Annotated in this window: 112 protein-coding genes (2 of these 112 only partly in view); 50 read left to right on the plus strand and 62 right to left on the minus strand. The window is 71.0% G+C overall.

What is annotated here, in order from left to right; all coding sequences use genetic code 11:
- From HD595_RS39120 to HD595_RS39130, 3 genes are all read left to right on the plus strand, one after another.
- A protein-coding gene (locus HD595_RS39120; RefSeq protein WP_253778261.1) for an amidohydrolase family protein crosses the window boundary here: on the plus strand, positions 1-779 show its 3' portion. Its footprint begins 37 nt before the window's first position; only the last 779 of its 816 coding nucleotides appear in the window; its start codon lies off the left edge, out of view; its stop codon occupies positions 777-779.
- Positions 780-1,014: 235 nt separating this feature from the next.
- A complete protein-coding gene (locus tag HD595_RS39125) occupies positions 1,015-1,707 on the plus strand; it encodes a DegT/DnrJ/EryC1/StrS family aminotransferase (RefSeq protein ID WP_253778263.1) in 693 nt (230 codons plus the stop codon).
- A gap of 47 nt (positions 1,708-1,754) precedes the next feature.
- Positions 1,755-2,033, plus strand: a complete 279-nt coding sequence (locus tag HD595_RS39130; RefSeq protein WP_253778265.1) for a hypothetical protein — start codon at positions 1,755-1,757, stop codon at positions 2,031-2,033.
- A 12-nt stretch (positions 2,034-2,045) separates the two neighbouring features.
- On the opposite strand, the gene HD595_RS39135 is transcribed toward HD595_RS39130, so the two are convergent.
- The 5 genes from HD595_RS39135 to HD595_RS39155 form a co-directional block, all read right to left on the minus strand.
- Entirely contained in the window at positions 2,046-5,108 is a 3,063-nt protein-coding gene (locus HD595_RS39135) for a Tn3 family transposase (protein ID WP_253778267.1), read from the minus strand.
- Positions 5,109-5,395: 287 nt separating this feature from the next.
- A complete protein-coding gene (locus HD595_RS39140) occupies positions 5,396-5,986 on the minus strand; it encodes a TetR/AcrR family transcriptional regulator (RefSeq protein WP_253778269.1) in 591 nt (196 codons plus the stop codon).
- Positions 5,987-6,114: 128 nt separating this feature from the next.
- On the minus strand, positions 6,115-7,128 hold the full coding sequence (locus HD595_RS39145) for an NADP-dependent oxidoreductase (RefSeq protein ID WP_253778272.1): 1,014 nt from the start codon (positions 7,126-7,128) through the stop codon (positions 6,115-6,117).
- Positions 7,129-7,201: 73 nt separating this feature from the next.
- Positions 7,202-8,113 carry an alpha/beta hydrolase gene (locus HD595_RS39150; RefSeq protein ID WP_253778274.1) on the minus strand — a complete coding sequence of 304 codons (912 nt, stop codon included), beginning with the start codon at positions 8,111-8,113 and terminating at the stop codon, positions 7,202-7,204.
- A gap of 72 nt (positions 8,114-8,185) precedes the next feature.
- Positions 8,186-9,001, minus strand: coding sequence for an oxidoreductase (locus HD595_RS39155; RefSeq protein WP_253778276.1), 816 nt, complete (start codon positions 8,999-9,001; stop codon positions 8,186-8,188).
- A 244-nt stretch (positions 9,002-9,245) separates the two neighbouring features.
- Between HD595_RS39155 and HD595_RS39160 the strand changes: the two genes are divergently transcribed.
- From HD595_RS39160 to HD595_RS39170, 3 genes are all read left to right on the plus strand, one after another.
- Entirely contained in the window at positions 9,246-9,800 is a 555-nt protein-coding gene (locus tag HD595_RS39160; protein WP_253778278.1) for a methyltransferase domain-containing protein, read from the plus strand.
- Between the two features lie 144 nt (positions 9,801-9,944).
- The gene (locus HD595_RS39165) at positions 9,945-11,060 is read left to right on the plus strand and encodes a recombinase family protein (protein WP_420540738.1); all 1,116 of its coding nucleotides are present in this window, start codon (positions 9,945-9,947) and stop codon (positions 11,058-11,060) included.
- Between the two features lie 264 nt (positions 11,061-11,324).
- Positions 11,325-11,840 carry a DegT/DnrJ/EryC1/StrS family aminotransferase gene (locus HD595_RS39170; protein WP_253778283.1) on the plus strand — a complete coding sequence of 172 codons (516 nt, stop codon included), beginning with the start codon at positions 11,325-11,327 and terminating at the stop codon, positions 11,838-11,840.
- Between the two features lie 490 nt (positions 11,841-12,330).
- On the opposite strand, the gene HD595_RS39175 is transcribed toward HD595_RS39170, so the two are convergent.
- Complete coding sequence (locus tag HD595_RS39175) at positions 12,331-13,077, minus strand: TetR/AcrR family transcriptional regulator (RefSeq protein WP_253778285.1); 747 nt, start codon at positions 13,075-13,077, stop codon at positions 12,331-12,333.
- Positions 13,078-13,206: 129 nt separating this feature from the next.
- On the opposite strand from HD595_RS39175, the gene HD595_RS39180 reads away from it, so the two are divergent.
- The gene (locus HD595_RS39180) at positions 13,207-13,770 is read left to right on the plus strand and encodes a dihydrofolate reductase family protein (RefSeq protein ID WP_253778287.1); all 564 of its coding nucleotides are present in this window, start codon (positions 13,207-13,209) and stop codon (positions 13,768-13,770) included.
- Between the two features lie 185 nt (positions 13,771-13,955).
- On the opposite strand, the gene HD595_RS39185 is transcribed toward HD595_RS39180, so the two are convergent.
- Positions 13,956-15,053, minus strand: a complete 1,098-nt coding sequence (locus tag HD595_RS39185; protein WP_253778288.1) for an N-acetylglucosamine kinase — start codon at positions 15,051-15,053, stop codon at positions 13,956-13,958.
- Positions 15,054-15,113: 60 nt separating this feature from the next.
- Between HD595_RS39185 and HD595_RS39190 the strand changes: the two genes are divergently transcribed.
- The 6 genes from HD595_RS39190 to HD595_RS39215 all read left to right on the plus strand — a co-directional run bounded on the left by HD595_RS39190 (position 15,114) and on the right by HD595_RS39215 (position 21,146).
- On the plus strand, positions 15,114-15,983 hold the full coding sequence (locus HD595_RS39190; RefSeq protein WP_253778290.1) for a MurR/RpiR family transcriptional regulator: 870 nt from the start codon (positions 15,114-15,116) through the stop codon (positions 15,981-15,983).
- On the plus strand, positions 15,980-16,738 hold the full coding sequence (locus HD595_RS39195) for a sugar isomerase domain-containing protein (RefSeq protein ID WP_301309712.1): 759 nt from the start codon (positions 15,980-15,982) through the stop codon (positions 16,736-16,738). The genes HD595_RS39190 and HD595_RS39195 overlap by 4 nt, the downstream gene beginning before the upstream one ends.
- A 99-nt stretch (positions 16,739-16,837) precedes the next feature.
- Positions 16,838-18,178 (plus strand): cellulose binding domain-containing protein, encoded by a 1,341-nt coding sequence (locus tag HD595_RS39200; RefSeq protein ID WP_253778294.1) that lies wholly within the window; start codon positions 16,838-16,840, stop codon positions 18,176-18,178.
- Between the two features lie 21 nt (positions 18,179-18,199).
- Entirely contained in the window at positions 18,200-19,453 is a 1,254-nt protein-coding gene (locus tag HD595_RS39205) for an extracellular solute-binding protein (RefSeq protein WP_253778296.1), read from the plus strand.
- Complete coding sequence (locus tag HD595_RS39210) at positions 19,453-20,331, plus strand: carbohydrate ABC transporter permease (protein WP_253778297.1); 879 nt, start codon at positions 19,453-19,455, stop codon at positions 20,329-20,331. Before HD595_RS39205 ends, HD595_RS39210 begins: the two co-directional genes overlap by 1 nt.
- Entirely contained in the window at positions 20,328-21,146 is an 819-nt protein-coding gene (locus tag HD595_RS39215; RefSeq protein WP_253778299.1) for a carbohydrate ABC transporter permease, read from the plus strand. The genes HD595_RS39210 and HD595_RS39215 overlap by 4 nt, the downstream gene beginning before the upstream one ends.
- A 95-nt stretch (positions 21,147-21,241) precedes the next feature.
- Here HD595_RS39215 and HD595_RS39220 read toward each other — a convergent pair whose 3' ends face one another.
- From HD595_RS39220 to HD595_RS39240, 5 genes are all read right to left on the minus strand, one after another.
- Complete coding sequence (locus tag HD595_RS39220; protein ID WP_253778301.1) at positions 21,242-21,649, minus strand: hypothetical protein; 408 nt, start codon at positions 21,647-21,649, stop codon at positions 21,242-21,244.
- A gap of 48 nt (positions 21,650-21,697) precedes the next feature.
- Positions 21,698-22,777 (minus strand): CU044_5270 family protein, encoded by a 1,080-nt coding sequence (locus HD595_RS39225; protein WP_253778303.1) that lies wholly within the window; start codon positions 22,775-22,777, stop codon positions 21,698-21,700.
- Positions 22,770-23,342, minus strand: a complete 573-nt coding sequence (locus HD595_RS39230) for an RNA polymerase sigma factor (RefSeq protein WP_253778305.1) — start codon at positions 23,340-23,342, stop codon at positions 22,770-22,772. Before HD595_RS39230 ends, HD595_RS39225 begins: the two co-directional genes overlap by 8 nt.
- 599 nt (positions 23,343-23,941) lie before the next feature.
- The gene (locus HD595_RS39235; RefSeq protein WP_253778307.1) at positions 23,942-24,343 is read right to left on the minus strand and encodes a cupin; all 402 of its coding nucleotides are present in this window, start codon (positions 24,341-24,343) and stop codon (positions 23,942-23,944) included.
- Positions 24,340-24,864: a YbhB/YbcL family Raf kinase inhibitor-like protein gene (locus tag HD595_RS39240; RefSeq protein ID WP_253778309.1), complete on the minus strand. Its 525-nt coding sequence runs from the start codon at positions 24,862-24,864 to the stop codon at positions 24,340-24,342. Before HD595_RS39240 ends, HD595_RS39235 begins: the two co-directional genes overlap by 4 nt.
- Positions 24,865-25,037: 173 nt before the next feature.
- Between HD595_RS39240 and HD595_RS39245 the strand changes: the two genes are divergently transcribed.
- The 3 genes from HD595_RS39245 to HD595_RS39255 all read left to right on the plus strand — a co-directional run bounded on the left by HD595_RS39245 (position 25,038) and on the right by HD595_RS39255 (position 26,597).
- On the plus strand, positions 25,038-25,697 hold the full coding sequence (locus HD595_RS39245; RefSeq protein WP_301311244.1) for a GntR family transcriptional regulator: 660 nt from the start codon (positions 25,038-25,040) through the stop codon (positions 25,695-25,697).
- Between the two features lie 175 nt (positions 25,698-25,872).
- Complete coding sequence (locus HD595_RS39250) at positions 25,873-26,037, plus strand: hypothetical protein (protein WP_253778311.1); 165 nt, start codon at positions 25,873-25,875, stop codon at positions 26,035-26,037.
- Positions 26,001-26,597, plus strand: a complete 597-nt coding sequence (locus tag HD595_RS39255) for a hypothetical protein (RefSeq protein ID WP_253778313.1) — start codon at positions 26,001-26,003, stop codon at positions 26,595-26,597. Before HD595_RS39250 ends, HD595_RS39255 begins: the two co-directional genes overlap by 37 nt.
- Positions 26,598-26,640: 43 nt before the next feature.
- Here the strand turns inward: HD595_RS39255 and HD595_RS39260 are convergent, their stop codons facing one another.
- From HD595_RS39260 to HD595_RS39275, 4 genes are all read right to left on the minus strand, one after another.
- Positions 26,641-27,534: a recombinase family protein gene (locus tag HD595_RS39260; RefSeq protein ID WP_253778315.1), complete on the minus strand. Its 894-nt coding sequence runs from the start codon at positions 27,532-27,534 to the stop codon at positions 26,641-26,643.
- A 202-nt stretch (positions 27,535-27,736) separates the two neighbouring features.
- Positions 27,737-28,696, minus strand: coding sequence for a LysR family transcriptional regulator (locus HD595_RS39265; protein ID WP_253778316.1), 960 nt, complete (start codon positions 28,694-28,696; stop codon positions 27,737-27,739).
- A complete protein-coding gene (locus tag HD595_RS39270) occupies positions 28,693-29,388 on the minus strand; it encodes a CTP synthase C-terminal region-related (seleno)protein (RefSeq protein WP_253778318.1) in 696 nt (231 codons plus the stop codon). The genes HD595_RS39265 and HD595_RS39270 overlap by 4 nt, the downstream gene beginning before the upstream one ends.
- A 397-nt stretch (positions 29,389-29,785) precedes the next feature.
- Positions 29,786-32,581 (minus strand): Tn3 family transposase, encoded by a 2,796-nt coding sequence (locus HD595_RS39275; protein WP_253778320.1) that lies wholly within the window; start codon positions 32,579-32,581, stop codon positions 29,786-29,788.
- Between the two features lie 95 nt (positions 32,582-32,676).
- Between HD595_RS39275 and HD595_RS47390 the strand changes: the two genes are divergently transcribed.
- The 3 genes from HD595_RS47390 to HD595_RS39295 all read left to right on the plus strand — a co-directional run bounded on the left by HD595_RS47390 (position 32,677) and on the right by HD595_RS39295 (position 35,297).
- On the plus strand, positions 32,677-33,072 hold the full coding sequence (locus HD595_RS47390; protein WP_425566709.1) for a hypothetical protein: 396 nt from the start codon (positions 32,677-32,679) through the stop codon (positions 33,070-33,072).
- Between the two features lie 278 nt (positions 33,073-33,350).
- Entirely contained in the window at positions 33,351-34,283 is a 933-nt protein-coding gene (locus HD595_RS39290; protein WP_301311246.1) for an NAD-dependent epimerase/dehydratase family protein, read from the plus strand.
- A gap of 249 nt (positions 34,284-34,532) precedes the next feature.
- Entirely contained in the window at positions 34,533-35,297 is a 765-nt protein-coding gene (locus tag HD595_RS39295; protein ID WP_253778328.1) for an SDR family NAD(P)-dependent oxidoreductase, read from the plus strand.
- A 166-nt stretch (positions 35,298-35,463) separates the two neighbouring features.
- On the opposite strand, the gene HD595_RS39300 is transcribed toward HD595_RS39295, so the two are convergent.
- Positions 35,464-36,180 (minus strand): TetR/AcrR family transcriptional regulator, encoded by a 717-nt coding sequence (locus tag HD595_RS39300; RefSeq protein WP_253781448.1) that lies wholly within the window; start codon positions 36,178-36,180, stop codon positions 35,464-35,466.
- 51 nt (positions 36,181-36,231) lie between these two features.
- On the opposite strand from HD595_RS39300, the gene HD595_RS39305 reads away from it, so the two are divergent.
- Entirely contained in the window at positions 36,232-36,909 is a 678-nt protein-coding gene (locus tag HD595_RS39305; RefSeq protein ID WP_253778330.1) for a DUF998 domain-containing protein, read from the plus strand.
- A gap of 163 nt (positions 36,910-37,072) precedes the next feature.
- Here HD595_RS39305 and HD595_RS39310 read toward each other — a convergent pair whose 3' ends face one another.
- Entirely contained in the window at positions 37,073-37,855 is a 783-nt protein-coding gene (locus tag HD595_RS39310) for a TetR/AcrR family transcriptional regulator (protein ID WP_308211329.1), read from the minus strand.
- A 36-nt stretch (positions 37,856-37,891) separates the two neighbouring features.
- Between HD595_RS39310 and HD595_RS39315 the strand changes: the two genes are divergently transcribed.
- Positions 37,892-38,746 carry an SDR family NAD(P)-dependent oxidoreductase gene (locus HD595_RS39315; RefSeq protein WP_253778335.1) on the plus strand — a complete coding sequence of 285 codons (855 nt, stop codon included), beginning with the start codon at positions 37,892-37,894 and terminating at the stop codon, positions 38,744-38,746.
- Between the two features lie 156 nt (positions 38,747-38,902).
- Here HD595_RS39315 and HD595_RS39320 read toward each other — a convergent pair whose 3' ends face one another.
- The 3 genes from HD595_RS39320 to HD595_RS39330 form a co-directional block, all read right to left on the minus strand.
- Positions 38,903-40,060 carry a dienelactone hydrolase family protein gene (locus HD595_RS39320; RefSeq protein WP_253778337.1) on the minus strand — a complete coding sequence of 386 codons (1,158 nt, stop codon included), beginning with the start codon at positions 40,058-40,060 and terminating at the stop codon, positions 38,903-38,905.
- Positions 40,053-41,300 (minus strand): alpha/beta hydrolase, encoded by a 1,248-nt coding sequence (locus HD595_RS39325; RefSeq protein WP_253778339.1) that lies wholly within the window; start codon positions 41,298-41,300, stop codon positions 40,053-40,055. The genes HD595_RS39320 and HD595_RS39325 overlap by 8 nt, the downstream gene beginning before the upstream one ends.
- Positions 41,301-41,374: 74 nt before the next feature.
- Entirely contained in the window at positions 41,375-42,418 is a 1,044-nt protein-coding gene (locus tag HD595_RS39330) for an Lrp/AsnC family transcriptional regulator (RefSeq protein ID WP_253778341.1), read from the minus strand.
- Between the two features lie 112 nt (positions 42,419-42,530).
- Here HD595_RS39330 and HD595_RS39335 point away from each other — a divergent pair, with 112 nt between their 5' ends.
- A complete protein-coding gene (locus HD595_RS39335) occupies positions 42,531-43,727 on the plus strand; it encodes a M20 metallopeptidase family protein (RefSeq protein WP_253778343.1) in 1,197 nt (398 codons plus the stop codon).
- A gap of 25 nt (positions 43,728-43,752) precedes the next feature.
- Here HD595_RS39335 and HD595_RS39340 read toward each other — a convergent pair whose 3' ends face one another.
- Positions 43,753-44,736 carry an asparaginase gene (locus tag HD595_RS39340; RefSeq protein ID WP_253778344.1) on the minus strand — a complete coding sequence of 328 codons (984 nt, stop codon included), beginning with the start codon at positions 44,734-44,736 and terminating at the stop codon, positions 43,753-43,755.
- A complete protein-coding gene (locus HD595_RS39345; RefSeq protein WP_253778345.1) occupies positions 44,733-46,175 on the minus strand; it encodes a purine-cytosine permease family protein in 1,443 nt (480 codons plus the stop codon). Before HD595_RS39345 ends, HD595_RS39340 begins: the two co-directional genes overlap by 4 nt.
- Before the next feature lie 105 nt (positions 46,176-46,280).
- On the opposite strand from HD595_RS39345, the gene HD595_RS39350 reads away from it, so the two are divergent.
- The gene (locus HD595_RS39350; RefSeq protein ID WP_253778347.1) at positions 46,281-47,837 is read left to right on the plus strand and encodes a PucR family transcriptional regulator; all 1,557 of its coding nucleotides are present in this window, start codon (positions 46,281-46,283) and stop codon (positions 47,835-47,837) included.
- 6 nt (positions 47,838-47,843) lie between these two features.
- Here HD595_RS39350 and HD595_RS39355 read toward each other — a convergent pair whose 3' ends face one another.
- From HD595_RS39355 to HD595_RS39370, 4 genes are all read right to left on the minus strand, one after another.
- Positions 47,844-48,710 carry a polysaccharide deacetylase family protein gene (locus tag HD595_RS39355; RefSeq protein ID WP_253778349.1) on the minus strand — a complete coding sequence of 289 codons (867 nt, stop codon included), beginning with the start codon at positions 48,708-48,710 and terminating at the stop codon, positions 47,844-47,846.
- Between the two features lie 52 nt (positions 48,711-48,762).
- Positions 48,763-49,887, minus strand: coding sequence for an oxidoreductase (locus tag HD595_RS39360; protein WP_253778351.1), 1,125 nt, complete (start codon positions 49,885-49,887; stop codon positions 48,763-48,765).
- Positions 49,888-49,919: 32 nt separating this feature from the next.
- Positions 49,920-50,534: a DUF1989 domain-containing protein gene (locus tag HD595_RS39365; RefSeq protein WP_253778353.1), complete on the minus strand. Its 615-nt coding sequence runs from the start codon at positions 50,532-50,534 to the stop codon at positions 49,920-49,922.
- Positions 50,535-50,778: 244 nt separating this feature from the next.
- A complete protein-coding gene (locus HD595_RS39370) occupies positions 50,779-51,603 on the minus strand; it encodes an SCO6745 family protein (protein WP_253778355.1) in 825 nt (274 codons plus the stop codon).
- A 350-nt stretch (positions 51,604-51,953) separates the two neighbouring features.
- On the opposite strand from HD595_RS39370, the gene HD595_RS39375 reads away from it, so the two are divergent.
- Complete coding sequence (locus tag HD595_RS39375; RefSeq protein ID WP_253778357.1) at positions 51,954-53,381, plus strand: coiled-coil domain-containing protein; 1,428 nt, start codon at positions 51,954-51,956, stop codon at positions 53,379-53,381.
- Positions 53,382-53,551: 170 nt separating this feature from the next.
- Here HD595_RS39375 and HD595_RS39380 read toward each other — a convergent pair whose 3' ends face one another.
- Positions 53,552-54,205: a TetR/AcrR family transcriptional regulator gene (locus HD595_RS39380; RefSeq protein ID WP_253778359.1), complete on the minus strand. Its 654-nt coding sequence runs from the start codon at positions 54,203-54,205 to the stop codon at positions 53,552-53,554.
- 114 nt (positions 54,206-54,319) lie between these two features.
- On the opposite strand from HD595_RS39380, the gene HD595_RS39385 reads away from it, so the two are divergent.
- Together HD595_RS39385 and HD595_RS39390 are read left to right on the plus strand one after the other, a co-directional pair.
- Positions 54,320-55,282 carry an alpha/beta hydrolase gene (locus HD595_RS39385; protein ID WP_253778361.1) on the plus strand — a complete coding sequence of 321 codons (963 nt, stop codon included), beginning with the start codon at positions 54,320-54,322 and terminating at the stop codon, positions 55,280-55,282.
- Positions 55,283-55,289: 7 nt separating this feature from the next.
- A complete protein-coding gene (locus tag HD595_RS39390; RefSeq protein WP_253778363.1) occupies positions 55,290-56,270 on the plus strand; it encodes an aldo/keto reductase in 981 nt (326 codons plus the stop codon).
- A 362-nt stretch (positions 56,271-56,632) separates the two neighbouring features.
- Here HD595_RS39390 and HD595_RS39395 read toward each other — a convergent pair whose 3' ends face one another.
- Entirely contained in the window at positions 56,633-57,955 is a 1,323-nt protein-coding gene (locus HD595_RS39395) for an alpha/beta hydrolase (protein ID WP_253778365.1), read from the minus strand.
- Positions 57,956-58,022: 67 nt separating this feature from the next.
- Between HD595_RS39395 and HD595_RS39400 the strand changes: the two genes are divergently transcribed.
- Positions 58,023-58,598: a TetR-like C-terminal domain-containing protein gene (locus HD595_RS39400; protein ID WP_253778367.1), complete on the plus strand. Its 576-nt coding sequence runs from the start codon at positions 58,023-58,025 to the stop codon at positions 58,596-58,598.
- 51 nt (positions 58,599-58,649) lie between these two features.
- Here HD595_RS39400 and HD595_RS39405 read toward each other — a convergent pair whose 3' ends face one another.
- The 7 genes from HD595_RS39405 to HD595_RS39435 form a co-directional block, all read right to left on the minus strand.
- Positions 58,650-58,802: a hypothetical protein gene (locus tag HD595_RS39405; protein ID WP_253778368.1), complete on the minus strand. Its 153-nt coding sequence runs from the start codon at positions 58,800-58,802 to the stop codon at positions 58,650-58,652.
- Positions 58,803-58,851: 49 nt separating this feature from the next.
- Positions 58,852-59,595 (minus strand): sensor histidine kinase, encoded by a 744-nt coding sequence (locus tag HD595_RS39410; protein ID WP_253778371.1) that lies wholly within the window; start codon positions 59,593-59,595, stop codon positions 58,852-58,854.
- Positions 59,538-60,173, minus strand: coding sequence for a hypothetical protein (locus HD595_RS39415; protein WP_253778373.1), 636 nt, complete (start codon positions 60,171-60,173; stop codon positions 59,538-59,540). The genes HD595_RS39410 and HD595_RS39415 overlap by 58 nt, the downstream gene beginning before the upstream one ends.
- Before the next feature lie 1,222 nt (positions 60,174-61,395).
- The gene (locus tag HD595_RS39420; protein WP_253778374.1) at positions 61,396-61,971 is read right to left on the minus strand and encodes a helix-turn-helix domain-containing protein; all 576 of its coding nucleotides are present in this window, start codon (positions 61,969-61,971) and stop codon (positions 61,396-61,398) included.
- A complete protein-coding gene (locus HD595_RS39425; RefSeq protein WP_253778375.1) occupies positions 61,968-62,660 on the minus strand; it encodes an alanyl-tRNA editing protein in 693 nt (230 codons plus the stop codon). Before HD595_RS39425 ends, HD595_RS39420 begins: the two co-directional genes overlap by 4 nt.
- Before the next feature lie 342 nt (positions 62,661-63,002).
- Entirely contained in the window at positions 63,003-63,686 is a 684-nt protein-coding gene (locus HD595_RS39430) for a TMEM175 family protein (protein WP_253778377.1), read from the minus strand.
- A 369-nt stretch (positions 63,687-64,055) separates the two neighbouring features.
- Complete coding sequence (locus HD595_RS39435; protein WP_253778379.1) at positions 64,056-64,721, minus strand: TetR/AcrR family transcriptional regulator; 666 nt, start codon at positions 64,719-64,721, stop codon at positions 64,056-64,058.
- 135 nt (positions 64,722-64,856) lie between these two features.
- On the opposite strand from HD595_RS39435, the gene HD595_RS39440 reads away from it, so the two are divergent.
- Together HD595_RS39440 and HD595_RS39445 are read left to right on the plus strand one after the other, a co-directional pair.
- On the plus strand, positions 64,857-65,468 hold the full coding sequence (locus HD595_RS39440; RefSeq protein ID WP_253778381.1) for an NAD(P)-dependent oxidoreductase: 612 nt from the start codon (positions 64,857-64,859) through the stop codon (positions 65,466-65,468).
- Between the two features lie 115 nt (positions 65,469-65,583).
- On the plus strand, positions 65,584-65,871 hold the full coding sequence (locus tag HD595_RS39445) for an SDR family NAD(P)-dependent oxidoreductase (RefSeq protein WP_253778383.1): 288 nt from the start codon (positions 65,584-65,586) through the stop codon (positions 65,869-65,871).
- 322 nt (positions 65,872-66,193) lie between these two features.
- Here the strand turns inward: HD595_RS39445 and HD595_RS39450 are convergent, their stop codons facing one another.
- Complete coding sequence (locus HD595_RS39450; RefSeq protein WP_253778385.1) at positions 66,194-66,487, minus strand: DUF1330 domain-containing protein; 294 nt, start codon at positions 66,485-66,487, stop codon at positions 66,194-66,196.
- A gap of 187 nt (positions 66,488-66,674) precedes the next feature.
- On the opposite strand from HD595_RS39450, the gene HD595_RS39455 reads away from it, so the two are divergent.
- Entirely contained in the window at positions 66,675-67,577 is a 903-nt protein-coding gene (locus HD595_RS39455; protein WP_253778387.1) for a LysR family transcriptional regulator, read from the plus strand.
- Positions 67,578-67,943: 366 nt separating this feature from the next.
- On the opposite strand, the gene HD595_RS39460 is transcribed toward HD595_RS39455, so the two are convergent.
- The gene (locus HD595_RS39460) at positions 67,944-68,459 is read right to left on the minus strand and encodes an RICIN domain-containing protein (protein WP_253778389.1); all 516 of its coding nucleotides are present in this window, start codon (positions 68,457-68,459) and stop codon (positions 67,944-67,946) included.
- Positions 68,460-68,783: 324 nt separating this feature from the next.
- On the opposite strand from HD595_RS39460, the gene HD595_RS39465 reads away from it, so the two are divergent.
- Entirely contained in the window at positions 68,784-69,374 is a 591-nt protein-coding gene (locus HD595_RS39465) for a tetratricopeptide repeat protein (protein ID WP_253778391.1), read from the plus strand.
- 36 nt (positions 69,375-69,410) lie between these two features.
- On the opposite strand, the gene HD595_RS39470 is transcribed toward HD595_RS39465, so the two are convergent.
- Positions 69,411-69,815: a hypothetical protein gene (locus tag HD595_RS39470; RefSeq protein ID WP_253778393.1), complete on the minus strand. Its 405-nt coding sequence runs from the start codon at positions 69,813-69,815 to the stop codon at positions 69,411-69,413.
- A gap of 148 nt (positions 69,816-69,963) precedes the next feature.
- Positions 69,964-70,410 (minus strand): MarR family winged helix-turn-helix transcriptional regulator, encoded by a 447-nt coding sequence (locus tag HD595_RS39475; protein WP_308211330.1) that lies wholly within the window; start codon positions 70,408-70,410, stop codon positions 69,964-69,966.
- 96 nt (positions 70,411-70,506) lie between these two features.
- Here HD595_RS39475 and HD595_RS39480 point away from each other — a divergent pair, with 96 nt between their 5' ends.
- A complete protein-coding gene (locus HD595_RS39480; protein WP_253778395.1) occupies positions 70,507-72,285 on the plus strand; it encodes an FAD-binding oxidoreductase in 1,779 nt (592 codons plus the stop codon).
- Positions 72,286-72,292: 7 nt separating this feature from the next.
- Here the strand turns inward: HD595_RS39480 and HD595_RS39485 are convergent, their stop codons facing one another.
- From HD595_RS39485 to HD595_RS39500, 4 genes are all read right to left on the minus strand, one after another.
- Entirely contained in the window at positions 72,293-73,438 is a 1,146-nt protein-coding gene (locus tag HD595_RS39485; RefSeq protein WP_253778397.1) for an RNA polymerase sigma factor, read from the minus strand.
- Positions 73,435-73,842, minus strand: coding sequence for a YciI family protein (locus HD595_RS39490; RefSeq protein ID WP_253778399.1), 408 nt, complete (start codon positions 73,840-73,842; stop codon positions 73,435-73,437). Before HD595_RS39490 ends, HD595_RS39485 begins: the two co-directional genes overlap by 4 nt.
- Before the next feature lie 183 nt (positions 73,843-74,025).
- Positions 74,026-75,255: an MFS transporter gene (locus tag HD595_RS39495; RefSeq protein WP_253778401.1), complete on the minus strand. Its 1,230-nt coding sequence runs from the start codon at positions 75,253-75,255 to the stop codon at positions 74,026-74,028.
- A gap of 193 nt (positions 75,256-75,448) precedes the next feature.
- Complete coding sequence (locus tag HD595_RS39500) at positions 75,449-76,303, minus strand: SDR family NAD(P)-dependent oxidoreductase (protein ID WP_253778403.1); 855 nt, start codon at positions 76,301-76,303, stop codon at positions 75,449-75,451.
- Positions 76,304-76,441: 138 nt separating this feature from the next.
- On the opposite strand from HD595_RS39500, the gene HD595_RS39505 reads away from it, so the two are divergent.
- A complete protein-coding gene (locus HD595_RS39505) occupies positions 76,442-77,041 on the plus strand; it encodes a TetR/AcrR family transcriptional regulator (RefSeq protein ID WP_253778404.1) in 600 nt (199 codons plus the stop codon).
- A 254-nt stretch (positions 77,042-77,295) separates the two neighbouring features.
- Positions 77,296-80,772 carry a DNA-directed RNA polymerase subunit beta gene (rpoB, locus tag HD595_RS39510; RefSeq protein WP_253778405.1) on the plus strand — a complete coding sequence of 1,159 codons (3,477 nt, stop codon included), beginning with the start codon at positions 77,296-77,298 and terminating at the stop codon, positions 80,770-80,772.
- 86 nt (positions 80,773-80,858) lie between these two features.
- On the opposite strand, the gene HD595_RS39515 is transcribed toward rpoB, so the two are convergent.
- The 3 genes from HD595_RS39515 to HD595_RS39525 form a co-directional block, all read right to left on the minus strand.
- Positions 80,859-81,029 (minus strand): Rossmann-fold NAD(P)-binding domain-containing protein, encoded by a 171-nt coding sequence (locus tag HD595_RS39515; RefSeq protein ID WP_253778406.1) that lies wholly within the window; start codon positions 81,027-81,029, stop codon positions 80,859-80,861.
- A 113-nt stretch (positions 81,030-81,142) separates the two neighbouring features.
- Entirely contained in the window at positions 81,143-82,354 is a 1,212-nt protein-coding gene (locus HD595_RS39520; protein ID WP_253778407.1) for an NAD(P)/FAD-dependent oxidoreductase, read from the minus strand.
- 52 nt (positions 82,355-82,406) lie between these two features.
- On the minus strand, positions 82,407-83,258 hold the full coding sequence (locus HD595_RS39525; protein WP_253778408.1) for an SDR family NAD(P)-dependent oxidoreductase: 852 nt from the start codon (positions 83,256-83,258) through the stop codon (positions 82,407-82,409).
- Positions 83,259-83,440: 182 nt separating this feature from the next.
- On the opposite strand from HD595_RS39525, the gene HD595_RS39530 reads away from it, so the two are divergent.
- Entirely contained in the window at positions 83,441-84,382 is a 942-nt protein-coding gene (locus tag HD595_RS39530) for an RNA polymerase sigma-70 factor (protein ID WP_253778409.1), read from the plus strand.
- A gap of 69 nt (positions 84,383-84,451) precedes the next feature.
- Here the strand turns inward: HD595_RS39530 and HD595_RS39535 are convergent, their stop codons facing one another.
- Positions 84,452-85,120, minus strand: coding sequence for a TetR/AcrR family transcriptional regulator (locus tag HD595_RS39535; protein WP_253778410.1), 669 nt, complete (start codon positions 85,118-85,120; stop codon positions 84,452-84,454).
- Between the two features lie 93 nt (positions 85,121-85,213).
- Between HD595_RS39535 and HD595_RS39540 the strand changes: the two genes are divergently transcribed.
- From HD595_RS39540 to HD595_RS39555, 4 genes are all read left to right on the plus strand, one after another.
- Positions 85,214-86,443, plus strand: a complete 1,230-nt coding sequence (locus HD595_RS39540) for a metal-dependent hydrolase family protein (RefSeq protein WP_253778411.1) — start codon at positions 85,214-85,216, stop codon at positions 86,441-86,443.
- Positions 86,440-87,294 (plus strand): alpha/beta hydrolase, encoded by an 855-nt coding sequence (locus tag HD595_RS39545; protein WP_253778413.1) that lies wholly within the window; start codon positions 86,440-86,442, stop codon positions 87,292-87,294. Before HD595_RS39540 ends, HD595_RS39545 begins: the two co-directional genes overlap by 4 nt.
- Positions 87,284-88,591 (plus strand): NAD(P)/FAD-dependent oxidoreductase, encoded by a 1,308-nt coding sequence (locus tag HD595_RS39550; protein ID WP_253778415.1) that lies wholly within the window; start codon positions 87,284-87,286, stop codon positions 88,589-88,591. Before HD595_RS39545 ends, HD595_RS39550 begins: the two co-directional genes overlap by 11 nt.
- A gap of 194 nt (positions 88,592-88,785) precedes the next feature.
- Positions 88,786-89,307 carry a GtrA family protein gene (locus HD595_RS39555; protein WP_253778417.1) on the plus strand — a complete coding sequence of 174 codons (522 nt, stop codon included), beginning with the start codon at positions 88,786-88,788 and terminating at the stop codon, positions 89,305-89,307.
- Positions 89,308-89,350: 43 nt separating this feature from the next.
- Here the strand turns inward: HD595_RS39555 and HD595_RS39560 are convergent, their stop codons facing one another.
- On the minus strand, positions 89,351-90,268 hold the full coding sequence (locus HD595_RS39560) for an NADP-dependent oxidoreductase (protein WP_253778419.1): 918 nt from the start codon (positions 90,266-90,268) through the stop codon (positions 89,351-89,353).
- Between the two features lie 118 nt (positions 90,269-90,386).
- A complete protein-coding gene (locus HD595_RS39565) occupies positions 90,387-90,986 on the minus strand; it encodes a TetR/AcrR family transcriptional regulator (protein ID WP_253778422.1) in 600 nt (199 codons plus the stop codon).
- Between the two features lie 299 nt (positions 90,987-91,285).
- On the opposite strand from HD595_RS39565, the gene HD595_RS39570 reads away from it, so the two are divergent.
- Positions 91,286-92,101 carry a CPBP family intramembrane glutamic endopeptidase gene (locus tag HD595_RS39570; protein ID WP_253778424.1) on the plus strand — a complete coding sequence of 272 codons (816 nt, stop codon included), beginning with the start codon at positions 91,286-91,288 and terminating at the stop codon, positions 92,099-92,101.
- A gap of 8 nt (positions 92,102-92,109) precedes the next feature.
- Here the strand turns inward: HD595_RS39570 and HD595_RS39575 are convergent, their stop codons facing one another.
- Positions 92,110-92,538 carry a MerR family transcriptional regulator gene (locus HD595_RS39575; RefSeq protein WP_253778426.1) on the minus strand — a complete coding sequence of 143 codons (429 nt, stop codon included), beginning with the start codon at positions 92,536-92,538 and terminating at the stop codon, positions 92,110-92,112.
- Positions 92,539-92,688: 150 nt separating this feature from the next.
- Here HD595_RS39575 and HD595_RS39580 point away from each other — a divergent pair, with 150 nt between their 5' ends.
- Together HD595_RS39580 and HD595_RS39585 are read left to right on the plus strand one after the other, a co-directional pair.
- Positions 92,689-94,134, plus strand: a complete 1,446-nt coding sequence (locus HD595_RS39580) for an MDR family MFS transporter (protein WP_253778428.1) — start codon at positions 92,689-92,691, stop codon at positions 94,132-94,134.
- Positions 94,131-95,243 (plus strand): cytochrome P450 family protein, encoded by a 1,113-nt coding sequence (locus HD595_RS39585; protein ID WP_253778430.1) that lies wholly within the window; start codon positions 94,131-94,133, stop codon positions 95,241-95,243. The genes HD595_RS39580 and HD595_RS39585 overlap by 4 nt, the downstream gene beginning before the upstream one ends.
- Here the strand turns inward: HD595_RS39585 and HD595_RS39590 are convergent.
- A complete protein-coding gene (locus HD595_RS39590; RefSeq protein WP_253778432.1) occupies positions 95,190-96,446 on the minus strand; it encodes an MFS transporter in 1,257 nt (418 codons plus the stop codon). The genes HD595_RS39585 and HD595_RS39590 overlap by 54 nt on opposite strands.
- A 100-nt stretch (positions 96,447-96,546) precedes the next feature.
- On the opposite strand from HD595_RS39590, the gene HD595_RS39595 reads away from it, so the two are divergent.
- Positions 96,547-97,632, plus strand: coding sequence for a helix-turn-helix domain-containing protein (locus HD595_RS39595; protein ID WP_253778434.1), 1,086 nt, complete (start codon positions 96,547-96,549; stop codon positions 97,630-97,632).
- A 10-nt stretch (positions 97,633-97,642) separates the two neighbouring features.
- On the opposite strand, the gene HD595_RS39600 is transcribed toward HD595_RS39595, so the two are convergent.
- Entirely contained in the window at positions 97,643-98,320 is a 678-nt protein-coding gene (locus tag HD595_RS39600) for a response regulator transcription factor (RefSeq protein WP_253778437.1), read from the minus strand.
- A gap of 86 nt (positions 98,321-98,406) precedes the next feature.
- Here HD595_RS39600 and HD595_RS39605 point away from each other — a divergent pair, with 86 nt between their 5' ends.
- Complete coding sequence (locus HD595_RS39605; protein WP_253778439.1) at positions 98,407-98,976, plus strand: M15 family metallopeptidase; 570 nt, start codon at positions 98,407-98,409, stop codon at positions 98,974-98,976.
- Between the two features lie 45 nt (positions 98,977-99,021).
- Here HD595_RS39605 and HD595_RS39610 read toward each other — a convergent pair whose 3' ends face one another.
- Genes HD595_RS39610 through HD595_RS39625 form a run of 4 tightly spaced genes read right to left on the minus strand, consistent with a single transcriptional unit; the run spans position 99,022 to position 102,513 of the window.
- The gene (locus tag HD595_RS39610; protein WP_253778441.1) at positions 99,022-99,771 is read right to left on the minus strand and encodes an SDR family oxidoreductase; all 750 of its coding nucleotides are present in this window, start codon (positions 99,769-99,771) and stop codon (positions 99,022-99,024) included.
- Positions 99,772-99,788: 17 nt separating this feature from the next.
- Positions 99,789-100,376, minus strand: coding sequence for an NADPH-dependent FMN reductase (locus tag HD595_RS39615; protein WP_253778443.1), 588 nt, complete (start codon positions 100,374-100,376; stop codon positions 99,789-99,791).
- Positions 100,373-100,996: a DsbA family oxidoreductase gene (locus tag HD595_RS39620; protein WP_253778446.1), complete on the minus strand. Its 624-nt coding sequence runs from the start codon at positions 100,994-100,996 to the stop codon at positions 100,373-100,375. Before HD595_RS39620 ends, HD595_RS39615 begins: the two co-directional genes overlap by 4 nt.
- A gap of 11 nt (positions 100,997-101,007) precedes the next feature.
- Complete coding sequence (locus HD595_RS39625; protein ID WP_253778449.1) at positions 101,008-102,513, minus strand: MDR family MFS transporter; 1,506 nt, start codon at positions 102,511-102,513, stop codon at positions 101,008-101,010.
- 86 nt (positions 102,514-102,599) lie between these two features.
- Here HD595_RS39625 and HD595_RS39630 point away from each other — a divergent pair, with 86 nt between their 5' ends.
- Both HD595_RS39630 and HD595_RS39635 read left to right on the plus strand, forming a co-directional pair.
- A complete protein-coding gene (locus HD595_RS39630) occupies positions 102,600-103,346 on the plus strand; it encodes a TetR/AcrR family transcriptional regulator C-terminal domain-containing protein (protein WP_253778452.1) in 747 nt (248 codons plus the stop codon).
- Positions 103,347-103,413: 67 nt separating this feature from the next.
- Entirely contained in the window at positions 103,414-103,731 is a 318-nt protein-coding gene (locus HD595_RS39635; RefSeq protein WP_253778455.1) for a hypothetical protein, read from the plus strand.
- Between the two features lie 34 nt (positions 103,732-103,765).
- Here HD595_RS39635 and HD595_RS39640 read toward each other — a convergent pair whose 3' ends face one another.
- The gene (locus tag HD595_RS39640) at positions 103,766-104,371 is read right to left on the minus strand and encodes a helix-turn-helix domain-containing protein (protein ID WP_253778457.1); all 606 of its coding nucleotides are present in this window, start codon (positions 104,369-104,371) and stop codon (positions 103,766-103,768) included.
- 88 nt (positions 104,372-104,459) lie between these two features.
- On the opposite strand from HD595_RS39640, the gene HD595_RS39645 reads away from it, so the two are divergent.
- The 3 genes from HD595_RS39645 to HD595_RS39655 are packed head-to-tail and all read left to right on the plus strand — an operon-like array spanning position 104,460 to position 106,685.
- A complete protein-coding gene (locus HD595_RS39645) occupies positions 104,460-105,086 on the plus strand; it encodes an SAM-dependent methyltransferase (RefSeq protein ID WP_253778459.1) in 627 nt (208 codons plus the stop codon).
- A 24-nt stretch (positions 105,087-105,110) separates the two neighbouring features.
- Positions 105,111-105,611 carry a DinB family protein gene (locus HD595_RS39650; RefSeq protein ID WP_253778461.1) on the plus strand — a complete coding sequence of 167 codons (501 nt, stop codon included), beginning with the start codon at positions 105,111-105,113 and terminating at the stop codon, positions 105,609-105,611.
- 45 nt (positions 105,612-105,656) lie between these two features.
- Positions 105,657-106,685 (plus strand): alpha/beta fold hydrolase, encoded by a 1,029-nt coding sequence (locus HD595_RS39655; protein WP_253778463.1) that lies wholly within the window; start codon positions 105,657-105,659, stop codon positions 106,683-106,685.
- 16 nt (positions 106,686-106,701) lie between these two features.
- On the opposite strand, the gene HD595_RS39660 is transcribed toward HD595_RS39655, so the two are convergent.
- Genes HD595_RS39660 through HD595_RS39670 form a run of 3 tightly spaced genes read right to left on the minus strand, consistent with a single transcriptional unit; the run spans position 106,702 to position 109,792 of the window.
- Positions 106,702-107,883 carry an epoxide hydrolase family protein gene (locus HD595_RS39660; protein WP_253778465.1) on the minus strand — a complete coding sequence of 394 codons (1,182 nt, stop codon included), beginning with the start codon at positions 107,881-107,883 and terminating at the stop codon, positions 106,702-106,704.
- 60 nt (positions 107,884-107,943) lie between these two features.
- Positions 107,944-108,834 (minus strand): AraC family transcriptional regulator, encoded by an 891-nt coding sequence (locus HD595_RS39665; RefSeq protein WP_253778468.1) that lies wholly within the window; start codon positions 108,832-108,834, stop codon positions 107,944-107,946.
- A gap of 52 nt (positions 108,835-108,886) precedes the next feature.
- A complete protein-coding gene (locus tag HD595_RS39670; protein ID WP_253778470.1) occupies positions 108,887-109,792 on the minus strand; it encodes a helix-turn-helix domain-containing protein in 906 nt (301 codons plus the stop codon).
- 144 nt (positions 109,793-109,936) lie between these two features.
- Between HD595_RS39670 and HD595_RS39675 the strand changes: the two genes are divergently transcribed.
- Positions 109,937-110,959 (plus strand): zinc-dependent alcohol dehydrogenase family protein, encoded by a 1,023-nt coding sequence (locus HD595_RS39675; protein ID WP_253778473.1) that lies wholly within the window; start codon positions 109,937-109,939, stop codon positions 110,957-110,959.
- Here the strand turns inward: HD595_RS39675 and HD595_RS39680 are convergent.
- On the minus strand, positions 110,937-111,110 hold the 3' portion of the coding sequence (locus HD595_RS39680) for a histidine phosphatase family protein (protein WP_253778478.1). Its footprint extends 465 nt past the window's final position; 174 of the gene's 639 nt are visible here — the last part of the coding sequence; its start codon lies beyond the right edge, outside the window; its stop codon occupies positions 110,937-110,939. The genes HD595_RS39675 and HD595_RS39680 overlap by 23 nt on opposite strands.

The raw sequence follows: 111,110 nt of genomic DNA on the forward strand, positions 1-111,110 counted from the left end.
CGCACGGGCACATCGGGACCTGGCCCGACTTCCTCATCCCCGACCCCAGCGCCGAGGGCCTCGTGGCCACCATGGACCGCGTCGGCGTCACGGCGATGGGCGTCAGCCACCTGCTGGCCGTCGGCCCCGACGCCGGGCGGGGCAACCGGCTGGCCATGGAGACCGCCGCCCGCTTCCCCGGCAGGTTCGGCGTCTGGCAGGTCTACAACCCGCACCACCGGACCCCGCTGGTCTCCGACGGGGTGTGGGGCGTCAAGCTGCATCCCGACGTCCACCAGTGCCCCCTCGACGACCCCCGCTACGAGCCCGTCTGGCGGCTCGGCCTGCCGGTGCTCGCCCACGGCCAGACCGACTCGCCGTGGAGCGACCCCGCGCGGTTCGCCGCCGTCGCCGCACGCCATCCGGACGTGCCCCTCCTCATGGGTCACACCGGGCTCTGGCCGTACGGGTTCGACCGGGCGGCCCGCCTGGCGGCCGGCCACCCGAACCTCCACCTGGAGGTGTGCGGTTCCAGGATGACCGGGCGCTGGATCGCCCGGCTGGCCGCGACGATCGGCGCCGAGCGCGTGCTGTTCGGCTCGGACGCCTGCTTCCTCGACCTGCGCACGGGGTACGGCCGGGTCGCCCTGGCCCCGCTCACCGAGGCCGACCGGGCGCTGATCCAGGGCGGCAACCTGGCCCGCCTCCTGGGCCCCCGCCTCCTGGGCCCCCGTCTCCACGGCCCCCGTCTCCACGGCCCCCGCCTCCTCGGCCCTGCCTCTGAGTCCCCACGCCCTTGAACCCCTCCGCCCCTGAGTCCTCCCATCCCTGAGACCCCAGGTCCCCGCAGCCTCGGCCACCAGCCCCGGCCCCCGGCCCCCGGCCCCCAGCCCCCAGCCTCGGCCACCAGCACCGGCCACCAGCCCCCAGCACCGGCCACCAGCCCCAAGCTCCCAGCCGCCGCCACCAGCCCGGAGCCCCCAGCCCCGGCATCCTCCGCATCCCAACGCCCTCCTCGCCTCGAAGGGATCTCCCGTGACGCTCGCCCTGCACGGCGGCACGCCCGTCCGCACCGCCCCGTGGCCGTCCTGGCCGCCTCCCCTCGACGCCGCCCAGCGCGAGCTGGTCGGCAAGGTCCTGGAGAGCGGCCGGTGGGGCGCCACCCAGGGCGGCGGCGTGACCGACGACCTGGCCGCCGCCTTCGCCGCCGCCTCCGCGGCGCCGTACGCGGTGGCCGTGGGCAACGCCACGCTCGGCCTGTTCGCCGCGTTGCGCGGCCTGGGAGTGGGGCCGGGCGACGAGGTGGTGGTGCCCGCCTACACCTTCGTCGCCTCGGCCACCGCCGTGCTGCTCGCCGGCGCCGTCCCGGTGATCGCCGACGTGGACCCGGCCGACCTGCACCTGTCGCCCGACGCCGTACGGGCCGCGCTGACCGGGCGGACCGCCGCCGTCATGCCGGTCCACCTGGCGGGCGGCCCGGCCGACATGGACCCGCTGAACGCCCTGGCCGCGCGGCACGGGCTGGCCGTCGTCGAGGACGCCGCCCAGGCCCACGGCGCCGAGTACCGCGGCCGGCCGGTCGGCGGTCTCGGCCACGCCGGCGTCTACAGCTTCCAGGCGAGCAAGGCGATGACCGCCGGTGAGGGCGGGATGATCGTCTGCCGCGACGAGGCGGCGTACGAGGCGATCTGGCCTGCCAGTAGGAGTGGAACGGCGAACCGGGATTAGTGTCACATCCGTTGACACTGTAGGTCTGACCAGGCCAGTCTTGCCCGATGGCAGATTCTGAGGGTGTAACGTTCCTGCGTGCTGATGTTGATCGTTTTTGCCGGGAGATCGCCGACCTGGCGCCTGCGATACGGCTGCGCCGGTTGGCGGAGCTGCGCGCGATGTTGGAAGAGGTGACCGGTGCGGCGCTGATGGTGGCGATGGCGGACGCGCGGGGTGAGGGGTGGGGCCTGCGCAAGATCGGTACGAGCGCCGGGATCTCGCATGAGCAGGTACGCCGGATGCTTGCCGAGAGCCGTCCGGCCCGGGAGCATCCGGCGCGCTGAACGCGAGGGGGTTTACTCGACGGGCGGGGGTGTGCGCAACGGCCGCAGTTGCCCATCGCGGACCAGCTCGGGCAGGGAGAAACTGTAGCGGCCGAGCATGTTGAAATGGTCAAAGCCTAGAGGTGAGAGCCGGGCGATGTCGGCGGCGGAGATTTTCTTACCCTCGGCTCGCATTTCTTCCAAGGCGCGGGCCGTATAGACCGTGTTCCACAGAATGCAGACGTTGGTCATGAATCCCAGTGCGCCGAGTTGGTCTTCCTGGCCTTCTTTGTACTTCTGTCGGAGTTCGCCTTTTTGGCCGTGGAAGATCCGGCGGGCCAGGGTGTGGCGGGATTCTTGACGATTGAGCTGGGTGTTGACCCGGCGGCGCAGCAGCTCGTCGTCGTAGTAGCTGGCCAGGTAGGTGGAGCGATCGAGTTTGCCCAGCTCCATCAGGGCGCGCCCGATGGGGGTGGGGGTGCCGCCGCCGGCGAAGTAGCGAAACAGCTCGCTGGCCTTGACCGCGCCGGTGAGCAGCGATCCAGCCACCCGGAGCAGATCATCCCAGGAGTCGTTGATCAGCTTGATGTTGACCCGGCTGCGGACCAGGGCGTCGATGGACCCGTAGTGGGCGGCCGGGTCGGCGCGGAACAGGGTGGCGCTGCCGACATCGGCCAGGCGCGGGGAGAATTGCCAGCCCAGCAGCCGGAAGATGCCGAACGCGATTTCGGAGGCGCCCGCGGTGTCGGAGGTGATCTCGGTGGGCTTCAGTGACGTTTCCTGGTCCAGGAGCCCTTCCAGGATGTAGTACCAGTCTTTGGGGGTGCCGGGAATGACGATGCCGTGAAAGCCGGTGAATTGGTCGGAGGTGAAATTGTAGTAGGTGACGCCCTTGGCTCCCTTTCCTTTTCCGAAGTATTTGGTGTTGGGTCCGGCGTTGATGGTTTTGACCGGGACCACGAACCGCAGCCCGTCGGCGGAGGCGAGTTCGCCGCCGCCCCAGGCCTTCGCCAGTTCCAGGCCGGAGTGGAACTCGACCAGGGCGGCGTTGGCGGCCGTCAGGGTGGCGGCGCGCAGGTAGTTCTGCTCGACCCAATACAGCCGGTCCAGGGCGAGGGCGGGTTCGCCTTCGGCGGCCATCGGCCGCATGCCGACGTTCATCGCCTGGCTGACCAGGACGGCGGCGATCGAGGTGATCATGTCCTGTTTGCGGGAAGGCGCGTCCCCCGACACGTGGGTGAAGTGGTCCAGGCAGCCGGTCCAGGAGTGCACCTCCAGCAGGGCTTCGGGCAGGTCCACGATGGGCATGCGGGCGTCGATGTCGGCGCGCAGCGCGGTCAGGGAGGCGGGCTCATCCAGGCGGTCCAGGCCGGTGAGCACCAGGTGGTCCTTGCCGTTATCGTCCTTGGCCAGGCGGACCCAGTCGTTGCGCCCGTCTTCGGCTCCGGACAGGCCGGCGGCGAGTTGGCGGTAGGCGAAGTCCAGCGTGCCTGCCCACCGCTCCACGTCGGTGCCGGGCTGCGGGGACAGGTTCAGCTCATCGCAGATGCGGGGACGGGCCCGCTCCCACTCGGCGCCTTTCAGCAGCCCGGCGGTGGGGTCGCCCCACTTGCGCAGGCCCGGCACGAACACCTCGTGGCGGCGCAGCGACTCGCGCAGCCGCTCGACGGCCGCCACGGTGTAGGCGCTCTTGTTGAAGGTGCCCGCCAGTTCGCCGCGCTTGGGGAAGACGCGCCGGTGCCAGGCCGAGGACAGCAGATCTGCGGGAACCTCGCGGGGGTCGATGTCAGTGCGGCGGCGCTCGATCGCTTTGAGGAAGTCCAGCGCCTGCAGCACCTCGTGGCCGCGCCGCACCCCTTGCCCGGGCGGCTGGTCGGCGCCGGCGTCGAAGTCGAGGTGCTTGAGCAGCTTGGGCAGGAAACGGCGGACGGTGGCGTAGCGAGCCAGCAACTCTTCTTGGAAGTCCTCATCCGGTTCGCGGGCGATGTCGCCGATGACGTCGGCGGCAGCGTGAATGGCGGCCAGATCCATCTCATCGAGGGCGGCGCGGATGTCGCTGTCAGGGATTTCGGCGACGGAGCGGATCTTCAGCCACACCTCGCGCAGCACGATCGCCGCGGTGTCGAGGTCTTTGAGGGTGCGCATCCGCTCCTTGTTCGCTTTGAACGCCGAGGTGCGCAGCAGGTCGCCGACCGCCAGGTCGAACACCTCGACCGCGTCGTCGGCCGACTGGGGGGCCATGGTCGCGGCGAAGGCGACCAGGGTGGCGAGTTTGCGGTCACCGGCCAGTTCAGCAACCGCCTGGGCGCGGGCGGCGTGGGCGAAGCGGGCCAGCGCGGCGATCTTGCCGGGCGGCACCGCGCTCAGATCCCAGCCGGCCGCGCCCAGGTCGCGCAGTTCCACATGCCGATCCAGGGCCTTGACCAAGCCGGTGCCGCTAACGTCGGTGGGGCTTTTACGCAATCGGTCCAGCCGGGAGACCCGCCGGCCCTGTTCGACCTTGACCAGGTTCTCCAGCACGACGGCCTGGTTCGGGCTGGGGGCGGCGGCCAGCAGCGCGTACTGGCGGGCGGCGACGCGCTCGCGCAGCGCGGCGATCAGCCGCTCCAGGGTGGTGACGCCGGGCAGCAGGATCTTGGCCTCCACCAGGCGGTGGGTGGCCAGGTCGAACAGCACGATCGGGCGCTCGCCCGTGGTCCAGGCCCGTTTGTAGAGCCAGCAGGCCAGCGCGAACCACTGCTCGCCCTCAAAGAGGGTGAAGCCGTAGCCGGTGCGGATCTGCTCCTGATGATCCCAACGCGCCTCCTTCTCGCCGTACCCCTTCAGGTCGGCGGCCTGCAGGCCCAGCTGCTCGGCGACGTAGTCGACCACCACGGCGGGAACGTCCTCCGGATCGTCCAAGAAGCAGTTCAAGAACCGTGCCGTGCCCAGTTGCACGGACCAGCCGAGCTGGTTGCGCGCGCCGTTGGCGGCCATCGCCCGGCGCCGGTCATCAGCATCCAGGTGGAAGAAGGCGCCCAGCTGGGCGATGTCGGGCACGGCGTTGAAGACACCGTATCGACTGCGTTGCTCGGCGGACAGGAAACTGACCGGCATGGGGGCCTCCAGGCATGCCAGGGCGCTCTCGCCTCGCACGGCGTGGGGGCGCCCGTGGATATCGGCAGCGGTCAGGTCAGATGATCAACGTGACCGGATACGTGGTGAATTGTGTCAGTTCCGCGTCGGTCATGATCACCGTCGTCCCGCTCATGACGGCCGAGTTGCACGCGGGCTCGAAGTCCCGCGCCTGGGCTCTGGCCGGCACGCAACGCAGTCGCGCTCTGTGCAGAGCCACCTGGCCCTGCACGTGCTTGTCCTGGTAGTCCTGGTGAGGAGGCAGGTTGTCAGCGGGATTCCTGTGCGCTGAGCAGAGTGAGGGCGTTGCGGATGCCCTCTTCGAGGAGTTCGTCGGAGAGTCGCCGGTCGGCCAGGGCGCGGGAGAGCTGCAGCGTCCCGACCATCATGGCGTAGACGCTGAGGATCCTCGTGTGCACCGAGCGCGGATCGGCGGGCGCCAGGCGAGCGGCGATGCCGTCGATGACGGCGAGCACGCCGTCGGTGTACGCCTGCTTGGTCTCGTCCGCGCAGCGCCCGATCTCATCCAGGAGTGCCGCGGAGGGGCAGCCGTCGTCGGGACTGTCGCGGTGCTGGGGCGATAGATACGACCGTACGATCTGCTCGAGTCCGGCGATGCCGGGGGCCGCCTGCTCGATGACGTTCGCGTACTGGGCGCGCAACTGGTCTGCGACCGCGCTGGCCACGAGGTCGTCCTTGGATGCGAAGTGGGTGTAGAAGGCGCCGTTGGTCAGTCCGGCGTCCGCCATCAGCGTCGAGATGCCTGAGCCGTCGATACCGTCCCGCTTGAACCGGCGGCCGGCGGTCTCGATGATCCGCTGCCTCGTCGCCTGCTTGTGCTCTTTCCCGTAACGCGTCACGCGCTCGCTCCTTTGTGCGCCGGAAGGGTCACCCGCGCTTTGCCATCGTATTGGATTGCGAACGTACTCCAATGGTGTGCTGGCGGTGTCTTGGAGTACCGACACGCTTTCTCTGCAGCCGGCCCGATTCAGTCGTTGTCGGACGCCATCGAGATCACGACCTTTCCGGCCGTGGTACGGCCCTGCTCGACGTACGCCATCGCCTCGAGCGTCTGGTCGAAGGGGAACGTCCGGTCGATGACCGGGCGGAGTTGTCCGTGGTCGTACAGGGCGCCGAGTTCACGGAGCTGGGCGCCGCTGGCCTGCATGAAGAAGAACTCGTAGTGCACACCCAGGGCCTTGGCCTGCTTGCGCACCTTGCGGCTGAGCGCGTTCATGGCCACGCCCATGAACGACGGGGCGTCGAGTTGCCTGGCGAACCCGGAGTCCGGCGGGCCGGCGACACCGATGGCCAGGCCGCCCGGCTTCAGCACAGTCAGCGACTTCTCGAGGTTCGCCCCGCCAAGGGAGTCCAGCACCAGGTCGTAGCCGGACAGCACCTGCGAGAAATCCTCCTTCGTGTAGTCGACGACGATGTCGGCGCCGAGGCTCCTGACCAACTTCTCGGTGCGGGAGTTCGTGGTCGTCGCCACCGTGGCACCGAGGTGCTTGGCGAGCTGGATGACCGTCGATCCGAGGCCACCGGCACCGGCGTGGATGAGCACCTTCTGACCCGGCATCACGTGGGCGCGGTCGACGAGGATCTGCCAGGCGGCCAAGGCCACCAGCGGCACCGCGGCCGCCTCGCGGAAGGTGAGTGACTCCGGCTTGGGCGAGACGTCGTCCTGGTCGATCGCAATGAACTCGGCGAACCCTCCGATCCGCAGGTCGCGGGGACGTGCGTAGACCTCGTCGCCGACTGTCAAGTCGCGCACGGCCGACCCGACCTGCGTCACGATGCCGGCGACGTCGTGGCCGAGCGCGAACGGAAGCTTGTACTTCAGGAGTCGTTTGAACTCCCCGTTGCGGACCATTTTGTCCAGCGGGTTGATGCTGGTGGCGCTCACTCGGACCAAGACGTCGCCGTCCCCGACGGTAGGCTCGGGAACGTCTGCGGCGCGTAGGCCGTCCTTGCCGTACTTCTCGACGACGAATGCCTTCATGTCAGCCATCCCTTTGCGTGATCTTCTCGGTTGCCTTTCGGTGGACGATGCGCATGTCCGGGCAGCTTCCACCTCAGCTGCCGAGGTGCCGGCGGAGCCACTGACCCATCTGCTCGATCGCCCGGTCCACCTCGGGCACGCGCCCCGCGCCCAGGATGAATGAGTGCTGGCCCTCGGGCAGCGGCCGGACCTCGGAGACGACCTTGAAGTCGGCCAGTCGGCGGCCGAAGTCGGCGCCCTCGCCGGCAAGCGCCTCGTACTCGCCGTAGTGCAGGGCCGTGGGCGGCAGGCCGGTCAGGTCGGCGTTCACGATGCTGATCTCGGGGTCGGTGAAGTCCACGCCGGGATCCTGCAGCCAAGCCGCTCGGAACTGCTCGAGGATGTCCCGGCTGAGCATCTTGTCGAGTTCCTCGTTCTCGTCCACCTTCGGGTTGCTGATGGTGAGGTCGGTCCACGGCGAGATGCTGATGATCGCCCCAGGGGCTGCCTCGCCCTTGGCGAGCAGGCGCAGCGGCAGCGCGACCGCAAGGGTGCCTCCGATGGAGTGGCCGGTGCTGCCGATGTTCCGCGGCTCGTAGCCCTGCGCGAGAAGCCAGCGGTAGGCGGTCTCGGCGTCGTCGATCTGCGCCGGGTGGGGGTGCTCGGGCGCCAGGCGGAAGCCCACGACAAGTGAGCGGGCTCCGGCCGCCTTGGCGATGTGGCCGGCGGCCTTGCGGTCCGATGAGATCGAGGCCGCGACCGATCCGCCGAAATGGAAGTGGAGCAGCGCCTTGTCGGGGTCGGCGCCCTCAGGGATGGCCCACAGGGCGGGGACACCGTCCGCGTCCACCTCGGCGTAGGTGACGCCTTCCGGCTCGGTCGATGCCGAAGCATGTGTGTCGACGATGTCGCGGACGACGGCCAGGTCGAGGCCCGGTGTCGACGCCTTCGCGCGCACGCTTTCGAGGAACTGCGCGAACTGCTGTGCTTCCGTGCTGATTCCCATGGTGATGCTCCTTGTCAGGTCAGAGCTGAACGCGCCTCTCGCGCACTGCAAATCGATGGGCCGGGTGCGCCGTCAGCCGGGCATCCGGTTGAATCTGCGGATCTGCTTGTCGAAGATCCAGGCGGGGACGAGGCGTCGCGCGGTGGTGATGCGTGAGGCGAGCGGTCCGGCGGTGTAGCGCAGCCTCGGTTTCGGGGCGGTGGCTGCCGTGACGATCTCCTTGGCGACGACGGCGGGGTCGTCGCCGGTCTTCATCGCCGCAGCGACCACTTCGTCGAAGACACTCCGCCGCTCCGCATACAGCGGCATCGGGGTGTCGGGCTGCGCGGCATTGGCATCGAAGGCGGTCCGGGTGTAGCCGGGCTCGACGAGCAGGACGCGGACGCCGTACTCGCGGACCTCGTGGTCCAGGGACTCGGAGTAGCCCTCGATGGCGTGCTTCGCGGCGACGTAGAGGGCCATGTAGGGCTGCGGGATGACGCCGAGGACGGACGAGAGGTTGACGATGCGGCCACGGCCCTGGGCGCGCATGTGCGGCAGGACGGCCTTCGTCATGCGGACGAGACCGAAGAAGTTGAGGTTGAAGAGGCTCTGGGCCTGGGCGACGGAGTTCTCCTCGGCGGCGCCGGCCGAGCCGAGACCGGCGTTGTTGACGAGGACGTCGATCCGTCCGAACCGTTCGATCACTTCCTGGACGGCGGCGGTGACGGATTCGTCACTGGTCACGTCGAGGTCGAGGAAGGTCACACCGGCGGGCGGGGTGAGTCCCGAGGTGTTCCGTCCGGTTCCGATCACCTCGAACCCGGCTGTGACGAAGGCGCGAGCGGTTGTATTACCGATCCCCGATGACGCCCCCGTTATGAGTGCTATCGGCCGATGTGTCGCCATCACATACTCCCTACGTCATTGAATTACGATCGTTTAGCTTATGGTCGTAAGGCTATAGTGGGACGGCGCGGATGGCAAGCAGCGGCTTCGGCGATCGCCGGGAACCTGCGGCTTGGTACGGGAGGGGAAAGGGGTGTTGAAGGCGGCAGGCAATCGATACAAGCCAGCAGCGGCGCCCGCCGACAGCTGTGCCCCGCGAGGCGTTCCTCGGCAGCCACCTCTACCGGCAGAACCACGACCTGCCGTGGGGCCGGTCTCCCGCAGCGACCTCGGCGAGGAGGGCCGGCTGCATCTGGCGTACGCCGACAAGACCCTGGTGACCCAGATCGACGGACTGGGCGCGGCCTCTGCCACCACGCCGCAGACGGACTGGCTCACATCCTCGGCCACCCTGCTGACACTGGTGGTGCGCATGCTGGAACTCGCTGACATCGACCCTGGAGACCGCGTGTTGGAGATCGGCACCGGCACCGGCACTGGCTACTTCACCGCGCTGCTGCTGTGCCACCGTCTGGGCGACAAGAACGTCACCTCCATCGAATACGACCCGGACGTCGCCGCCCAGGCCGCAGCCCACCTCGACGCCGCCGGATACGCCCCGCGACTGGTCGTCGGCGACGGCCTGCAAGGCCACTCCGAAGGGGCCGAGTACAGCACCGTGATCGCACCCTGCGCGGCACGCACCATCCCGCCGTCCTGCCTGTGGCAACTCAGTGATGCCGGCATGATCATCACCACCCTGAGCGGCTGGCTGCTCGCCTCCGGCCTGGTCCGCCTCGCATCCTGCGTTCTCTCATAAACGGACTATTGCCAGAGAAGATCACCCTGCGGCCCCGGAGGCCGGTTCCGACCTCCGGAAGAGGCTGGTTTCCTCTCAGAACCCGTTCTCATTCAAGTCGGCCGATCGCCGGATTCTGGGAAATGTTTGTGAGAGCATGCGGTGATGGCCGATGCCCGGGAACCTCGCGAACGTACCGAATCAGCTCCCTTGTCCGCTATTGATGAAGAACGCACCCGTGACGCCGATGACGTCGAACGTCACCCGTGCCCGAGATGCGACGTCGCGGCCGGTTCACCGTGCCGGTCGCGTTCGGGCGCTGTGGCCGGCACCTACCACACGGGCCGATTCACGAAAGTCGCCCGGCTGGCCAAGCTACTGCGGGTGGCGACCCCGGCCGACCGCAACCCGGGCCAGCCGTGGCGGCCGGGCACGCCGCCGCCCGCGCCGCTCGGCGATGACCGGACGTCGGCCGACATCCGGATCGGCTATGCCCGCTGCTCCGCGCTCACCCAAGAGCTGCAGTCGCAATTGGACACGCTGGCCGCGCACGGCATCCCGCGCGAGAAGATCTTCGCCGAGAAGATCTCGACCCGGGTGAAGGTGCGCCCGCAATTCGAGGCGGCGCTCGCGCTGGCCCGGCAGATCAAGGCGCACGCCCCGCACTGCCGGGTCATCCTCACCGTCTACGAGATGAAGCGGCTGGGCCGCGACGCCGCCGAACTCACCGCGCTGGCCGACCACCTGACCGCGCACGGCCTGGTGCTGGAGATGCTCGCCGGGCCGCTGGCCGGCATCTACGATCCAGCCGGACCGGGCCGGATGCTGTTCGCGTTCTTCGCCGCGATGGCCGAGACCGAACGCGAAGCCATCCGCGAGGCCACCCTGGAGGGCCTGGACGCCGCCACCCGCAAGGGCAAGCACGGCGGCCGACCGGTGGTGATCACCGACGACATGCTGCACACCGTGCTGCGCCGCAAGGCCGCCGGGGAACGCATCGAGGACATCCGCAAAGACCTGATCATCCCCACCGGCAAACGCAAAGGCGAGAACCCGTCCCTGGCCAGCATCTATCGGGCCCTCGCCGAGCATGAGAAGACCCAGGCCTACCCCGAAGCCGTCGAGGCGGCCCACGCCGACTTCGCCCTCCTGCAAGGCGAAGACATCCCCCGACCCCGACCAGCCCGCATCCGACGCCCAGGCCAGGCACTGACGGCGCAGGAGGCCGAACTTCGCCATCGCCTGCAGAGCCAACCTCACCCGAACGCGGAGCTCCGATAGCGCACACGGTCAACCCCGGCGCTGTCAGCTGATCAAAGCCCGCACAAGTCGCTCGCGCTGCTGCTCGTTCAGCGCGCCAACACGCTGTTTCTCCTCCACCCCGCAGATGGCCATCAACGCCGCGACCTGGGCCGGTCGGCTGGTCAGTGACTCCCGCCAGAGATCACGACGGGGCCGCCGTCGTCATCATCCCGCACAGCGTCAACAGATGTGACACCAAACCCGGTTCGCCGTTCCACTCCTACTGGCAGGCCGATCTGGTCGGTGTGCAACCTCGGCCGCAGGCGCGGCGGCCAGTGGTATGGCCACCCGAACGTCGGCTGGAACCTGCGGCTCACCGACGTGCAGGCCGCCCTGCTGCTGCCGTGGCTGGACCGGCTCGACGACGAGATCGCCCGCCGTGAGGCCTTCTGCGTGGCGCTCGAACGCGAGCTGGACCGGCTCCCGGAGGCGGCCGGGGCCCGGCCGGTGACCGTCGTGCCGCATGCACCCGGCACCACCCGCGACTCCCGCCACATGCTCATGCTGCGCGTGGACGCCTGCGTGGACCGTGAGTTCCTGCTCGCGGCCATGGCCGCCGAAGGGGTGCCGCTCGACGCCGGATACCCGCCGCTGGGCACGTTGGACGCCCTGACCCGGGAGGGGGCGCGCGCCGAGCCGTGCCCGGCCGCGGAGGCGGCCGCGTGGAGCGTGGTGTGGGTGCGCCAGCCGATGCTCATGGACGACCCCGCCCGGGCCGCCGACGTCGCCGAGGCGCTCGCCAAGGTCCTCGCCGCCTGACCGATCCCGAGATGCGGGCCGAACCGTAAGAGAGAAGACCAACCACGCCGGCGACATCGGTGACGCCGCCGCGGTGGGGGAGAGGGGCCGGCGCGTTCTGGCGGACCAGCGGGACGGGCGGACCGGCGGTGGTGGACGCGGTAGCCGTCTCCGCCACGCTCCAGGGTGAGGGCCTCGCCGATCGCGAGCCTGCCGTCCGGGAGGCGGGCCGCGGTCGCTCCGGCGGCGACGGAAGGGTCCTGCCGGGAGCGGACAGCATCTTTATTAATCTACAAAGTAAAGGCGGCGGCTGGATAGATACCCATCCACAGGTTCCAGATCGCATGGGCTACGCCCATACGCCCTCGACAAAACACCAGGCCCAGGCATTGAACGAAGTCGGCGCAGCCAGGTCGGCCGCCATGGGCGCATCGCCTTGCCGGGACAGGCCACGACCAGCGGTCGAGGGCGTTCATCTGCTCGACCTTCGGGGCCCGCTGGTGGTCGTCGCTTACGGAGGATCTGGGCGCGAAGTCGGTTGTTCGTCGCCGTTGTCGTGGGTGCGTTGAGTGATGGTGCGTTCGAGACCGTCGAGGAGGGCGAGGAGGCCGAACTCCCGGGCGGTAGTGGTCGAGGGGATGGCCACGGTGGTGGCCAGCAGCGGGAAGCGGCTGGCGTTGAGGAGCAGCAGGTCGCGCATGATGGCGGCGGCGCTGCCGTCCGTCCAGGTCTGAGTGCCTTGGGTGGCGGCCGGGTGAGTGGCGCGGATGTGGTGGGACACCATCATGACCGCGTCGAGCCGTTCGCGTTCGGTCAGGGGGGTGTCGATGAGGGCGCTGAGGGCTCTTTCGGACCATGCGGTCTCACGTGGTCCCATGACGCGGTCGCCCACGGTGATCGACGGCAGCCAGGGGTGGCGCCGCCAGGCTGCGGACAGTCCGTGGGCGTACTCCTCCAGCTTGGCCCGCCAGCCGGCCGCCCCGCTCAGGTCGGGGGGTGTGCCGACCGCCGCCTCGATCATGATGGCCATCAGCTCTGTCTTGCCGTTGACGTAGCGGTAGAGGGCCATCTTGGTGAGGCCGAGCTCGGCGGCGACCCGGTGCATGGAGACCGCTTCCAGGCCCTCGGTATCGGCGACCTTGACGGCGGTGTCGGCCAGCTGGGCGAGGTCGAAGGCGGGCCTGGGGCCTCTGGTGCGTGGCTTCCGCAGGCCCCACAACAGTTCGGCCAGTGCCTTTGGATCTTCGTTGGCCGACATGTCGCCTCCCGCTTGCCATCCGTCGAAACTGTCTCTAGCGTACACAGTGTCTGGGGGACACAGTTAATCTCCGATCTGGAGAGCGGGCGGTGGCCGAGGAGCCGCGCCGTTGACGACAAGGAGTGGGTCATGTCCAAGTCAGTGCTCGACATGTCGATGTCCCTCGACGGGTACATCGCCGATCCCCACGACTTTCTCGGTGGCGACGATGGCGAGCGGCTGCACAAGTGGGCTGACTCGGAGCAGCACCCAGGGCCGGTCAAGCAGTTCCAGGACGAATGGAACGGGGCTGGTGCGATCCTGGCGGGACGGCGGACCGCTGAGCTCATGGACCACTGGGGCGGCTCTCACGGCGGTCTGCCGATCTTCGTTCCCAGTCATCGGCCGCCCGGGCCGGCCGCCCGGTGGGGCTATCCGCTGGTGACCTACGTGAACGACGGGATCGAGAGCGCGATGGCGCAGGCGAAGGCCGCCGCCGGGGACCGGGACGTCCAGATTCGTGGCGGTGCGTACACGGTGCAGCAGGCCCTTCAGGCCGGGGTGCTGGATGAGCTGCAGATCCATCACATTCCAGTGCTCCTGGGCGCAGGGCGCCGGTTGTTCGACGTCCTGCCGTCGGAGATCGAGTTGGAGATCATCCAGGTGCTCGACACGCCCGAGGCCACCCACATCCGCTACCGCGTCCGCCGCTGAGCCGATCGGCCATGGACCGGGCTGGGCGTCACCGCCCAGGGGACCCGGGCCCGCCGCCGCGCCGCGACCACGCGCATCATCCATGCCCATATGGCGACCGGCGGTTCGCCGTACGAGGCGGGTGGACGGTGCTGCGGGCGGTCGTGCAGGCGACAGGTGTCGGCGGAGCGTTTTCGCCGTCCTCCTCATGCGGTTGGGCAGGTCTCGGGGTTGACGAAGCGGGGGTGGCGGGCGCGGGATTCGTGCTGGTTCAGGAGGCGGCGGGCCGCGAGCCAGGCCGCCGCCCCGGCCGCGTCGCCCGCCGTCACGGCGTCCGGCAGGAGGTCGCGTACGGCCTGACGCATCGGGCCTTCTGCTGTGAGCACGCTGCCGGACAGGACGGCGGGTCGTCCCGGTTCGTGGACAGCCGTCAGCGTGGCCGCCAGGCGCCGGGCGGCCTCGGCGACGAGGGCGGTCGCCGTGGGATCGCCGGCCGCCGCTGCCGCGCTCACCAGCGGGGCCAGTTCGGCCAGCGCCAACGGCGGTCGTTCGTGCACCGCCGTCACGACCTCTGCGACCGGATCACCATGGAGCCCGCCCGGCACCAGTCGCCGTAGGACCGAGCCGACCAGTCCCTGGTCTTGCAAGGCGTCAGGGCCGCTTCCGGGCCTCCGGTCGGGTGCGCTCTGGAGCGCGTCGGTGGGGGTGTCGCTTGGGGCGGTCTCCCTGAAGGGTCTGGGCGCGGGCGGGTGGGCTTGGAAGTGGGTGGCTTGCGTGAGGGCGTCGAGGGTGGCGCGGGCGGCGGCGCGGCCGAGCCAGAAGGCGGAGCCGTCGTCGCCGAGCAGCCAGCCGTAACCGTCGGCGGTTGCCGCCTGCCGTCGGTTGGTAATTTTTGCCGCGATGGCGCCTGTGCCGGAGATGAGGATCGAGCCGGAGGGCTCGCAGGTGCCTGCTGCGAAGGCTGTCACCACGTCGCCCACTGTGATCACCGGGATGTCCCCGATGGAGGTGGTGGCGGTCGGGGCGGGGGTGAGGCCGCAGTGCGCGAGGGCGCGGCGTACGGTGGCGGAGGTCAGCTCCGGGGTGCCTGCCAGGCCTGCGCAGCAGCTCAGCACCATGGACGGGTCCAGGTGGCCGAGGGCTTGGCGGATCGCCTCGGTGAGGTTGGCGTGGGCGGTGTCGGGGCTCAGGGTGACCGGGTTGCCGCCTCCGGAGATGCCGTGGCCCACCCGGTCTCCGGTGAGGGTGTGGAGGGCGGCGCGGGAGGAGGTGCCGCCGGCGTCGATGCCGAGAACCAAGCGCATGTCAAAAATTATTGGCCAAACTCCTTGACTGCGCCAGAAGCTGAGCATAATTTTCACCGCGTGGACCTACTGAGCCGCATCAGGGCCGAGCAGCCCGACTTTCCCGAGGCGTTGCGCAAGGTGGCCGAGGCGATTCTCGCCGATCCGGGCGAGGCCGCGCGCCTGACCATCGTCGATCTCGCCGAGCGGAGCGGCACGTCCACGGCCACTATCACCCGGTTCTGCCGCGCGCTCGGCTTCACCGGCTACGCCGAGCTCCGTGTGGCCGTCGCGACAGAGACCGGCCGCGTCGCTCAGCAGACCTGGCAGACCGACATCGGCCAGGAGATCCTTCCCGACGACAGTCTGGAGAAGGTGCTGAGCGTCGTGTCGGGCAACGACATCCGCCTGATCCAGGAGACCGGCGACCAGCTCGACCTGGCGGTGGTGGAGAAGGTCGCGCAGGCCGTGGCGCGGGCCGGGCGGGTGCTGTTGTTCGGCGTGTCGAGCAGCGCGGCCGTGGCGAGCGAGATGGAGTACCGGCTGCAGCGCATGCGGGTGCCGACCTGGAGCAGGTCGGACGCCCACAGCGCGCTCACCGACGCGGCCCTGCTCGGGCAGGGGGACGTCGCCATCGGCATCTCCCACAGCGGCAGGACGCGCGAGGTCATCGAGGTGCTCGCCGAGGCGGGCAGCCACGGCGCGATCACGGTGGCGGTCACCTCGCAGCCGCGGTCGCCGCTCGCTGAGGTCGCCGAGCTGGTGCTGACCACGGCGAGCCGGGCGACCAGTTTCAGGTCCGAGGGTTTCGCCGCCATCCACTCCCAACTTCTCGTCCTCGATGTCGTGTACGTCTCGGTCGCCCAGCGCACCTACGAACGCACCAGGCAGGCCTTCGACGTCACGGTCAGCGCAGTAGCCGGACATCGCCTCCCAGAAGGGGATACATGACCGTAAATGAAGGAGTAGACCCCGACGACTTCGCCCATCACATCGCCGAACTCGTCCGCACAATCCCGAAAGATCCGGAAATTGTGCGAGCGGCCGGCCTCTTCACCCGAGCCCTCACCGCCGGCGGCGTCATCCAGGCGTTCGGCTCGGGGCACTCGGAGGCCGTCGCGATGGAGATCGCCGGGCGGGCCGGCGGGCTCGTGCCCACCAACCGCCTGGCGCTGCGGGACATCGTTCTGCACGGTGACGCGCCGCGCTCGGAACTCGACCGCTACGACCTCGAACGCGACCCCGCCGTCGCCCGAACCATCCTCGACCTCGCGCCCGTGCACCGGCACGACCTGTTCGTCGTCATCTCCAACTCCGGCGTGAACGGCGTCGTCGTCGAGCTCGCCACCCTCGTCAAGCAGCGCGGTCACGACCTGATCGCCATCACCTCGCGGGCCCACGGCGACGCCGTGCCCTCCCGCCACCCCTCGGGCCGCAAGCTCACCGACCTGGCCGACGTCGTCCTGGACAACCATGCGCCGTACGGCGACGCCGTGCTGCCGCTGCCCGGCGGAGGCGCCACCGGAGCCGTCTCCACCATCACGTCGGCGCTGCTCGCCCAGCTCGTCGTGGCCCACACCGTACGCGACCTGCTCCGCGCCGGGCAGGTGCCGCCCGTCTACCTCTCGGCCAACGTGCCCGAGGGCGACGCGCACAACCTCGCGCTCGAAGCCCGTTACGAGGGCCGTATCCGCCGGGGCGCCTGACCCGTACGCCCGCGACGCCGTCACCTCTGTTCGACATGCACGGAACAACCCTCGGGAGCCAGCAGAACCAAGGAGACACCCCCCATGTACCGCAATTTGGTGAAAATCGTTCTCTCCTTTGTCGTCCCTCTCGTCCTCGTGGTCGTGGCCCTGGTCGCCCCGGCCAACGCCGAGCAGTCCGTCCGCCTCCAGTACCGCACCAGCGCCCCCGGCCCCACCACGGCCCAGTCCGAGCCCTGGTTCAAGCTCTTCAACGACGGAACCACCACGGTCCAGCTCAGCCAGGTCAAGATCCGCTACTACCTGACCGGCGCGGAGACCTACCGCTTCGCCTGCTCCTGGGCGGTGGTGGGCTGCTCGACGGTGACCGGGACGTTCGTCCGCCAGTCCGGCGCCGACCAGTACATGGAGGTGGGCTTCACCTCGGGCGCCCTGGCCCCCGGCACGAACACCGCCGACCTGCAACTGCGCTTCTACCGCTCCGACTGGCAGAACTTCGTCCAGAACGACGACTACTCCTACGGCTCCCAGACCTCCTACGCCGACTGGGACAAGGTGACCGTCCACGTCGGCGGCCGGCTGGCCTGGGGCAGGCCCGACGGCGCCGAACCCAGCCCCTCCGCCACCCCCACGATCACGCCGACCGGCTCGGCGGGCGTGCTGTTCGACGACTTCTCCTACTCGGGCCCGGGCGACCCGCTCCTCGCCCAGCGCGGCTGGAGCGTGCGCTCGGCCTCGGGCGGTCCGGGCGTTCCCGGGGCGACCTGGTCGCCCTCGGGGATCAGTTTCCCCGGCGGGGTGCTGACCCTCGACTCCGCCACGGACGGCACGGCCGGCGGCACCGTCCAGACGGAGCTGTCCACCGCGAGCCGTAAGTTCCACGAGGGCACCTACGCCGCCAGGGTGCGCTTCAGCGACGCGCCGTCGAGCGGCCCCGACGGCGAGCACGTGGTGCAGACGTTCTTCACCATCACCCCGCTGCGCGCCGACATGGACCCCGACTACGGCGAGCTGGACTTCGAGTACCTGCCCAACGGCGGCTGGGGTGAGCCCTCCAGCATCCTCTACACCACGAGCTGGGAGACCTATCGCGCCGACCCGTGGCAGGCGGTCAACATCCACAGCGAGGAACGGGCGAGCTTCGCCGGCTGGCACGACCTGGTGATCCAGGTGGCCGACGGCCGGATCAGGTACTACGTGGACGGCCGCCTGTTCGGCGACCACGGGGACATCTACTACCCCGAGATGCCCATGTGGATCATGTTCAACCAGTGGTTCATCGATCTCCAGGCCGTCAGCGGCACCCGTACGTACCGGCAGCAGGTGGACTGGCTCTACTACAGCAAGAACGAGGTCGTCGCCCCCGCCGACGTCACCGGCCGGGTCGCCGCGCTGCGCGCCGCCGGCGCCGCCTTCAAGGACACCGTTCCGAACCCGTAACCACCCCCCAAGGTGATCATCATGAAGTACCGCATCCTGGCCCTCGCGGCCATGTTCGCGCTCGGCGCGTGCGGCACCACCGAGGAGCCCAAGGCGGCAGCCACCGGCGCCCCCGAGAAGCTGACCCTGTGGATCATGGACGGCAGCGTCACGCAGGAGCTGCTGAAGAAGTTCGAGACCGGGTACGAGGCCGCCCACCAGGGCGTCGACCTCGACATCCAGATCCAGGCGTGGGACGGCATCGGCGAACGGGTGACCGCGGCCCTCGCCAGCACCGACGCCCCCGACGTCATCGAGGTGGGCAACACGCAGGTCGCCCAGTACTCCGCGAGCGGCGGCCTCACCGACCTGAGCGCCAAGGTGGCCGACCTCAAGGGCGAGGACTGGCTGCCCGGCCTCGCCCAGCCGGGGAACATCGGCGGCAGGCAGTACGGGATCCCCTGGTACGCCGCCAACCGCGTGGTCGTCTACAACAAGGACCTGTTCGCCAGGGCCGGCATCAAGGAGCCCCCGAAAACCCGCGACGAATGGCTGAACATCACGGCAAAGCTGAATAAAGGCGGTAATCAGGGCATATACCTGACCGGCCAGACCTGGTACGCCCTCGCAGGCTTCGTCTGGGACGAGGGCGGCGACCTGGCCGTCCAGGAGGGCGGCAGGTGGAAGGGTGCCCTCGACAGCCCGCAGGCCCTGGCCGGGATGGCGTTCTACCGGAAACTCCAGGCCCTCGGCAAGGGCCCCAAGGACGCCGACGAGGCGAACCCGCCCCAGCACGAGGTCTTCGCCCAGGGCAAGACCGCCCAGATCATCGCCGTCCCCGGCATCGCCGCCCGCGTGCTCGAAGTCGACGCGGGGCTGAAGGGCAAGATCGGCTTCTTCCCCGTCCCGGGCAAGACGGCCGACAAACCCGGCACGGTCTTCACCGGCGGCTCCGACCTGGTCGTCCCGGTCGCCTCCAGGCGGCAGGAGGAGGCGTACGAGCTGGTCAAGGCCCTGGCCGGTGAGCAGTTCCAGACCGAGCTGGCCAAGGCGATGAGCTTCGTGCCGAACCGCGCCTCCCTGGCGGGCGTGCTGTCCGGCGAGGAGGGCACGGCGGCGATGGCCGCCGCCGCGGCCAACGGCCGGGCCACCCCGAACACCCCCAACTGGGCCGCCGTCGAAGCCACCTCGATGATCAAGCAGTACATGACGGCGGTGCTCACCGGCGGCGACCCCGCGACGGAGGCCAGGAAGGTCTCGGAATCGATCACCACGACGCTGAACAGCGGATCCTGATGCGCGAGCGCTCCCCGTGGCCCTACCTGCTTGTCGCGCCCGCGGTGGCGGGTGGGGCCTTCCTCCTGCTCTATCCGCTGCTCAAAGCGGCGGTGATCTCCTTCCAGCACTTCCGCATGGGCGAGCTGATCAGGGGCGCAGCGGTCTTCGTCGGCCTGGAGAACTACGCCGAGCTGCTGTCGGGCGCGGAGTTCCGGCAGGTGGTCCTGCGCACGCTCGTGTGGACCGCGATCAACGTCGTGCTCATCATGGTCCTGTCCACCGCGCTCGCCCTCATGCTGGTACGCCTGCGCCGCGCCCTCCGCCTGGCTGTCATGAGCGCGCTGGCCCTGGCATGGGCCACCCCGATCATCGCGGCGACCACGGTGTTCCAGTGGCTGTTCCAGTCGGAGCTGGGCGTGGTCAACTGGCTGCTGGTCGCCCTCGGCCTCGACTCCTTCCGCGGCTACACCTGGTTCGCCGACGGCACGGCCACGTTCGCCGTGCTGGTGCTCCTGGTCGTGTGGCAGTCGGTGCCGTTCGCCGCGCTCACGCTGTACGCGGGTCTGACCACGATCCCGGCCGAGCTGTACGAGTCGGCCAGGATCGACGGCGGCACCGGCCGGCAGGTCTTCACCCGGATCACCGTGCCGATGCTGCGGCAGCTGTTCGCCCTGGTCGCCTCCCTGGAGGTGATCTGGACCGCCAAGTGTTTCCCGCAGATCTGGGTGCTCAGCCAGGGCGGCCCCGACGGCGCCACGACCACGCTGCCGGTGTACGCGTTCAAGATCGCCCGCGTGCTGCACCGCTACGACCTGGGTTCGGCCGTCGCCATGCTCACGGTCGTCATCCTGGCCGTCGCCCTGGTCGGCAACCTGAGAAGGATGGTGCGTCAGTGAGGCGGTTCGCGCTCAACGCGGCGGCGGTCGCCGTGTTCGTCATGATGATCTTCCCGGTCTACTGGATGTTCCTGACCGCGTTCAAGCCGACGGCCGACATCCAGGCCGAGACGCCGACGTTCTGGCCCGCGCACCCCACCTTCGACCATTTCGTCACCGCCATCAATGCGCCGGGGTTCGGGACGTACTGGCGCAACAGCCTGGTCGTCACGCTCGTCGCGGTGCTGCTCGCGCTGGTGGTGTCGCTGCTGGCGGCGTTCGCGGTGGCCAGGATGCGGTGGCGGGGAAGAGGGGCGTTCCTGGTGGGCGTGTTCGCCGCGCAGATGGCTCCGTGGGAGGCGCTGCTGGTGCCGGTGTTCATCATCGCCAGGGACACCGGGCTCCTGGACTCGCTGGCCATGCTGACCGGCGTCTACTTCATGATCACGCTGCCGTTCACGATCGTGACGCTGCGCGGCTTCCTCGCCGCGATCCCGCTGGAACTGGAGGAGGCGGCGCAGGTGGACGGCTGCAGCCGTACGACGGCGTTCCGCCGGGTGGTGTTCCCGTTGCTCGCGCCGGGTCTGATGGCGACCTCCCTGTTCGGCTTCATCACCGCGTGGAACGAGTTCGCCTTCGTGAACGTGCTGATCATCAAGGATCAGTCGCGCAGGACGCTGCCCGTCTGGCTGTCGTCCTTCCGCGACGTGTTCGGCACCGACTGGGGCGCGACCATGGCCGCGGCCAGCCTGTTCGCCCTGCCGGCGCTGCTGCTCTTCCTGTTCCTGCAGCGCAGGGTGGGCACCGGGATGACGGCGGGGGCGGTCAAGGGCTGAGCGCGAAGGCAGCGACGAAAGCCGTCAAGAGAGCGGAAGTGCCTTTCCTGGCGGGGAAAGGCACTTCCCTGGCCCTCATTCACCCCTGTGCGTCATCACCGGTGCACGCGGCGCCACCAGTGGCGGCCCCGCCACCCCACGCGGCCGATGCCGTACAACGCGCCGGACAGGCCGCCGATCGCGCTGTTCTCCCAGTACGCCCTGGCGCAGCCGCTCAAGGTGCGCCTGCGCAGACAGCTGTAGGTGCCGAAGCCCACGCCGACGATGAAGGATCCCCGGCTGACCCAGCGCCGGCCGCTGCTCGCCCACCGGTGGACGAAGCCGCCGAAGCCCCGGCGGGTGTTCCAGCCGTACCGGAAGGCCCGGTAGTGGACCTTGGCCCGGCGCCAGACGTGCCTGGCCTTGTGGCGGAGCTTGCGGCACCAGCCGCAGCCCCACTTGCCGTCCAGGGCGGCAGTGACGGTCGCGGCGACTCGATGACCATCGGGCGCCGAGCCGGTCAATCGCGCGTACCCGGCGGAGTTGCCGAAAAGGGGGCTAGGGGCCGGCCCTCATGGGCGGTCGCCCGCCTCGTCGACGATCGCGCCCTTGAGCTGGGCGTCCCAGCCGAGGATCTGGCCCTTGCGCACCGTGCTGAAGGATTCCGTGTGGTCCCGGATGACGACGGTGCGGTAGCCGAGGTACGCGTACGTCTCCGGGTCGATGAAGATCTCGTCGCGCAGGTAGCCGTCGCCGACCCGGTAGAGGGTCACCCCTGGGCGCTCGGCGAGGTCCGAGGCGCCCTTCTCGTAGCGGACGCCGGGGATCCTCGCCATGGCCCCGTACATCGCGGCGCGGATCCTGGCGGGCAGCACGGCGTCGCGCATGCCCTGGGCGATGTACTGGAACGCGTACATGTCCCGCTCGTCGCGGGTGAGCGGGGCGGGCGTGGAGCGGTGGCCGCCCTTGGCCGGGCCGTCCTGCCGGGCGGCCTCCTCGGCGTCGATCTGCTCGTACACGCGCTCCAGCAGCGCGCCGGGATCCTCCGGCAGCGAGAGCAGGTACGGGTACGTCACCTCGTACTCCGATCCCTCCTCCACCTTGAGCCGGCCGTGCTCCATGAAGGCGAAACCCTTCTCGTCCAGGCGCCGCCAGCTCTCATGAGTCCTCTTCACCTTCGGCATGCCGAACAGGCCGGGGCCGCCGTCCACCTGCGTCTGGGCGCTGAGGCTCTTCAGGTACGCCCACTGGACCGGCCGGGGCGTGACGTCCGGCTCTGCCGCGGCCTGCGCCGCCGCGTTGCCGGCCAGGTCCCGCGCGTCGGCGACGGGACGCAACCGCAGGGTCGTGGGGGACGGGGCGCCGGTCGGGGTCGCGCCCGTGCGGGGGGCCGCGCTCACGACCCCGGCACGGCCGCTGCCGGTCTGCGCGCCGTTCACCGTGGTCGCCACCAGGACGGCGGCGGCGACCGCGCCGGCCAGGCCGAGCCCCCACACCGGCCGGGTACGGCGGACGGCCACGAACCGGGCGGGCCTCCGGTTCCGGGACGCGCGCATGTGGGCCGCCAGCCGGGAACGCGCCTCCGAGACGACCTCCGCGGCCGGATCCGGCATCGCGTCGTGACGGTCGCGTAGCTGCCGCAGCTCATCCATGGTCGATTACCTCCCGTGCTGTGGGGCCCAATGTGGTGCGCAGCTTGCGTCTGGCCCGGTTGACGCGGGAGCCCACCGTGCCGACCGGAATGTTCAGGGCGCGCGCCACCTCCGCGTAACTGAGCTGGGCGCAGGCGACGAGCAGCAGCGCGTCGCGGTCGCCCTTGGACAGCGCCGCCAGCCCGCGCGCCAGCTCGGGGCTCAGCCGTTCGGCGGAGACGCGTTCCACCACCCGCTCGGCGTGCCCGGCGACGTCGTCCGGGCCGGCGGCACGGCTGAGCGCGCGGTACAGGCGGATCTCGCCGCGGCGGTGCCGGCCGATCAGGTTCGTGGCGATTCCGTACAGCCAGGCCCGCGCGTCGTCGAAGGCCGGGTCGTAGCGGTGCCGCTGGTCGAAGGCGGCGAGGAACGTCTCGGCGGCCACGTCGTCGGCCGCGACCGGCCCGAGCCGGGCCGCCACGTACCGGTGGATGGCCGGGAAATACCGATCGAAGATCATCGAGAACGCGTCGGCCTCGTGCAACGACCGTTCGATGATCGACGCGTCGGTCGTCGCCTCACTCATGCGTAAGGCACGGACGGGGGACGAGCTCATGCATTCGGCGCCTTTCTGAAGAAGTGATCAGCGCTGGTTGCCCGAACCCGCCCATCTTCTTCACGCCTGCTTCCGGTACGGCCGGCCGGGCTACCGCTCCGTCGGCCGGGACCTGGTGCGGCCGGAGCCGGTCGGCCACCCCGAGGCGGACCGCGCCCTAGGTGGCCGCCGCCCGCGGACTGGTTCGTCAAGGGTCATCGGGGTGCTGCCCCTCCTCGGGTCGGTTGGTCACGGGGCTTGAGCAGCAACCAAACGGCCAGTCACGTTAAGGAGCCCGGCGGGCTCGTCTTGCCGTGACTGGCCGTTTCTATGCGTTATCTCGGGTGCGTTCGAAGCGTCAGGCAGGTGTGGCATGGGGAGCCTTGACCAACATGCCTGACAAATTATCTGGGGTTGTAAGGCACGTAGGGACGGCCACCGCACACCTCCGGGCACTGGTCGTACTCGGAGCATCGCGCGGTGGCCGTTTCCGTCGAGGCCCCCTGCTCGGCCGCGTAAGCGAAGCTAGGAGCGGGTGCCGTTGGAGGGCGTCGGTCACCAGAAGGTGCGCCATCGGAGAGCAGGCACCGTCAGAGGGGGTCGGCGCGGCTCTCCAAACGGCCGCCACATGACGCAGTGATGGTCATGATGGTGCTGGGGATGTCGAGCTGGATCCGGTGCCACCGCCCGCGCGGGACGATGGCGGCGGTGCCGGCCGTCAGTCTGATCTCCTCCTCTACTTCCCCCTGCCGTCCCTGCCGTTGTGGACGCAGGTAGAGGCGGATCTTGCCGATGACGCAGGACACGATCTCGTCGGCCTCGGTGTTCGCGTGCCAGTGGTCGGCGTGGACGTCGGAGCCGGTCCTGGCGTGGAACGCCTTCAGGTGCCAGCCATCGCGCCCGGCGTCCGCCGGCCGGGCACCGGCGTGGATCCTGCCGCCCCGGGACAGGTGGATGCCGGACGCGGAGAGCTCGATCGGGGTCACGGTCATGGGGTTTCGGCGGTGGCGGTCAGGACCGCGCGGCCGAGGAGGTGGCCGGTGATGGTGAAGCCGAGGTAGGCGGGCGTGGCACTGGCCGGGACGCCGATGGCCTCGGTGTCGAGGGCGTGCACCACGACGAAGTAGCGGTGCGGGCCGTGCCCCGCCGGCGGGGCCGCGCCGAGGTAACGCGCCACCCCGGCGTCGTTGGGCAGTTGGTAGGCGCCGTCGGGGAGGCCGGTGCCGGTGTCGTCGCCCGCGCCTTCGGGCAGCTCAGTGACGGTGGCGGGGATGTCGGCCACGGCCCAGTGCCAGAAGCCGGAGCCGGTCGGCGCGTCCGGGTCGTACACCGTGACGGCGTAGCTCTTCGTCCCCTCGGGGGCGCCGTTCCACGACAGCTGTGGCGAGATGTCCTTGCCTCCCGGGAGGCTTGCGGACATCTGTTCGGCGGGCCAGGGGGCACCGTCGGCCAGCGTGGTGCTGGTGAGGGTGAAGGAGGGCACTTGGGGCAGGCGGGCAAAGGGGTTGTTCATGTCTGGTCCTTCGAACAGGTGGTGAGGGTGTCGGCCGATGGGTCGGCAGACGTGGGCAGCGCCATCGGGGGGCGCCGTTCACACATCATCGACTGTAACACGAATAATCGATTATTTGGCAGATGGTCTACCCTGAGGGCATGATGCGGACGGCCGACCCCTCGACGAAACAGATGCTCTCCGAGCGTGTTCACACCCGGCTTCAGGAATCGATCATGAGGGGCGAGTACGCCCCGGGTGAGGCGCTCAAGCCGCAGCAACTGGCCCAGCAGCACCAGGTCAGTCTGGCCGTCGTCCGCGAGGCCCTGGTGCGGCTAGTGGGCGAGGGCATCGCGGTGCGGCTGCCCAACCGCGGCTTCGCCGTCCCCGACTTCTCCGACCGGCGGTGGCAACAGATCGCCGAGGCCCGCCGTACCATCGAGCCGGTCATGCTGCGCCTGGCGATCGAGCGCGGCGACCTCGACTGGGAGGCACGGGTGCGCGCGGCCCACCACCGCCTGACCCGCACACCGCCGTACGAGCCGGAGGAAGGCGAGTACTACACCAGCGCGTGGTCGGAGGCACACCGCGTCTTCCACCGGACCCTGCTGGACGGGTGCGGCAACCCCGTGCTGCTGGACACCTTCGACAGGCTATGGACGGCCGGCGAGCTGGCCCGCCGCTGGTCGGCGCAGCGCACACCCGACCGCGACGGCGCCGCGGAGCACCGCCGCCTGGAGGAAGCGGCGCTGGCCCGTGACGCCGACACCGCCACCGAGGTACTGACCCAGCACCTGACGCTTACCGTCGCCGCCCTCACATCCGCACCTGATCAGGTCAAGCTGCAGTCGTAACTTTCGGCAGGCAGCGAGATCAACGCTGATCGATCGCTCTCCACACGTTCGAATGCCTTCACGCCGGAGCTCACCATGCTGGGCATGCTGAGCTCCACTTGCCTGACGTGCCTGACAGACCTTCACGCGGCCGATCGGCGGCCTGGAGCTGGCCGAGCTGGGCGCCGAGGCGCTGGTGCCGCAGCGCCGGCTGGGTGAGCCGGCCAAGTACGGGATGCGCGCGGACGCCTCGGCGCTGCGGCGCCATGGCGGCGGCCGGCGGCTGGCGACGCTGCTGGCCACGATCCGGTTCCTGGAGGGCAAGTGGTCGATGACACCCTGGAGCTGCTGGATCTGCTGATGGCGACCGAGGTGGTCAACAAGGCACAGAACGCCTCCAACAAGGAGACGGTCCGCAAGCACCCGAAGCTGGCGAAGTCTTCGGCCCGGTTGGCGGTCGCGGTGGAGGCTCTGTTCGAGTCCGACGGGTGGGGCGGCCCGTATTCTGAGCCCCGCGTGGCGGAGCTGTGGGAGGCGATCGAGGCGGTCATCTCCCGCGCCGAACTGCGCGCCGCTCTGGTGCTGGTGAACGACAGCGTGCCGCCGGCGGACGCCGCCGATCCCGACGACTGGCGCAGTGAGCTGGTCGGGCGCTACGCCACCGTGTCGGGGTTCTTGAAGGTGCTGGCTACGCCGGTGCTGGAGGCGATGAAGGCGCTGCCGGACGTGCTGGCCCACCGCAGCCGCCTGCCCGCGCCGCTGATCCCCGGGCGGCTGGTCGATGCCGGGGTGGTGAACGGCCCGTGGAAGCGCCTGGTGTTCGGGTACCCGGCGCGCGAGGACGGCTCGGTGAACCGGCACGCCTACGCCTTCTGCGTGCTGGAGCGGTTCTGGCGCGCTCTGAAGCGCCGGGAGATCTAGGGGTGCCTGTAAGAAACGTGTCATGAGCCCCAAACGAGGATGATCACGAGGGTTGTGTGAGGGTGTCGGTCGAGGTCGGCTCAGCGGCGGCTCCGTCGTGCTCGCGTAGCATCCGCAGCACGGTGGCCGGTGACGGATGTCGGCCCTTCTTCTTGCCCTTGGTGATGACGAGGCGGGCGGCGATGTCGCGCAGGCTGAGGTCCTGGCCACGCAGGTGCAGGGCCATGGACAGCATGGCGTCGTCGGTGACGGCGGCGCCGCCGATGGTCTTGCCGCGGGCGCGGGCGGATTCGTGGCCTTCCAGGGTGCGGTCGCGGATGTACTCGCGTTCCATCCCCGACAGCGCGGCCAGCACGGTGAACACCACGCCGGACGGGTCGTGGGAGCCCTGCAGCTCGCCGGTGAGGAACTCCAGGCCGATGCCGGCGGCGCGCAACTGCTCGGCCAGGGCGGCCAGGTCGAGGCCGCGGCCGAGCCGCTTGTGCTCGTGCACGACAAGCGTGACCGCAACGCCTGCGGAGCGGAGTTCGCGGGCCAGGGCGACGGCCTTGTCGAGTTCGGGGCGGGTGGTGGCGCGGGTGGTGATCTTCTCGGAGAAGACGCGGGTGATGCCGGCGGCCTGGAGCGCGTCGAGCTGGGTGTCGAGGGACTGGTGGACAGTGGAGGCGCGGGCGTAGCCGATCCGCACGTGCCCGGCCGGTTCGGTGCCAGCGGCGGCGGGGCGGGGCAGTTCGATCCAGAGCGTGCTCGGCTTGCGGACGGCCGGGGTCGGGACGGTGAGCGTCTTGGCGAGCGCGGGCACGAGCCGGAAGCGGGCGGTGTGGTACTGGACGGCGACCTTGCCCTTGCCGGTCCGGCAGGGCGAGCCGGCCGGGGCGGCGCAGGAGGTCATCGGGCAGTCGTGGGCCTCCACGCGGAGGTAGTCGTCGTCGCGCACCCCGGAAGTGTTTCATGAGACCGTTTCAGAAGGCTACCTGTTTGCATCGACCTATGAAACGGCGTTCGCCCTGGACGGGCCCCGCCGGAGGCGCTGTTCATTAGGTCCTCACCTATGAAACAGACGGCGCATGCCACGATGTTCAGCCCGCTATCACCACTAACACGGCACGCGCTCGTGGCGGCGAACGGGAGCCTCCGCCTCATACGACGGAATCCTGGACCGGGCCCGCGAATTCCCTGCCGGGACCCATCCCTTCAGCCCGGGCGGGTTGGGGCGTGAGGGTAATGGCCAATTCGGCGAAGGCGGTGGCCGTTGGGAGCGGGTTGGCAGGCAAGGCGAGAAGGATGGTGCGCTCAGCAGCCGGGTCCAGCGGGATCGCGTGCACGCCCGGGCGATGGGCGGGCAGCGACAGTTCAGGGACGATGCTCACCCCGAGCCCCTCGGCGACCATGGCGAGAATGCTGTTGGTGTCGCGCACCCTGTAGTGGCACTTCAGGCTCACCCCCGCTGCCCGCGCGAGTGCCGTGATCAGAGGCTCACAGCCGCCCGTGGACATGATGAACGGCTGCCGGGACAGTTCGATCACCGGTATCGAGTCGTGGACGCCCAGGTCGTGACCGCTGGACAGGACGGCCAGCATGCGGTCGGTGGCGAGTGGTCGCGCCATCAACCCTGCAGGGAGCGCGGCCGTGGTGGCCTGTGCGCCCGCCACCCCGGCTGACACAGTTGCGATATCCGCCGCTCCCGTTTCGAGCCACTCCAGCACCTCGTCGTCCGAGCCTTCCATCACCGTGAGCCGCACCTGCGGATGCGCATCCTCGAACCGCCGCAGGATCGGCGGCAGCAGCCGGACGTTGGCGCTGGGGATGACACCGACGCGTAGGCTGCCACGCTCATGCTTCCGGGCTGCGGCCACCTCCTGCTCCAGCGCTTCCACCTGGGTGAGGATGAGTGTGGCGCGGCGGCATACGGCACGCCCAGCCGCCGTCAGGCTCACCCCGTGGTTGCCCCGCACCAGCAGCGCGACGCCGAGCTCTCTCTCCAGGGCGCGCAGCGCGTGGCTGACGGCAGACTGCGTGGTGGCCAGTTCCTCGGCGGCCCGGGTCATGTTGCCGGTGCGTGCGACCGCCTGCAGGATCCTCAGTTGGGTGAAGGTCATAGCGCCGCGCGCAGCAGGCCGACGACCAGCGGGTGCGGGGCCTCAGGACGCGAGCGGGTTTGCGGCACGAACAGTGTGGCCACGTAGTAGGGGTGGCCGGGAATCTCCAACACCCGGGCCTCGCCATCACTGTCCACTCCTGTGACTGAGAAGCCACCGTCGTGCAGGGTCTCCTGCCGGCTGGGGTCGAGACCGAAGTTGCAGTAATACTCCTCTTCGACCTCGGTCCGTCCGTACAGTGCGGCCACTCGGGTACCGGGGACCAAGGTGACAGGCATGGTCTTGCCGGCCAGCGAGCAGGCCAGTTCCGACACGAAGAGGGTAGAGGCGTAGGGGTCGTACTCCGCGTGCTGTGCGTCCTTGTAGCCGAGCACGTGGCGGGCGTACTCGATGACCATGTGCTGGCAGCCGCCGCACGTCCCCAGGGTGGGCACGCTGTGCTCGCGGCCGTGCCGAAGCGCGGCGAGGGCGCCGCGCATGCTGCGGTACGGACTGCCGGGCGCGCACCACAACACGTCGGCGGCCTTGACCTCGGCCAGGTCAGATTCGAGCGGTTTGGTGGCCAGCCAGCGGACGTCCACCCCGATGCCGAGGTGCGCGGCGGCGTGCTGCAGCGCGTCGTCGGTAGCCACGTGCGGAGGAAAAGCCAGGTCGCGGTCGCCAATGACCGCGACGCGCAGAGATCGGTCCATGGCCTCACTATGCGACGTTCAGGCCTGAGCACCAATACCAGACCACGCGTGCGCCATGAGCAATCGCTCATGTCCAGGCGGGAAGCCGCTCGCACATTGTCCCCTCGCCTCTGCCGAGGGAGCCCACAGGCGTGCAGACCACTTCGCGCATCCGTGCACACGACTTCGGAAACTGACAACGGTTCTGATGATCTTGGTCGTGTTCTCGGGTTTCGGGACCGTTTCAGGGACGTAGCAACGCAGTCACGTCACCACGGGAGCGGTGACGACGCGTTCGAACTTCAGTGGATCACCCACGGTCCTGCCAGGCAGGCACGCACGGCCCCGACCGCGATCACGAAGCTAACCCAGGTTGCCCGGCTCCGCAGCTCGCGCTGCGCCGCCGAGCGAAAGCCGCTTAGCCACGTCCAGCCGTACCTCGCCGTAGGGCTGCACGTGCTGCCAGAACAGCGGGGTCAGCCCGCGCCGGTCGGCGGGCTTGAGCAGTTCGGCCCACTCCGGGTCGGCCAGGACGTCCTGCAGCATCTTCGCGCTGCAGCTCGCGCAGGCGCAGATAGCGGGCCACGAAGATGGTCTTCTGCGCCCGGCCGACCTCCAGCATGGCCTGGTAGGTCGGATGGGAGGCGGACTCGGTGAACCGGCGCAGGATCGCCTCGGTGGAGGCGGTGCCCTGCTTGATCGCGGTCGCGTATTTGATCATCTGGTCGTAGTTCTGCTCGATCAGGTCCCAGCGGATCGGCCGGGTCATCGCCGGCGTCAGCCGCGGGTACAGATCGCCTTCACCGCTCTCCACCCGGTACAGCTTGACATTGTTGATCTGCTTGATGCGCGGCAGCAGGTCAAAGCCCAGCAGCCGGGTCACGCCGAACCCGATTTCGGTCTGGCCATGGGAGTCGACGTAGTTGCCCTCGACCTTCATGGTGGTGCCGTGCCGGACCGCGCCCTCGATCATCGCGTGCACCTCCGAGGCCGAGGCGCGCAGGGTCTGAGAGTGCACCACCATGGACCCGCGCTCGATGTGCCAGTAGATGAGGATGCCGCGGCCTCCGTACCGCGAGTGCCACTCAGTGAAAATATTCTGATCGTAGGCGCGCACGTGCGTGGAGTCGGAGGCGACCGTGGTCGTCCCCTCGCCCCACAGCGCCACGTCCCGGGCGGTGAAGGTGGCGTTCGCGATGTCGGTGGCCACCTGCGGGGTCAGATAGCGGCGCCGGACGTAGCGGATGTCGTCTTCGCTGTGGGCGTGGCCACCGGAGGCCACGGCCCGGATGCCGGTGTTGGTGCCGTATCCGAAGATCGCGAGCATCAGCCGCTCGGCCAGGACCTCGGGCTTGAGGCTGGAGGTGCCCGCCACCGAGGTGACCGCCTTTAGGCAGCCGGTGCGCAGCACCGCCTCCTTGAGCATGTCGATCAGCGGGACCGAACCCCAGCGGCGGCCCACCTCGTTCTTGATCCGACGCAGGTTCCGCGGCTCTTCGGCAGGGCCGATCTTCGTCAGCTTGATCGCGCCGGACTTGCGCTCGGAGATCGCCAGCCAGTCCAGTTTCGGCAGCGCGGTGTCGAGCGCCTTCAGTTCGGCGCGCATCTCGGCCTTCAACTCGGCGATGAAGTCCTTCGGGTCCAGCGGCTTGCGCAGCTCGGCGTAGTTCTCCACGCGGCGGGCAGCGAAATCCTTGGGCAGGTCCTCCTCCGGGTCGCGGAAGGAATGGGCGCCGACCACCCAGATCTCCTTGCACCGCAGGGCCTCGCGCAGCGCCTGGAAGGTGACGATCTCATACACCATCCGCACCACCCGCCGGCGTCCGCGCTTGTCCTTCTTGAACACCAGGTCCTCCCAGTCGCCGGCGGTGCCGCGGTGCTCGGGCACCACCTCGCCGCGCGGGTAGTAGGTGGTGTTGCCCGCCTTGGCGTAGCGGCGGATCAGCTTCAGCGCCTCGATCACCGGCTGGAAGGCGGTGTTGTTGCTCTTGAACTCCCGGGTGTCCAGCAGCGCGATCAGGCCGCGCCGGTAGTGGTTGGTGTAGGAGGCGCGCAGCGTGGTCTGCACCGTGGTGCGGTAGGCCGGCCCCTTGGTCTTGAACTCGTGTACCAGATCCCGCAGCGTCTGCTCGCCGCCGCTGACAGCCGGGAAGATGACCTGGCGGACCGGATCGTCGGGCTGGCCGAGGGCGGCGTCGGCGACCTTGAACAGGATGTTCTCCTTCCCGGTCACCCGCTTGAACGCGTTGATCAGTTCCTTGGTCACCTTGCTGTCGGCCCGCGCCTTGATCCGATGCACGGTGGTGATCAGCAGTTCCACCAGTGCGTCGGTGATTTCCCGCTCCCGCTCGTGGACCAGAGCCGCCAGCAGCAGCACCGTCAACTCGCGCGGATGTGTGCGCATGTGGGAGGGCGCCTCCACCGCTGCCCGGGCTCGCCAGGCGGCCAGCACCTTGGGCGCCACGTCGGCGAACAACCCGGGCGGCAGTTCGATCGAGCGCGCCGCCGTCAGCTTGCGGATCTCGGTCATCATCGACTCCAGGCTCACGTTGCCCGGCGCGGATTTGATCAACGCCAGCAGGTCGGAGTCGATGTCGTCATCCTCGGCAGGTGCCTCGCCCGTGGGCTCCTGACGATCACCGGCCCCCTCTGCCACCGCGCGGCTGGCATCGTCGATGCCGACCAGCGCGTAAATCCGCTGCGTGGTCTCCGGACTCAGCCGGGAGGCGATCCGCACCGACCAGGCGACCTCCGCGTTGTGCAGGGCCGAGGCCACGATCCGCGAGATCCGCCCAGGCGCCGGCGGTTCGATCCGCTCCTCGCGCAGATGCTTGAGCAGTTCCTCCCGGACCCGTTCAGGCCGTCGCTCGGCGTGCGCGACCTCCTCAGCCAGCCACACCGCCAGCTTCGTCGCGTCCTCTGTCGTGCAGGTACGAAAGCCCAGGTGCGTGCGGACCTGATGGCGGTGGTATTCGATCGTGGAGCCGGACCACTCGTAGAAGCCGAACTCTGAGTCAGGAACCCGGACTTGCTTGGCCACGTGCTCCACCACGTCGTCCCGCAGCTCTGAACGGCCGCGCGGGAACCGGCCGTGCTGCGTGTAGAACTTCAGCAAGATCGCGAATCCGAGTCGAGTGGCGTCGCGCTTTCCGGCGATCAGGTCGCGCTCTTCGTCAAGGATCGTCCAGTGCTCGACCAGATCGTCGATGTGCATCGGGGGGTGTTTCATGACAAACCAGCATTGACCAGGCAAGTCACAGCAAGATCAACGCCGTTTGGGGCTCATGACACGTTTCTTACCGACACCCCTTGATGAACGGCGGGCGCTTTTCGATGGCGCTCATCGGCCTGGTCCGGGTCAGCACCGACAAGCAGAACACCCAGCGGCAAGCTCGCCACCGACGACCGGCCCGACCTGTTGAACGCGCTGTCCTACATCCGCGACGGCGACCTGCTGACCGTCCAAGAGGTCGACCGGCTCGGCCGCACAACCTCCTGGAAGGCCTGATCGTCCTCAACGATCTGTTCCAGCGCGGCGTCGGCGTCAAGGTGCTGGAGGGCATCGCCGCCGGCGAGCACACCGAACGCTCCTTCATCCTCGCCCTGGCCCTCGCCCTGGCCGAGGACCGCCGCCGCGACATCGTCCACAAGACCCTCAAGACCGCCGAGGGCAACCCCACCGACCAGCCCGGCCTCATCGACTGACCCCGCCCCAAGCCACCCGCATCGAAACGGCCAGTCACGGCAAGACGAGCCCGCCGGGCTCCTTAACGTGACTGGCCGTTTGGTTACTGCTCAAGCCCCGTCACCGGCTGGCTTGACGGCGTTTCCACGACGAGTATACCTTCGTGCATCAGTTGCACAGCAGTGCAGTGAATGCACGAAAACGCAGTCACTGGGTCGCTGTCACGTGCACACAGGTTGGGGTGGCCGTTGCACGGCGCCACCCTCGAGGTCAAGAACAGGTGAAGCAGGAGCTGGCCATGAGAGTGCTAGTAGCAGGAGCGACCGGAGTGATGGGCCGGCAGCTGGTGCCCCGTCTGGTCGACGCGGGACACGAGGTCTTCGCCATGACGCGCAACGAGTCCAGCAAGGCCGGGCTCTCCGAGCTGGGCGCGGTGCCGATCGTCGCCGACGCGCTCGATCGCGGCCAGGTCGAGGCGGCCGTGCGCGAGGCGAAGCCAGACGTGATCGTCCATCAGCTCACCTCCATCGGACACATCGACACGCGCCATTTCGAGCGCAGTTTCGCCGCCACCGACCGGCTGCGGACCGAGGGCACCGACCATCTCCTCGCGGCCGGGCGCGCGGCAGGAGTGCGGCGATTCGTGGCGGCGAGCAACGGCGCGTTCACCTATGCCCGAACGGGCGGGCCGGTGAAGACCGAACAGGACCCGCTGGACCCGTCGCCGGTCAGCCAGATGGCCCCGATGATCGCCGCGATCGGGCATCTGGAAAGGGCCGTGCTGGATGCCGACTGGACCGAGGGGATCGTGCTTCGCTACGGCGCCTTCTACGGGCCGGGCACCTCCATGGCGCCGGGTTCCCAGCAGCTGGAGGCGATCCGCAAGGGCAAGTTCCCGATCGTCGGCGACGGCGGCGGGGTGTGGTCGTTCATCCACATCGCCGACGCGGCGGAGGCGACGCTCGCGGCGATCGAGAACGGCACCCGCGGTGTCTACAACATCGTCGACGACGACCCCGCCCCGGTCGCCGAATGGCTGCCGGAACTGGCCCACAAGCTCGGCGCGAAGAAGCCCACGCGCGTGCCGCGGTTCGTCGGGCGGCTGGCCGCGGGGGAGGCCGGCGTCGTGCTGATGACCGAGCTTCGCGGCGCGTCGAACGCCAAGGCCAAGCGCGAGCTGGGCTGGCGCCCGGCGCACCCGTCCTGGCGTCAGGGCCTCCAGGTGGCATGACTCCAGGCCGCCCCGGCGGCACTTCGCCCTGGACCCCTGATGCCGGGGCCGTCGCTCCCCAGCACACCGTCACGGCGCCGGCGACTCGAACTGCCGACGCCGTGACGGAACCCCAGGACCCCCATCTGCAGTTCGCCGGTTTTCGACCGGATTCCGGTGAACGGCTCCACCGCTTCGTCGGGACGCCGCGCGAGCGACCCGTGCCGCACACAACTCCACGAAACAGACCCCTCGGAGAGGAGCTCGGTCATGAACGAACCCACCACCCAGAAAGTGGCGATGATCAGTGGAGCGAACAAGGGGATCGGCCGCGCGATCGCCGAGCAACTCGCCGGGCTGGGCATGACGGTCCTCATCGGCGCCAGGGACCCGCGGCGCGGCGAGGAAGCCGCCGCGGCGCTGCGCGCGGCGGGCGGCGACGCCCACGCGGTGACCCTGGACGTCACCGACCCGGCCACCGTCCTGGAGGCCGCGACGTGGATCGAGGAGCGCTTCGGCCGTCTCGACGTGCTGGTCAACAACGCCGGCATCACCGGCTCCGGACAGGTCTCACCACAAGACGCCCATGACCAGATGCCGAGCGCGGTCGACCTGGACATGGTCCGGGCGGTGTTCGAGACCAACGTCTTCGGAGTCATCGCGGTGATCAACGCCATGCTGCCGCTGCTGCGGCGGTCGCCGGAGCCGCGGATCGTCAACGTCAGCAGTCACGCCGGATCGCTGGCGCTCTCCAGTGACCCGGACGGTCCGTTCGCGGCGCTGCCGCCCTCGGCCGCGTACACGCCCTCCAAGACCGCGCTGAACGCGCTGACCGTGCAGTACGCCAACGAGCTGCGCAAAGAGGGAATTCTCGTCAACGCCGCCGCTCCCGGCTACGTCGACACCGACAGCAACAACCACACCGGCCACCTCACGCCCGCGCAGGGCGCCGCGGTCGTGGTGCGCCTGGCCACCCTCGGCGCGGACGGCCCGACCGCCGGGTTCTTCAGCGCGGACGGCCCGCTGCCCTGGTAGCGGGCCGGACGTGCGCCGCACCGGACGAGCACCGGTGCCCGTGAGCCGGACGGCTCACCCGGCTGCCCGGCTGGGCCGGGCAGCGGCTGCCGATCGTTTCCCGGTCGGCGCCCTGCCCCGCCCGCGTCGTTCCCGCTTGCGGTTCTTCACCGTTCGCTCGCCGGGACTATCCCGGACCCGGGGTGGCCAACCGTAGAGCGATGCCGTCCAGGACGTGCTCAAGCCCGGTCTCGAACTGCCACAGCAGGTCGTCCTTGCGGACGGCTTCACGGGTGTAGCGTGCGAACTCCGGATAGCGGCCGGTGCCCAGCAGCCACGTCATCTGCCCGGACAGGCCCGCCCGGGCCTCGTCCCCGGACACCCAGCCCCGCTCGGTCGAAAGCTGCCGGAGGCCGACTTCCGCGCTGGTAGCGCCGTGGATGTAGGCGGTGACGGTGCGGAAGATGCTCATCGCGGTGTCGACGTCGAGGTCCGCGCCGCGTATGGCGGCGAGCGTGCGCTCGGCCAGGGTCAGCCGATTCGGTGTCAGTTCGAAGGCGGCCCGGGCCGCGGGCAACTGGGTGAGCCAGGTGTGCTTCAGCACGAGCGCGCGCATGCCGAGCGCCAGAGCTCGCATCGTCTGCCGCCAGTCCTCGCCTTGCGGGATGTCCGCCTGGCCGTAGACGAGGTCGACCATCAATTCCAGAATCTCGTTCTTGTCTGAGACGTAGCGATAGGCCGCCATGGGAGCGACGCCGAGTTCGGCGGCCAGGCGCCGCATGGTGATCGCCTCGAGACCGTCGGCGTCGGCGATGCTCACCGCTGCCTCGGCTATACGGCGGGCGGACAGGGACGGCCGGGCGCTGTTGTCGGCTTGCTCCAGCCGCTCCCACAGAGATGTCACCAGCAACTCCAGATGATGTGTACAACGTCTTATCAAGTGTACGGTGTATCTATGAGTATACATCGTACGCACCGGCTTCTGCTGGCGGCGGGATCAGCGGGGCCGGCCCTTTTCGTCGCGTCGTACGCCGTCAACGGGGCCCTGCGGCCCGGTTACCAGTCGTGGCACGACACGATCAGCGTGCTTGCGCTGGCATCCGGCGGCTGGATCCAGGTCATGAGCTTTCTCCTGTACGGCGTGCTCACCGTGTGCTTCGCCGTAGGCGTTCGGCGTGCGGGAGCGGCGGGCAGAGCAGCGTACGCGCTCCTGATCATCGCCGGCGCAGGGCTCATCGTGGCCGGGCTGTTTCCGACCGATCCGATTCTCGGATTTCCGGCCGGGGAGCCCAGCGTGGTCACGCCGCGCGGGACGTTGCACAACCTCGGCGCCCTGGCGGCGATGCTGGGGCTTCCGGCTGCCGCTCTGGTCACCGCGCGCCGTCCGCTTCAGGGCTGGGACGGGTTCTCCATCGCCGCCGGCGTTCTGAGCCTTGCTGCGGTCGCGCTGTTCTTCGTGTTCGTGTCCGCCGCACCCAACGGCGAGGACTCGTTCGCTGGTCTCTTCGAGCGGCTGCCCACCCTGTTCATGGGGCTGTGGCAGATCGCCCTCGCGGTGCGCATCCTTGGCGGGCGGAGCACGGGTCACCCGCGCGTGATCAGCGGCGGGGGTGCGGCCGTTCCATCACGATGATCCCGGCAGCCGAGCCGCTGGACGCCTTGCACTGTGGATCTGCCGGCACCCGGCCGCGCCCGGCCGTGTGCCGGACCGGCCGAGGCGGCCAGGTCATCGGAGGCCGGGCCGGCTCACGCCGCCTCGTGAGGCGAACCCATCGCGCGCTCGGCCAGGGCGGCGGTCACCCTTCCTTGATCGCCGCCTCTACCAGGACGCGCGCCGCCCAGGTGATGGTCTCCTGCTCGGCCTGCGGGTCATCAAGGCCCCGGACGTCGCGCAGGGCGATCTGCGCCTCCCAGCCGACCACGATGGTCAAAGCCGAGATCAGGCGCTGGAACCGTTCCTCGCTGAGGGTGCTCCGGAGCGGCTTGCAGGCGTCTTCCAGCCATTTCACCCGGCGGGGAGTCCGGCGTGGAGCGGCTTGCTCCTGAGCATTGCCGTGTGCCGGATCGACGGTCAGCCGGATCAGCCGGCGGCCCAGGGGGAGCGATTGCGGTGAGTACTCCAGCAGCGTCCGGACGAGCGCCTCCACGCGGGCCACCGGATCGTCGGCGACCGCGGGGTCGCCCAGGGCCGCCTCGACCGGGGGCTCGTTGAGCGCGCCGGCCGTCGCGTCGATCAGCAGGTGATCGAGGGTCGGGAAGTGCATGTAGATCGTCCGGCGGGACACGTCTGCCTCGGCCGCGATCTCGTCGATCGACGGCGGCGCTCCGCCGGTGCTCAACCGGACCGCCGCGTCGACGATCGCCTTGCGGGTACGGCGGCGCTGCGCCTCACGTCCGCCCCGGCGTACGGATGGTTCGCTCGTCATCGTGCTCCTGTCGTTCCTCGGATCCCGGCTTGACGGTCGTTCACCACGTGAGTATATCTTGATGCATTGATTGCACGATAGTGCAATCAATGCATCAGTGTACGTATCCGATGCGCCGTGTCTGTCGCATGGCTCAGGCCGTCGGTATCTCATGCCCGACGGCCGGGAACAGAAGAACGGAATGTCACCATGAGCAAGGTCTGGTTCGTCACCGGCTCCTCCCGCGGCCTCGGCCGCCAGTTCGTGCAGGCCGCCCTGTCGCGCGGTGACCGGGTGGCCGCCACCGCCCGCACCACCACGAGCCTGGACGACCTGGCCGCCACCTACGGCGACCAGGTACTGCCTCTGGCGATGGACGTGACCGACAAGAACGCCGTCGGCCAGGCCGTCAAGCGGGCCGTCGAGCACTTCGGCCGGCTCGACGTCATCGTCAACAACGCCGGCTACGCCCAGATCGGCGCGATCGAGGAACTCACCGAACACGAGCTGCGCGAGCAGATGGAGACCAACCTGTTCGGCGCCGTGTGGGTGATCCAGGCCGTGCTCCCCCACCTGCGCGGGCAGCGTTCGGGGCACATCATCCAGCTCTCCTCGGCCGCCGGCCTGATCGCGCTGCCGCTCGGCGGCGCCTACCACGCCTCCAAATGGGCCCTGGAAGGCCTCAACGAGGCCCTGGCCGGCGAGGTCGCCGACTTCGGCGTCAAGGTCACCATCATCGAGCCCGGCGGCTTCGCCACCCGCGACGGCAAGAACCCCAACCCGCTCGACAACGGCCACGTCGCCGCACCCGACCCCGCCTACGACCCCCTGCGCCGGCGCCTCGGCCAGGTCGCCGGCAAGCAGCCCGCCGGCGACCCCGCCGCCGCCGCCCAAACGCTGCTCAAGCTGGTCGACACCGACAACCCGCCGCTGCGGGTCCTGTTCGGCCAGGGCTTCCAGTCGATGATCCAGCAGGCGTATGCCGACCGGCTCAAGACCTGGGCCGACTGGCAGGACCTGTCGGCGCAGGCCCAGGGCGGGGCCGACCTGCAGGCCGCGCTCTGAGCCGCTGCCTCGGATCCCCGCGACGCCGGGCTGCGGGCCTGGCCGCGGAGATCCGGCTCGCGGCCCGGCGCGAAGGAGCGCACACAGCCAGGCTGTCCGAGTCAGGCGCGTTGCCGACCGTCGCCGACTGTCCGCGGCCGAACGCGGCCGGGGCCGTCAGCTCGTCCCGCGCCCTCTCCATGCGCGCACGTGCGACACGTCGATGAGTTCGGCCCCGTCCCCGAGCGGCAGCGCCCCGGAGGTCCCGCCCTCGACGAACCGGTCGAGGAACGCCAGCGTGAGCGCCCCCACGAGCCGGGTGACGCCCTCCCCGTCGACGGAGCCGAGGTGGTCGAGGCGCTGCTTGCCGGGCAGCAGCGCCAGGTCCGTGAAGTCCCGGTGCGCGGCATCGGCGACCTTGACCCGGACGACGTCTCCACGCAGCCCCGTCCGGCCGAACTCCTCGTAGAACAGGTCGCTGTGGTGCCCGGCGCCCTGGAAGTCGGCGTACAGCCCGAGGACCGGGACGCGGGCGGGGCGGCCGAAGAGGTCGGGCGCGAGGTGCATGCCGTCGAGGTTGACGGCGGCGCGGGCGCGCGGGTCGGCCTGCGCGGCGCTCACGGCGGCGCTCCCCCCGAGGGACATCCCCATGTACGTCAGCCGCGCCAGGTCGCACACGCCGGCGAGGTCGCCGAAGGGGCCGTCCGGTGTCGCGGCCGCCAGCGCGTCGCCGACGGCGATCATGCGGTCGCGCCACTGCCCTACGAGCGGCACTATCCTGCCGTTCTCCCAGAGGTCGGCGTACCAGTCATGGCGGGCGTCCGGGTCGGCGCCGAGCGACGTGAGGCGCTCCAGCCGGGCGAACAGGTCGACGGCCGCGGCGAAGAGCGGTTCCCCCGATTCGAGCCGTGATCCGTCGGGCCGCGCGGCGAATCCGCCGCCGCGCTGCAGCACGCTGACGGCGACGTAGCCGTGGGAGGCGAGTTCGGTCATCAACGCGGTGTTCTGGCCGGGGTACAGGTCGGCGCCGTGGGAGAACACGATCGTCGGATGGGGGCCCGGGAGGGCCGGTGCGTCGCGGTGGTCGTGCGTGAGCGCCGCGGCCAGCAGCGCCGTGGTGGTGGCGGGCGGCCAGGCGGGGTTGCGGCGGGCGGTCCACTCCAGCAGCAGGTCCCGCTCACTGCCGGCCGCGTACGGCCGGGGCGGGGCCGCGTCCGCGGCCGCCGGGTACCAGACCCGCATCAGCAGCGGGCCCGCCTCGATGTCCCGGACGCCGGCCGGGTGAGGGCCGCTCGGGCGGGGAAGGCGTACCTCAGGCAGGCGTACCTCAGGCATCGGCGCCGTCCCCCCTCAGCCAGATCAGCCCGTCGCCGAGACGGCTGCGCCACCAGGTCTCGTCGTGGCCGCCGGCGAACTCGTGGTAGCGGTGGTCGTAGCCCTTGAGCGCGAGCACGTCGCGCAGGTGCCTGCTGGCGTGGATCTGGCCGGGGGTGGCGGGCGGCGGCCCCGTCTCGAACGCCCCGACCTCCTGGTGGATCCGGATGGGCACGGGGTCGGCCCGCCGGAACTCGTCGATGAGCGCGGGCGTCCTGGACCTGGCGCCGACGACCGCGGCGGCAGCCTGCGCTGCGGGGCCGGCGGGGCGGAGGTAGGCGCGCAGGGTGTCCGGGTCCCACCAGGCCGATCCCGACAGCATGAGGACGCCTCCGAACACGTCAGGGTGCTTGAGCCCGGTGTAGGCCGCGCACAGCCCGCCCAGGCTGCGGCCGGTGATGACGGTGGCGGCCGGGTCCTCGGTGAGAGGATGGCGCCGCCGCGCCCAGGGCAGCAGGTCCTCGGCCAGGTGGCGGGACCATTCCGGGTTGCAGGCGAGTTCCTCGCCACGGTCGCCCTGCTGGACGAACAGCGCCGCCGTCGGCGGGATCAGCCCCTCGGCGTGCAGGTTGTCGAGGACGGTGCTCGCGCTGTGGCCGGCGTGTCCGTCGAGCACGACCAGAACGCCCAGGGGAGCGCCCGCCCCGTCGTGGCCCGCCGGGAGGTACGTCCACATCTTCCTGCCGTCGTCGTACGCCTCCTCGCTCACCGTTCCCCTCGGGACGCCGGGGCGCCGCTCGGCCCACGACAGCGGCTCGGCGTCCGGGCACACCAGCACCGACTCCGGCGGAGGCGCGCCGTGCGCGGTCAGAGCGGCGAAGTCATGGGGTTCGCGGACCCGGGCGTACGGGTCGGGGACGCGCTCGGTCCCGGACGCGCCGACGACCTCGAAGCTGTAGGTGGTGCGCACGTCCGCCCGAATCCTCCAGGTGAGGAACCAGGTGGCGGTGCCCGGCACCGGCGTCAGGCAGCGCCGGTCCGGCGGGAGCCCGCTGACCGTCTCGTTCACCCTGACCTGCTCGACCGGCCGGTCCGCCTTCCACAGGAAGGTCACCAGGCGGGTCCCCGGGTCGTCGGGACACGTCTCGATCAGCGGCGTGCCGTCCGACCGCAGCCCGGTCCACAACCTCGCCTCGCTCCCGGCCGGATCGTCCGACTCGAACAGAGCTCTGATGCTCGGGCTGAGCACGTCGTCCCCCATGTCGCCGGTCTCTCCTTCTCGCTGGCTGCCTGGCTGAACGGAACCCAAGCACGGCACGGCGACGGACGGCCGAATCATGAGCGATCGGTCACGGCGGGCGGCGTGACGACGGATTCGTGCCAGGGGTCGAGCGGGACCACCCCGATCGAGCGCCCGTCCGCGTCCAGGACGCGGCCCATGCGTTTGACGACGCGCAGGGCGACCATCCGGTCCAGCACCTCCAGGGACGGGATCGCCCCCGTCATGCGGGCCTCGCCGTACGGGACGTCGGACACGTGGCGCAGCCATTGGCTGGCGAAGAGGTTCGGCCGGGCGGCGACGGCGAAGCTGCCCCGGTTCTCCGGCAGGGCGGCCAGCGCCCGCCCGACCGCGTCCAGCTCGGCGGCCGGCACCCGCAGGAAGTAGTTGACGAGGATCGGCCAGCCCGCGGCCTCCTGCGTGACGTCGCACCTGATCGACACCAGCCCGGAGGCGAGCATCGCCGCCACCCGCCGGCTGGTCGTCGAAGGGCTCTCGCCGACCTGCTCGGCGAGAGCCGCCACCGGGGCGCGGGCGTCGAGGCTGAGGGCGCGGAACAGGGCGCGGTGTCGTTCGGAGACGGCGAACGGCCGGGGCGCGCGCGGGGAGCGGCGGTCGAGGCCCCTGATCTCGGAGCGGGCCAGCGCGTCCAGGCGCCAGGAGCTGCCCTCGCCGTACACCTGGGTGATCGGGTAGAGCTCGGTGCGCAGCACGCCCGGCAGGGTTTCGATCCGGGCGAGCACGAGGTCGGCCAGGGCCTGGTGGGAGGCGGCCATCAAGGTCAGGAACAGGCTGCGGCCGGAGCCGGCGATCGTGATCGAGGCCACCCGCGGGTCGACGAGCAGGGCGGCGATCACCGCCTCGCGGTCGGACGGCGGGCACTCCACGTCGAGGTAGGCGGTCGCGAGCCGGCGCAGGAGCGCGGGACCTGGCGTCACCAGCACCGAGACCAGGCCGCGGTCCACCAGCCGCTGCCAGCGCCGGGCGGCGGTGATCGGGTGCATGCCACAGGCGGGGCCGACCGTCGTCCAGGGCGCTCGCGGCGAGACCTGGACCGCGTGGATCAGCCGGAGATCCTGCTCGCTGAGCTCCTGCCGCACGGATCCGTCACCTCCAGCCCTGAGTTTGCCGATTCGCTGACGATAGCGGCCACCGGAGGGACGGGCCTGCTGCACTCCAGCGACGAAGCCCATCCGAGCGGGAGGACGATCCGTGATACCCACCGGCCTGTTGGTGTCCCTGCGCCGAGCCCTGCACGCCGAGCCCGAGCTGGGGCTCGCGCTGCCCTCGACCCAGCGGCGGGTGCTGGACGCGCTGGGCGGGCTCCCGCTGGAGATCACCCTGGGAGCCGCCTCGACCTCGGTCACCGCGGTGCTGCGCGGCCGAGGGAGGCGCTCCGCGGCGGAGGGGCCGGTCGTCCTGCTGCGCGCCGACATGGACGCGCTGCCGGTCCAGGAGCGGACGGCGCTGCCGTACGCCTCCCGCGAACCGGGCGTGATGCACGCCTGCGGCCACGACCTGCACACCGCGATGCTCGTGGGCGCGGCGCACCTGCTGTGCGCCGCGCGCGACGACCTGCCGGGCGATGTGATCCTCATGTTCCAGCCGGGCGAGGAGGGGCATGACGGGGCCGCGGTGATGCTCTCCGAGGGGGTGCTGGAGGCGGCCGGTGCCGCGCCGCTCGCGGCGTACGCGCTGCACGTGCAGTCCGTACGGCGGGCCGGCGTGTTCGCCACCCGTGCCGGCACCGTGCTGTCGGGCACCGCGCGGATGCGCGTCACCGTGCACGGCAAGGGCGGCCACGGCGCCGTGCCGCACCGCGCGCTCGACCCCGTGCCCCCGCTCGCGGAAATGATCACAGCCGTGCACGCGCTGGTCACGCGCCGGTTCGACGCCTTCGATCCGGTGGTGGTGACGGTCGGCCACGTGTCGGCCGGATCGCACGGCACCGCCATTCCCGACTCGGCGTTCTTCGAGGCCACGATCCGCACCTACTCCGAACACAACCGGGTGGCGGTCCGCGGCCTGCTGCGCGAGCTCGTCACAGGCATCGCCGCGGTGCACGGAACCACAGCGGAGATCGACTACGGCGCCGAGCTGCCGGTCACCGTCACCGACCCGGCGGAGACCGCCTTCGCGGGCGGCACCATCGAACAGCTCTGGGGCACGCGACGGTTGGCCGCGATGCCCCACCCGCATCCCGCCTCCGAGGATTTCTCGCGCGTGCTGGCGCGGGTGCCCGGGGCCTTCGTGTTCCTGGGCGCGCGCCCGGCGCGGCTGAGCCGTGACGAGGCGCAGGAGAACCACTCGCCGCGGGCGGAGTTCGACGACGCCGTGCTGGACGACGGCGCGCGCCTGCTGGCCGAGCTCGCCGCCCGGCGACTGCGTGCCGCCGGCCTGGTCACATGAGCTGGTCGACGTCCGCCCTGCGGATTCATGGGAGGAGATGGGGGAGGAGGCGGGCGAGCGCCCTGTCCGGGTCGGGTTCGGCGGACAGGGCGGCGGTGAGCAGCAGCCTGGCCTTGGGCGCGCCGAGGTCGCCGGCGAAGACGGCGCCGGCGGCCGCCAGGTCCGCGCCCCCGCCCGCGCCGTAGAGGGGCACCACGGGACCGCGGCGGCAGCGCGAGGTCACCAGCACCGGAACGCCTGCGGCGACGCACTCGCGGACCTCGTGGAGCACCCCCGGGGTGGGGTTTCCCGCGCCGAGCGCCTCCAGCACGATGCCCCGCGCGCCCGCGGCCCGGGCAGCGGCGAGGTAGGTGCCGTCGGCGCCCACATAGACGGGCACGATGTCCACCCGGGTGGCCGGCCCGGCCAGCTCGGCGAGGTCGAACCCGGCGGGACGGACCGGGATGGCGCCCACGCGCACGTGTCCGCCGTACACGTGCCCGATCGGGCCGTGATCGGGAGAGGCGAACGCGTCCAGGGCCACGGTGTGTGCCTTGGTGACGTACCGGGCGGCGTGGACGCCGCCGGCCATCGCGATGACCGCGCCGAGCCCGCGGCCCGCGGTGGCGGCGGCCACGCGCACGGCGTCCGCGAGATTGCGGGGCCCGTCGCCGTCGGGCTCGCCGGCATGCCGCTGCGACCCGGTGAACACCACGGTCCGGTCCGGGCCGAGGATCAGGTCCACGAAGTAGGCGGTCTCCTCCATCGTGTCGGTGCCGTGGGTCACCACCACGCCGTCCACGCCGGGTTCGGTGACCGCCGCGCGCACGCGTTCGGCGATCCGCCGCACACCGTCGAGCGTCAGGTTGAAGCTGTGGACCAGCATCGCCTCGTCGATCTCGACCGTCACCTCCGCCGGAACGGTGCCGACCAGGTCGCGTCCGGGGACCGCCACGCTCACCGCGCCCTCGTGGCCCCGGCGGGAGGCGATCGTGCCTCCTGTCGTGATGACGCGAACGCGCACGCTCATCGAGACAGCCTCTCCTTCTGCCGCACGCCGGTCCCGACCAGGGTCGCGGCCCTTCTCGTGAGCACGTAGTACAGCCCGCCCGCCACCAGGCTTCCGGAGAGCCAGGAGAAGTCGGTGCCGTCGAGCGCTCGCGCGATGGGCCCCTGGGTGGCGGGGGTCATGCCGTACTGCCAGCTCCACGCGGCCACCAGCCCCAGGCCCAGGCTCGTCATCGCCTTCCAGCTCACGCGGCCGTACGGTGAGGCGTCGTCGCGATAGAGCGAGGCCACCTCGATCCGCCCTCTGCGCAGGACGAAGAAGTCGACCAGCACGATGCTGGCCCAGGGGCTGATCCAGACGAGGATCGAGACCATCCAGTGATCGAACGCGCGGGCGAAGCTGTCGGCCTGGACGAACACCGCCAGCACCACCGAGGCGACCGCGCCGGCGACGAGGGTGACCTTCCACCGGGCGGCGCGGACGCCGACCGACAGGGCGGCGAGCGAGCAGGAGTAGAGGTTGAGGATGTTCGTGGCGACGGGCCCGTGCATGATCAGCACCAGGACCGGGATGGCCATCACGCCGAAGACGCTCGTCACCAGGCTGGACGGATCGGCGCCACGCCCCGCGCCGGCCAGGTACGCGCCCAGCGCGGCGAGCCACACGGTCGGCACGTACGTCCCCAGTGCCGTGGACCAGAACACCGCGCGACCGGACGTCCCGGCCCGGACGAAGCGGCTGTAGTCGGCGGAGTAGGGCAGCCAGCTGATCCCCCAGCCGATGCCGATCGCGGTGAGCAGTTGCGTCACGGCGGTGATCTTGGAGCCGGTCGTCGCCGCGGCGGCGGTGGTCCAGTCCGTGTCGGCGTGGGTCACGGCGAGCACGGTCATGACCGCCATGACGAGCACGGTCGCCGGGACGGTGTACTTCTCGAAGGTGCGGATGGCGTAGAAGCCGTAGAGCGCCAGGCACAGCTGCACAGCCATGATCACGGCCGCGACCAGGTACTTCAGCCCGGTTCCGCCGTGCACCCCGAGCTGCGCGAGGATCGCCAGGACGAGGTCGAGCACCACCCAGGTGTTGACGCCCACCCAGCCCATGGTCAGCAGGCCCTGGACGACGCCGGGGACGATCGCCCCCCTGCGGCCGAAGGCGGCGCGGCCGAGCACCATCTGGCCTACGCCGGTACGGTGGCCCGTCAGGTTGAACAGGCCGAACACCGCGCACCCGGCGAGATTGCCGATGGCCACCACGGCGATCGTCTCGATCACGCTGAGGCCCAGCGTGACGCCCAGGGCGCCGAGCACCCAGTTGATCGGCGCGATGTTGGCGCCCATCCAGATCCAGAACTGCTGCCAGGCGCTGGAGTCGCGAGCCGCGGGCGGGATGGGTTCGATGCCGTGATCGTCGAAGCGTACCTCCGAACGGTCGGCCGGGCCGGTGTTGCTGCTGGTGGCCATGGTGTCCTCCTCTGTGTGACACTTCACACCAAAACACCCGTTACCGCCGCCAAGGGAGTGGATGAAGCTCTAGTAATTCGTTCGACTGTTGTTTATCTTCACAGTGTGTTCACGCTGAGTTCTCTCGCAGAGAACGCCTCACTCGGACTGCGCGTGCTGGTGCCCGGCCCGCCGGGCGCGATGGACGAACCCCTGGACTGGGTCCACAACACCGAGCTGCCCGACCCCTCCCGCTACGTCAGGGAACGGGAGCTGGTGCTGACCAACGGCCTGTGGACGGCAGAGGTGACACCGGCCCAGTTCGTGGCCAACGTCCGGGGGGCCAGAGCCGGCGGCATCGTGTTCGGGCTGCGGGCCGAGATGCCGCGCACCCCGGACGAACTGGTGAAGGCGTGTGAGCAGGCCGGGCTGCCGCTGCTGGAGATCTCCATGGAGGTGCCGTTCACCGCCATCTCCCACGCGGTCTCCGGGCTGTACACCGAGCAGCGCCAGCAGGCCCTGGTGGGCATGGTGCGCCGAGGCGACGCCCTGGCCACGGCGATCTCGCGCGGAGCCGGCGCCTCCGGCGTGCTCCGCGTCCTCACCCGCGACCACGACCTTCCGCTGGCGGTGGTCGACCGGATGGGCAGACTGCTCGCCGCCGCCGGGGCCGAACTGGACGACGAGCAGTCGCTCATCGTGGCCGCTGGGCTGGCCAGGCGGCCGCCGGCGCTGGAGCTGCGGCTCCGCGACGGCCTCGCGGCCCTGTACCCGGTCGGCGCGGTGGGTGACGTCGACGCGGCGCTCATCTGCCTGCGCCCGCTCTCCGCTCTCACCCCCATCGAGCGGGAGGCGCTGGAGCAGGCCGCCAAGTTCCTCAGCCTGGAAGTGGCCAAGCAGCAGGCCGTGCAGGCCATCGAGCTGCGCTTCGCCAGCGAGCTGCTGGAGATGGTGCTGTCCGGCGCGCAGCGCGCCGCGGAGGTGGCCGAACGGCTGCGCACGTTCGGCGTGGACCCCACCGGGCCGCTCGCGGTCTGCGCGGTGGCCTTCGCCGACGAGAAGGGGCCCACGGCGCACGGCCTCGCCGAAGTGGTGGGCGAGTTCTTCGCGCGAGAGGGAGTGCCGTCCGTGGTGGCGGGCGGCACCCAGGACGTCGTGGGAGTGCTCACCTGGCGCCAGCCGGAGCACGACCTGGCCAGGCTCGCCGAGAGCCTGGTCCAGTCCGTGGACAAGCGGTTCCCCGGCTCGCGGTCCGTCGCCGGGCTCGGCGGCATCGCCCCGCATTCGGCGGAGCTCAGGCAGCCGTTGGTGCACGCGCGGGAGGCGTGCCGAGTGCTGCGCCGCTCGCGTGGCGGCCCGCCGGTGCGCAGCTTCGTCGAACTGGGCACGCACCGGCTGCTGCTCGGCCTGGTGGACCCCGCCACGCTGCGCGGATTCTCCGGCGACCTGCTGGCTCCCCTCAGGGAGCACGACGCCAGGCGCGGCAGCGACCTGGAACGGACGCTGCGCACCTTCCTGGATCACGACGGGCAATGGGCGGCGACGGCGGCGGCCCTGCACGTCCACGTCAACACGCTGCGCAACCGGCTCACCAAGATCACCGACCTGACGGGCAGGGATGTGGCGCGTACGGAGGGCCGGGTGGATCTGTTCCTCGCCCTGACCATCGACGCCATGGGGTGAAGGGCCTCACTCGGGGTAGACCGCGGGATCGACGGCCGGCGGCTGCGGTCTGCGCGCGAGCAGGCTCCGGTCGGCCGCCGCGGCCCGCGCCACGTCCCTGCAGCGGGCGAAGCGCACGTCGCCGCACTCCAGGGCGTACTCGATGAAGCGGCGCAGTGCCATGGCGCGGCCGGGCCGGCCGGACAGGAAGGGATGGACGCACAGGTTGAACAGGCACCGGTAGTGACGCATCCCGTCGAGCTCGGCGCGCCACAGCTCCAGCACCTTCGCCGGCGACTCGATGACCGCGCCGACGTGCGGCGCCGGCAGGAAGGCGTACTGCTCCCAGTCGTCCAGCGACCAGTGAACGGGCAGCTCCACGACGTCGCCCGACGCCGTCCCCACCCGGTACGGCCGGTCGTCGCCCATCAGCGAGGAGTCGTAGAGCAGGCCGTGCTCCGCCACCAGCGCGGCCGTCTGCCAGGACGCCTCCCACAGCGCGGCCCGGTGACCGGCGATCTCGATGCCCTGGGCGTCGAACACCGCGAGGCCGCGTTCGAAGTCCGCCCGCTCCTCCTCGGGCGTCATCGACGTGGGCGGGCGGTGGCTGTAGGAGTGGTGTGCCACCTCGTGCCCGCGGTCGACGATCGACCGCGCCAGGCCCGGCCGCTGTTCGGCCACCCAGCCGGGCACGAAGAACGTGGCGGGGACGCCGAGCTCGTCGAGCATCGCGAGGATGCGCGGCAGCCCCACGTCCGGGCCGTACGCCTGGTGCGACATGGTCGTCGCATGGCGAGCGTAGCCGCGCCCCTGGGCGAGGATCGGCGTCTCCGCATCCACGTCGAAGGTGAGGGTCGCGACGGCCGCGGCCGTGCCGTACCAGCTGTCACTCACGTGGCACACCTGCCTTCAGTACCGGAACGTCACCGTCTGGCGTCCGGCCGCGTCACACCGCGGCCCTGGCCGCCTGCTGCCACAGCCGGGCGTTGCCCAGGGTGGCCATGGGCTGCAGCATCATATGGTCGAACCGCTCCAGCGGCCGGCTCTCGGCGAGGCGGTGGGGCAGGTCGGGGTTGGCCAGCGCGCCGCGCGCGATGGACACCACGTCGGCGTGTCCGTCCGAGAGCACCTGCGCCGCTTGAGCCACGTCGTGCATGCCGCCGTTGGCGATGACCGGCAGGCCGGTCACCTGGCGCGCCAGACCGGTGATCGTGACGCCGCCCTCCAGCCTGGCGGTCTCGATCCAGTCCCGTCCCTCGCTGGCGATGTGCAGGTAGCTCGCGCCCGCGGCGGCGAGGGCGGAGAAGATGATCCGGGCGTCGTGCGCACCCCCCGGCCAGCGGTAGACGAAGTCGTTGACCTTGGTCTGCGAGAGCCGCACGCCGACGCAGAAGTCATCACCGACCTCCGCCTTGATGGCCGACACCACCTCGGCCGTCAGACGCACCCGGTTCGCGACGGGGCCGCCGTAGGAGTCGTCGCGCCGGTTGGTGTAGTCCGTCAGGAACTGGTCCAGCAGGTAGCCGTTGGCGGCGTGGATCTCGACGCCGTCGAAGCCCGCGGCGCGGGCGCGGGCCGCCGAGGCGGCGAAGCCGCGCACCGCGACCTCGATGTCGTCCGCCGTCATCGGCTTGGGCGTCGGCCACCGTCCGTGCCCGCCGTACTCGGGCATCTTCTCCCCGACCGGCGGCACGGCCGAGGGACCGGCGGTCTCACTCCGATAGGGGTTGCCCTGCGACAGCGCGCCGGCGTGCATGAGCTGGAGGACGATGGGGACACCGGCCTGGTGCACCCGGCCGGTGATCTCGCGCCAGGCGGCCACGTGCTGCTCCGTGACGATTCCCGGCTGGTTGAGATATCCCTGGCTGTAGACGGCGTCGGTGTACGTGCCCTCCGTGATCAGCAGACCGAACCCGCCGTCGGCGAAACGCGCGTAGTAGTCGGCCATCTCGGCGGTGGGCGTGCCGTCCGGTGCGGCGGAGACCCTGGTCATCGGGGCGACCGCGAGCCGGTTGGCCAGATCGATGTCGCCGATCCGGGTCGACAGCAGGGCGGGATGTGATGCGCTCATGATGGTTCGCCTCCTCGGCGTGGAGAGTCTGGTCAGTTCTGGGCGCTGACGTCGATCGCCAGCGACGTGGGCTCGCTGCCGTTGATGCCGACGAGATCCTGGGGGCAGGAGGAGACCACGAACACGCAGTCCATGGCTGCCTCGAAGGTGATGGCGTCCCCCGGTCGGCTGACGGCGGGCAGCCAGCTGAGCTGCGCGTTCTCGCCGACAGGAATCCGCATGAACACGTTGACGGGCTGGGGGGTGAAGGCCACGGACAGCCCCATCGCGGCGAGCGCGCGACGCAGGTTGTCCGCGCACGAAGGGTGCGAGCCCGTCACGCCCAGTCCGGCGTACCGGGCCGGGTCACAGGCGGCGATCAACATGTCGTGCCAGCCTGGCGAGGTGTCGGAGACGAGCGTGAGTATCGGCCGCCGCCGGTCGGTGACGAACGGCTCGCCCTGCGCGGGGAACAACCGGCTGGTCGTGGCGCGCGTGTGGGCGGCGCTGAGGTGCTCCGTCACGTCCTCGGCGGCGAAGGCGAACACGTCGCCGACCTGGCCACCTTCGAGATCGACAACGCTCACGCGCTGCCCGGCGGCCAGGCGCACCGCACGCGCCTCCCGTGCTGGGACGACCGTGCGCCCCACGGCTGTTACGGAATCCATGCCGCAAGGCAATCATCCGACCGCCTCGCAGAACCATGGAGATTCATCCAGTGTTCAAGCCTAGGGCTCACCGAACGCACAACCAATGCGATGGTCCTCACGCGCGCGGCAGGCCAGGCGATGCGGCCACCCGTGCGAGGAAACCCGTCTGCCGCCCGTCGAGCCGCAGGGTGAGGCGGCCTGGTCCGTCCGCTACGGGGTCGTCATGCCGCTATCGCGACCCATCGGGCTCTTATGCGTCCGCTCAGTCGTCGACCTCCTGTGCCGCGGCGGCGATCGGCTCGAGCCCCGCGATCAGCTCATCGAGCTCGTCCGCGCCGAGCACGTCGTAGGCCGGGGCTGCCAGCTCGTCGGTGAGGGCCTCGATCCGCTGCTTGGTCTCCCGGCCGGAGCGGGTGAACCCGCCCGCGGCGTCCACGAGGCCGCGCCCGCGCAGCCCGTCGACGACGGCGGCCAGCTGTGCCTTGGGCAGATGGTGGATCCGGCCGAAGTCCTCCGCCCTCATCCCGAGGGAGAGAGCCATGAGGACGTGGGACTCGGTGCCGCCGATGCCGTGGGCGACGAGGGCGGCGTTGTGGCCGTCTCCGCGGTGCTCGCGCAGCAGCGTCGCCGCGTGCCAGAGCCTGGCCACCGGCTCCTCGGGTACGTCGAGCGCCCGGAGCCCGGCGTACAGCGCTCGGCCCTCGGTCGGCGCGCTGACCGCCGCTCGGGTGGCGAGGCCGGCGACCCGTACCAGACCGGGGGAGTCGGCGAGCTCCCCGAGCCTTTTCCGCAGGGCGGCGGCGCTGCTCCGCTCGCGTACGGCGATCGCCTCCTGCGGGGTGACCTTCCCCCACACCCACGGGATGTGGCGTGCCACCTCCCCGTCGGCGAAGTTGTAGAAGACCGCGTGCACCACCTCGGCGGGTGCCTGCCCCAGCGGCGCGGCCCGGCCGGCGAAGTATCCGTCCCAGTAGTCGCGCATGCCCAGGGCCAGGAACGCCTCGTTCGGCACCTCGGAGAAGGTGACGGTGGCGATCGGCTCGACGAGCTCGAACATGCGGTGGACCTTGGCCTGTGGGTGCGGCATCGTTCGGATCTCCTGTGGTCGTGACCGCGCCCCGATGGGCGGCCTCTCACCCTGGCTACGAACGACGCGACCCGGATCCGACAACTCCGGTCGATTCTGCCGGACAGCGCCGAGGTGTCACACGAACTCGGCCCTCCACTCGGGTTCGTGCGATGAGCCCAATGTAGCGAGCCCGTGCATGCCCAACCCTGAGCACGGCCTCCGCGCGCGTCATCGACGACGTACTGTCGCGAGACGATTACTTGCGGGAATTCTACATTCCCGCAAGTTACTGGCGGCCTGGCGCGACACAACGGATCCGATTTTCTGATTTTGATTTTCTGAAAAATCAATAATGGTACGGTGCTGCTGTGACCGCAGAGACAGGCGTGGTGACGCCGTGCAAGCACTGTGGAGCGCCGATCGAGCAGCGGCAGGGGAGAGGCCGTCCGAAGGCGTACTGTCCCGAAGGCGACTGCCAGGCCGCCGCCAAACGGGAAAGGGAGCTGCGTCGCGCCACCCCGGGGCTGGAGGGGGCGCTGGCCAGGGCCGAGCAGCTGTACGAGCGGATGGAGAGCGGCCTCGCCGCCGCCATCGAGCCGCTCGCGCACGCGCTCGCCCAGGAGCTGAGCCCCGCCGGCGTCGAGGCGAAGCTGAGCGCCGTGCAGGCCGAGGCGCACACGCGCGTGGCGGTGGCGCGTGCCGAGCGGGAGCAGGCGTTCGAGCAGGTACGGCTGGCCCGCGAGGCGGCCGAGCACGCCCGCAGGGAAGCGGCGCAGATGCGGCTGCGGGTCGAGGAGGCCGAGACCGAGCGCGACACCGCCCTCGGCGACGGCGAGCGGGCGCGCGAGCAGGCCCTCGCGGCGCTGCGCGAGGCGGCCAGCACCGAACGGCAGGCGTTGCAGGAGGCCGAGAAGTCCGCGCGCCGCGCCGAGCAGGCCGAACGGCGGGCGAAGGAGGCGGCGGCCAGGGTCGAGCTGGCCGAACGGGCCCGCGACCAGGCGGTGCAGGAGCTGGCCGAGCGGGTGGAGACGGCCGAGGCCCGTACGCGGGAGGCTCAGGAGCAGGCCGTACAGGCTGGTGAGGACGCCGAGCTGGCGAGGTCGGAGCGCGACCGGGCGCTGGAGGAGGTGGCCGCGGCGGTACACGCGCGGCAGGAGGCCGAGCGGGAGGTGGCGGCGGCCCGGGCCCGGGCGGAGGCGGCGGAGCAGGAGCGGGACCGGGCGGTCGCGCGGGCGGAGAGCGCCGAGCGTGCCGCCGCGCAGGCGGAACGCGACCGCGCCGTGGCCCTCAACGAGCGGGCCGCGGCTCTCAACGAGGCCGAGCAGGCGCGGGACAACGCCGCCGCCCTCCTCTCACAGGCGCGGGAGAGCGCCGCGGCCGAGATCACGCAGGTACGGCAGGACGCCGCGGCGGAGATCGAGCAGGTGCGTCAGAGCGCTGCCGCCGAGGTGACGCAGGCGCGTGAGGCGGCCGCGGCCGAGGTGGCGGAGGCCGGGCGTGACCGCGAACGGATGGAGCGCGAGCTCGCCGCCCTGGCCGAGACCCTGGAAACGGCCCGTCGGGAGGCCGCCGAGCTGGCCGAGCGGGAGGCGGCACGCCGGGCCGAGGCCGTGGCCGCCGAACGCGAGCGGGCCGAGGCCTTGTCGGGCGAGCGTGACGAGCTGCGGGTGGAGCTCCGGCTGGAACGGGCGCGGCTGGACGACGTACGGGCGCAGTTGGAGGCGGTCCGGGCCGAGGCGGCGGAGCTTCGGGAACGCGCTGTGGCGGCGGAACTGCGCAGCGGCCGGAACGGTTGAGGCTCCGGAGTTGCGCAGCGGCCGGGCGGTCAAGGGTGCCGGAGTTGCGCAGCGGCCGGGGCGGTTGAGGGCGCCGGGCCGTCGCCCGACCTGGGCCAGGCAACAGGTCCCGTTCTCGGAGCTGTCGTTGATCAGCGGCACCAACTCGAAGGTTTCCGCGATCCGCCACGTCAGGGTGTTCGGGCCTCGATGTGGGCGAGGTGGGCGGCGAGGATCTCCTCGAAGGCGGCTCGGCGGTCCGCTCCGAGGGGGCGGATGTCGCGGGCGAAGTGGGCCAGGGCGGGGAAGCGCTCGGGGTCGGCGCCGAGCACCGCGACGCGGAACTGCTCCATGCCCTGTTCGTACTCCTCAGGAGTGAGGGTGCTGATCCCGGCCTCGGCGGCGATCAGCGCGGCGAAGAGCACCATGATGCGGTGGTATCGCGCCGGGATCTCCTCGTCGGGCAGGCCGGACGCGCGCAGGGCCTGCAGCAGCTCCTCCATGATCAGACGGGAGCCGGCGCCGCCGGACCCATAACGTCCCCACACCGCGGCGAGTGGGGGTTGCTCGCCGAAGGCCTGGCGCAGGCGCAGGGCCAGGGCGGTGACGCGCTGCTTCCAGTCGCCCTCGGGACGGTAGCCGTCCATGGCGGCCAGCAGGATCCGGTCGGCGACCGCGCGCAGCAGTTCGGTCTTGTTGCGGAAGTGCCGGTAGAGGCTGGAGGAGTCGGTCCCGAGCGCCGCGGCGAGTTTGCGCACGCTGAACGACTCGGCGTCGCTCTCGCGCAGCAGGCCCGCTGCCGTGTCCAGGATCTCGTCGGTCGACCATCGCCTTCGGCCGGTCATCTCGCCCCTCTCGTCCGGGCTCAGCCTAGCCCATGCATTTGCCTGTGCACTTACAGATGCACGCGGTGCGTGCATAATGAGGGCATGAGCGAGCCCACAAGGGGAGAAGGAGACATGAGCCAGGTGACTGTCGCGGCCCGGCCGCCGGAGCCCGACTTCGAGGCGATCACCGACGAGGAACTGATCGTCTACCGCGAGGCGGAGAACGGCTGGCGGGCGTCCGGCGCGGCGCGGGCGATCCTCGGGGAGCCGGACCCCGGGGCCGCGATCGAGTGGCGGGAAGTCGCGTTGCCGGGCCGCGACCTGCCGGTCCGGGTCTACCGGCCGGCCCCGGCCGATGGGGACGAAGCCGCCGCCCAGACCGACCTGCCGCTCGTGGTCCATGTCCATGGAGGCGGTTTCGTGGGCACGGCGGCGCAGTGCGACTGGACCAGCAGCCGCCTCGCCGCCCGGCTGCCCGCACTCGTCGTCTCGGTCGAACACCGCCTCGTCGCCCCGGACAGCCCGCTCGCGAACGCCGCCGACGACGGCTGGGACGCGCTCCAGCATGTGCTGCGGCACGTGGAGCAGTGGGGCGTCGACCCGGCGCGCATCGCCGTGTTCGGCGAGAGCTTCGGCGGGCTGATCAGCGCCCTGACGGCCGTCCGGGCGCGCGACGCCGGCCTGGAGCTCAGGGCGCAGGTGCTGGTCAACCCCGTGGTCGACGTGACCGACACGATGGACGGATACCCCTCCGTCGCCGAGTACGCGTACAGCCCGACCCGCGCCATGCCGCTGCTGCGGCTCCTGCGGCGGCTCGCCGTCCCGCCGGGAACCGACTCCCGCGCGTTCTCGCCGCTGTACGCGGACGACCTGAGCGGGCTCGCCCCGGCGCTCGTGGTGGTGCCCACCCAGGACGCGGTCGCCGATCACGGCCGCCGCTACGCCGAGCGGCTGCGCGAGGCGGGGACGCCCGTCCGGCTTTCCGAGTACCCGGGCGCGAGGCACGCGTTCCTCACCCTGCCCGGCGTGGAACCCCAGGCGGAGGCCGCCCAGGCGGAGATCATCGCGTTCCTCGGCGCGGCCCTGGCGAAGTGACGGAGGAATGATGCGCCCCACCTTCGGACCCGACGGCCCGGCGGTCTCCCGACTCGGCCTCGGCTGCATGAGCATGACCGGCATCTACGGCCCCGCCGACCCGCAGGAGGCCGCGGCCACGCTGCTGGAGGCCCTCGACTCGGGCGTCACCATGTTCGACACCGGTGATTTCTACGGCGACGGAGCGAACGAGGAACTCCTCGGCCGGACCCTCGCACCGCACCGCGACCGCGTCGTGCTGGCCACCAAGACAGGGGTCCGCCGCACCGCCGAAGGGCTGGTCCCCGCCGGCTCACCCGACGACCTGCGGCGTGCCTGCGAAGCCTCGCTGCGCCGGCTGCGCACGGATCACCTCGACCTGTACTACCTCGCCCGCGTCGACCCCGCCGTCCCCGTCGAGGAGTCCGTCGGCGCCCTGGCCGACCTGGTCGCCCAGGGCAAGGTGGGCCACATCGGCTTGTCCGAAGTCTCGGCCGCCACCCTGCGCCGCGCCCACGCCGTCCACCCGGTCAGCGCCGTCCAGACCGAGTACTCGCTGTGGGAACGCCATGTCGAGGACGACATCCTGCCCACGATCCGCGATCTCGGCGCCACCCTGGTCGCCTACAGCCCGCTCGGCCGCGGCCTGCTCACCGGGGCCGTCCGCACCACCACGCGCTACGAGCCCGGCGACTTCCGCGCCACCGCTCCCCGCTACACCGGCGACGACCTCAAGGCCAACCTGGCCGTCGTCGACGCCATCACCCACATCGCCGCCGCCAAGGGCGCGACCCCGGCCCAGATCGCCCTCGCCTGGCTGCTCACCCGCGGCAGCGACGTCATCCCCATCCCGGGCAGCTCACGCCGCCCCCACCTGCGCGACAACCTGGCCGCCCTCGACCTGCACCTGACCGCGACCGACCTCGGCGCCATCGACGCCGCCGTCCCCGACACCGGGGCGCAGGGGTCCCGATACGGTGACCACGGCATCGCCCTGATCGACCGGTGAAGAAAGAAGCGCCCTGGTGAGCTGCGGTGCCTCAGGTGGGTGATGTTCGGGGCTGGACGGCTGTCGCGCCGGGCATGGGGCAGGCCGACGACCTGGTCGCTGTCGGCGGCGGCCTCCAGGGCAACGGTGGCTGTCGCGGACAGCCTGATCGCTGCGGCTCCGGCCGGGGCGCCGTGGGTCACTCCGTGGAGGGTGGGGTGACGGGCTCGCCGGGAGTTTCCGCGGCAGGTCGGAGAGTGTCCGTGGCCTGGGCGCGGTCGAGTTCTGCCGGGTCGTGCGCGCAGAAGATGTCCACCTCTCCGGTGCGCGCGAGGTCGTTCAGCCGTCGCTGTTGTTGACACCAGGCCGACCCGCTGCGCGCCTCACCTGTACTGGTGGAGGAAGGCGGAGATACCGGCGCGGGTCGGGTAGTTCGGCAGGGGCGACGGCTCGTCCTGGAGGAACGCCGTGATGACGGCGGCGGCACGCTCGCTGTTGTCGTCGAGGCCGTTCCACAGGCGGTGTCCGACCCCGGGCATGTATTGGGTTCGCTCGATGGCGGGGTCGGCGGCGAGGATTGCGGTCTGCCATTGGCGTGTCTGTGAGGAGCATTCGGCGATCATCAGCATCGCGGGGGTCCGGGAGCGGCTCAGCTCGGGGGCGATGGAGGGCGAGTCCCTGATCGTCTGCTGGATGCGTAGGCTCGCGGCGGCGTTGAAGGAGAAGTTCTCCGCGGTGTCCTCAGTGGGGATGCGGCCGGCGTCCCGCGCGCAGTAGGCGGAGGCGGTGTCGCTGCCGAGATCGGCGGCCTTGAAGGCGTTGACGCCTTCGGCCTGCGTGATCAGTCCGGTGTCAGGCGGCAGGAGCCCGAGTTGGATGAGGCCGAGCGCGACGGCGTACCGGGGGACGCGCGTCGCCCGCGCTCCGGCCGGGGCCAGTGCGAGGCCGCGCGCGGACGGCCGCCCCTGTCGCCCGGTGATCAGTGCGGTGGGGCCGTCCATGGGGCCGGGCTCGGCGATGATCGCCCGGTGCACACGGGCCGCGGTGGCCGGGGTGGCCAGAGCCCGGGTGAGCACGATCGCGCCCGCGGAGAATCCGAGGACGTCGGCCCGGCCCTTGCCCAGGCGGTCGATGAAGGCGGCGAGGTCGCGTACGGACCTGGAGATCGTGTACTGCTCCATGGGCAGCAGGTCGCTCCGCCCGCCGCCGGGGTGCTCGTAGGCGTACACGTCGTAGCCCTGTCCGGCCAGGAGCCGCAGGAAGCGGTGATCGAGCACGGAGATGGAGCGGACGGGTCCGCCGTGGAGGTAGACGAGCGGCGTAGGACGGCGGGGGGCGGCGGCGGGATAGTGGTAGACCGCGACCCGGCTTCCCGTGCTCAAGCTCCAGTGCTCCGTCGCGATGAAGGGCAGGTCAGGCGGGTACTGCCGGGTCGTGGGAACGGTGGGGACGCAGACCGACGCCGTGAGCGCGGTGGCGGCGACCACCGGGACGAAGGGCCACAGCCGGCCCGGCCAGGTACGGCCCCGGCCTCGCCACAGTGCGGCGACGATGCCGACTGCCAGGGCGGTCAGCCAGGCGGCGAGCCCGAAGCGCGCGCCGTCCGTCAGAACGACTAGGGCGAGGAACAGCCCGGCCAGCCCCGCGACGGCGAGCAGGGCCAGGATCAGACGGCCGAGGAGGCGGAGGGGAACGGGGAGAGACATATAAGTTTCCAAACGCTGTTTCAAAACGACGTTTGGAAACGCTACCAGCTCGGCTAGGCTGGTCGTCGTGGGAAGGCCGAGAATCAACGACGACTCCGTGAAGGACCGCCTCATCGAGTCCGCGACCGAGATGTTCGCCACGCACCCACGAGAGTCGATCACCATCCGCGCCCTGGCCGCCGCCGCCGGGACCGCGACCGCCGCGGTCTACTCGCTGTTCGGCGGCAAGGACGGGCTGATCGCCGAAGTACGCAACAGGGCGGTCGCCGGGCTGTCCCAGGAACTGTCGGCGGCGCCGACCTCCGACGACCCCCTCGCCGACCTCTATGCGCTTGCAGTCGCGTACCGGCGATGGGGACGTGAGCACCGCCACCTCTACACGGTGTTGTTCGGCGGCGTGCAGAGCTTCGACCCGTCCGGCGAAGTGGGCACCGCAGATCCCGTCAGGCCGCTCATCGAGGCGATAGATCGCGCTCGGTCGGCCTCCGCGCTCTCGGGTGACGCGACCTCCATCGCGCTCTCCCTCTGGGTGACCCTGCACGGTCTGGTGACTCTTGAACTGGCCGGGGCCCTCGACACCACCACGGCCGAGACCACGCTCCGCTCGGCGATCCCCGCCGCGCTGCGCGGCTGGGCGGCCTGACTTCGTCGCGTGCCCTTGCCGTCCGTGCATCACCAGCACCATCTCGGCACCTCATCCCGGCCTGATCGGTCTAGCATCCAGACCGCCGAGCGCCACGCACAGCAGGCCGAACAGGCCGCCCAGCGGGCGCGTACCGGCGCCGAGCGGCAGGTGGCCGCGCTGACCAGCGCCTACGAGGGCCAGATCGCCGCGATCGAGGCTCACGCTGCAGCCTCAACGTCACGAGCCCAACCGGGCTGTGCAAGGTGAACGGTCAGGCGGCGGTGGGGGCGTCGGCCAGGTCGGCGGCCTGCGCCTGGGGGAATTCGGCGGTGAGGGTGAACCGGTCATGGCCGTCGTGGACGAGGAGGCGGCCGCCGGCTTCCTCGGCTCGTGAGCGCAGATTCGTCAGGCCGGTGCCGGTGCGTTCGTCGCTGGTGGGGCGGACGCCGTCGTTGGTGATGCGCAGCCGGTAGGTGCCGCCGTCGCGAGTGGCCTCGATGGTGCAGAGGCGGGCGTGGGAGTGCCGGACGATGTTGGTGACGGCTTCGCGCAGCACGATTGCCAGGACGCCGCCGAGGCCGCGTGGGACGGGCGTGGCGAGGTCGACGCGGGCCTGGATCCCGGCGGCGGCGAGCATCGAGCGGGCCGTGGTCGCCTCCTCCTCCAGGTGCAGGTCGGCCCGTTCCAGGGTGATCGACCGCAGTGACGCCAAGGCGTGCTCGGCGAGTCCGGTCAGCTCGGTGAGCTGCGCGCGGCTGGCGTCGGAGTCGGTGGCCATCACGCGTGCGGCCAGTTCGCCCTTCAGAACGAGTGCCGACAGCTGGAAGCCGAGCAGATCGTGCACGTCTCTGGCGATGCGCAGCCGCTCTTTCACCACCGCCAGCCGGCTCAGCTCGCGGCGTGCCTCATCCAGGCGCGCCAGCATGACGGGCAGCGCGCACAGCGCGTAGACCGGGATCAGGAACGCGGTCGTGGCATGAAGGCGTTCACCTGGCCGCTCAGCGGCGCCCGCCACCAGGTGATCTCGACTGCGCCGATGATGAGGAGCACCGTGGTGACCCATGACCGGGCCGGCCGCAGCTGGTACAGCATGACGCCTCCGACCAGCGTGGCGTATGACGGCGGGACGGCCGGGCCGACGATGATCAATGCCAGAAGCAGCAGGACGATCTGCAGGGGAACGGTCACCTGCCACGCCTGCGGCGGCGCCCCGCCCGGACGTGGGTAGACGTGCCGGAGCTGGAGGAGGGAGATCGGCGGGAGGAGCACGGCCGCGGCCAGGATCTGCGCGGGTGTTGTGGATCCCGCACCGGTCTCCGGGCTCGGCGCCAAGTTCAGGGCGGCCGAGGCGAGGTGGTCGGTCTCGATCAGCAGCAGCACGGCGAAGGCCAACCAGGGCGCCGCGCCGACCGGGCCGGGTGAGCGTGCCATGCCGCGTCTCTTCCCGGCCGGGATCCACGCCTCCACCTCCGAGTGGACCTCCAGGTGCCCGCCGAGGTCGCCGATCTGCACGGCCGTCTCTCGTAGCGCGTGGGCCAGTGCGTCGCTCCACTCGTGACCGGACACGTCGGGCGGCGTCCCGGCGAAGGTCACCCGCAGGCGCGCCGACCCGTCGAGGTGGATCCGGCACTGCTCGGGGGCGCCGCGCCGCAGGACGCTGAACGGCCGCCAGCGCCGCGTCGGCCGCGGCCGGGAGCGTGACCGGGGCGGCGCGGACCGTGACCCGGGTTCCGGCCGCGTGCAGGACCGTCCGCGCCGCCTCGATCTCCGCCGCCAGCGACCGGTCCCGGTAGTCGTCGGCGACCGAGCGGACCTCGCTCAGCGCCGCACGCGCGGTGCGGATGGCGCCGGCGAGGCGGGCCGGGTCCAGGTCCGTGGCGGTCCGGCGCAGCGCGACCAGGACCTGGGTGAGGCGGCCGCCCAGGGCGGCGCCCAGGCCGCGGGCGATCCGCAGCCGTTCCCTGGCGACTTCCAGTTCGGCCGCCTCGGCGCGGGTGCGCTGGAGGTCCTGGGCCAGCTGCGCCAGCCGTGCCACAGCGAAGAAGGCGAGCCCCATGGTGCTGGTCGAGAGGAGCATCCACCCCGTCTCCTCCCTGGCCAGGCCGAGCACCGCCTTGACCAGGGCCTCACCCAGCGCCACGCATCCTGCAAGGACCCAGGACGTTCGGCTGGTGAAGACCAGCAGCACCGAGGCCGTGGGCAGGGCGGCGTACGGACCCCACGGGGCACCGAGCACGAGGGTGAGACCGTAGGCGATCACGACCTGGACCAGGACGGCGCACAGGCATGCCCATCGGGGCAGGCGGCGCAGCACGATCGCGAACTGCAGACCGCCTGCCAGGGCGAGCGCGACCGATCCCAGCACCAGCTCACCGGGATGCGGCCGCGAGGTGACCGGAGCACCCGGCGCCAGGGCGAAGACCAGCTGCAGGGCCTTGTAGGCGCACCACAGACCGACGGTAACGAGGAGCAGCGCCGTGAAACGCCGCGGTGGCATGAAGTCGCGGGCCACGCCGACCCCCCCTCCGAGAACCGCCCGAAACTCGCATTATGCAGATCCCATAAGCCTCATGCGCAGTCTGCGCCTCTCGCCATGCGAGCACGTGTCAAGCGCGTGCTATCCGAGGCGAGCTGGACGCTTCGAGGAGCGAGGTAGAGGATTCCCATCCCCAGGGGTGTGCTCATTCCCGCGATGAGTCCGATCACGGACATTCGGTTCATTGGGGCTGGTGCGGGTCACCGACGTCCAGTTGTCGCTGGTCAAGATGTGCTGGGGCGGGGCGGGCGCGGTGGCGCTCATGTTTCAGAAGGTGTTTCAGCTCATGATGGGGGAGGCGATGACGACGGTGACGTCGGCCGGCTCAGGGCCGGTGCGGTAGAGGTGTGGGGCGTCTCCGGCGAAGGCGAGCAGGTCGCCGGGGTGCAGATCGGCGGGGGCGTCGGCGGGTCCGGCGGTGAGGCGGCCGGAGGAGACGAGCAAGTGCTCGATGGTGCCGGTGGCGTGCGGAACCCCGTCCAGGTGCGTGCCGGGAGGCATCCGCAGCCGCCAGATCTCCAAACTGTTGCCGCTGCTGATCCGGCGCAGCAGCTCTCGTCCCACTTCGCCGTCGGCCAGGTCGGTGCCGGGCACGTGCACCGGTCCCGGGTCGATGTCGCGGGCCAGCAGGTCGGTCAGCGGGATGCGCAGGGCGATCGCGAGGGCGTCGAGGGTCTCGATGGTCGGGTTGCCCCGCCCGGCCTCCAACTGCGACAGGGTCGCCTTGCTCAGGCCCGCCCGGCGGGCCAGTTCGGCACTGCTCATGCCGCGTTGCTCGCGGCGCTGGCGGATCTGCGCCCCGACCGCGATCGCGGTGCTGCTGGCGGGCCTGCGCTCGCCTGGCGCGGGAGTCATGACCGCTCCCGGTGGGCGGCACTGTAGGAAACACGGATCCGGCCCTTCTTGACCTTCAGCGTCGCCAGCACGACGTCGGTGAGATCGCCGAGGCTGCGCACGTGGGTTCCTCCGCACGGAGCCGAGTGCAGATCGGCCAGGTGCACGATACGCCGCCCCTCGGTGTCGTTGTCCCAGGTCACGGGCAGGTCCTGAGCGATGGCCTTGGCGGCCTCGGCCCGTATCGCCTCGGTGGCCTCCTCCCGGCCCTGCGGGGTGACCAGGCGTGCGTCGGACTGCGGCGCGGTGAACTCGATCCGGGCCTGGCCGGGGAAGTGGTTGTTCGCGGCCAGCAACCAGCCCTGCGCCCGCCCGGCCGCCTCGATCAGATGACCGGCCGTATGCAGTGCGGCATGCGCGAGACGCCTCGGAAGGTCGATGCGGACCTCGACCGGCTGCCCGAGCGAGAAGACCGGCAGCGTGGCCTCCCCGGAGGCCACGGCCACGACCAGGGCGGAGTCATGGTCCCGCACGGGGGTGATCTCGTGGCCGTCCACCCACCCGCGGTCGGCGGGCTGCCCTCCGCCCTGCGGATGGAACAGACAGTGCTCGACCGCCACCCACGGCGCGCCGTCGCGCTCGCCTAGGGCGATCACCTGGGTATGGGCCTGCTCCTCGTACGTGTCCGCGTGGTAGGCGGGGATCTGCATGACACCCTCACTAGGAAGCTTGATGAACTATACGTTCATTATAGCGAACGAGGGCTGTCTGCCGCTGAAGCACGTCGCTCGGGTGGCGTCAGATGGAGGGTCCAGTTGCGAACCTGCGCACGGTGTGGGTGATGTAGGCAAGATGGTGGCCAGGTCGTCCAGACCGACGGTCCTGCCTTCGGCGGCGGTGTCGTTGGCAGCGTCGGTGAGGTGGCCGAGGCGTGGGCGCGGTGGGTGTTGGGGTCGGCGGTCTGCGGGGTGGCGTGAGGGCATCGATGATGGTGGTGGCATATCTGCGGGTTGATCAGCTTCCGCGCCGTCTTCGAGCCGGTCGCCTGACCGTCACCTCCCCGATGTCGGGGGGCGATGCGCGATCCGGTGGACGAGAGGCACCTGGTGCAGACCGGCGCTGGTGAGGGCGTAGAACACCGGCAGCACGACGAAGATCACCATTCCGGCGAGCGGTGCGACCAGGTACCCGATGAGGCCTGCGGCGGCATAGAGGATGACTCCGACGAGTGCCCGTATCCGCTCGGCGGGGAAGTGCCGCTCACTCGCCTCTTCAGCGAGCAGGTCTGCGCGCCGAGCCAGGTAGTGGAAGAACGCCAGCCAGCTCGCGCACAGCAGTGCACCGATCAGCGCGTAGAAGGCGACGGCCACGCGTTGGTCCTGCTGGTCGTGCTCCTGAAGCGCGTGCGAGACGACGGCGGTCGGGAACGGCAGCAGCGCGGTGGTGAACAGGACGAAGAGGTTCACCCAGTGCAGGCCCCGATCACTCTCCTTGACGCGGTTGAACGCGCCCTTGTGGTTCAGCCAGACGACGGCCACGTAGGTGTACGAGGCGAGATAGGCGGCGTAACTCGGCCACTGCCCCAGCAGCCCCGACAGCAGGTGACCGGGCGGTACTTCCGGCACCCGGAGATCCAGCACGAGCAGCGTGATGACGATGGCGAAGACGGCGTCGCTGAACGCTACGGCCCGGCTGGTGTCCGACCGGGTGCCGATGTCGTCGCTTGGCCTGCTCATGGCCGGTGGCTACCCGCCGCCACCCACGATAACCGGCTCCTCGCAACCGAACCGGTCGTCTTCTCCCGAACGTAACCCCAGCTCAAAGTGGCCCTGGGGTTAGGTCATGGGCGCGGTTCGTGATCGTCACGAGTCGGCATACCGTCGGGTCCCAGCGCGGCCGCCTTCAAGTGTTCTCGACCCGGGGATCGTTCGACGAGTGGGAACCGGAACTGCTGATCGCAGCGTGGACGTTGCTGGATCACCTGGTCAGACCGGAGGTGTCCACGGATGTGACACCAAGCCCGGTTCGCGCGCACGTGCCGCAGCGCGGCCTCGTCTTCGCGTCGCCCAGCAGGTGGGCCGCCGGCCGGCCTCGACAAACCAGGGTCATCCCCCTGCGGGAGGCAGGAGGGGCATGATCTCGGCCGCCGGGCGGGCTGTGTGCAGGCTGAGCAGATCGGCGATCAGGTGGTCCAGAGGCGGCCAAGGAAGGTCTCCATGGTCGTTGTAGAGGCTGACCAGGCCGTGCAGCCCGGTCCAGAGGAGGAGGCCCGCCTGCCATTGCTGCTCCGCCGAGGACGGCCTGCGCCCCCCCTCGGCGGCCGCTGCCAGGGAGGCCGTGACGGCCTCGAGTGGTTCGGCTCCGGCGCCGTGCGCTGACCCCGGGATCAGGTCGTCCGGCATGCGCCCGCCGAAAAGGGTGCGGTAGTGGCCGGGCTGGTCGACTCCCCAGCGTACGTAGGCGGCGCACCGGGCGGCGAGGTCGGCCAGTGGGTTCGGGGCGGACTGCGCGGCTTGGTCCATCAGGCGCGCCAACTCCGCGTAGCGCAGGCGCAGCACGTGCTGGACCAGCGCGCTCAGGTCGGGGAAGTGGCTGTAGATGCTGGCCGGTGCCACCCCGACCTCGCGTGCGACCTGCCGCAGGGTCAGCGTCTCCGGCTGGTCGAGGGTGGACAGCAGCTTTGCCGCGGCGTCCACGAGTTGGGCCTTGAGTACCTGTCCCTGCCCGCGCGGATTACGGCGACGGGGAGCGGACTGCTCCTGCGGCGACACCTTCGCTCCCTTCTGACCAGGCTGAACGATTGAGCGGCAGGAGTTCACCGTACAGCCGGGTCTCGCCTTGACAGCAATAACCAACAGCTGTTTAGTTAACTAACCAACAGTTGTTCAGTCAAGGGATGGATCATCATGCGCATCGCCATACTGGGAGCGTCGGGGCGGACCGGCGGCACGCTCGTGCGTCAAGCGCTGGAGCGGGGGCACGACGTCGTGGGACTGGTCCGGACGCCGGCCGCGTTCGTCGTGCCCGCGCCGCGGCAGGTCGAGGTCCGCAAGGCGGATGTCACCGATCCGCGGACCTTCCCCGACCTGGCCGACGTCGACGTGACCGTCTCCGCCATCGGCATCGCCAAGGGCGACGGTCCGGGCGCACTGGTCGCCGGAGCCAGGGTGCTCGCGGCGTCCGGCGTCCGCACGGTGTGGCTCGGCGCGCTGGGCTCGGGCGTGTCAAGCCGGTCGGGCGGGCTGATCTACGCGGGGGTGATGCGGATGTTCGTCGGCTCGGAACTGGCCGAGAAGGCCGAGGCCGACCAGATCGCGCTCGCCGCCGGCGCCACGGTCTTCCACGCCCCGGACGTCACCGACGGCCCCCTCAGTTCCACCGGCCGCATCGTGCCTTTGGCGGAACTGCGGCGCCCCCTGCTCCCGCCCCGGATCTCCCGAGCCACGCTGGCCTCCCTGCTGCTGGACGAGGCGGAGACGAACAAGCACGGCGGCGGAATCGCCGTACCCCTCAGCTAGCCCTCGGCTGACACGACGTTCGGAACAAGACCGCCCGGGCGAATCAGCTGTCGCCCGGCGCGAGAAACCGCGCCGAAAGGACACCACGAGCGACTTCGCCGACAAAATCGGACTCGTGACGGGCACGGGCAGCGGCATCGGCCGCGCGGCGGCGATCGAGCCGGCTCGGCAGGGCGCCATCGTCGCCGTCACCGACATCGACGAGGCCACAGCGGCCGAGACCACCGAAATGCTGAGGAAGGACGGCGGAGAGGCACAGGTGCTGCCCGCCCTGCGCAGCCGCAGCCGCAGCCGCGGCGGCGGCGCGATCGTCGACGTCGCCTCCAACGACGGCCTGTACGCGATCCCGACCGCCCCCGCCTACGTGGCCGCCAAGAAAGGGTCGCGGCCGGCACCGACATGATCGCGATGCAGGCGGCGATCACCCCGCTCGGCCGGTGGCCACATCGGAGGAGGCGGCCGCAGCCGCGGTCTGGCTCTTCTGGCACCGCGTCGCCGTACCCACTGATCAGCAACTTCTCCGAGAGGGAGGGAGACCGGCCCTTTCTCTCGTACTTTGTCTGCCCCCCGGTACCGCTGGCCTGGCTGCCCCGGGACAGCAAGGTCGTGGCCGAACGCCCGCCGCGCAAGGGCGACACGAGCACCCACGAACCCCGCCACACCAGCAGCCGCAGCGGCGAAGACCAAGATGGTGGATCTTCAGTGGAGATCCGACTGGACCTGGGTCAGTCGATGCCTTCGACGATGCGGAAGTCGCGCTCGAAGCCGTCGGGGAGGGCGACCAGCGCCTTCTGGTATGCCTCGCTCTCGTATGCCGCGACGGCCTGTTCAAAGCTGTCGAACTCGACCAGAACGACGCGTTGCGTGATTCCGGCCTCATGGGCGACGACTCGACCGCCACGGGACAGGACGCGCCCGCCCCCGGCCTGGACAGCCGGACGGGCCAGCTTGTTGTACGCGGTCAGCCCCTCAGGGTCGGTAATGGCGGGGTAGACACTGACCCAGTAGCCCTTAGCCATGGAAACCTCCTGCGTTCGGCCGGACACGTCCGACTTCGCCTTGGCACTCAGATCGATCGATCCCGGCGACGGGTACTGCGGTCAGTTGAATGGTCATATGCGCAGGTTAGGGCTTGATGTGCGGTCGAGGGAAAGATCAGTGCGGGATAGACTCAGAACGGATCGTTATCAATCGGCAGGAGGGCGCGTGGCGCCGGATACGGTGAGCCTGCGGTACTTCCTGGTGCTGGCGCAGGAGTTGAACTTCACCCGCGCGGCCGCACGGATCGGTATCGCACAGCCCGCACTCAGCGCCCGGATGCGCCGATTGGAGGCGGAACTCGGTACGGCCCTGCTGGTCCGTAACACGCGTAGCGTCGTATTGACCACAGCCGGTGCGGCTTTGGCGGAGTCCGCGCCACCCGCGCTGGCGGCGCTGGACCGGGCGTGGGACACCGCCCGGAGCGCGGCGGCCGGTGAACTGGGCACGCTGCGCATCGGATACAGCCTCAGCGCCGGGGCCGAGACGGCACCGGCCCTGGTGGACAGGCTGATTCTTGGCAACAGCGGACTCGAGGTCGGCGCGGTCCCGATGGCGACACCGGAGATCTCCCCTGCGGTCGCCGACGGCCGCATCGATGCCGGGATCACCCGCGGTGAACAGCCGGGCCGTGGCGTGCGCCGGTTCCTGCTGCGGCGTATGCGCATCGGGGTCCAACTGGCGCAGCACCATCCGCTGGCCGAACACCCGGAGATCGAGATCGCCGACGCGGCCGCGTATCCGCTGCGACTCCCGGACCGTGCGGCCAACCCCGTGATCCACGATCAGTTGTCCGCGCTGTTCCGAGACACCCGACCACGCCCCCGGTTCCACACGCCCGCAGTCTCCTTCGACATGTCTCAGCGCGACCTGCGCGACGGGGTCACCCTCGCCCCGGCCGGAGAAGCCGCGGTCGCGGCATCACCGGCCGGTCTCACCTGGCGACCGCTGCGGGGCGCGCCCAGCTTGACGTTTCACCTGGTCCTCCCGCGCGAGCAGTCGCCGCTGCACCGCCGCATCCGTGCCGTCGCCAGAACCCTGGCGCACGAGCTGCACTGGCTGCCGGACTGACGCGCGAGAGGCCAAGCGAGACGGACGTCTGCGATGGCGAGGCCGAAGACCTTGCGCGCGGATGACTTCGCGGTGATGACGACGACGGCGGTCTTGCCGAGGGGGCGAACCGACAGGATGGCGTCGGCGCCGCCGCTTGATGAGCCGGTCCACGCGCATGGCTGCGACGACCTGGAGGTGGACACCTCCGTGTGGGGACCGGCGGAGGTCGCCAAGCTGATCATTTCCGCTCTGGTGGAACCGCCGGTGGTCTCGTCCTTCGCTGGACTGCGTCTGCGCATGTCAGGAGGACAGCAGGTGCCGGCCGGCCGGCTGCCCCCTGACTCGAACACGCGTCAGCCGGGCGCATCCCCGCCCGGGATCGGCTCAGCTCCAGATGAACGACTGGTTGTAGTCGCCGTGGCACCTCCACGTCTGGATCGGGGTGCCGTTGTGCGGGCGTTCCGTGGTGTGCAGCCTGACTCTCGCGTCGACACACTTGTTGTTCATGTGGCTGCGGATGGTGCGGTAGCCGGACTTGCTGTACTTGGAACCGCCCAGGTACCACTGCTGGTTCGAGTTCCCGCTGCACTTCCACATCTGCATGACGGCGGCGTTCTTGCCGCTGAAGTCCTTGATGTCGAGGCACTTGCCGTTGAGCATGCTGCGGATGCTGCCGTCTCCGCCCATGGTCCAGAGCTGGTTGGCGTTGTGGTTGCACTTCCACAGCTGCACTGTGGCCGCGTTCTTGCCGTTGAAGTCCTTGACGTCCAGACAGAGGTCATAGTTGGCCAGCTTGAGCCGCTTGCCGGTGGACGCCTCGGCCGGCGTGGCCATGAGCGCAGCCCCCGAAGCGACCACGGCGAGCACCGTGCCGAGCTTCACCAGCAGGTTTCTTGTCATCTTGGTCCCCGTCTCCTCAGCGAGTGATGATCTCTTCCTGCATGAGATGCCGCGCGTTAAGCATTGGTTCATGGAGGATTGCGGAACTCGTTCATGTCGCCTGCCGAGGTGATGGGGGAGCGGGCGCTGCGGATTGCCGTGTAAGCGTCCGGGCCCCGGTAGGTGAAGGCGAGCACGCCCGGGCAGACGATGAGGTGGTGGCGCTCGCGTTCGCGCGCGATGACGTGCCCGATCGCCGCGTGACCACGGCGAAAAGCCCCGGACCATATCGAGCAGGCCAGGCTCGCCTACGAGCGGGCTGTCTACGCCGGTGACCACGCCGGGTTGCCCGCGGCGGAGCGAGAGCTGGACAAGGTCGAGGCCGATCTGGCGCTGGCGCGGGGCCGGATCCTGCACGCGCGGTTCCTGGAGGACCGCAGCGAGGATCCTCGTGAGCTGGCCTTGGTGGACCGCGCGGCACGCCTCTATCGGGCGCTCGGCGACGTGGCCGGCGAGGCCGAGGCGCTGTTCTGGGTGGGATGCGTCCACCAGGTCATCCGGGGCGATGCCGAGGCCGCGATCCCGCTGTTCGAACAGTCCCGCAAGCTGGCGCTACAGGTCGGCGACCTGGGGATCCAGGCCGAGGCGCTTCGCCACCTGGGCATCGCCGACCACGCCGCGGGCCGGTTGGAGGGCGCGCGGGAGCACCTGGAGGAGTCGGTCCGGCTGCGCCGGCGGATGGGGTTCTGGGCGGGAGTCGCGGCCGATCAGGTCGGCCTGATCTACATCGCCGCGGCGCAGGGCCGCCTGGACGACGCGCTGGCGCTGGCGGAGGAGGCCCGTGCGACCGCCGGGGCCTGCGGCGCCGAGCGCATCGCGCGCCAGATCGAGGAGGCGAGGGCGCGGCTCCGGACCCCTGGTGACGAGGACACATAGGGCCCCGCTCCGGGGCGCCGAGCGGCTGGGCGATCGTCAGGCGGCGTCGAGGGCTCCGGTGATCTTGCGGGCCATGTCGGCCAGGGTGGGGCTGGGCTCGCCCTTCGGGGCCTGGGCGGATGCCTCGGTGGCGACGATGACGGTGCGGCGGAAGTTGTCGGCCTCCGCCGGGTCGTGCTGCTTGAGCAGGGTCATGGATGCCGTCAGAGCCGGCAGCACCTGGTCGGCGAGTTCGGCCACGCTCCTGCCGTACTTCACACCCTTCGGCGCCTTGGTCAGCACGTGCCCGACCAGGCCGGTCGCGGAGATCAGGGCGACGGAGCCCCTGGTGGCGACCTTGTGCGCCGAGTCGGCGGCGCCCGCGGCGGACATCAGCGAGACGGCGCCCCACGCGGCGATCCGCAGGGTGAGCTTGTCCTGCTCGGTGAGGGTGATCGACATGGCGGTGTGCTCCTTCGAGCCTGCTACGGGATTCGGATGGAAGGGCGGCGGCTGCTGGATCGCGGCCACCGCTCATGCATCCACGATCACCGACTGCGCTGATACCGGGCCGTCACTGTGCTGACACCACCCCTGACGCCGCGGCCGATCAGTCGCGATGCTCGACGAGGCGGGTGAGCAGGTCGATCAGGTGCCGCCGGTCGGCCGCGGGCAGCGGGGCCAGGAACTCCTCCTGAGCCGCGGCGATCAGCCGGTCGAGGTCGCCGAGGAACGTCCGGCCCTCGGCGGTGATGGTGACGACGTTGCGCCGGCGGTCTTCCGGGTCGGGCGCGCGTTCCAGGAGGTGCCGCTCGGCGAGGTCGTTGACGGTCGCCACCATGTCGCTGCGGTCGATGCCGGTACGGCGGCCGAGGGCGGCCTGGCTGGCCGGGCCGTACTCCTCCAGCGCGGCGAGCAGGGCGTAGTGGTAGCGCCGGACGCCGGCCTGGGCGAGCGCCCGATCCACGATCCGGTTGGCGGTCATCGCCGCGTGGTTGGTCAGCCTGCTCGGCAGCATGCGCAGCCGCTCCGGCGGCGGTCCCTCTGGCGTTTCCACGGGGCAAATCTAGCAACTCGTTGGCCGTACCCACGATTTCCTGTACCGTTGGCCGAACCAACGTTGGTCAGTCCAACATTAGAGGAGGAGATCCCCTTGAGCACCGACGTCGACACGAAGTCCGACACGCCGGCCCTCCGCACCCCCACGGGCGTCTGGACCGGGGTGACGCACCACGACGACCGGACCGGCTCCTTCACCGTCTCCTTCGCCCCCGACGGCACCGTCGCGCTGCGCACCCCCCGCGGGGTGGGCGTCGGCGTCTGGAGCGCCGACGGGCCGGGCCGCTTCTCCTACGAGCTCACCGAGATCCCCGCCCCGGAGGAGGACCACCCGAGCCCCAGGCGGATCCACGTCGAGGCTCACCTGGAAGGACCCGCCTACCAGGGCACTGTCCAGGTGCGCACCCCGACGGGGGCCACCACCTCGGTGGAGCTCACCGCGGACCGCGTCGCGGGTGAGCCGGCCGCCTGGCACGACGTGGTGAGCCTGGGCGCGTCGATCCGGGGCCGCACGCTCCTCCCCGGGGACGACGGCTTCGAGCAGGCGTGCTCGGGCTGGCTGCTGACGGTCGAGCACCGGCCCGCGGCGGTCGTGGTCGCCGCCGACGCCGACGACGTGGCCGCCGCCGTCCGGTTCGCGGCCGAGGCGGGACGACCTGTCGCCGTGCAGTCGACCGGGCACGGCAAGTCGGTGCCCGCCGACGGAGCCGTGTTCGTCGCCACCGGCGAGCTGCGCGAGCTGTCGGTGGACCCGCGTGCCGGCACCGCGCGGATCGGTGCCGGGCTGCGGTGGGACGAGGTGATCGGCGCGGCGGCCGAGCACGGCCTCGCGCCGCTGTGCGGCTCCTCCGGCCAGGTCGGGGTGATGGGCTTCCTGACGGGCGGCGGCCTCCCGCTGACCGGCCGCACGTACGGCTTCGCCGCCGACCGCGTCCGCTCGCTCGACGTCGTCACCGCCGACGGGCTGCTGCGCACCGTCTCACCCACCCAGGAGCCGGACCTGTTCTGGGCGGTACGGGGCGGCAAGAGCAACTTCGGCATCGTGGTCGCGGCCGAGATCGAGCTGCTCCCGCTGCGCTCCCTCTACGGAGGTCGGCTCCACTACCCGGTCGAGAACCGCGAGCACGCCGCCCACGTGCTCCGCTCCTACCTGGCCTGGGCCAAGGAGCAGCCGGAGGAGATGTCGTCGTCGGTGACGCTGCTGCGCTTCCCCGACGCGCCGCAACTGCCCGAGGAGCTCCGCGGCCGCTCGCTCCTGCTGGTCCTGCTGGTCTACCTGGGGGAGGAGGAGCGGGGCGCCCGGCTGATGGAGCCGCTGCGCGCGCTCGGCCCGGAGAAGGACACCTGCGCGGCCATGCCGTACGCGCGGATCACCGAGATCCACCAGGACCCCCGTAACCCGGTCATGACGCACCTGCGCAGCGCGCTGCTCACCGAGCCGGACGACGAGGCCGTGGCGGAGCTGGTCTCGTTCATCGACCCCGCGAAGCCCGGTGGGCCGTTCCCCGGCATCGAGCTGCGCCATCTCGGCGGGGCGCTGGACCGGCCGCCCGGCCGCCCGCACGCGGTCAGCACCCAGGGCGCGGCCTTCCACCTGTGGCTGCGGATGCCGGCGCCGCCCGATCAGGCCGACGCGGTCCGCCGGGCCGCCGACGAGGTGCTGGCGCGGCTGCGCCGTTGGGACACCGGCGCGATGCTGCCGGGATTCCTGTTCGACCACGACTCGGCTCCCGAACGGGTCAGGCGAGCCTACACCGAGGCGGACCACCGGCGGCTGAGCGCGGTGAAGGCGGCGTACGACCCGAACCACCTTTTCCGCATCAACCACACCATCCCGCCGGCGCAGGACGTCGGGGCGAGCATCGACAGGTGACGGCCGCTCAGGCACGCAGCAGTTGCCGCACCCGGGCGGCCTCCCGGGTGAGGTGGTCGCGTTCCGGCACGCTGGTCGCGGCGCGGGCGGCCTCGGCGTACAAGTCGGCGGCGCGTTCGAGGTCACCGTCGCGCTCGTGCAGGTACGCCGTCACCGCGGCGTAACGGGGCAGGTCCGGGCGCACGTCGGCGAGCGCCGCCAGGCCGGCCCGCGGTCCGTCGGCCTCCCCGACGGCCACCGCCCGGTTGAGCCGCACCACCGGGCTGCCGGTCAGGGCCAGCAGTTCGTCGTACCACTCCACGATCTGCACCCAGTCCGTCTCGGCGGCGCTGGGGGCGTCCGCGTGCAGGGCGGCGATCGCGGCCTGCGCCTGGTACTCGCCCAGCCGGTCGCGGGCCAGCGCGGCCTGCAGGATCGCCACCCCCTCGCTGATCAGGCGGGTGTCCCAGCGCGAACGGTCCTGCTGCGCGAGGGGCACCAGGCGGCCTGCCGGGTCCGTGCGGGACGCGCGGCGCGCGTGGTGCAGCAGCATGAGCGCCAGCAGCCCGGCCGCCTCGGGCTCGCCCGTCAGGGCGAAGAGCTGGCGGGTGAGGCGGATCGCCTCGGCCGCCAGGTCGACATCACCGCCGTACCCCTCGTTGAAGACGAGGTAGAGCACCCGCAGCACCGTCCCGAGATCGCCGGCCTGGTCGAGCGGCAGCCCCGCGATCCGCCGCTTGGCCCGGCTGATCCGCTGCGCCATGGTCGCCTCGGGGACGAGGTACGCCGCCGCGATCTGCCGCGTGGTCAGGCCGCCGACCGCGCGCAGCGTCAGGGCGACGGCCGAGCCCTGCGGCAGGCTCGGGTGCGCGCACAGGAAGTACAGCCGCAGCGTGTCGTCCGTGGCGGGGGCGGGACCGGCGGGCGGCTCGGTCTCCACGGTGAGCTCCCGCCCCCGCCGCGACGCCTCGGCGCGGGCGGCGTCGAGGAACTTGCGCCACGCGACCGCGACGAGCCACGCCTTCGGGTCACGCGGCGGGTCGTCCGGCCAGGTCTCCAGGGCCCGGATCAGGGACTCCTGCACGGCGTCCTCGGCCGAGGCGAAGTCGGCTCCGCGCCGGACGAGGACGCCGATCACCGCGGGCACGAGCTCCCGCAGCAGGGACTCGTTCACTCGGCGCCCGTGGCCGTGTGGGTGAGGAAGGGCCGGACCTCGAGCCACTCGTGGATCGGCTTGCCGCCGGCTCCGGGAGCGGCGGACAGCTCGCCGGCGAGCTGGACCGCGCGGTCCCAGGACTCCACGTCGATGATCATCCAGCCGGCGATGAGGTCCTTGGTCTCGGCGAACGGGCCGTCGGTCACCGGCGGGCGCCCCTCGCCGTCGTAGCGGACGAACGTGCCCTCGGGCGCCAGCGCCTGGCTGTCGACGAACTCGCCCGTCTCCTCCAGGCGGGCCGCGAAGTCGCGCATGTACTGCACGTGCGCGTCGACCTCCTCCGGAGTCCACTGGTCCATCGGCGCCCAGTCGACGGCGGGGTCCGGGCCGCCTCGGTAGTGCTTCAGCAGCAGGTACTTCATGGTGGTTCTCCTTCGTCGTCTCATCGGTCGCGCGGCCCGTCGTGGTCGCTCGCACCCCTGGGACGGAGCCGGCGCCGCGTTCTCGACATCCGGAAGCCCGCCGATTGGCAGAAACCTAGTCCGGCCGTTCCGCCGCGTCGAGGTGGGCGCCGCCATGCCGCGTTCGCCTCGCGACCGGCGCCCTCATCGGCGTGTCGAGCGTTCCGGAGGACGGCGCCCACGCAGCAGCCGGTCGCCGAGCAGGACCGCGCACGACCCGGCGGTCAGCAGCCCGCCGGCGAGGAAGGTGCCCCGCACCCCGGAGAGCGGCAGGACCAGCGCCCCCAGCGCGGCGCCGGCCGCGATGCCGGCGTTGTAGGCGCCGGAGTTCGCCGCCAGGGCGATGTCGGTGCGGCCCGGCGCGCAGTGCAGCATCGCGTTCTGGGTGGTCATGAACACCGGTCCGAGCGCGCCGCCCATCAGGGTCAGGAACACCACCGCCGCCGCCTGATGAGCGCCGAACGCGTACAGGCCGAGCATGCCCACCGCCTGCGTGGCCACGGCGGCGGCCGGCGCGGACCGCGGAAAGCGGTCCAGGAACGCGCCCGTGATGCTCACTCCGGCCAGACAGGCGACACCGAACACCACGAACAGGACGCTGACCGTGCCCGGGGCGAACCCGCTCACATCACCCAGGAACGCCACGATGTAGGTGTATCCGGCGAACGCTCCGGTGGCGGACAGGGCTCCGGCCGCCAGCACCGTGCCGAACCGCCGTACGTCGGGACTGGCCGCATAGGCGGCGGGCTCTTCCTCCGGGCGCGACGTCGGCAGCCAGAGCGCGATCGTCACCAGGGAGACGAGCCCCAGAGCCGCCGGCACGGCGATGGCCACCTGCCAGCCGCTCTGCCGGCCCAGCCAGGTCCCGGCGGGAACGCCGAGCACGAGAGCGAGCGAACCGGCGACGGACAACGCCCCCACCACACGGCCCCGGACCTCCGGCGCGAACAGGCCCACCGCGACCGGCCCCATCACGGCCCAGAACAGCGCCTGGGCGAGCGCGGTCAGCAGCCGGGCCCCGAGGAGCACCCCGTAGGAGGTCGCCAGCGCCGCGACGACACTGGACACCACGAGCGCCCCCAGGAGCCCCGTGAGCACATGACGCCGGGGCACCGACCGCACGAGGTGAGCGATCGGCACGGACGCGACGGCCACCGTCACGCCGTAACCGGTGACCAGGAGACCGACCGCCGAAAGGGAGACCCGGAGGTCGGCGGACATGAGCCCCAGGAGGCCGACCGGCAGGTTCTCCGCGGTGTTGAAGGTGAGGGCGGCCAGCATCAGGGCGCCCAGCACCGCCCGGCTGCGCCATGGCGCCGGCGGCCGGCCGATCGTGCGGCTTCCTTCCCGCTCTCGCCCGTCACGCCTGCTCATGGCACTTCTCATGCGGGTACCCCACCAGCCTCGTCAGCGGATCACAACCGAATTCAGCCGTCACGTCCGCCCTGCGCTCGTTCCCCGGCACGAGCCGGGGCCGGATCGCAGGCTGCTCGCCGCTGGGGGGCCGATCGGATGCCGGCCGACAGCCGGCATCCGATCGCGTCAGGGCGGGGGATGACGACTCGGCTCAGAGCGCGGCCTGCAGGTCGGCCCGGCCCTGGGCCTGCGCCGACAGGTCCTGCCAGTCGGCCCAGGTCTTGAGCCGGTCGGCATACGCCTGCTGGATCATCGACTGGAAGCCCTGGCCGAACAGGACCCGCAGCGGCGGGTTGTCGGAGTCGACCAGCTTGAGCAGCGCTTGGGCGGCGGCGGAGGGGTCGCCGGCGGGCTGCTTGCCGGCAATGGCGCCGAGCCGCTGGCGCAGGGGGTCGTAGGCGGGGTCGGGTGCGGCGACGTGGCCGTTGTCGAGCGGGTTGGGGTTCTTGCCGTCGCGGGTGGCGAAGCCGCCGGGCTCGATGATGGTGACTTTGACGCCGAAGTCGGCGACTTCGCCGGCCAGGGCCTCGTTGAGGCCTTCCAGGGCCCATTTGGAGGCGTGGTAGGCGCCGCCGAGCGGCAGCGCGATCAGGCCGGCGGCCGAGGAGAGCTGGATGATGTGCCCTGAGCGCTGCTCGCGCAGGTGGGGGAGCACGGCCTGGATGACCCACACGGCGCCGAACAGGTTGGTCTCCATCTGCTCGCGCAGTTCGTGTTCGGTGAGTTCCTCGATCGCGCCGATCTGGGCGTAGCCGGCGTTGTTGACGATGACGTCGAGCCGGCCGAAGTGCTCGACGGCCCGCTTGACGGCCTCGCCGACGGCGCTCTTGTCGGTCACGTCCATCGCCAGAGGCAGTACCTGGTCGCCGTAGGCGGCGGCCAGGTCGTCCAGGCTCGTGGTGGTGCGGGCGGTGGCGGCCACCCGGTCACCGCGCGACAGGGCGGCCTGCACGAACTGGCGGCCGAGGCCGCGGGAGGAGCCGGTGACGAACCAGACCTTGCTCATGACTCTTTCCATTCCGTTGACGTGTTGATCCGCCGGATGCGGCCAATCATCGATACGGCACGTGCCGTGCCGTCACAGAGTGGACCACCGCGTTCGCCGGTGTCAACACGGCACGTGCCGTTCCGTTAAGCTGGCGGCATGACCGACAACCGCGCCGCCCGCGCCGACGACCGAACCGCGGCGATCATGCAGGCCACCCTCGACCTGGCCCGCGAGCTCGGGTACGCCAAGCTCACCATCGAGGCGGTGGCGGCCCGCGCCGGCGTCGGCAAGCACACCGTCTACCGCCGCTGGTCCTCGCGGGGCCTGCTGTTCCTCGACGCCGTCCTCAGCCTCGACACCGCGGGCCTGCGGCACCGCGACACCGGCGACATCGTGGCCGATCTGCGCGAGGTCATGACCAGGGCCGCCGACCTGCTGGGCCGGCCGCCATGGGGCCCGCTGTACCAGGACCTCATCGGCGAGGCGCAGCACGATCCCGAGGTCGCCGCCGCGCTCAACCGGCGGTTCATCGAGCCCCAGACCGCCGACACCCTGGCCCGCCTGAGGGCCGCCAAGGACCAGGGGCAACTCGCTCCCGACTTCGACCTGGACCTGGCGTTCGAGATCCTGTCCGGCCCCTTGTACTTCCGGCTGCTCGTCACCCAGCAGCCGGTGACGCACGACCACATCGACCGCGTCCTCCAAGCGGTCTTCGCCGGAATGGGTCCCGGAGCCCGAACGACGCCGGCTTCCTGACGCGTCGAGCGCGTCGGGGGGCTCCCGGCGCTTCCAGGGCGTTTCGTGCGACTCGCTTGACGATTCCGAGGTGAGCGTGCGATCCTGGCTACGGGATCGAGGGTTGACAATTTATATATGCGTGGACATTCGTCTCTCTTTTGCTTTATGCTGCCCTTCCACGCTTGTCCTCGACGTCCCACTCCTCCGCATTGACGGTGATGTCGTCGGGCGCGCGTGTAGCCATCCGCTGCGAGCCCTCGGAAGGACATCTGTTGGCAGCCTCGCGCAATGCCTCCGCCATACCCGCCGGTCCCCGTCGCGTCTCTTTCTCGCGCATCCAGGAGCCCCTCGAAGTTCCTGACCTCCTCGCCGTGCAGACCGAGTCCTTCGACTGGCTGCTCGGCAACGAGAAGTGGAAGGCCCGGGTGGAGGCGGCTCGCCAGGCCGGTCGCAAGGACGTCCCGACCCAGTCGGGCCTCGAAGAGATCTTCGAAGAGATCAGTCCGATCGAGGACTTCTCGGGGACCATGTCCTTGTCGTTCCGCGACCACCGGTTCGAGCCGCCCAAGTACTCAGTCGATGAGTGCAAGGACAAGGACATGACCTTCTCCGCCCCGATGTTCGTGACGGCGGAGTTCATCAATAACACCACCGGTGAGATCAAGAGCCAGACGGTGTTCATGGGCGACTTCCCGCTCATGACGCCGAAGGGGACGTTCGTCATCAACGGCACCGAGCGTGTCGTGGTCTCCCAGCTGGTCCGCTCGCCCGGTGTGTACTTCGAGCGCACGGCCGACAAGGCCACCGACAAGGACCTGTACGGCTGCAGGGTGATCCCGTCGCGGGGCGCCTGGCTCGAGTTCGAGATCGACAAGCGCGACAGCGTCGGTGTGCGCATCGACCGCAAGCGCAAGCAGCCGGTCACCGTGCTTCTCAAGGCGCTGGGGTGGACCAGCGATCAGATCCTGGAGCGCTTCGGCCAGTACGAGTCCATGCGGGCCACCCTGGAGAAGGACCACACGGCCGGCCAGGACGACGCGCTGCTCGACATCTACCGCAAGCTGCGGCCGGGCGAGCCGCCGACCAAGGAGTCGGCGCAGACCCTGCTGGAGAACCTCTACTTCAACCCCAAGCGGTACGACCTCGCCAAGGTGGGTCGCTACAAGATCAACAAGAAGCTCGGGGTCGCCAGTGAGATCACGCAGGGCACGCTGACCGAGGACGACATCGTCGCCACGATCGAGTACCTCGTGCGCCTGCACGCGGGCGAGGACAGGATGCCGGGCGCGGACAGCGAGGTGATCGTCGAGGTCGACGACATCGACCACTTCGGCAACCGCCGTCTGCGCAGCGTCGGCGAGCTGATCCAGAACCAGGTCCGGCTGGGCCTGGCCCGCATGGAGCGGGTCGTGCGCGAGCGCATGACCACGCAGGACGTCGAGGCGATCACGCCGCAGACCCTGATCAACATCCGCCCGGTCGTGGCGTCGATCAAGGAGTTCTTCGGCACCTCGCAGCTGTCGCAGTTCATGGACCAGATCAACCCGCTGGCCGGGCTGACGCACAAGCGGCGGCTGAACGCGCTGGGCCCCGGCGGTCTGTCGCGGGAACGCGCGGGTTTCGAGGTGCGTGACGTGCACCCGTCCCACTACGGGCGGATGTGCCCGATCGAGTCGCCCGAGGGTCCGAACATCGGCCTGATCGGTTCGCTGGCCTCCTACGGCCGGCTCAACGCGTTCGGTTTCGTGGAGACGCCGTACCGCAAGGTCGTCGACGGCAGGGTGACCGATCAGATCGACTACCTGACGGCCGATGAGGAGGACCGCTACGTCAAGGCGCAGGCCAACACGGCGCTCAACCCCGACGGGTCGTTCGCCGAGGCCCGTGTCCTGGTGCGCACCAAGGGCGGTGAGACCGAGCTGGCCCGTGCCGAGGAGGTCGACTACATCGACGTGTCGCCGCGTCAGATGGTGTCGGTGGCCACCGCGATGATCCCGTTCCTGGAGCACGACGACGCCAACCGCGCGCTCATGGGCTCCAACATGCAGCGCCAGTCGGTGCCGCTGCTCAAGAGCGAGGCGCCGCTGGTCGGCACCGGCATGGAGTACCGTGCCGCGACCGACGCCGGTGACGTGATCAGCGCGGAGAAGGCCGGTGTGGTCGAGGAGGTCTCGGCCGACTACGTCACGGTCATGAACGACGACGGCACCCGTACGACGTATCGGGTGGCGAAGTTCAAGCGCTCCAACCAGGGCACCAGCTTCAACCAGAAGCCGATCGTGGCCGAGGGTGACCGGGTCGAGGTCAACCAGGTCATCGCCGACGGGCCGTGCACCGACAACGGTGAGATGGCGCTGGGCAAGAACCTCCTGGTGGCGTTCATGCCGTGGGAGGGCCACAACTACGAAGACGCGATCATCCTGTCCCAGCGGCTGGTGCAGGACGACGTGCTGTCCTCGATCCACATCGAGGAGCACGAGGTCGACGCCCGTGACACCAAGCTGGGCCCGGAGGAGATCACCCGGGACATCCCCAACGTGTCGGAGGAGGTCCTGGCCGATCTCGACGAGCGGGGCATCATCCGCATCGGCGCCGAGGTCGCGCCCGGTGACATCCTGGTGGGCAAGGTCACGCCGAAGGGTGAGACCGAGCTGACGCCGGAGGAGCGGCTGCTGCGCGCGATCTTCGGTGAGAAGGCGCGTGAGGTGCGTGACACCTCGCTGAAGGTGCCGCACGGTGAGCAGGGCAAGGTCATCGGCGTGCGGGTGTTCTCCCGTGAGGAGGGCGACGAGCTGCCGCCGGGGGTCAACGAGCTGGTGCGCGTGTACGTGGCGCAGAAGCGGAAGATCACCGACGGTGACAAGCTGGCCGGCCGGCACGGCAACAAGGGCGTCATCTCCAAGATCCTGCCGGTGGAGGACATGCCGTTCCTGGAGGACGGCACGCCGGTCGACATCATCCTCAACCCGCTGGGCGTGCCCGGCCGGATGAACGTCGGCCAGGTGCTGGAGACCCACCTCGGCTGGATCGCCGCACGCGGCTGGGACATCAGCGGGGTGGACGAGGCGTGGGCCCAGCGGCTGCGCGAGAAGGGCTTCGAGCACGTCGAGCCGCGCACCAACGTCGCCACCCCCGTCTTCGACGGCGCCAGCGAGAAGGAGATCATCGGCCTGCTCGACAACACCCTCGTCAACCGCGACGGCGAGCGGCTCGTGATGCCCGGCGGCAAGGCCCGGCTGTTCGACGGCCGCTCCGGCGACCCGTTCCCGTATCCCATCGCCGTGGGCTACATCTACATCCTCAAGCTGCTGCACCTGGTCGACGACAAGATCCACGCCCGGTCGACCGGTCCGTACTCCATGATCACCCAGCAGCCGCTCGGCGGTAAGGCCCAGTTCGGTGGCCAGCGCTTCGGTGAGATGGAGGTGTGGGCGCTGGAGGCCTACGGCGCCGCCTACGCCCTGCAGGAGCTGCTGACCATCAAGTCCGACGACGTCCTGGGCCGCGTGAAGGTCTACGAGGCCATCGTCAAGGGCGAGAACATTCCCGAGCCCGGCATCCCCGAGTCCTTCAAGGTCCTCATCAAGGAGATGCAGTCGCTGTGCCTCAACGTCGAGGTGCTCTCCAGCGACGGCATGTCCATCGAGATGCGCGACACCGACGAGGACGTCTTCCGCGCGGCGGAGGAACTCGGCATCGATCTGTCGCGGCGCCCCAACGAAGGGGCGATGAACGTCGAGGAGATCTGACGCCCGGCGGTCGTCCTCCCGCCGTCATGGCGGGAGGACGACCGCGGGGGCAGGCCAGGCCGGCACTCACGCCCTTCGGGGATGTCTCACCAGGCGATGGGGCCGAGGCGATCGACGAAGGTCCCGGTCGGCCCGTCAGGGGCGAGGGTCGCGAGCTCGATGATCGGATCACTGCCCTCGGTGACCGTCAGCTCGCCCGTGCGGACGTTCATGTCGGTGGCGGTGAACCTGCCGCCGGCGACCTCGCCGGGGGTCACGGCGTCGCGTGAGCCGAGGAAGACCCTCCAGCCCCGTTCCCCGAGCCTGCGCGCCGTCTCGTAGCCCAGGCCCTTGTTCGCTCAAGTGATCAATACCGAGGTCATGTCTCTCCCTAGTGGAGCGGCTGGACGAGCGCTTTCGCGGCGGTCGCGTCCGGCGCGCCGGCCAGGCGGCGCCTGCGCTTGGGCAGGCCGTAGGTGGGGTGCGAGGCGGCCCACAGCGACACCCTGAGGATGCCCGTCTTGATCCGTGCGGGCGCCCGGCCGCCCTGGTACGCCGGCTTGGCCTGCCCCTCCCCGTCGACCATCTGCAGGATCGCGTCCCGCCGCCCGAGGCTGATGTGGTTGTACGTGTAGACCAGCCTGGTCTTCGCGACCTTGCGGCTGGTCAGGCGTCCCACGATCGTCTCGACGGCCTGCATGCCGGTGTAGCCGGCCGACGCGCAGGACATCGGCATCGGCCGGCCGTTGTCGCCGATGGCGTGGGCGCTGTCGCCGACGGCGTAGACGTTCGGGTGCGAGACCGACCGCATGGCGCGATCGACGACGATCTGCCCGTTCGGGGTGACCTCCAGTCCGCCATTGGCGGCGACGGGGGTGACCGCGAACCCGGCCGTCCACACGGTCGCGTCGGACGCCAGGGCGGTGCCGTCGGCGCACAGCACCCGCGTCGCTTCGACGGCTTCGACGCGGGTGCGCTCCAGGACGGTGACGCCCAGCCGGTCGCAGGCCCGGCGCAGGTGGCCGCGGGCTCCGGCGGAGAGCCGGGCGCCCAGCTCGCCGCGGGCGACGAGCGTCACCGACAGGCCGGGCCGGCCTTCGGCGATCTCGGTGGCGGTCTCGATGCCGGTCAGCCCGTCGCCGACGACCACCACGCTCCCGCCCTCGCCCCGCCGGTCCAGGCCGTCCAGGCGCTCGCGCAGGCGCAGCGCCGAGGGCCGGGCGGCGACGTCGAAGGCGTGCGCGGCCACGCCGGGGACGGCCTCGACGTCACCATGACTGCCGAGCGCGTAGACGAGCGTGTCGTAGCCGAGCTCGCCGTCACCGCTGGTACCGGCCACGGTGACGACCTGGCGCTCGGGGTCGACCGCGGTGACGCGGGCCAGGCGCAACCGTATCCCCGTGCCGGCGAAGACGTCGGCGAGGTGCGGAGCCTCGATGGTCCGGCCGGCCGCGAGCTGGTGCAGCCGCATGCGCTGGACGAAGTCCGGCACGGCGTTGACCACGGTGATCTCGGTGTCCTTCGGGGACAGCCGGCGGGCCAGGTTTCCGGCCACGTAGGTCCCGGCATAGCCGGCGCCGAGGATGAGGATGCGGTGCTTCACGTGCTGCTCCTGTCGGTTCTGCTTGCTGTCGGTACGTCGGCTCGGCCGTGGGTCACCGGTTCTCTTGATCGAGGCCACCGTGAGCCTCCGCGGCGAGGTCCTGCCAGTCGGCCCAGGTCTTGAGCCGGTCGGCGTAGACCTGCTGGAGCATCGGGTAGAAGCCCTGCCCGAAGAGCACCCGCAGGGGCGGCCTGTCAGAGTCGATGATCTTGAGGAGTGCCCGGGCCGCGGCGGCCGGGTCGCCGGCGGGCTGCTGCCCTGTGATCGCGGCGATGCGCCGGCGAAGACCGTCGTAGATCGGGTCGGGCTCGGCCATGTGGCCGTTGTCGAGGGGATCGGGGTTCCGGCCGGACCGGGTGGCGAAGCCGCCGGGCTCGATCACGGTCACCTTGATGCCGAAGTCGGCGACCTCGTGGGCGAGGGATTCGTTCAGGGCTTCCAGGGCCCACTTGGAGGCGCTGTAGGCGCCGCCGAGCGGGAACGCCATGAGCCCGGCCGCCGAGGACAGCTGGATGATGTGCCCGCCGCGCTGTGCACGCAGATGGGGCAGCGCGGCCTGGATCACCCACACCGCGCCGAACAGGTTGGTCTCCAGTTGGTCGCGCAGCTCCTGCTCGGTCATCTCCTCGATCGCGCCGACCAGGGCGTAACCGGCGTTGTTCACGATGACGTCGAGACGGCCGAAGTGCTCGGCGGCCCGCTTCACACCCTCGAAGACGGCGGCCTTGTCGGTGACGTCCAGTTCCAGCGCGAGCACCGCGTCGCCGTAGGCGGCGACCAGCTCGTCCAGGCTTGCAGCGCTCCGGGCGGTCGCGGCCACTCTGTCGCCACGCGACAGGGCGGCCTCGACGAACGCACGGCCGAGGCCGCGGGACGAACCGGTGACGAACCAGACCTTGCTCACGATGTCTTCCGTTCTCTCTGAGGTGGCGGTTGCGGGGGGACGACCATGCGGCGTCCGCGCCCCGAACTTTGTGACAGCGCGGCCATGTGACGTGTGTCACCCATCAGAGGTGTCACACCGCGGTGGGCGCCGACGCCTTGTGCATGGAGCAGGAGTCGCCGGTGAACAGGCAGGAGCCAGGCATGAACGAGCGCAGGGACGCGACGACGGGCACAGCCGAGCCGATGGCTGGTGGCGGCCGGATGGACCTGGCCACCGAGGCGTTCCTCGCCCACCGCAACCTGCTGTTCACCGTCGCCTACGAGATGCTCGGCTCGGCGGCCGACGCCGAGGACGCCCTGCAGGAGACGTGGCTGCGATGGGTCAAGATCGACCTGGGTCAGGTGTGCGACCAGCGCGCCTTCCTGATACGGATCGTCACCCGGCGCGCGCTGGACCGGCTGCGCGTCATGAAGCGCCGCAAGGAGGCGTACGTCGGCCCCTGGCTGCCCGAGCCGCTGCTCACCGCGCCGGACGTGGCCGAGGACGTCGAGCTGGCCGAGAGCGTGTCGATGGCGCTGATGCTCGTGCTGGAGACGCTGGCGCCGACCGAGCGGGCCGTCTTCGTGCTGCGCGAGGTCTTCGACGTCGGCTACGACGAGATCGCGGCCGCCGTCGGCAAGGCGCCGGCGACCGTCCGCCAGATCGCGCACCGGGCCCGCCGGCACGTCGAGGCCCGGCGGCCTCGCGAGGTGGTCTCCCCGAGCCAGGCCCGGGCGGCTGTGGAGTCCTTCCGGCGCGCGCTCGACGCCAGGGACCTGCAGGGCCTGCTCGACGTGCTCGCCCCTGAGGTCGTCCTGGTGAGCGACGGCGGGGGCGTCAAGCAGGCCGTGCCGCGACCCGTCACCGGCGCCCGCAAGGTGGCCCACATGATCGTCAGTGGCCTCGGCAAAGCGCAGGTCGCGCTCACCAGCGAGCCGACCGTGGTCAACGGCAACCCGGCGCTCATTCTCCGCCTCAACGGCGAGGTCGACGGCGTCATGGCGGTCCGGGTCGAGGATGCCCGCATCACCGGCCTGTACTACGTCCGCAACCCCCGCAAGCTCACCCGCATCGCCTCCGCGACACCGCTCACGCTGAAGTGATCCGCCGGCCGCCGCGCCGAGGAGTGCACATGCCCGTCCAGGGCCCGACAGGCGGCCGGCCCGCCACTGTCATCCCGGCCGGCGGCGGCCAGGGCGGTCGTCCTGCTCACGGCGGTCGAAGTTCGCTTGAGGGTGCGGGCGTCCTCCATCGCCTGAGTGGACACCGGCCGCGTTGCCGGGGAGCATGCGCAGGATCAGGTCGACGGCGTCGTCCGAGCGGACTCCTGGGGTCAGGACCTCCTGTAAGAGCAGGCCGCGGATCGCGGCAACGGCGACGGTGGCCATGGTCAGCGCTTCCCCGGTGTCGTGCCCTTCGCGTTCCGCGAGTGAGGCCAGCATCTTGGTCAGGTCGTCGAGCGAGTCGATGAACTCGGGGAAGTCCTCCGGCCTGTACGCGGCCAGTCCTACGACGTGGAAGAAGCCGCGGACACGCGACAACTGCTCCGGGCGGGTGTAGGTCCGCCAGATCGCCACGACGAGGTCGGTGAAGGTGCCCTGCTGGGCGGCTGCGAAAAGGGCCTCGTTGTCACGAGATCGCTGTGCCTTGAGCATGGCCGCCAGGACGCCCGGGAGTGACCCGAAGTGGTATCGCAGGAGGGCGTGGCTGGTCTCGGTCCGGGCGGCGATCTCGCGGAGCGACATCTCCGGTGAGGGAAGGGCCTCGTCGAAGGTGTCGAGGAGCCGGGCCAGGAGGCGCTCGCGTGCCTCGCCTTTGCGTTCCGTGGTTGACAGGATCACTCCTACAGTTTATCCATTGGAAAAGATTGTTGGCGGCGGCCTGTTGCTTCGTACATGGTCGCAGTCAGCTCGCGACGGCGGAGGGAACGACTCGTGGGACGTTTACAGGTGGTCGGCGCGGCGGTCGCCGACGGGACGGGGCGCGACCCCATGGACGTGGACGTCACCGTCGAAGACGGGTGGATCACCCAGCTCGGGGCCTCCGGCGCCGACCCTGGCGAGCGGCTCGACGCCGGGGGACTGACGATGACGCCCGGCCTGATCGACGCGCACGTTCACCTGGGCCTGTCGAGCCCGATCCAGCCGCAGTTCTCGTTCCAGATCAGTGCCGCCGAGATCGCGGCGGACATCTTCGCCACGGCCGGCGCAGCGCTCGACGCCGGCTTCACGACCGTCCGGGACACCGGAGGGATCGACGGCGGCGTCGTCACCACGATCGCGAAGGGCAAGGTCAGGGGGCCGCGCGTCCTGTCGTGCGGACCTGTGCAGTGCCAGATCGGTGGGCACGGCTACTACGGAGCCGACTGGGAACCCACCGAGCTGTGGAGCGGCCATCACCTTCCGGGTCTGTGCGCCCTGTCCATGATGTCGGGCAACGCGGACGAGCTGCGAGGCAATGTACGTGAGGCATTCCGCCGCGGAGCCTCCTTTCTGAAGCTCTGTGTGACCGGGGGAGTGGTCAGCGCTCACGACCGGCTGACCGACACCCAGTTCACCGTGGAGGAGATCGCCGTCGCTGTGCAGGAAGCCGCGGCACGGGGCACTTACGTGACGGTTCACGCCCACAACAATGAGGGCATTCGGAACGCGGTCGAGGCCGGGGCGCGCTGTGTCGAGCACGGCACCGACCTCGATGAGCCCACGGCCACCTTGATGGCCACGCGCGGGGTCGCCCTTGTGCCCACGTTCGCCGTCGTCGAGCGACTGCTGCACGACCCCGCGGAAGCCGGCCTCGGCGAGTCGGTCCGCGATCGTGTGCTGGGTGTCCGTGAGCGGATGACCGAGGCACTCGCTGCCGCCAAGGAGGCCGGAGTGCGGATCGGGCTGGGTTCCGATCTCATCGGTCCGGCTCAGGACCGTCGAGGTGAAGAACTCACGTTGCGCGCGGAGTTGGAGACACCCATGGAAGCCCTCGTGGCGGCCACGAAGACCAACGCCGACATCCTCGGCCTCTCGGACCAGGTGGGGGTCATCGCTCCCGGAATGCAGGCAGACCTCGTGCTCTGGAACGGCAACCCGCTCGAAGATCCGAAGCTCTTCGCCGACCCCGCCAACGCCGTCCTCGTCGTCCAGGCCGGACGCGTGGTGAAGGACCTGCGATGAGCGCCATGTGGCAGGGCTGCCTCGCCGACACCGACTACTTCGAGCTGCGTTCCAGCGGTGGGTACGACTACGGCGTCTGGGTCACCACGCCACCGGGCTACGACCCCGCCACGACGCCGGTGCCCGCGGTGTACGTGCTCGACGGCAATTGGGCCGTGGGCATGACGGCTCCGCTCATCGTCACCCAGCTGGACCCCATGCAGCAGATCCAGCCCTATATCCAGGTCAGCGTCGGTTACGCGGGCGAGGAAGCACAACACTGGGCACGGCTGCGCAACAGGGACCTCGTGCCACCCGGCGAGCCCATCGCCCAGGAGCTCATCGATGCCGTGGAGAAGGGATTCCAAGCGGGTGCGATGACGCGCGAGGAAGCCGACGCCTACCTCGCCGAGTTGAGCGACACCCGCGCCGATGCGTTCCTGGACTTCCTCACCACGGAACTGCACCCGCGGATCGAACGCGACTACGGCACAGCCGCGAGCGGTCACGGCCTTTTCGGCTACTCCTACGGCGGACTCTTCAGCCTCTACGCCTGGCTCTCCGGCGGCGCGCTCTTCGAGAGCGTCGGAGCGGGCAGCCCCGGTGTCGTCAGTACGGACAGTCAGGTCTTCGCCCAGCTCGAAGAGATGGGCGACAGCCTGCATGCGGCCAGGCTGCACGTGACCATCAACGTCCGAGAGCTTCTCGGCGACCTGGCCGTCTACCAGAACGTCACGAAGAACACCGCCACCCTCCTGCACCGCCTGACCTCACGCGGCGGAGCCGTCACCAGCGCGGTCCTGGACGAAACGCACGTGACCGGCCTGCAGGCCTCGTTCCTCAGTTATCTCAGGACCTGCCGTGCCCGGTAAGCGCACGGACGTCGTGGTGATCGGGTCGGGGGTGATCGGCGCGTCGGTCGCCCTGGAACTCGCCCGCCGTGGCCGGCAGGTGACGGTGGTCGACAAGGCCGGGGGCGCCGGCCACGGCTCCACGAGTGCGTCCAGCGCGGTGGTGCGGTTCAACTTCTCCACCGCCGCGGGCGTCGCCACCGCCTGGGAGGCGCACTTCGGCTGGAGGTCGTGGGCGGAGCACCTCGGCCGTGAGGTCGGGCCGTTGGCTCGGTACGTACGGTGCGGGATGGCGATGCTGGACGTGGACGTGGCTCCTCGGTCGGTGTACCTGCCGTTGTTCCGGAACGCGGGTATCCCGTTCGAGGAGTGGACGAGTGTGGACCTGTCGGAGCGGATCCCGGGTATCGACGTCGGCAGGTACTGGCCACCGAAACGTATCGACGACGACGAGTTCTGGGCCGAGACCGGAACCACGCTGGGTGCCGTGTACACACCTGATGCGGGGTACGTGAACGATCCGCAACTGGCGGCGCAGAATCTGGCCGCCGCCGCGCGGGCACACGGTGCCGAGTTCCGGTTCCATACGTCGGTGCGCGGGATCGAGCGGGCTCATGGCCGGGTCACCGCGGTGACACTCGCGGACGGGAGCAGGATCCCCTGCGGCGTGGTGGTCAACGCCGCAGGCCCATGGTCGACCCGCATCAACGAGCTGGCCTCGGTCGGATCCGACTTCACCGTGGGATGCCGGCCGTTACGGCAGGAGGTCGCGCACGTCGCGGCCCCCGTGGGTTTCGGCGCCGACAACCGCGCCGGGATCTGCGTCGCGGACATGGACCTGGGTATCTACCTGCGCGGTGAGGCCGGCGGGGGACTGCTGGTGGGTGGTACGGAACCGGAATGCGACCCGCTGCAATGGGTGGACGACCCGGACGCCGTCACCGCGCATCCGACGACGGCGGTGTTCGAGGCCCAGGTGACGAGGGCTGCGCGACGGCTACCGGCGTTGGAGATACCAAATCGGGCTCGCGGAGTCGTGGGAGTCTACGACGTCGCCGACGACTGGACGCCGATCTACGACCGTACGGAGCTGAACGGGTTCTACGTCGCCATGGGGACGAGCGGCAACCAGTTCAAGAACGCGCCGGTCGTCGGCAAGTTCCTCGCCGCGATCATCGAACAGACCGAGAACGGCGTAGATCACGACGAACGGCCGGTACGATTCGTCGGCGAGCACACCGGCCTGGCCATAGACCTTTCGGCGTTCTCCCGCAAGCGTCCCCGGGGCACCGCGAACTCGGGCACAGTCCTGGGCTGATCCGCCGCCGCGGGCCGTGTCGGGTCCGGGTCCCTGACGGGCGCCGCACCGCGACATACTCGTCTGTGGTGTGCGTGAGGATCGATGCCAGATGTCGTCAAGCGCGGTTCCGGCCGCCCGAGCCGAAAGGCCGCGTCAGTGAGGTCTGAGACCATGGTGTCCGGCTGGTGAGAAGATCGGGATCCTTCGGGAGGATGAAGGCGGTGCTCGCCGGATCGCGCGCCCTCGCGCTGAAGCACCGTGAGCTGCTGAAGTTCGCGGTGGTGGGCGGGACGGCGTTCCTGGTGGACAACGCGGTGTTCTACGGGCTGAAGCTGACCGTTCTGGAGCCGAAGCCGGTGACGGCGAAGGTCATCGCGGTGCTCGTGGCGACGATCGTGTCGTACGTGCTGAACCGCGAATGGTCGTTCCGGACCAGGGGCGGTCGCGAGCGCCACCACGAGGCGGCGCTGTTCTTCCTGGTCAGTGGCGTCGGTCTGGTGCTCAGCTCCGTGCCGCTGTGGATCTCCCGGTACGTGTTCCTGCTGCGGACCCCGGACGTGAGCCTGGTCACGCAGGAGATCGCCGACTTCATGAGCGCGCAGGTCATCGGCACGCTGGTCGCCATGGTCTTCCGTTTCTGGGCGTTCCGGAAGTGGGTCTTCCCCGACGAGGAGTCCCGCCCCGGCCGCGTGCGGCTGGCGCCGGCTCCCGAGCCCGAGGACGAGGCGGCCTGACCACCCCGGTCCCCGCCGGACCCGCGACCCGATCGAGGGTCGTTCAGTCGAACCGCAGGACGAACCGCCCGCGAATGCCGCGTCGTCCGAGCGAGCGGTGCGCGTCGGCGGCCCGGGAGGCGGGCAGCCGGCCGGCCACGCGGACGGTGAGCCGTCCGTCGCCGGCGAGTTCGGCGAGCCGGTCGAGCTCGGCCACGGCCTCGGCGTGGTCGCGGACGAAGATCGGGGCGACGCGGACCCGGCCGGTCCCGTCGCCCTCGTAGCCGCGGAGGGTGACGACGGTGCCGCCGTCCTTGACGGCCGGGAGCGCGGCGGCCTCCAGCGAGGCGGCGTCGAGGAGCCCGTCGACGCCGCCGCGATGGCGGCGGCGGACGATCGCCACGAAATCGTCCCCGCGCGGCACGACCTCGTCGGCTCCGCAGTCGCGGACGAAGCTCTCGTCCTGCGGGGCGGCGTCGGCCACGACGACCAGCCCGGCCTGCTTGGCGAGCTGGACGAAGTATCCGCCGACGGTGCCGGCGGCGCCGGTGACGGCGACCGTCGCGCCGGCCGGCAGAGCCAGCGTGTCGAGCGCGAGCCGCGCGGTGAGCCCGTTCATCGGGATGGTGGCGGCCTGGACGTCCGAGAGACCGGCCGGGATCTTCGCGACCGACCGTGCCGGCACGACGAGGTCTGCCCGGTAGCCGCCGTGCTCGCCCGAGGGCACCACGACGGCCATGACGGCGTCCCCGGTCGTGACCGGGCGGTCGACGGCGGGGCCGATCTCGGTGATCACGCCGGCGACCTCCATGCCCGGCACCCGCACCGCGTCCGCCTCGTCCTGTCGGGGACGTGACCGGATCACCGCGTCGACCGGGTTCACCGTGGCGCTGGTGACCCGGATCCTGACCTGACCGGGACCGATCGGTTCGGCCGCCAGATCGAGCGTGCCGAGCGCGTCCGGTCCGCCTGGTCGTGTCACTCCGATTGCCTGGACCATGGTTGTTCGTCGCTCCTTGTTGGTTGCTGCCCGGGTGAGGGTGCGCAGGACTGGCCGCGCCGCCGACATCAGCCGCGGCGTGTGCTCAAACCGTGTTCGGTTACGGCGACGCGGGGGCCTGAAGACCTTCGAGCAGCAGGCTGCACACGTCGTCGAGGTCGGTGTCGATGCCCGGGTTCTGCCATTCGCCGGCATGGGCGAGGTGGTGGAACCTGACGGTGGCGTGGAAGACCGCGCGGGCGGTGGCCTCCGCGTCGCCGGTGCGGAAGCCGCCGTCTGCGGCGCCGTCGGCGATGATGGCTGTGAGCTGGCCCAGCAGGTCGGCGACGTGGTCGGTGGCGACGGTGCTGTGCGCGGCGGCGAGGATTCCGTAGGCGGCGAACAGCTCCGGGGCCTCGCGAATCTTCGCCTGCTTCCCGGCCAGGACGGCGTGCAACCAGGCACGCAGTCGTTGCGCCGGCGGGACCGCCCGGTCGGCGGCGATGACGGCGAGGGTGTCGCGGGTGCGGTCGAGCCAGCGCCGGGTCACGGCCTCGCGGAGAGCCTGCTTGGAGGCGAAGTGCTTGTAGACGGCGGCGTGGCTGACCCCGAGTGCCCGGGCGACGTCGACGACGGTCGCCTTGTCCGGTCCGTGGCGGCGCAGGATCTCCTCGGTGGCCGCCAGGATGATGTCCGCGTCCAGTGGGGTTCGGGCGGGCATCAGTGTTTGCTCCCGGTTCGCTCGCTGTCCAGGAGCGCGAGCAGGGCGGGGGCGTAGCGCAGTGTCGCGACGCTCTGCTCGTCGGCGCTGTGTCCGTACGCGCCGGACATGCCTGCGCAGCCAAGCCCGACCGCCCCTACGCAGACGTCGGCGCCAAGTGTTCTCTGCTCCACGCGCTGAACACTAGGCGCACTGGTTACAAATATCAAGTTCTGTAACTTGATATCTGATCTCCGGCATGCGGGCCGTGTCAGCGTCATGTCAGGTCCGTGTCGGGTCGCGGGGCCACGATTCTCGGCATGGACACAGCAACACAGTTCCCGGCCGACAGCCGGGGCGCGCAGCCGAAAGGCTTCGTCGCCAAGCTCCTCGCCGACCGTCACTCCGTCCCGTTCTCCATCGCGCTGCACCTGGTGCCCGGCGCGGTCATCGTCGCCGTGTACGCGTTCGTCGCCGCCCCCCTGGTGCGGGCGATGGGCTTCCCGATCTTCCTGGCCTGGGCCATCGCCCTCGCGATCGTGCTCTTCCCGCTCCAGTTGTTCCTGCTGTGGCTGGGCAAGAAGAAGACCGGCCGCTTCACCCTGAAGGGCGTCGTGCGCTACCGCGACAAGCCGCTCTCACGCGGCAAGGTCGTCGGGCTCGGAGCGGCGTGCCTCGTCTGGATGACCGGGGTCTCGCTCGCGCTGACCCCGCTGGACAACATCGTCTACCACTGGTTCTTCACCTGGGTGGACTACCAGGGCGCCGGCCCCGACGGCACCGCCTACCTCCAGGGCTACCCGCAGGAGCTCGTGCTCACCACGCTGCTCATCAGCGCGCCGTTCACCGGCTTCACCCTGCCGCTGATCGAGGAGTACTACTTCCGCGGCTTCCTGCTGCCCCGTCTCCCGCAGCTCGGCAAGTGGGCCCCGTTCTTCAACACCTTCTTCTTCTCGGTGTACCACTTCTGGGCCCCGTGGACGGTCCTGTCGAAGCTCGTCTTCCTCTACCCGGGCGTCTGGCTCGCCTGGAAGAAACAGGACATCCGCCTCTCGATCACCATGCACCCCGGTTCGACGCTGCTGATGACCGTGGCCGGCCTCATCGCCCTGGCCTCCGGCGCCTACTCGATGTGAGACCCGCCTCAGATGACGCAGCCGTCCTGGTCGAGGTCGTGGAGTCCGGCCGTGCTCTCCACCATCCGCCGGTAGTCGGGGCATCGGGTGAAGTCCTCCGCGGTGCACCGCATCAGGTGCTCGATCAGCGCCTTGGAGGCCGCTATCTCCTGGAGCCGGTGTTCCAGCTCCGCGTGATGCCGCTGGAGGAGGGCCCGGCGTTCGGCCTGGTCGGAGACGGTGAGGATCTCCCGGATCTGCTCCAGGCTCATGCCCACTGTCTTGGCCCGGATGATCGTCAGGACGCGGACGACGTGATCGCGGGTGTAGCGGCGGCGGCCGTTGACCCTGGTGGCGGGGGTCAGCAGGCCCATGGCCTCCCAGTGGCGCAGGACGTGCGGGGCGAGGCCGAACTGCTCCGCTAGTTCCCCGATCTGCATCCAGTCGCTTGACTTCATGTTGACATTAACTTGCAGACTTGCCTCCACGTCAAGCGATCACGCTTTGTGGAGGCAAGAGATGTTCGACGTCGTCATCGCCGGGGGAGGCCCGGCCGGCAGGGCCGCCGCGCCGATCGTGGTACCCGGCACGCGGGCAAGGGGCTGATCATGGTGTCCGCGGATCTCACGCAGACCGCCCCCGGCGTCCCGTCGAAGGGCGGCGGCAAGGTGCCGCTCGCCACGGCCGGCCTGCTGATCGGCATGCTGCTGTCGGTCCTTGACCAGACGGTGGTGGCCATCGCCCTGCCCGACATCGCCGCCCAGTTGGGCGGCATGGACGCGATCGGCTGGGTCGTCACCTCCTACGTGCTGGCCTCGACCGCGACCGGCGCGCTCTACGGCCGCCTCAGCGACCGGTACGGACGGCGTACGGTGTTCCTCGTCGCGGTCGCCGTCTTCGTCGCGGGCTCCGCCCTGTGCGGCCTGGCCCAGACGATGCCCCAGCTCATCGCCTTCAGGACCGTGCAGGGCATCGGCGCGGGCGCGCTGTTCGTCCTGCCCACCATCGCGCTGTCCGAGTTGTACCCGCCCCGCCTGCGTAGCCGGATCCAGGGTTTCACCGGCGGCGTCTTCGCCCTCGCCAGCGTGGGCGGCCCGCTGGCCGGCGGCGGCATCACCGACGCCTGGGGCTGGCGCTGGATCTTCTACGTCAACCTCCCGCTCGGCCTGCTCGCCATGGCGCTCACCGCGTACGCGCTGCGACTGCCCAGGATCGGCGGGGACGGCAGGATCGACCTCGCCGGTGCCGTCCTGATCGCCGGCGCGACCGTGAGCCTGCTGCTGGTGGCCGAATGGGGCGGCCGGACGTACGCGTGGGACTCCGGCGTGATCCTCGCGCTGATCGCCGCCCTGGTGGTGCTGGGAGCGCTGTTCGTGTGGCGGGAACGCCGCGCGGCCAACCCGCTGCTGCCGCTGCGGCTGTTCGCCGACCGCACCCTGCGGGTCGCACTGCCCGCCACCGCGCTGCTGGGCGCGCTGCTCGGCGGATCGATCGTCTACCTGCCCACCTACCTGCGGGCCGCCTACGGCATGGGCGCCACCCAGGCAGGCCTGGCCCTCAACCCGTACGTCCTGACGTTCATGGCGGTCTCCTCAGTGGCCGGCGCCCGCATCGGCGCCGGCGGCCGGTTCAAGCCCTACCTGCTCGCCGGCTCGCTGATCGCGGTCCTGGGATTCGCCCTGCTGAGCCAGCTCCGTCCCGGCACCCCCTACGCCCTGCTCGCCGCGGAGATCGGCGTGCTCGGCATCGGCTTCGGGCTGCTGATGCAGAACCTCGTGGTCGTCGCCCAGAACGCCGTCTCCGCCGCGGACCTGGCCGCCACCACCTCCGCCACGGTGTCCGTACGCGGCCTGGGCCTCTCGCTCGGCGTGGCCGTCTTCGGCAGCCTCCTGACCCGCGAACTCCAGGGACGGGTCCCAGGTCCGCGGGCGACCGCCGATGCCATCCCGGAGGTGTTGTCCTGGGGCGCGCCGGCGGCCCTCGTCCTGGTGGCGTTCCTGGCGCTGCTGCCCCGAAGCGTCAACCGCCCCAGGTCAGGAGAGGCGGCGGCATGAGCACCGACCGACAAACCATCGTGATCGAGGGATACGAGACCGTCCGAGCGCTGCTGGCCGACGCCCGGCTGTCCAGCGCGCCCCCTGACGGCCAGGCGGGTTTCGGCGGCCGGCACATGCTCAACACCGACCCTCCCGACCACACCAGACTCCGCAGACTCGCCCAGAAGGCCTTCACCGCGAGGCGGGTGGCAGCGCTCCGACCGCAGATCCAGCAGATCACCGACGCGCTGATCGCCGGCATTCTCCCGCGGGGAGAGGCCGACCTGGTCGGCGACGTGGCCTTCCCCCTGGCCACCACCGTCATCTGCGAGCTTCTCGGCGTGCCGGCGGCTGACCGCACCACGTTCGGCGACTGGTTCACCGCCGCCCTCACCCCGGCCGACGCCCCCGACGCGGACGTCATCGTGAGCCGGGCACTCAAGGCGCTCAACGACTACATCCAGGCGCTGGTCGACGCCAAGCGCGGCTCGGCCGGGAGCGCGGGCGACGACCTGCTGACCGCCCTCGTCCAGGCCCGGGACGGCGATGACGCGCTCAGCGAGGAAGAGCTCGTGGCCACGGTGTTCCTGCTGCTCGGAGCCGGACACGAGACCACCGTCAACCTGATCGGCAACGCCATGCTGACGCTGCTCACCGACCCTGGCCGGCTCCGGCTCCTGCGCGAGCGGCCCGACCTGCTGCCCCCCGCCGTCGAGGAGCTCCTGCGCCTGGACGGGCCGGTCCAGCACGCCACCCCCCGCATCGCGCTCCAGGACATCGCCGTCGACGGCCTGGTGATCCCCGCGGGCAGCCGGGTCATCCTGAGGATCGCGGCAGCGAACCGGGACCCGGGGATCTTCGCCGAGCCGCACCGTCTCGTCCTCGACCGGACGGGCCCCACCCACCTGGCGTTCGGGCACGGCATCCACCATTGCCTCGGCGCTCCGCTCGGCCGTCTTGAGGCGCACATCGCCATCGGCGCCCTGCTCACCCGGCTGCCCGGCCTCCGGCTGAGCGGTCCGGCCGCCGGCCTGCGCTGGAAACCGGGCGACTTCCTGCGCGGCCTCACGGCGCTACCCGTACGATTCACCTCCGGCCTGCTCGGGCCCGGCGGCGGCGAGCGCTGAGCCGCGTTCCTGATCCTTCTCGGTGGCGACGGCGGTGGCCGAGAGGAGCGTCGCGGCGGACAGGCCGCCCCAGAGGGCGGCCGAGCCGTGGGAGGCCAGCGCGGTGATGACCGCCGGGGAGACGGCCAGGCCGAAGCCCGTGGAGAGCTGGAAGCGGGCAAGGGCGCGTCCCAGGAGACGGGCCGGGGCGAGGGCGGTGACGAGCGCGGTGGCGCTGCCGGCGTAGATGATCTCGCCGATGGTGCAGACCACGGACACCGCGGCGACCGCCGGGGCGCCCCAGCCGTCTCCCAGCGGGATGGCCGCGAGGAAGCCGAGGTAGGACGCGGCGAGCACCACGCCGGCCAGAGCCAGCACGGTCCGCCGGGGAAAGCGGGACATCAGCACCGTGACCGGAACCTGCAGGGTGACCACCAGCACGGTGTTCGCCACGAAGATGGCCGCCGACCACACCGGGGACGCGTGCATCTGCGTCACGAGGACGAGGGGGAGCGCGATCTCGGGGACGTTGAGGCAGAAGACGTAGATCACGTTGGCGGCCAGCAGCGCGCGCATCCGGGGCGCGGGCCCGTCGTCCCCGTCGTTCGCCGCGGCGGCGGCCGGATGGGCGTGCACCTGGACCGACCACGCCAAGGCCGCCGCGGCGAGATAGGCGACCCCGGTGACGGCGGCCAGCGCCTGCAACGCGCTGGTGCCGCCCGCCAGGCACGCGGTGGCGAGGAGGGCGCCCACGCCCAGGCCGGCGTTGCGCAGGGCGCGGCCTCCCGCGAGAGCGGCGTCACGTTCGCGGCCATGGGAGACCGTGGCCACGAGGGCGGCATGGGCGGCCGGCCATACCTGGTTGCCGATGCCGAGGAAGAGCGCCGCCGCCGTGAACAGCCGGACGTGCCCCGCCGGAGCGGCCAGCAGCAGCGCCACGCCCAGCACCCGCACCAGCATCGACGCCGCCACGACCGTGCTGCGCGCGCCCCGGTCCAGCCACCGGCCGACCGCGGGCATGCAGACCAGGCCCACGACGACGCCGACCGTCATGGCGATGCCGGTGACCGGCGCCGACAGCCGCAGCACCGTCACCCCGTAGAGCAGCAGAAAGGGGCGCAGCAGGCCGGTGCCGAGCGCGTCCACGGCCAGGGCGACGGCGTAGCGGGGGCCTCCGGAGGCGCGCACGAGGGCGCCCGGCCGGATCTTGGTGGTGGTTGCCATGGGGTCAACGATGCGTTCGGCCGCCGGGTCCGACCGCGTCGGTTGACGGACACCGTCAATCGACGCGGGCGCCGGCCGTCCGACCAGCGATGATGTGGGGATGACGTTGAGCATCGACATCGGCGGCCTGCCGTCCGGTCACCTGCGGTTCGCCGCCTCCCCGCTGGCCGAGCTGACCGCGATGCTGCACGTGCTGGCCGAACCCGGGCACCACCCGCAGCTCGCCGGCTGGGCCGGGGACGTCTGGGCCGGGCTGCGGCCGGAGCTGGCCGAGCGGCTCAAGGAGGCGGAGTTCCTCTGGCGTTCCTCACGGGCCGACTTCCTGGTCCCCGCTCGTCCCCGGCCGACCCTCGCCGAGGAGCTGGACGACGTGGACCGGATCGACGACGAGACCTACGTCACCGCCGCGCTCATCACCACGTGCGGCAGCAACCGGGTGCGCTTCGCCGCGCCGTCGCCGCTCGCCGACGCGACGGCGCGCGAGCGCGCCCTGGACCTCGCCCAGGCCCGCGGCGCGCTCCAGGAGGCCTTCGCGGAACGGCTGCTCGCGGACCCCGCGGCCGTGCGGGCGCGGGTGCGGCACACCCTCGAACAGTGCGCCGAGGCCTTCTTCGACGACGCCTGGACGACCGTCGCCGTGCGACTCGCCACCGACCTGCGCCTGAAGAACGACCTGCTGAAGCGCCAGGGCATCGGCGCGGCACTCACGTCGATCTCCGGCGCGGTCACCCTGACGCCGGACGGCGACCGCATCATCGTGGACAAGCTGCAGGACAACGCGACCACCGCCCACGGCGGCGGGGTCACCTTCCTGCCCAGCGTCTTCGGCCGCCCGCACCTGGTGGTGGTCCACGCGCCCGGGTGGCAGCCGGTGGTGCAGTACCCCGTGGCCGAGCCGGGCCCGTCGGAGCCGGTGTCACTGGAGACGGTCACGCTCCGGCTGGAGGCGCTCGCGCATCCGGTACGGCTGCGGCTGCTGCGCACCCTGGCCCGCGGCCCGCACACCACCGGTGAGCTGGCCCACGCCTGGGAGCTCTCGGCCCCGGAGGTCTCCCGCCACCTCGCCGTCCTGCGCCGCGCGGGCCTGCTCACGGCCCGGCGGCAGGGCCGTTACGTCCGTTACACCGTGAATGTGCCCGACCTGACGGCGCTGGGGGCCGACCTGCTGGCGGCTGTGCTGCGCTGAGGGAGGTCCCCTACCCGGACGCGCCGAGCGCCGTGTCGATGCGGTACCCGACGCCGGGCACCGTCGCGATGACCCACGGCTCGCCGAGCCGCTTGCGCAGGGCCGACACCGTGATGCGCACCGCGTTGGTGAAGGGGTCGGCGTTCCCGTCCCACGCCCGCTCCAGCAGGTCCTCCGCGCTGACGACACCGCCTTCGGCGGCGAGCAGAACCTCCAGGACGGCGAACTGCTTCCTGGTCAGCGCGACGTACCGGCCGTCCCGGTAGACCTCGCGGCGGAACGGGTCCAGCCGCAGGCCGGCGAGCTCCCGCACGGGCGGCCTGCTGTGGGCGCGCCGGCGGTCGAGCGCCCGCAGCCGGAGCACGAGCTCCTTGAGCGCGAACGGCTTGGTGAGGTAGTCGTCGGCGCCGAGCTCGAAACCCGACGCCTTGTCGTCGAGCCGGTCGGCGGCGGTGAGCATGAGGATCGGCATGCCGCTGCCGGAAGCGACGATGCGGGAGGCGACCTCGTCACCGGACGGCCCGGGGATGTCACGGTCGAGGACCGCGATGTCGTACTGGTTGACGGTCAGCAACTCGAGGGCCGTCTCGCCGTCGCCGGCGATGTCGGCCGCGATCGCTTCCAGCCGTAGCCCGTCACGGATGGCTTCCGCCATGTAGGGCTCATCCTCGACGACGAGCACGCGCATGCACCGATGGTACGAGCCCGGCCCTATCGCCGGCGTATCGGAAATCGCATAGGGGCCGGCAACGGCGCGCTGCCTTGACTGGCGGCATGAGCCTTCACGCACCAGCGCGAACAGAGACCCGCCGCGCCCGCGGGTTCGTCGTCGGCGCTCTGGCGGTGGTCACCGCCGCGGCGGTCGTCCTGGTCGGGCACCAGGGCGCTCCGGGCGCGGCGGACGGCGTCGTCCCCGACGGTGTGACCGTCTTCGACGACGGGTTCCCGGCCGTGGCCAAGCTCGATCCGGACCTGCTCGGGGCCCTGCGCCGGGCGGCGGCCGACGCCGCGGGGGACGGCGTCGAGTTCCGCGTCAACAGCGGATGGCGTTCCCCGCGGTACCAGGAGCGGCTGCTCCGCGATGCCGTCGCCAAGTACGGCTCGGAAGAGGAGGCCGCGCGGTGGGTCGCCACCCCGGACACGTCCGCCCACGTGTCCGGGGACGCCGTCGACCTCGGGCCACCCGGCGCGGCGGCGTGGCTGTCCCGGCACGGCGCCCGCTACGGGCTGTGCCAGATCTACGCGAACGAGTCCTGGCACTACGAACGGCGTCCCGAAGCGGCCGAACGCGGCTGCCCGCCCATGTACGCCGACCCCACCGAGGACCCGAGGATGCGGCGATGACCGGCGACCACGGCGGTCGCCCGCTTCGGGACCTCCCGGCAGGGGCTACATGGTCGTCCCGCCCGAGACGTCGAGCCGGTGCCCGGTGACGTAGCGGCCGTCGTCGGAGGCCAGGAACGCGACCACGTCGGCCACGTCCTCCGGCGTGCCCAGCCGGCCGAGGGGCGTCTGCGACGACAGCCACGCCAGCGCCTCGCCGACCAGGCGCCCCTCGTGCATGTCGGTGTCGATGACGCCGGGGGCCACGACGTTGACCGTGATGCCGCGCGGCCCGAGCTGCTTGGCCAGCGCGGTGGTGAGGACGTCCAGCGCGGCCTTGGACATGGCGTAGTCGATCGCCCGGGGCATGGCCGCGCCCCGGGTCAGCATGGTGCCCACGGTGACGATCCGGCCGCCGTCGCGCAGCCGTGGCAGGGCCTGCTGGGTGATGAAGAACGGGGCGGTGGTGTTGACCGCGAACAGGTGCTCGAAGCCCTCCCGGGTGACGCCGTCGATCTCGCTCTGCCCGCCCAGGATGCCCGCGTTGTTGACGAGGATGTCCAGCCCGTCGGCGTGCGCGTCGAAGCCGGCCCACAAAGTTTCGGCGTCACCCGGCGCGCCCAGTTCGGCCTGGACGGCGAAGGCCCGCCCGCCGGCCGCCTCGATGGCGGCGACGGTGTCCTTGGCGGCGGCGTGGTTGCCGCCGTAGTGCACGGCGACGCGGGCGCCTTCGCGGGCCAGCCGGGTGGCGATCGCGCGGCCGATGCCCCGGCTCGCGCCGGTCACCAGCGCCGTCCTGCCGGTCAATGTCGTCATGTTCATGCCTTTCTGGTTCATGCGGTGTAGGGGGTGGTGGTCTTGGCGTCGCGCAGGATCCGCGCCCACCACGTCACCTGGTCGAGGAGGGCCTTGGCGGCGGCGGCCGGGCCGACGGGGTCCTTCGGCTGCCCGTCGCCGTCGAAGGACTCCCAGGCGCCGTGGAAGCTGACGGTGTCCCGGGTGGTGACGGCGTGCAGCTCGGCGAAGACGGCACGCAGATGCTCCACCGCGCGCAGGCCGCCGGAGATGCCGCCGTAGGAGACGAACGCCACCGGCTTGGCGTGGAACTGCTGGTTGTGCCAGTCGATCGCGTTCTTCAGGCCGGCCGGGTAGCTGTGGTTGTACTCGGGGGTCACCACCACGAACGCGTCGGCGGCCGCCAGCCGCGGGGTCAGCTCGCCCAGGGCCCTCAGCACCGGCTCCGGCGCGGACATCGACGGGGCCGCCGCCCCGATCGGCACGTCGGCCAGGTCGATCACGTCGACGTCGAGGTCCGGGCGGCCCGCGGCCTGGCCGGCGAACCAGGTGGCCACGGTCGGGCCGAGGCGGCCGTCGCGGACACTGCCGACGATCACGGCGAGCCGTAGCGGATCATCGATCATGGGGCGCTCCTTTCGTGGGCGGCCTGTCGCAGGGCCGCCAGCAGAGTGGACTCGGTCAGGGATCCGGTCAGCGGCGGCAGGTCCTCGATGAGGAAGACCGGCACGCCGGTGACGCCGAGGCGGCGCACCCGGTCCAGCCGGGCGCGTACGGCGGCACGCTGCACGCGTCCGGTGACGACGCCGACCTCGGCGGCCAGCCGGGCGAGGGTGGCGGGGTCGCCGATGTGCAGCCCGTCGGTGAAGTGGGCGCGGAACAGGCGTTCCGCCATGGGCTCGGCCTTGCCCTGGAGCGCCGCGTCGGCGATCAGGAGGTGCGCGTCGAAGGTGCCGGTGGCGATGGCCTTGCCGTACTCGAACCTGAGTCCTTCGCGCGTCGCGTGTTCGGCGAAGGCGAGCGCGCCGGTCACCGCCCGCGGGCCGAAGGTCTGTTCCAGGACGTCGAGCAGCGGCCGTCCCTCGGTCGAGGCGCCCGGGGCCAGCTCGAACGGCAGGAACTCCACCGGCACCTCCACGCCCTCGGCCCGGAGCCGGTCGGCGGCTCGGGCGAAGCGGGTGTAGCCGAGGTAGGAGTGCGAGCAGATGACGTCCACCACGATCCGGACGTTCACGGTGTGCCGCATGCGTCGCCCCTTCACGCCGTCGCGGTGGCCGGTTCGGCCGACGGGGTACGGTCACGCAGCGGGACCTCGCGGATGAACCAGGCCAGCAGGAAGGCGAGCGCGCCCAGCGCCGCCGCGCCGAGGGCCATGGCGTGGACGCCGTTGGAGACGGCGAGGTGGACCGCCTCCCGGGTGGAGGCCGGGAGCTGGGCGAGCGCGCCGGGAGTGAGCCGGTCCGAGGCGATCCGGGCGCCTGCCTCCGCGCCGAGACTCTCGACGAGGGTGCCCTGCAGGCGGGCGGTGTACAGGGCGCCCAGGACGGCCACGCCCAGCGAGGCGCCCATGGTGTGCCAGAGGGTGACCGAGCCGCTGGCCGCTCCCATGTCGCGCGGCTCGGCGCTGTTGATCGTGATGATCGTGGTGGACTGCGTCAGCAGGCCCACGCCCATGCCGCCGATCAGCGTGAGACCGGAGGCGAGGGCCAGGTTCGTGCCGGGCCCCAGGATCAGCAGCGCGAGCATGCCGGCGGCTACGGCGGCGCCGCCGAGGATCGGGTAGATCCGGTAGCGGCCGGTGCGGCTGATGAGCCGGCCGGTTCCGACGAGCACGGCGACCATGCCCAGCATCGAGGGCAGGATCAGCAGGCCGCTGGCGATGGGCGAGGCGTTCTGCACGAGCTGCATGTACTGCGGCAGGAAGGTGGCCGCGACCACCATGCCGACGCCGCCCAGGAAGCGGATGACCTGGGCGAGGGTGAAGTTGCGGTCGGCGAACAGCCGTAGCGGGACGATCGGCTCGGCCGCGCGCCGTTCCACCGCCAGCAGGGCGGCCAGCGCCGCCGCTCCGGTCACGACGAGGGCGAGGATCGGCGCCGAGCCCCAGGCGTACCGGGTGCCGGCCCAGCTCGCGACCAGGCTCAGCGCCACCAGCGCCACCGTCAGCAGCAGCGCGCCGAGAAAGTCGATCCGGGCTCCGATCCGGCGCCGCTCCAGCCGCACGGCGGTGCCGATGAGCAGCAGGGCGAGCGCGCCGATGGGCAGATTGACGAAGAACGCCCACCGCCAGCCCAGCCGCTCGGCGAACAGGCCGCCCAGCACCGGTCCGGCGATGAAGGCGATCGGCATCATCGTCCCGAACATCCCCATGAGCCGGCCGCTGTGCCGGGGCGGAACCAGCTCGCCGATCAGCGCCAGAGCTCCGGTCATCAGGCCGCCCGCGCCCAGTCCCTGCACCATCCGGAAGGCGACGAGCTGGGGCATGTCCTGCGCGAGCCCGGACAGCGCCGAGCCGAGCAGGAAGACCACGATCGAGGCCATGTAGACCGTCTTTCGGCCGTACAGGTCACCGAGCTTTCCCCAGATCGGCGTCGAGGCGGCCATGCAGATCAGATAGGCGGTCGCCACCCAGGAGAAGTACTCCAGGCCGCCGAGGTCCCGCACGATCGTGGGCAGCGCGGGCCCGAGCATCATGCCGTCCAACGGGGCTGTGATCATGCCGAGCATCACGCCGATCACGCCCGTACGAAGTGATCGATCCATGTGCGCCTCCATTTGCGTACTACGTACCTGAAATGGACCATAGCTATTCAGGTACCATGTACGCAAACGCGAAGAGGGGGCGAGAGGTGGCCGACGAGAAGCCGACCAGCATCTGGATGCAGCCGGAACGGCAGGAGCGCTCCGGACCGGGACGGCGCCCCGGCTACAGCCGCGAGCAGGTCACGCGCACGGCCGTCCGGATCGCCGACGCGGAGGGGCTGGACGCCGTGACGATGCGCCGGATCGCGTGCGACCTCGGGACCGGTGCCATGTCGCTCTACCGGTACGTGCCCCGGCGCGACGACCTGTTCGACCTCATGATCGACCTGGCGATGAGCGAGGTGGAGCTGCCCGACGGCCCGTCCGGTGACTGGCGCGCCGACCTGACGCTGCTGGCCGGTCGGGTCCGCGCCGCGGGCCTGCGCCATCCCTGGCTGATCGCGCTGCTCACCAGCCGGCCGACCCTGGGCCCGAACCTGCTGCGCGTGCACGAGTTCGCGCTGGGCGCGTTCGAGGGGATCGGGCTCGACATCGACGACATCACCGGCTTCGCCGGCATGCTGGACGACTACGTCCACAGCGCGATCCGCCGCGAGATCGGCTGGCAGGAGGAGGCCCGCCGCACCGGGCTGGACCCCGAGCGCTGGAAGCGCGACTACATGGGGCCGTACGTGCGCCAGGTCGTGGAGTCCGGCGCCTTCCCGCTGTTCAACCGGTCGGTCCTGGAGTCACGCACCGCCCACCTCACGCCCGAGGAGCGCTTCCGGCAGGGGCTCGACCGCATCCTCGACGCCGTCGCCGCGCTCATCGCCGCGCTTCCCGCCCGGCCTTGATCACTGCCGCCGGGACGGCTAACCTGAGCGCCGTTCACACCGCCATGGAGTTGGGGACCCACTGACGATGAGCGCGGAAGAGGATTTCCGGCAGGTCGGCGCCGAGCTGGCCGACCTCGGGGTGCAGATCTCCAGGATGATGGGGAGCCCGGCGCTCAAGGATCAGGCGGGGAAGGTGTTCGCGAGCCTGCAGCGTGACGGCGCGATGGTGTTCCGGCTGGTCAGGGACACCCCCGAACACGCGGAGGCGCTCCAGCTGGCCGGGGCGTCCCTGTTCGACCCCTCCGGGAAGGGCCGGGAGGTCAAGGACTGGGTGGTCGTGCCGCACTCCTCGGCCGACAGGTGGACGGATCTGGCCGAGGCCGCCCTCAGCCGCCCGCGCTGACGAGCAAGCCACATCGACGTGGCACGCTCCGAGTTCACCGCCGGCCCCCGCTGGGGGATGACCGGTGGAGGTCGGCGCGGACGTGCAGCCGCACCCCCTGCAGGCCGAACAGGATCAACAGCTCGACCACGCCGCCGTCGGCGCTGCCCAGCCAGTGCGGCAAGGACGTGTCGAACTCGGCCGCCTCGCCGGGCGGCAGGGTCAGGTCGCGCTCGCCGAGGACGAGCCGCAGGCGCCCGCTGAGCACGTAGAGCCATTCGAAGCCCTCGTGCGTCTGCGGGGTCGGTTCGAGCGGTCGCGGCCGCGCCGGGATGATCATCTTGAACGCGTGCACCCCGCCCGGCCGCCGCGACAGCGGGATGAACGTCATCCCGAACCGTTCGATCGGCGTGAGGTGTATCCGGGGGTCGCCGGTGCGCGGGGCGCCGACGAGCTCGTCCAGCGGGACGTCGTAGGTGCGCGCCAGCGGCAGCAGCAACTCCAGGGTCGCCCGGCGCTGCCCGCTCTCCAGCCGGGACAGGGTGCTCTCCGACACGCCGGTCGTCGCCGCGAGGGTGGCGAGGGTGATGCCGCGCTCACGGCGCAGCGCGCGCAGTCGCGGCCCCACAGCGTCGAGAACGTCGTCGGTTTCGCGATCCACGGGGCCCATCTTGCCAGAACCGCAAGATTTCGTGCCAGGTCGTGGCGCTCCTGGCAAGACTGAGCGCACACCGACAGAAGGAGTCTTGATGGGCACCACCGATGCGGTCACGTTCTGGGACGAGGTCTACGCGGGCCGGCCGGCGGCCGTCGATCCGCGGCCGAACGCGCGTCTCACCGAGACGGTGACGGGTCTGCCGCCCGGCGACGCGCTGGACCTCGGATGCGGCGACGGCGGCGACGCGCTGTGGCTCGCCGGCCAGGGGTGGCACGTCACCGCCGTCGACATCTCGGCCGTGGCGGTCGAGCGGCTGGCCGCCCTCGCCCGTGCGCGCGGGCTGGGCGACCACGTCGCCGCCGTTCGCCACGACCTGCACGCGTCCTTCCCGCACGGCGCGTTCGACCTGATCTGTGCCCACTACCTGCGCACGCCCCACGACCTGGACAGGGCGGACGTCCTGCGCTCCGCCTCGCGTGCCCTGCGCCCAGGTGGGCGGCTGCTGGTCGTGGACCACGGCTCGGCCGCGCCGTGGTCGTGGAACCAGGACCCCGGCGCCCGGTATCCGAGCCCGCTGGAGGTCGCCGCGGGCATCGACCTGGACCCGGCGCTCTGGTCGATCGAGCGGGCCGACACGCCCCGCCGGATCGCGACCGGACCGGGCGGGCGCACCGCCGAGGTCACCGACCACGTCCTGCTCGTCCGCCGCACCGCCTGAGACCGCGACCCGAAGGAGACCGCTGTGCCCAGCACCAGGCGGCACGACCGCCGCGGCGACACCCCGCCGCCCCGTACCGGAGGCGACGAGAGCACGACCCTGCGCGCGTTCCTCGACTACCTCCGGGCCTCGATCGCCGCGAAGGTCGAGGGCGCCCCCGAACCGCAGGCGCGAGCAGCCGCGGTGCCGTCCGGCACGAACCTGCTCGGCCTGCTCAACCACCTCACGTTCGTCGAACGCTCGCTGTTGCTCGGCGACGACGTCACCGACTGGCAGGCGACGTTCCACGCCGCGCCGGCGGACAGCGTGGCCGACGTCGTCGCCCGCTACCGGGAGACGGTCGGGCGCGCGAACGACCTGCTCGACGGGTGCGCCGACCTCGGCGCACCCGTCCCTCGGCCGCGGCCGGGGCGCCCCGCTCCCAGCGTCCGCTGGGCCCTCACCCACCTGATCGAGGAGACCGGCCGGCACGCGGGCCACGCCGACATCCTGCGCGAGCTGATCGACGGCGCGACCGGGCGCTGACCCGCCCCCCTCCAGGACACCACCACTTTCTCCGGACAGGACCTCATGATCACCGCAACTCGTCCGTCGTCGCGCCGCTTCCCGCGATCCGCGCGTACGGCGGCGGCCGTCACCCTCGCCCTCCTCCTCACGACCGGCACCGCGGCCTGCTCCACGCCGGCGGCCGGCGAGGTTCCCTCCTACGCCGTCGCCACCCGCGACGACCCCAGGTTCGGCAAGACCTTCCGGCACGCGTTCGCCGACGTCGACGGAGTCCGCATGCACTACGTGACCGGCGGCAGCGGCACTCCGGTGGTGCTGATCCACGGCTGGCCGCAGACCTGGTACGGCTGGTGGCCGATCATGCCGGCGCTGGCCAGGAACCACACCGTCTACGCCGTGGACCTTCCCGGGCTGGGCGACAGCACCGGCTCACCGACCGGCTACGACAAGGCCACGCTGGCGCGGTACGTGCACAAGCTGATCGCCGAGCGGCTCGGGGTGCGCGACGCCCGCGTCGTCGGGCACGACTTCGGCGCCGCGGTGGCCTTCCAGTACGCCAGCCGGTTCCCCGGCGACACCGCCCGCCTCGGCTACCTCGACCTGCCGCTGCCCGGCCCGGCGATCGACGCGCGCACGTACCGCTCGCTGAGCTGGCACATCGCCTTCCACTCCCAGCGACGGGTGCCCGAGGCGGTCGTGAACGACGACGTCCGCGAGTACCTCGCCCTGTTCTATCCCCAGGTCTCCTTCGGCGGCACGGCGTTCGGCGGCACCTCCGAGCGGTCGCCGTTCACCGACGCCGAGATCAACGAGTACGCGCGGACCTACAGCCGGCCGGCGGCCCTGTCAGGCGGCTTCGAGCTCTACCGCGCCCTCGACAAGGACGTCCGCGACACCGCGGCGGCGGCGCCGGTCCGGGTCCCGACGCTGCTCATGACCGCGCAGGGGCAGCTCGACGCGATCCGGGCCACGGTGGCCCCGCGCATGACCACGATCGTGCGCGCGGTGGACGTGCCGCGCGCGGGGCACTGGCTCGTCGAGGAGAACCCGGGGTTCGTCACCGCGGAGCTGGTCCGCTTCCTCGACGGATGACCGTCCTGAGAGCCGGTCATCGAGTCCTGAGGTGCCGGAAGGCGGCCCGGAGCTCGGAGACCAGGAGATCCGGCTGTTCCAGACCGGGGAAGTGGCCGCCGCGGTCCAGCTCGTGCCATGACCGGAGGTCGTGGTAGCGGCGCTCGGCCCAGCGCCGGGCGGTCGGCCACGGCTCGGCCGGGAACAGCGAGCACGCGGTGGGCACCGTCACCGGCCGCGCGTTCTCCTCTTCGGCGCCGCGTGGCACCCACCGCATGGCCTCCCAGTACCAGCGGGCGCTGGAGGCGCCGGTCCCGGTCAGCCAGTACAGGGCGATGTCGTCCACCTGCTGCGACAGGCTCACCCCGCCGCCGGCCTCCGGCCGGGTGTCGGAGTAGGCGGCGAACTTCTCGCCGAGCCACGCCGCCAGGCCGGCGGGAGAGTCGAGCAGGGAGTAGCCGAGTGTCTGCGGGCGCGTACTCATGATCACCCCGAAGCCGTACCCGTCGGCGAGATGGAGGTCGCGCCGCTCCAGCACACGTTGTTCCGCGGGGTCCGGCGAGAGCCGGTCGTCGGGCAGGGGAGAGGCGATCGGCATCGTCAGGTGCAGTCCGGCGACGCGCTCGGGCGCCAGGCGCGCCAGTTCGGTGCTGACGAACGCGCCCCAGTCCCCGCCGTGCGCGCCGAAGCGCTCGTAGCCGAGCAGGGCCATCAGCTCGGCCCACGCCCGCGCCGTGCGGCCGGGGTTCCACCCGCGCTCGCGGGGACGGTCGCTGAAGCCGAACCCCGGCAGGGCCGGGACGACGACGTGGAAGGCGTCGCTCGCCGAACCGCCGTGGGCGACCGGGTCGCTGAGCGGCCCGAGGACGTTCTCGAACTCGAGGACGGAACCCGGCCAGCCGTGGGTCAGCAGCAGGGGGAGCGCCGTGGGCTCGGGCGAGCGCACGTGCCAGAACGCGATGCGCAGGCCGTCGAGGCGCGCGCGGTAGTGCGGTATCGCGTTCCACCGCTCCTCCCTGGCCCGCCAGTCGTGCGTGCGCCAGGTGTCCAGCAGCGTCCTGAGCCGATCCAGCTCGATCCCCTGCGTGGCGTCCGGCACCGTCTCCGGCTCGGGGAGGCGGACCGCGTCGAGCCGGGCCCGCAGGTCCGCCAGGTCGCGGTCGGGAACATGCACGGGATAGGGCTCGATCTCAGGAGTTGTCGTCAGATTTCCAGACATGGGGAAACCCTAGGAACGAGCCACCCCCGTGATCCATGCCAGGGATTGCCGGGAAAGCGGTCAGGAATTGCGGTACGCCGAGGGACGGATGCCGGTGTGCCGCAGGAAGGCCGTCGACAAAGCGCCGGGGCTCGCGAAGCCGCAGAGCGGCGCGATCTGGGCGAGTGTGAGGTCGGTGTCCCGCAGCAGGTGTTGCGCCTTCTCGATCCGCAGCCGGATGAGGAACCGGTGGGGCGTCTCTCCCGTCGTCCGGCTGAACACCCGAACGAGGTGATAGACGCTGAGATACACCTCGTCCGCGATGTCGGCCAGGGTGAGCGGTTCGGCCAGCCGGTCGCGCATGAGTGCGATCGCCGCGCGGATGCGCGCGTCCTCACGCGCCGGCGTCCGCCACGCGGGCGGCCGGGAATGGCGGGTGAGCAGGTGCACGGCCAGGAAGGCGGCCGCGGACTCGGCGTACAGGTCTTCGGTCTCGTCCGCCGAGCCGACGGCGCGGACGGTCTCCTCGATCAGCGGATCACCGGCGGCGACGGACGCCGCCATGCTCGCGTAGTCCACCGCGCGGCCACCGAGCTGCTCCGCCGTCCGTTCGACGGTGCCGCGGGGGAGGTGGATCTGCACGCTGCGTAAGGGGCCGTCGGCGCGATAGCGGCGCAGGGCGGGCCGGTCCGGGATGACCAGTTCGAGCCGCCCCGGCGCCCAGGTGTGGCGGCTCCATCGGCCGTCGGCGTGCGTCTCGATCACGGCCCGGCCGCTCACGGGCAGGACCAGGTGCAGGTCCGCCGTGGCCGGCAGCTCCATGTCCTCGACCAGCGGGACGTGGTCGAACCGTTGCGCGAGCAAGGACTGCCAGCCGAGGTCCTCCCAGCTGCAGCGCGTCCGCCGGACGTAGCGGTTCATGTCGAAACCGGCATAGGGCTGAAGATCCAGATGAGCGGAGTCGAACACCATGCGGCCGAGGCTAACCGCAGGTGTCGTCCGTCGAGATGCTTCGGCCGGGGTCTCAGGACGCGCCGCCGAGCGGGTCGGTCGCCTTCGCGGCGTGGGACGCCGTGCGCCGGTCGCGCTCGGGCGTGCTGGCCCAGCTCGCGAGCAGGTGGAGCTTGTCCTCCGAGTCGCTGCCCGGCTCGGTGCCGTAGGCCACCAGGACGAGGCCGTCGGCGGCCAGGTCGAGCGACTCGTAGGTGAGGTGGAGGTCTCCGACGACCGGGTGCCGGAAGGGCTTGGCGCCCAGGTGGTGCTGGCGGACGTCGTGGCGCGCCCAGCGGGTGCGGAAGTCGTCGCTGCGGGTGGACAGCTCGCCGACCAGGTCGGTGAGGTCCTTGTCGTAGGGGTCGCGGCCGGCCTGGGCGTGCAGCAGGGCGACGGTGTCATCGGCGGCGCGCTCCCAGTCGCCCCAGAACCGGTGGGAGCGCGGGTCGAGGAAGATGAACCGGGCATGGTTGGGGGTGGCGCCTCGGGCCGCGTCGATCATGGGCGCGTACAGGGCGCGGCCGAGGGTGTTGGTGGCCAGGATGTCGCCGCGGCCGTTCATGACGAACGCCGGGGCGCCGGTCATGGCGTCCAGCAGCCGCTGCACCGAGGGCCGCACCCGGTCCGGGGCGGGGCGGCGCCGCCGGCGCGGGCCGGGACCCGCGGCGCGGGCGAGGTCCTCCAGGTGGGTGCGTTCGGCGTCGTTCAGCCGCAGCGCGCGGGCCAGGGCGTCGAGGACCTGGTCGGAAACCCCTGACAGGTCGCCGCGCTCCAGCCGGGAGTAGTACTCCACGCTCACCCCGGCCAGCTGGGCGACCTCGGAGCGGCGCAGCCCGGGGACCCGGCGGGTGCCGTAGGAGGGCAGCCCGGCCTGCTGCGGGCTGATCCTGGCGCGCCGCGAGGTCAGGAACTCACGGATCTGACTGCGGTTGTCCACCCTCCCCAGGCTAGGACGCGCTCCATCTCGGTGGGGTGCCCTGCCAGTACACCTTTCACCAGTACCTTCCTCCTCGTCTGACCAGCGCTTTTACTGATAGAAGCCGTACCGCCCGCCGAGCGGACCGATCAAGGAGGACGTGAGATGCGTGGCGTAGTGATGCACGCCCCCGGCGACGTCCGGGTGGAGCAGCGCGAGGATCCGAAGATCCTCGCCCCGACCGACGCGATCATCCGGCTGGCCGCGACCTGCGTCTGCGGCTCGGACCTGTGGCCCTACCGCGGCATCGACCCGGTCGAGGGCCCCACTCCCATGGGCCACGAGTACGTGGGCGTCGTGGAGGAGGTCGGGGATCAGGTCAGGAACGTCAGGCCCGGCCAGTTCGTCGTCGGCTCGTTCGTCTCCTCCGACGGCACCTGCGAGATCTGCCGCTCCGGCTACCCGTCCTCCTGCGTGGAGCGGGTGTTCATGAACGCGGTCGGGACACAGGCCGAGCGGGCCCTGATCCCGAACGCCGACGGCACGCTCGTCGCCACCCCGGGCATGCCCGACGCCGACCTGATCCCCGACCTGCTCGCCGCCTCCGACGTGCTCGGCACCGGCTGGTTCGGCGCGGCGGCCGCCCAGGCGGGACCCGGCAGGACGGTCGCGGTCGTCGGCGACGGCGCGGTCGGCCTGCTCGCGGTGCTGTCCGCCCGGCAGCTCGGCGCGGAGCGGGTCATCGCGATGAGCCGCCACGAGTCGCGGCAGAAGCTGGCCCTGGAGTTCGGCGCCACCGACGTCGTCACCGCGCGCGGCGACGAGGGCATCGAGAAGATCAAGGAGCTGACCGGCGGCCTGGGCGCCCACTCGGTGGTCGAGGCGGTCGGCACCCAGGAGTCGATGCACCAGGCCATCCGCTCCACCCGCCCCGGCGGCCACGTCGGCTTCGTCGGCGTCAACCACGACGTCACCCTGTCCGGAGAGGAGCTGTTCTTCTCGCAGATCCACCTGCACGGCGGTCCGGCGCCGGTCCGGGAGTACCTGCCCGAGCTGATCGACCTGATCTGGAACCGGAAGATCAACCCCGGCAAGGTCTTCGACCTCGCCCTCCCGCTGGACGAGGCCGCCGAGGGCTACCAGGCCATGGACGAACGCCGCGCGATCAAGACCCTGCTGCGCCCGTGACCTCGTGAGCGGCCGTCGGGGACGGCCACGACGGGCACCGCCATGAACGTCCGTCGTACTCGACGGGGAACGGGACCGCGTGGGGGAGCGGCGCGCCCCACGCCTTCAGGCCCGGCCCGCACAGAGCGCTGAGGCCGGTGGTGAGGCTCGC

This window comes from Nonomuraea roseoviolacea subsp. carminata (assembly GCF_024172185.1).
Lineage (GTDB): Bacteria > Actinomycetota > Actinomycetes > Streptosporangiales > Streptosporangiaceae > Nonomuraea > Nonomuraea roseoviolacea.

What these genes read in the sequence shown, in the direction of transcription:
- HD595_RS39620 (WP_253778446.1), bottom strand. Translation starts at nt 100,996, where the DNA reads ATGCGGCACACCGTGAACGTCCGGATCGTGGTGGACGTCATCTGCTCG.
- HD595_RS39420 (WP_253778374.1), bottom strand. Translation starts at nt 61,971, where the DNA reads ATGACTCCCGCGCCAGGCGAGCGCAGGCCCGCCAGCAGCACCGCGATC.
- HD595_RS39155 (WP_253778276.1), bottom strand. Translation starts at nt 9,001, where the DNA reads ATGGCGACACATCGGCCGATAGCACTCATAACGGGGGCGTCATCGGGG.
- HD595_RS39440 (WP_253778381.1), top strand. Translation starts at nt 64,857, where the DNA reads ATGCGCATCGCCATACTGGGAGCGTCGGGGCGGACCGGCGGCACGCTC.
- HD595_RS39130 (WP_253778265.1), top strand. Translation starts at nt 1,755, where the DNA reads ATGGCAGATTCTGAGGGTGTAACGTTCCTGCGTGCTGATGTTGATCGT.
- HD595_RS39240 (WP_253778309.1), bottom strand. Translation starts at nt 24,864, where the DNA reads ATGAACAACCCCTTTGCCCGCCTGCCCCAAGTGCCCTCCTTCACCCTC.
- HD595_RS39205 (WP_253778296.1), top strand. Translation starts at nt 18,200, where the DNA reads ATGAAGTACCGCATCCTGGCCCTCGCGGCCATGTTCGCGCTCGGCGCG.
- HD595_RS39495 (WP_253778401.1), bottom strand. Translation starts at nt 75,255, where the DNA reads ATGAGCAGGCGTGACGGGCGAGAGCGGGAAGGAAGCCGCACGATCGGC.
- HD595_RS39325 (WP_253778339.1), bottom strand. Translation starts at nt 41,300, where the DNA reads ATGGGGGACGACGTGCTCAGCCCGAGCATCAGAGCTCTGTTCGAGTCG.
- HD595_RS39530 (WP_253778409.1), top strand. Translation starts at nt 83,441, where the DNA reads ATGAACGAGCGCAGGGACGCGACGACGGGCACAGCCGAGCCGATGGCT.
- HD595_RS39655 (WP_253778463.1), top strand. Translation starts at nt 105,657, where the DNA reads ATGATCACCGCAACTCGTCCGTCGTCGCGCCGCTTCCCGCGATCCGCG.
- HD595_RS39165 (WP_420540738.1), top strand. Translation starts at nt 9,945, where the DNA reads ATGGCCGATGCCCGGGAACCTCGCGAACGTACCGAATCAGCTCCCTTG.
- HD595_RS39315 (WP_253778335.1), top strand. Translation starts at nt 37,892, where the DNA reads ATGAGCAAGGTCTGGTTCGTCACCGGCTCCTCCCGCGGCCTCGGCCGC.
- HD595_RS39625 (WP_253778449.1), bottom strand. Translation starts at nt 102,513, where the DNA reads ATGGATCGATCACTTCGTACGGGCGTGATCGGCGTGATGCTCGGCATG.
- HD595_RS39290 (WP_301311246.1), top strand. Translation starts at nt 33,351, where the DNA reads ATGAGAGTGCTAGTAGCAGGAGCGACCGGAGTGATGGGCCGGCAGCTG.
- HD595_RS39210 (WP_253778297.1), top strand. Translation starts at nt 19,453, where the DNA reads ATGCGCGAGCGCTCCCCGTGGCCCTACCTGCTTGTCGCGCCCGCGGTG.
- HD595_RS39245 (WP_301311244.1), top strand. Translation starts at nt 25,038, where the DNA reads ATGCTCTCCGAGCGTGTTCACACCCGGCTTCAGGAATCGATCATGAGG.
- HD595_RS39235 (WP_253778307.1), bottom strand. Translation starts at nt 24,343, where the DNA reads ATGACCGTGACCCCGATCGAGCTCTCCGCGTCCGGCATCCACCTGTCC.
- HD595_RS39395 (WP_253778365.1), bottom strand. Translation starts at nt 57,955, where the DNA reads ATGTCTCTCCCCGTTCCCCTCCGCCTCCTCGGCCGTCTGATCCTGGCC.
- HD595_RS39460 (WP_253778389.1), bottom strand. Translation starts at nt 68,459, where the DNA reads ATGACAAGAAACCTGCTGGTGAAGCTCGGCACGGTGCTCGCCGTGGTC.
- HD595_RS39345 (WP_253778345.1), bottom strand. Translation starts at nt 46,175, where the DNA reads ATGGCCACCAGCAGCAACACCGGCCCGGCCGACCGTTCGGAGGTACGC.
- HD595_RS39595 (WP_253778434.1), top strand. Translation starts at nt 96,547, where the DNA reads ATGACGTTGAGCATCGACATCGGCGGCCTGCCGTCCGGTCACCTGCGG.
- HD595_RS39275 (WP_253778320.1), bottom strand. Translation starts at nt 32,581, where the DNA reads ATGCACATCGACGATCTGGTCGAGCACTGGACGATCCTTGACGAAGAG.
- HD595_RS39615 (WP_253778443.1), bottom strand. Translation starts at nt 100,376, where the DNA reads ATGATCGATGATCCGCTACGGCTCGCCGTGATCGTCGGCAGTGTCCGC.
- HD595_RS39320 (WP_253778337.1), bottom strand. Translation starts at nt 40,060, where the DNA reads ATGCCTGAGGTACGCCTGCCTGAGGTACGCCTTCCCCGCCCGAGCGGC.
- HD595_RS39380 (WP_253778359.1), bottom strand. Translation starts at nt 54,205, where the DNA reads ATGACCGGCCGAAGGCGATGGTCGACCGACGAGATCCTGGACACGGCA.
- HD595_RS39660 (WP_253778465.1), bottom strand. Translation starts at nt 107,883, where the DNA reads ATGTCTGGAAATCTGACGACAACTCCTGAGATCGAGCCCTATCCCGTG.
- HD595_RS39430 (WP_253778377.1), bottom strand. Translation starts at nt 63,686, where the DNA reads ATGAGCAGGCCAAGCGACGACATCGGCACCCGGTCGGACACCAGCCGG.
- HD595_RS39665 (WP_253778468.1), bottom strand. Translation starts at nt 108,834, where the DNA reads ATGGTGTTCGACTCCGCTCATCTGGATCTTCAGCCCTATGCCGGTTTC.
- HD595_RS39365 (WP_253778353.1), bottom strand. Translation starts at nt 50,534, where the DNA reads ATGGATTCCGTAACAGCCGTGGGGCGCACGGTCGTCCCAGCACGGGAG.
- HD595_RS39310 (WP_308211329.1), bottom strand. Translation starts at nt 37,855, where the DNA reads ATGAGATACCGACGGCCTGAGCCATGCGACAGACACGGCGCATCGGAT.
- HD595_RS39565 (WP_253778422.1), bottom strand. Translation starts at nt 90,986, where the DNA reads ATGCCCGCCCGAACCCCACTGGACGCGGACATCATCCTGGCGGCCACC.
- HD595_RS39175 (WP_253778285.1), bottom strand. Translation starts at nt 13,077, where the DNA reads ATGTCGGCCAACGAAGATCCAAAGGCACTGGCCGAACTGTTGTGGGGC.
- HD595_RS39145 (WP_253778272.1), bottom strand. Translation starts at nt 7,128, where the DNA reads ATGAAGGCATTCGTCGTCGAGAAGTACGGCAAGGACGGCCTACGCGCC.
- HD595_RS39305 (WP_253778330.1), top strand. Translation starts at nt 36,232, where the DNA reads ATGAGTATACATCGTACGCACCGGCTTCTGCTGGCGGCGGGATCAGCG.
- HD595_RS39505 (WP_253778404.1), top strand. Translation starts at nt 76,442, where the DNA reads ATGACCGACAACCGCGCCGCCCGCGCCGACGACCGAACCGCGGCGATC.
- HD595_RS39575 (WP_253778426.1), bottom strand. Translation starts at nt 92,538, where the DNA reads ATGAAGTCAAGCGACTGGATGCAGATCGGGGAACTAGCGGAGCAGTTC.
- HD595_RS39135 (WP_253778267.1), bottom strand. Translation starts at nt 5,108, where the DNA reads ATGCCGGTCAGTTTCCTGTCCGCCGAGCAACGCAGTCGATACGGTGTC.
- HD595_RS39675 (WP_253778473.1), top strand. Translation starts at nt 109,937, where the DNA reads ATGCGTGGCGTAGTGATGCACGCCCCCGGCGACGTCCGGGTGGAGCAG.
- HD595_RS39600 (WP_253778437.1), bottom strand. Translation starts at nt 98,320, where the DNA reads ATGCGCGTGCTCGTCGTCGAGGATGAGCCCTACATGGCGGAAGCCATC.
- HD595_RS39180 (WP_253778287.1), top strand. Translation starts at nt 13,207, where the DNA reads ATGTCCAAGTCAGTGCTCGACATGTCGATGTCCCTCGACGGGTACATC.
- HD595_RS39385 (WP_253778361.1), top strand. Translation starts at nt 54,320, where the DNA reads ATGAGCCAGGTGACTGTCGCGGCCCGGCCGCCGGAGCCCGACTTCGAG.
- HD595_RS39390 (WP_253778363.1), top strand. Translation starts at nt 55,290, where the DNA reads ATGATGCGCCCCACCTTCGGACCCGACGGCCCGGCGGTCTCCCGACTC.
- HD595_RS39545 (WP_253778413.1), top strand. Translation starts at nt 86,440, where the DNA reads ATGAGCGCCATGTGGCAGGGCTGCCTCGCCGACACCGACTACTTCGAG.
- HD595_RS39370 (WP_253778355.1), bottom strand. Translation starts at nt 51,603, where the DNA reads ATGCCGCACCCACAGGCCAAGGTCCACCGCATGTTCGAGCTCGTCGAG.
- HD595_RS39450 (WP_253778385.1), bottom strand. Translation starts at nt 66,487, where the DNA reads ATGGCTAAGGGCTACTGGGTCAGTGTCTACCCCGCCATTACCGACCCT.
- HD595_RS39230 (WP_253778305.1), bottom strand. Translation starts at nt 23,342, where the DNA reads ATGAGTGAGGCGACGACCGACGCGTCGATCATCGAACGGTCGTTGCAC.
- HD595_RS39360 (WP_253778351.1), bottom strand. Translation starts at nt 49,887, where the DNA reads ATGAGCGCATCACATCCCGCCCTGCTGTCGACCCGGATCGGCGACATC.
- HD595_RS39605 (WP_253778439.1), top strand. Translation starts at nt 98,407, where the DNA reads ATGAGCCTTCACGCACCAGCGCGAACAGAGACCCGCCGCGCCCGCGGG.
- HD595_RS39645 (WP_253778459.1), top strand. Translation starts at nt 104,460, where the DNA reads ATGGGCACCACCGATGCGGTCACGTTCTGGGACGAGGTCTACGCGGGC.
- HD595_RS39490 (WP_253778399.1), bottom strand. Translation starts at nt 73,842, where the DNA reads ATGAAGTACCTGCTGCTGAAGCACTACCGAGGCGGCCCGGACCCCGCC.
- HD595_RS39425 (WP_253778375.1), bottom strand. Translation starts at nt 62,660, where the DNA reads ATGCAGATCCCCGCCTACCACGCGGACACGTACGAGGAGCAGGCCCAT.
- HD595_RS39580 (WP_253778428.1), top strand. Translation starts at nt 92,689, where the DNA reads ATGGTGTCCGCGGATCTCACGCAGACCGCCCCCGGCGTCCCGTCGAAG.
- HD595_RS39590 (WP_253778432.1), bottom strand. Translation starts at nt 96,446, where the DNA reads ATGGCAACCACCACCAAGATCCGGCCGGGCGCCCTCGTGCGCGCCTCC.
- HD595_RS39295 (WP_253778328.1), top strand. Translation starts at nt 34,533, where the DNA reads ATGAACGAACCCACCACCCAGAAAGTGGCGATGATCAGTGGAGCGAAC.
- HD595_RS39340 (WP_253778344.1), bottom strand. Translation starts at nt 44,736, where the DNA reads ATGAGCGTGCGCGTTCGCGTCATCACGACAGGAGGCACGATCGCCTCC.
- HD595_RS39610 (WP_253778441.1), bottom strand. Translation starts at nt 99,771, where the DNA reads ATGACGACATTGACCGGCAGGACGGCGCTGGTGACCGGCGCGAGCCGG.
- HD595_RS39500 (WP_253778403.1), bottom strand. Translation starts at nt 76,303, where the DNA reads ATGAGCAAGGTCTGGTTCGTCACCGGCTCCTCCCGCGGCCTCGGCCGC.
- HD595_RS39185 (WP_253778288.1), bottom strand. Translation starts at nt 15,053, where the DNA reads ATGCGCTTGGTTCTCGGCATCGACGCCGGCGGCACCTCCTCCCGCGCC.
- HD595_RS39585 (WP_253778430.1), top strand. Translation starts at nt 94,131, where the DNA reads ATGAGCACCGACCGACAAACCATCGTGATCGAGGGATACGAGACCGTC.
- HD595_RS39555 (WP_253778417.1), top strand. Translation starts at nt 88,786, where the DNA reads ATGAAGGCGGTGCTCGCCGGATCGCGCGCCCTCGCGCTGAAGCACCGT.
- HD595_RS39270 (WP_253778318.1), bottom strand. Translation starts at nt 29,388, where the DNA reads ATGGACCGATCTCTGCGCGTCGCGGTCATTGGCGACCGCGACCTGGCT.
- HD595_RS39150 (WP_253778274.1), bottom strand. Translation starts at nt 8,113, where the DNA reads ATGGGAATCAGCACGGAAGCACAGCAGTTCGCGCAGTTCCTCGAAAGC.
- HD595_RS39470 (WP_253778393.1), bottom strand. Translation starts at nt 69,815, where the DNA reads ATGTCGATCACCCTCACCGAGCAGGACAAGCTCACCCTGCGGATCGCC.
- HD595_RS39195 (WP_301309712.1), top strand. Translation starts at nt 15,980, where the DNA reads ATGACCGTAAATGAAGGAGTAGACCCCGACGACTTCGCCCATCACATC.
- HD595_RS39635 (WP_253778455.1), top strand. Translation starts at nt 103,414, where the DNA reads ATGAGCGCGGAAGAGGATTTCCGGCAGGTCGGCGCCGAGCTGGCCGAC.
- HD595_RS39225 (WP_253778303.1), bottom strand. Translation starts at nt 22,777, where the DNA reads ATGGATGAGCTGCGGCAGCTACGCGACCGTCACGACGCGATGCCGGAT.
- HD595_RS39265 (WP_253778316.1), bottom strand. Translation starts at nt 28,696, where the DNA reads ATGACCTTCACCCAACTGAGGATCCTGCAGGCGGTCGCACGCACCGGC.
- HD595_RS39570 (WP_253778424.1), top strand. Translation starts at nt 91,286, where the DNA reads ATGGACACAGCAACACAGTTCCCGGCCGACAGCCGGGGCGCGCAGCCG.